Source organism: Nonomuraea sp. B5E05 (genome assembly GCF_039880665.1).
GTDB lineage: Bacteria > Actinomycetota > Actinomycetes > Streptosporangiales > Streptosporangiaceae > Nonomuraea.
The window spans coordinates 112,588-225,312 of sequence record NZ_JBDPMJ010000007.1 but is presented as its reverse complement, the minus strand read 5'-3'; the positions used below and the strand labels follow the sequence as shown (position 1 = coordinate 225,312).

The window sequence follows — 112,725 nt, the reverse complement described above, 5'->3', positions numbered from 1 at the left end:
GACGCACGTCAGCCGGGTGCTGAACAAACTGGGCCTGAAGAGTCGCGTGCAGGCGGCGATCTATTACTCGGAAGGGGCATAAGGCCCGATCCGTGCTTGTCAGGGAGGGAAGATCGGGTGGGCGCCGGCGTCGCTTGCGAAGTTGTACGCGTGGCCGGGGCTTGTTGGCCAATGTCAACCGGTTCCTCCTAGTCTGATCCCGACTAGGAGGTGAGCGTCAGTGGGCACGCCGGGTGATGAGGGGCCGGAGCAGCGGTGGGTGCCACCGCAGGGTTCTCCGTCCCAAGGGCCGCCGCCAGAGGGTCCGCCGCACGGCCAGCATGGCCCGTACCAGGGACAACCGCCCTACCAGCACCTCCCGTACGGCCCGCCGCCCCCGTCGGGCGGCGCCTCCACCGGTGTGCTGGTCGCGTTCACGTTCCTCGGCCTGGCCGTCTACAGCGTCGTCAACGCGGTGCTCGGGTTCGCCGTCTTCGTCGCCGCTATGGAAGCCGACGGCGGTTCCACCCCTTACATGATCGTCGGCGCGGTCGTGCTCGCCCTGGTCGGCCTGGGTATGGGCATCGGGTTGTGCCTGGTCCGCGGCAAGGTCTGGGCGAGGGGCACCGGCCTCGGGCTGATGATCGGGTGGGCGCTCTGGTCGATCCTGACCGCCGGGTTCTGCACGGGGCTCAACCCCAGCTTGTACGGCTGAAGCATGCCCTTTCACGAGATCTTCGTCGGCCTGGGCGTCCTGGTGGCCTCCGTGGTCTTCGTGCGGGAGGCGAGAAGGCGCGGGGCGCTCAGCGAGCAGTCGTTGATCGCTGTCGCCGGGGCTCTGGTGGGCGGCGCCATCGGGATGCGCCTGGCGGGCTGGCTGGAGACGCTCGACGTCAAGGACCTCTGGCTGTACGGCTCCCGCAGCATTCTCGGCGGCCTGACGGGCGCGTACGCGGGCGTCCTGGTGGCCAAGAAGCTCATCGGCTACAAGGAGCGCACCGGCGACCTGTTCGCCCCGGCCGTGGCGCTGGGGATGGCGGTCGGCCGGATCGGCTGCCATCTGACGGAGGCGCCGGGCAGGCCCACCGACCTGCCGTGGGGCGTGCACGCCCCGGCGACCACCCCCGAATGCCCCGGCTGCCTCACCGGCCAGGCCATGCACCCGTCGTTCGTCTACGAGATCGTCTTCCAGCTCGCCGCGTTCGCCGCGCTGCTCTGGGCCCGCAAACGGCTCACCCAGCCGGGGGAGTTGTTCACCCTCTACGTGGCCGCGTACGCCGTCTTCCGTTTCCTCGTCGAGTTCACCAGGGCCAACGAGACGGTCTGGCTGGATCTGACCAGGCCGCAGTGGTTCCTGATCCCGGGCGTGCTGCTGCTCGCCCTCAGGCTCGGGTACGGCTGGCGGCGCGGCTACTACGTTTCCCTCTTCAACCGGAAGGTCCTGTCATGAGCACGGGGATGGGGCTGCGGGGCGACCGCATCCTCAGGTACGTCAACGCGTTCTGCCCGAGGTGCCACGGCCGCGACCTCGACCGGGTGGAGCGGCTGAGCGGCTATCTGGCCGAGCGCGACGGCAAGGTCTGGCTGGAACGCGGATGCCGCGAACACGGATATATCCGGACTCTGTACGACGAAGACCCAGAAATCCTGGCTTACCTGGAGGAATGGACCGCCCCCACCAAGCAGCACATGCCGGATATGTCGGGGAACTTCCTCCCGATCCCCGAGGCGTACCTCCACGGACTCCCCGAGATGCAGACCCAGCACACCTGCATCCTCCTCGAGGACATCGCCGAAGCCTGCAACCTGCGCTGCCCCACCTGCTTCGCCGACAGCTCGCCCGACCTGACCGGCATCGTCCCCGTCCCCGACATCCTCGCGAACGTCGACCAGCGCCTCCAGCGCGAGAACGGCAAGCTCGACGTCCTCATGCTGAGCGGCGGCGAGCCGACCCTCCACCCCGAGCTCGGCACCCTCCTGGCCGAGCTGGCGGACCGCCCGGTCACCCGCATCCTGATCAACACCAACGGCGTCCTCATCGCCAGGGACGACGCCCTGCTCGACCTGCTCACCGAGCACAGGGAGCGCGTCGAGGTCTACCTCCAGTACGACGGATCTGCCGAGGCCTCGAAACACCACAGGGGCGGCGACCTCACCCGCATCAAGGCGCAGGCCGTGCAGCGCCTGTCCGAACGCGAGATCTTCACCACCCTCGTCATGACCGCCGCGCTCGGCGTCAACGACGGCGAGATCGGCGACGTCGTACGCCTCGCCCTCGACACCCCGTACGTCGGAGGCGTGTCACTCCAGCCCCAGTTCGGCTCCGGCAGGTCGGGCACCATCGACCCGGAGGAGCGCCTCACCCACACCGGCGTGCTCAGCCGCCTGGGCCCGCAGACCGGCGGCGTGGTCACCTGGCGCGACCTGACCGCGCTGCCCTGTTCCCACCCGCACTGCTGCTCGGTCGGCTACCTCATCCGCGACGACGCCCAGGAGTGGCGCTCACTGACGGCGCTGATCGGCCACGACCGGCTCAAGGAGAACCTCGGCCTGGTCTCCAACCGCATCGCCGACTCGGAGATCCCGCGCGAGCTGCGGCTGGCCGTACAGGAGTCCCTGCTCGGGCTGCTGTCGGAGCAGTCGTCGCTCTCGCATCCGCAGATCGGCGACCTGTGGCGCGACATCTGCGAGAACTGCGACCTCGGCGTCTCCACCCTCCTCACGCTCGCGTCGTCGGCCCTGCCGGGCCGGCGGAAGAAGCTGCGCAGGATGATGGGGGAGCGGATCGTGCGCATCACCGTCAAACCGTTCATGGACATCTCGACCATGATCGAGGAGCGGCTCACCCAGTGCTGCGTGCACGTGGGGACGCGCGCCGAGCAGGACCAGTGCGCGCCGTTCTGCGCCGTGCAGGCCTGGCCGCAGCTGTCGCGGCAGCGGTTGTCCGCGGTGGCCGCGCGGCCCCGCGCCCCGTTCGAGGTGGTGTTGTGAAGAAGACGGAGCCGTACGATCCGCTCCGGTTGTGCGTGTACGCGACCGTCGCGCTGCTGGCCTGGTTGCTCGGGCCGTGGGCGGTGCTCGGGTTCGCGGTGCTGGGGTTCGCCGGCTACTGGAGGGCGCGGCGAGCCGGGCTGACCCGGAGCAGGTGCCTGCTCAGGGACACCCGGCTCGTGCTGGCCTACCTCGCCCTCATCGGCCTGGCGGCGATCGCGGCGATCGTCCTCTGAGGCTATTGGGCGGGCACGTAGAGGCTGAGGGTCTCGGCGACGCAGGCCGGGCGCTTCTCGCCCTCGATCTCGATCGTCATCTTGAGGTTGGACAGGTAGCCGGCGGGCGTGCCCTTGACGTCGGTGAGCTCGCCGGTGGCTCTGATGCGCGCGCCGACGAGCACCGGCCGGGGGAAGCGGACCTTGTTGAGGCCGTAGTTGACGCCCATGGCGATGCCCTCGACCTTGACCATCTCGAACATGAACGACGGCAGCAGCGACAGGCTCAGATAGCCGTGGGCGATGGTGCCGCCGAACGGGCCCTCCTTGGCGCGCTCCACGTCCACGTGGATCCACTGGTGGTCATGGGTGGCGTCGGCGAAGAGGTTGACCTGGTCCTGGGTCACCGTCTGCCATTCGGTCGGGCCGAAGGTCTCGCCGACGGCCGCCTTGAGCTCCTGAACGTTCGCGAAGGTCCGCATGGTCCCGAACGCTATTGCGCGGGTGGCACGGCTGCCAAGTTCGCCGCCTTCAGCAGGACGCGTCGAGCTGTTGCGAAGATCTTTACTCGAAACCATCGCATAGATGTTCGAGTCCGCGCTACAGTCGTCAGTACCGCAATCGAACAAGGGTTCGGCCTGGTGAGAGGGGGTGTGTCCGATGACGGTGCTCGCACTGGCCCCTGTCCGGACACGCCGTAGCACTTTCTTCCCAAATCTAAGACGGCCGCTATATCCGGCAATAGAGTCCGAGAGCGTGGATCCTGTGCGCAACCCCTATGCCCCCGGCGCCGGGCAGCGTCCGCCGGAGCTAGCCGGGCGCGATCGAGAGCTGCAGCAGTTCGAGGTCGTGCTGGAGCGAGTGGCCCGTGGGCGGCCCGAGCGCAGCATGGTCGTCACCGGCCTGCGGGGGGTCGGCAAGACCGTCCTGCTCAACACGTTCAAGTCCATGGCCATGCAGCGGCTGTGGGGCACGGGCAAGATCGAGGCCCGGCCCGACCAGTCGATCAGGCGGCCGGTCGCGGCCGCCCTGCACATGGCGATCCGCGAGTTGGCCCCGCGTCACCGCGCGCCCGAGCGCATCGAGGAGTTCCTCGGGGTGCTCAAGGCGTTCGCCATGCGCGATCCGGCCGCGGCCAAGGGCACCTCGCACTGGTCGCCCGGCATCGAGGTGCCCGCCAGCCGCGGGCGCGCCGACTCCGGCGACCTGGAGATCGACCTCACCGAGCTGTTCGTCGACGCCGCCGGCGTGGCCACCGACCTGGCGGTGGGCATCGCGCTGTTCATCGACGAGATGCAGGACGTGCAGCCCGCCGACGTCTCCGCGCTCTGCGCCGCCTGCCACGAGCTGTCGCAGTCGGGCGGGCCGCTGATCGTGGTGGGCGCCGGGCTGCCGCACCTGCCGAGCGTGTTGTCGGCCAGCAAGAGCTATTCCGAGCGGCTCTTCCGCTACGCGCGCATCGACAAGCTCGACCGCGACGCCGCCGACATGGCGCTGATCCTGCCGGCGCGCGAGGAAGAGGTGGAGTTCACCCAGGAGGCGCTCGACGCCCTCTACGAAGCCGCCGACGGTTATCCCTACTTCGTCCAGGCCTACGGCAAGGTCGCATGGGATCTCGCGCCGCGCAGCCCGATCACCATCGACGACGTCAAGGTCTCCGCTCCGGAGGCCGAGGAGGAGCTCGCCGTCGGGTTCTTCGGCAGCCGCTACGAGCGGGCCACCCCGGCCGAGCGCGACTACATGCACGCCATGGCGCAGATCGGCGACGAGCCGGTCGCGACCGCCGAGGTGGCCGACGCCCTCGGGCGCAAGCCGTCCAGCCTCTCGCCCGCCCGCGACAGCCTCATCAAGAAAGGGCTCATCTACAGCGCCGAGCGCGGCCTGATCGCGTTCACGGTGCCGCACTTCGGAAAGTTCCTGCGCGCTCAGCCCGTCTGAGCGACGCCCCTAGACCTCTATTGGGCTGTCTAGTGGGGAAGCTAGACAGCCCAATAGAGCTGTATCAGCCTGCCTGTCGAGCGAAATCTAACGCTCTCTAGCGTCAGGCCGATACTGGCGTATATTCCGTCAGAGATTCGCTGCCCTCCGAGCCCACCACGGCCATCCGCACCGCCGGGCGCCGGCCGCTGAGATAGACGGCGAAGACCACGTCGTCGTGGTCCTGGTTCTGGAAGGCGAAGAAACGCCAGCACAACTCGCGCCAGCTGTCGTACGGCTCCGGCGACGTGAGCCCGTCCCGGTGGGCGCGCCAGGCGCCACTCGACCTGAGCCGGGCCAGCGTCGCCGACTCCGACGGGCCGCGCCGCCGCTCGCACGGGGCACGGAAGCGGGCACGTTCGATCAGCTCGTCGATCTCCGGCGACAACCCGAGCAGCAGGGCCAACCCCGCGGCCGTGAGCCACGACGGGTGCGACACGGCCACCCACCCGGGCACCGGCGCCAGCACCGACACCCCGGCCATCCCGGTCAACAGCACGGTCCGGCCGATCGAACGCAGCCCGACCGGCGCCGAGCTCACCTCGCCGAAGCAGCCGCACCCCGCGTCCGGCCGCCGCCTGCGCAGCTCCAGCAGCACGTACGTGGACATCGCGAAAAACGCGACCGTCGCCCACCTGAAGATCGCATGGTCGGTCACCAGCAGACCCGTGGCCAGCACCAGCTCGCCGGCCGCGCACACCAGCAGCGCCGGAACCCGCAGGCGCCCCGGCACCAGGACCGCCGGCCCCAGCCTGGACAACGCGCCCGGCTCACCCCCCGAGCGCACCGTGATCACCTTGGCCGTGGTGCCCAGAACGAGCAGCACGACCAGCAGCGGGAGCTGCGATTCCCACACGTGCGTCACCCCAATCCGATCTGAGCGTTGAAGCACCCCTTGACCAGGTCACCGCCGAGCTCCACGTAGGAGAACGGTGACAACTCGACGATCCGCCCGCGCGGCGAGGTGTCGCACTCGACGCACCGGTCGCAGAACCGCCCTGCCAGGCACCCGCACGCCACCACCGGCACGTCGGCGGCGCGCTTGGAGCACACGTTCGTGATCCGGAGCAGCGACCCGACCGACAGGTACGGCAGCCCGGCGCACGACACCCCCGCCTGGGCGCAGCCGGTGTCGGCCCGCTCCAGCATCGGGTAGGCCGCACCCCGCTCCTCCTCGTCGAACGTGTCGGACCAGGTGGCGCTGCCCGAGATGCCGGCCGCCATCCCCGCGTGCACGTGCGGCGGTGACGGCACGGCCCGCGCCGGGTAAGGAGGTTGGGAGGTCGCGGGGAGCAGCGCCAGGCCCCCGCCGTCCTGCCTGATCCCGATCGCGTCGAACAGGTAACCGGGCTCGAACTTGGGATGCCGTACCTGCAGCCGTCCTGAAGCCCGGTAGGGGATGGTGATCGTCCGGTGGCCGCGGTGCGGGCCGCAGTCGAGCTCGACCGTCAGGTCCCTGCGCCCCTCGATGGACAGGATCGTTCCCGTGATGCGCGTGGCGTCGGCCCAGATCCGCTCGACCACCCGCCCGTCGCGTAGGGCGCGCATCATGACCATGGCCCCTACGGGAAGGTCGGTGGGCGCCGCGTCCCTGCCGTGCCACGCGGTGGCCCACGGCGCGATCACGAGCCGTTCCTCGGTGCCGTCGGGGGTCTCGATGATGATCAGATGCGGGCTGACGTCCAAGATCTCGCCGGCGACGGCGCGTAACGGGTCCGCGTTGTCCGGAGCGGGATCCGAATCGCGACCCAGTACGGCGGCGGCGAGCACCCGGCGGCGCTCAACGCTCGGATACCCCATGCGCCCCTCCCTCGTCGGGTACTAGATTCACACGACTTGGGGGTGGCTCACACCGTACCGGGGCAGACAAGAGCAAAATACGCAACCCCGGGGAAGTGACTAGACACCCGGCGGCGTACAAACCGCCACCGACCTTGACGGACCTTTGTCGTGGGCGGGCCGAAACCTGAATTCCGGTTCAGGCCCAATAGGGCTTCGGGCTGCGATTCTGGCCACGATGCAGACCACCGGCTGGGAAGACGAGTTCCGCGAGTACGTGCAGGCCCGCGGGCCGGCGCTGCTGCGCGCGGCCAACCAGCTCACCGGGCATCCGCTGGACGCCGAGGACCTGCTGCAGAACGCGCTGACCAAGACGTACCTGGCCTGGGATCGCATCGAGGACAGGGGCGCACTCGACGGCTACGTGCGGCGGGCCATGGTGAACATCAACATCTCGCAGTGGCGGCGCCGCAAGCTGGAGGAGTATCCGTCAGCCGACCTGCCCGAGACGACCACGTCCGAGCCGGTGGGCGGCGGCGAGGTGCACGAGCAGCTCGAACAGGCACTGGAGGAACTGCCCGAGCGGATGCGGGCGGCGATCGTGCTGCGCTACTACGAGGACATGACCGAGCCGGAGATCGCGAGGACGCTGGGGATCAGCGTCGGCACGGTCAAGAGCACGGTGTCACGGGCGATGGCCAAACTGAGAAGCGCCCTGCTGCCGTCACACTGAGGCCCGCGCCTCCGCGTTCGTCACGAGGAGCCTTGACGTTCATCACGGGCACGCCGGCGACGGCCCTGAGGCGCGCGACGGCCTTTCTCACGAGGGGGCCGGCGCCTCGGCCTCCGTCTCGACCGCACCGGCGGTGGCGCAGGGGCGTACGACGGCTCTGATCTTGCGCAGGCTGCCCAGGAACGCCTCCAACTCGGACATGCTCAGCAGCCCGGTGAGGCAGTCGTCGACGTCCTGCAGATGTTGCGGCAACACGGTCTCCAACCGCTCGCGGCCGGCGTCGGTCAGCACCGCGTAGGAGGCTCTGCGGTCGGTGGGGCACGCCTCGCGGCGGACCAGCCCTTCGCGTTCGAGCCGGTCGACGACCCTGGTCACGCCGCTGGTGGACAGTCCGGTCTGGGCGGCGAGATCGCTCATCCGCAGCCGCTGCCGGGGTGAGCGGGCCAGCCGGATGACGGTCTCGAAGTCGATCTCGGACAACCCCGCCGCGGTCAGCACAGGCTGGAACCGGGCCATCAGACCGGCGTACACCTCGCTCAGGAGTCCGATGGCCGTCAGCCGCGAGTCGTCGAAGTTCAGCACACTCACAGCCTAGCCGACGATAGTTGACGGACGGAATATTCCTCATGTACATAGTTGTTGTCGCAGATATCTGCACCGGAACCCCTTCTGAGGAGAACCTCGATGACCACTCGTACCTGGCAGTCTCTGACCATCCCGGCCGCCGGCACCTACAACCTTGACGCGGCTCACACCCGCGTCGGTTTCGTGGTCAAGCACATGATGGTCAGCAAGGTCCGCGGCTCGTTCGGCACCTTCAGCGGCTCGGTCACGATCGCCGACAACCCGCTCGAGTCGTCCGCCGAACTCACCATCAAGGCCGACAGCATCACCACGGGCGTCGCCGACCGCGACGGCCACCTGCGCAGCGACGACTTCCTGTCCGCCGAGAAGTACCCGGAGATCACCTTCAGGAGCACGCGCGTGGCCGGGCACAAGGGCGACGAGTTCACCGTCGTCGGCGACCTGACCATCCGCGACGTCACCAAGGAGGTCGAGCTGACGGTCGAGTACGGCGGCGCCGGCACCAACCCGTGGGGCCAGGCCGTGTGGGGTTACACGATCACCACGGAGATCGACCGCGAGGAGTTCGGCCTGACCTGGAACCAGACCCTGGAGACGGGCGGCGTGCTCGTGGGCAAGAAGGTCAAGATCGAGATCGAGGGCGAAGCCAACCCCGCCTGACGCCCGTTGGGGTCGCAGCCGTCCCTGGATAGGGTTATCCACAGCACCGAAGCCCGTCCACGCTGTGGGCGGGCTACATCCACAGACAGTTACCCACAGCCTGTTGATAACTCTTGGCGAAGCCGGGCGGGGAATCGCTTTGCCGCCTCGCCGGAAGGCCGGTACGCTGTGCTGAGCCGCGGTGGCTTCCGGGAGGATTCGCCTAGTCAGGTCTATGGCGCCGCACTGCTAATGCGGTTTGGTGGCAACACCATCCGGGGTTCAAATCCCCGATCCTCCGCAGCTGAAAGGCCCTCACCCGTTCTCGGGTTGAGGGCCTTTCTCGCGCCTGTGGACAGCAGGGTTGCAGTTGCCCGTCAGGGCCGTCCCTAAGGGCTTCGTTCATGCTCCGGCTGGCGTCCTTCATCTGGAGCGTGGCCATGTGCGTGTAGCGCTCCGTGGTCGTGACGCGAGTGGCCGAGGATCTCCTGCACGACTCGCAGCCGTGCTGCCATTCGGACCGCTGGATCTGGAACCACGCCCTGATCAGTCAGGAGTTTCGTATATGACAGGTGACTGGGTTTTGATGAGGCACCTGTTCCCCGGGCGGCACGACAGTTAGGTTTGCGGTCGATACGGGCATGATCATTCGCCCCTTTGCACACGAGGGTGATGCCCGCCCATCGGCTGCCCGCGTCGTGATGACGTCGGCTTGAACGAAGGAACCCCCATGCTCCGTTCCATCAATCGCCTGGCCGACCGGCTCCTTGACCGAGTACTGCCCAGCACGACGGCCAACGCCGAGACGTGCTGGTATGAGTACCCCTCCCCCTTCTACCGCCTCCGGTGCTGCATCGTCGCCGGCAGGACGTACTGCAACCCTGCCTGATTCGACGAGCCGTCTCACTCGAACATGCAGTACGTGGCCCTGGGCATGCGTTGCGCGATCGGCCTGGTGTTTCTGGTGGCGGTGCTCGGCAAGGTCAGAAGCAAGGACGCGTTCGGCCGGTTCGCCGGGTCGGTGCCTGATCTGCTTCCCCGTCTGCCTCCCAGGGCGACGGTCGCCGTCGGCGCGGCTGTCGTTGCCGCTGAGGCGAGCGTCGTCGTACTGCTGGTGGCCGAAGGGACGGCGCCGGCCGGTCTCGTGCTGGCCGGCGCCGTGCTCCTGGCCTTCTGCGCGGCGATCGGGCGGGTGATCCGCACCGGCGCCCGGACCCCTTGCCGATGTTTCGGCGCCACGGCGTCGCCGCTGGGCGGCCGGCATCTGATCCGCAACGTGCTCCTCGTTCTCGCCGCTGCGGCGGGTGTGGCGGCTCATCAGGAAGCCCAGCCCGCCGGGCTGCATCCCGCGGGCGTCGTGATCGCCTTGGTGGCTGGTGCGGCCGCCGCACTGGCGGTCGTCCTTCTCGACGACCTCGTGGACCTGTTCGCCGGCCGGCCGGCCGTTCACACGCGGGGGTCACGTCCTTCGTGAACGCTCGCAGCCCTCATCCAAGGACCGCCTCATGCCGTATCTGGTCGCCGCCGTGATCCTCCTCGGCTGCCTGACCGCTCTCAACCTGCTGTTGGTGCTCGCGGTCACGCGCCGCCTGCGTGAGCACGGCAGCCGCCTGGACAACCTGTTCACGCCGCCGCCATTCGCCCTGCCGGGCACGGAACTGCCGGACTTCACCGCGGTGAGTCTCGACGGGAGCGTCGTTTCGCGCGGCTTCTTCAGCGGCGCGGAGACTGCCGGCGGCGCGTCTGCGCCCTATCGTCTCGTCGGGGTGTTCTCGACCGACTGCTCGGTCTGCAGGGTTTACCTGCCGGGGTTCGTCGAGCGCGCCAAGGCGGCCGGGCAGACGCTGGCGATCATCGCGGCCGACGACGGCGACGCCGCGATCTACGCCGACGACCTGGCGCAGGCGGCCACCGTCGTGGTCGAGCCGCATGACGGGCCGGTGGGCAAGGCGTTCCAGGTGACCTCGTACCCTACCTTTTTCCTGGTCGACGCCGGCGCAGTGATCGTTGCGGTTGCGGGCGATCCCGCCGAGCTGTCCGGGTCGGCACCGGCGTGAGTGTCCCCGGTTCCCGGCCGGGCGTGGGCTCGCTGCCCGAGCGTGCCCGTACGGCTGCCGCGCTCAGCTGGCGGGCGCACCCGCTCGCGACGGTGGGCTCGGTGGTGATCGCGCTGGTCTCCGGCGCTGCCCCGGTCCTGACGGCATGGCTGACCAAGCTGGTCATCGACGGCCTGGCGACCCGGCAGGACCTCGGCCGGCTGTTGCCGGTGACGGCCGCCCTGGCGGCGGCGGGGCTGGTGCTCATCGCCGCGCCGTCCTTGTCGACGTATGTGCAGGGGCAGCTGCGCCGCACGCTCAGGACGCTCATCTATGACCGCCTGTTCGCAGCCGTCAACATGCATCCAGGGCTGAGCAGGTTCGAGGATCCCGGATTCCATGATGAGCTGCGGCTGGGTACTGAGGCGGGCGAGACCGCTCCCGACCGCCTGGTGACCTCCTCGCTGGCGGTCGGCCAGGCCCTGGTGACCATGGCGGGTTTCGTCGCGACGCTTGCGGTGATCAACCCGCCGATGGTGGCGATCATCATCGTGGCCGCGCTTCCGTCGGTGGGGGTGCAACTCTCGCTGAGCCGCCGCCGGGCGGCCGTGCAGGCGCGGATCACGCCCAACATGCGGCGGCAGATCTTCTTCGGCTCCCTGCTCACCACGCCGGAGGCGGCCAAGGAGGTCCGCCTGTTCGGGTTGGGGGATTTCCTGCGCGGACTGATGCTCGCCGAGTTGCGCACGGTCAACACCGCTGAACGTGACCTGGACAGGAGCGCCCTGCGCCATCATGGGCTGCTGTCGCTGTTGGGGACGGTCGTGGCCGGGGCCGGGATCTTGTGGGCGGTCGTGAGCGCCGCCGGCGGCGGCATCAGCGTCGGCGATGTGACCGTCTTCGTCGCCGCGGCCGCAGGCGTGCAGGCGGCGCTCGGCTCTCTGGTGGGGCAGTGGGCCGAGGCGCACCACGCTCTGCTGCTGTTCGGGCACTATCTCGCCGTGGTGCGGGACCGACCGGACCTGCCGATTCCTGCCGCACCTGCCCCGATGCCCGCGCTGCGCGCCGGCATCGAGCTGCGGGACGTCTGGTTCCGCTACTCCAGCGATCATGCCTGGATCCTTCGCGGTATCGATCTGTTCATCCCGTACGGCCGATCCGTGGCACTGGTGGGACTCAACGGCGCAGGCAAGAGCACCCTGGTCAAGCTGCTGTGCCGGATGTACGACCCGGACCGCGGAGTCATCCGTTGGGACGGGACGGACCTGCGCGAGATCAGTCCCGTCGACCTGCGTGAACGAATCGGCGCGGTCTTCCAGGACTACATGTCCTACGATCTGACGGCTGGGCAGAACATCATGTTGGGCGACCTGGCCTTCGCCGGAGACAACGGCGGGGACCGCATCGAGGCCGCCGCCGCCGAAGCCGGCGTCCATGGGACCATCAGCGCGTTGCCGCGCGGCTACGACACCATGCTCAGCAGGACCTTCTTCGGGGATCACGATCAGGAGTCCGGGGTCGTGCTCTCGGGCGGTCAATGGCAGCGAGTCGCCCTCGCTCGAGCCCTCATGCGACGCCATCGTGACCTGCTGATCCTGGACGAGCCCAGCTCCGGCCTCGACGCCGAGGCCGAGCATGCCGTGCATATGAGCCTGCGCCGGCTCAGGCAGGGCCGTACCAGCGTGCTCATCTCCCACCGGCTCGGCACCATCAGGCACGCGGACCTCATCGCGGTGCTGGATGACGGGCGGATCGTCGAACGGGGAAGTCACGACGATCTCATCGCCGCGGGCGGCGTCTATGCGCGGCTGTTCGACCTGCAGGCCTCGGGCTATGAGCCCGCCCCGGCCACTCCGGGAGGCGACAGCGTGCGCACCACCACCCCCAGGACGCGGTCGTCCGGGAGGTAGCCCCAGATCCGGGAGTCGGCACTGTCCACGCCGTCCCCGACCACGACCAGATTCCCCGGCGGCACCGCCGCGCCTTCGGAGGCGCCGACGGCGGTGATGACCTGCGGCGGCACTGCATCGCCAGGCAAGGCGACCAGGCGTTTGATGACCCACTCGGCGGCTTCTGGGCGTGGCAGCGGGCCCCTGCCCCAGCCCTGGGGGCCGCACGGCTCGAACACCAGCACCTGGTCGCGCCGCAGTCGCCGGATGGCGATCTTCCGCACCAGCACCCTGTCTCCCGGGCGGTAGGTGGGCAGCATGCTGGTCCCCGCCACCGTCACGATCGTCAGATGGCGGCGGGCGAGGACCAGCGCTGTTACGGCGGCCACGCACACCGCGAAAGCCGCCATGAGGTAGGACATCGGCCGATGCTAGCTCAAGCCGGAGTGCCGCGGCCCGCCGCACCGGCTGAACCACGAGTGCCCGTACCGGAACGGATCCGCCAGGTCGCCGCCCCGGCGCATACCGCGAAATTCAGTCAGGAGACTGATTCGCGGGGTCGCCTGGGTCCCTACCGTCTACGTCGTGCCCAGTCGGTGTAAGCACCAGGGAGGCTCCATGCGTCACGCCCGCCTGCCGGCCGCGATCATCTCGCTGATTCTGGCCCTGGTGCTGGTCACCCCGCTGCCCGCTGTCGCGTCGGCGCTCCCCCCGCCGGGGGCCGCCCAGGCCGCCGCGGCCCAGAGCTCCGCCAACCCCGACGCGTCCGAGTTGCGGGCCATGTTCGGCAACTACGGCAACAGCGGCGGCCACTGGACGGGCGGCGACTCCACCGTCTCGGTGCCGCTGCCTGACGGCCGTACGGCGTGGTTGTTCTCCGACACCTTCCTCGGCACGGTCAACAGCGACTTCTCCAGGCCGCAGAGCGCTCCCTTCATCAACAACTCGATCGTCGTGCAGCAGGGTTCAGCCCTCGGCCCCACGATCCACGGCGGGAGCAGTGCTCAGCCCAAGTCCCTGGTGATCGCCTCAGCCGCCGACGAGTTCTACTGGGTCGGCGACGCGACCGTGGCGGACGGGCAGTTACAGGCCATCTATGGGAAGTTCCGCAAGACGGAGGCGGAGGGCCCGTTCGCCTTCGAACGCGTCGGGACCTCGCTCGTGACGTTCGCCCTGCCGGGTCTGACCGTCTCGTCGGTCCGCGATCTGTCGTTGACAGGGCCGGTGGGCTGGGGCTCGGCCATCATGGAGGACAGCGCGTACACCTATGTCTACGGCAGCGAGTCGGCCGGAGGACTGAAGTTCGGCCACGTCGCCAGGGTCGCGTCCGGTGATCTCGGCGGAGCATGGGAGTTCTGGACCGGGAGCGGCTGGTCGGCGCAGGAGTCGGCGTCGGCCCGGTTCATGAGCGGCGTCCCTGAGGGCATTTCGGTCCACAAGAGCGGCAACCAGTACGTTCTGGTGACGCAGGAGAGCCACGAGCCGTTCAGTCACTGGCTCGTCGCGTACGTCTCCAACGCCGCGACCGGCCCGTTCACCGGGCCCATCTATCTGGAGAGCGCGCCGGAGCCTGAGCTGAGCGCGTACCGCCAGTTCATCTACCACGGCCGGGCCCACCCGCAGCTCTCTGATCCCGGCGAGCTGTTGCTGTCCTACGACGTCAACACCATCGACAACGCCGATCATTACAAGGACGTCCGCATCTACCGGCCCAGATTCCTGGAGGTGCCCTGGCCGCCCCCGTCGACCGGCGGCCCCGCGGCGCCGACCGGCGTGCAGGTGAAGGTGTCCAGCGAAGGGATCGCCACGATCGGCTGGACGCCACCACCGGGCGACTCGCTGGACTACTGGGTCTACCGCAAGAACCTTGACAACGGTCAGACGCACTTCGCCCGTACCGGATATCCCACCCAGGAGCGAAGCCTGCAGGACGGCGGGTTGTCTCCCGGCGTGAACTACGCCTACTACGTGCGCGCAGTCGCCGACAACGGGGTGGAGGGGACGCCGAGCGCCGTGGTCACCACGCGCGGCCGCAGTTCCGTGCCGCCCGCGCCGACGAACCTGCGCGTCACCGCCGGGACCGTGGGCGACGCCACGCTGACGTGGACCGCGGCCGAGGCGGAGGTGGCCTACCTGGTGCACCAGCGGGATGTCACCGCAGGCGAAACCCTCTTCACGCAGGTGCCGGTGGAGGAGGCGGAGGCCACCACGCAGAAGATCGAAGGGCTCGAGAGCGGCCACACGTACGAGTTCAAGGTGACCGCGGCCAATTCCGTGGGCGAGAGCCTCCCGAGCAACGTCGTCACCACGACGGCGCGGTTCGCCACGCCCAGCGCGCCCACAGGCCTGACGGCGACCGCCGAGGTGGACGCGACGGTCACCCTGCGCTGGACCGGGTCGGCCACCGGCGACCCGGAGACGTACCAGGTCTACCACCGTCCCACCGGCACGACCGAGTTCACGCCGCTCGACCTGCCCAGCGACACGACCACCATGCGGTCCACGCAGCTCATCTCGGGAACTACCTACGACTTCAGGGTCGCCGGCGTCAACGCGGGCGGCGAAGGGCCGGCGAGCAACGTCGTGAGCGTCACGGCCACCATGCGTCCACCCGGCGCTCCAACGGGACTGACCGCGACCGCCGGGACCGACGGCACGATCAAGCTCACCTGGAACGCGGTCGAGCGGGCCGGCGCGTACTGGGTCCACCGGCGCGACGTCACCTCGGGGCAGACGGACTTCGCCAGGTCGGACGCCCCGGTGGAGACCACGACGGCGACAGTGGACCGGCTGATCAGCGGTAACACCTACGAGTTCAAGGTGACGGCGGTCGGCGACGGCGGCGAGGGCCCTGCCGGCGACGTGGCGAGGGCGGTGGCCGACGTGCCGCCACCCGCCGCGCCCACCGGCGTCGCCGCGACCGCCGGCGAGGGGAAGGTCACGCTCACCTGGCAGGCCGTGGAGACCGCCGGTACGTACTGGGTCTATCAGCGCGACGTCACCGCCGGGGAGAGCACGTTCGTCAAACTGGCCTATCCCGCGTTCGAACCCCGTGCCGAGCTGGGCCTGCTGACCAACGCGCACACCTACGAGTTCAAGGTGACCGCCGAGAACGCGGGCGGCGAGGGGAAGGCGAGCGCGGTGGTGTCCGTCAAGCCGATGCCGCCGCTGCCGCCGAAGGTCACCGGGCTGACCGCGACACCGCAGGCCGGCGGGAAGGTCGATCTCACCTGGACCGCCATCGACGGTGCCTTCTACTGGGTTCACTACCGCGACGTCACGGCCGGGGAGACGGCGCTGCGGAAGCTCGAGTATCCCGCGACCACGGCCCAGGCCCAAGTGGGGCCTTTCACGGGCGGGCACGTGTACGAGTTCGCCGTCGCTGGGACCAACGCGGCCGGTGACGGGCCGCTGTCGGACCTGGTACGCGTGACCGTCACCTCTTCCGCCTCCTCCGCCACCGCCACGCTGTCCAGCCCAGCTCAGTCGACCCGGGCCGCGCGATCGGCCGCGCGGCATGAAGCCGCCGGGGCCACGGCTGCGGCCACCTCCCTTCCCAAACCGCCGACCGGCCTGCAGGTCACCGGCACCGGTGACGGATATGTCCAGCTCGAATGGAATGCGACCCCGTCCTTCCCCGTCTACTACCAGATCCACTTCAAACCACACGACCGCAGCGCCTGGTACGTCCTGCAGGACACGACTCCCGCGACCGTGACCAAGAAGATGGTGACCGCACCTCTGTGGAACCACTTCTGGTACGACTTCCGGGTCGTCGCGGTCAACGGCGTCGGCGCGAGCAGCCCGACCAACACGGTCACAGCCATGCCAGGCCCCGGCCTCCCCAAGCCTCCGTCCGCTCTGGTGTTCCTCGGCACGGGCAACGGCTATGTGGATCTGGCCTGGAGCCCGAGCCCGACCGCTCGCGTCTACTACTGGCTGTTCTTCAAGTCGGCGGGCTCCAGCACCTGGTACTACTTCCAGCTCCCGACCCTGAAGACACGGACGCGGGTCGGCTACCCCCTGTGGAACGACCAGCCCTACGACTTCAAGGTCGTCGCGGCCAATTCCTTCGGTCAGAGTTCGGCGACCAACGTGGTGCGCGGCGGGCCGAAGCTGTCACCGCCGCAGCCGCCCACCGCCTTACGCGCCGAAGGACACCAGGGATACATCACCCTCAACTGGAACCCCAGCTCGACCCGCGACGTCTACTACTGGCTCCACTACCGCAGGGCCGACGCTTCCTCCTGGAAGCGGGCGCGCTATCCGATCGCGAAGACGTCGATCACCTTCAAGTACGTTCCGTGGGGCGACTACGACTTCAAGGTGACGGCGGTGAACAGGGCGGGCAGCGCGGACAGCAACGTGGCCTTCGCCACGCTGTGGACCAGCAAACGCGGCCTCATGTACCTGATGACCCTGAACACCAAGGCCAGCCGCGACATGTTCTGGGCGGCGCGGCACAACGTCCGTTACGAAAGTTACAACTTCAACTGGGACACGAACGAATGCACCCACTCGCCCACCCGCCCGTTGGTGCCGTCGAGGGGCGCCGAGTGGCCCAAACAGGTGGATTTCACCAGGGCCTGCACCCGGCATGACTTCGGTTACCGGAACTACAAGCACGTCGGCTGGGACGGCTACGCCAAGCGCCTATACCTGGACCGGCTCCTCGTCGCGGACATGTACCTCGCGTGCGACAACCAATTGCCGCCGAACTACAACGAGAACTGCAGAGGGATGGTCTGGATATATTACGGATTTGTCCGGCAGTTCGCTCATTTCTGATGAATGGGTGATATGGAGGACGGCACTCACACGTACGTATACGGCCGCGAGTCCGCCGGCAGGCCCGCTACCGCCTCCCACCCTCATCCGTCCAGGTCGAGGTCCATGCGGGCCAGGTCGTTGCGCGAGCCGATGCCAAGTTTGGGATAGGCCTTGTACAGGTGATAGCCGACGGTACGAGGGCTGAGATACAAGCGGGCCGCGATGCCGGCGTTGCTGAGCCCGGCCGCGGCCAGCCTGACGACCTGCAGCTCCTGCGAGGTGAGCCGGTCCAGCAGCCCAGACGTCTGCTCCTTGGGCTGGGAGGTCTCGCCGGTGGCGCGCAACTCGCTGCGGACGCGGTCGATCCAGGGGGCCGCGCCGAGTTGCTCGAAGGTGTCGAGCGCGGACCGCAGAAGCGGGCGAGCCCTGTTGCGCTGCCGCCTGCGGCGCAGGAACTCACCGTAGAGCAGATGGGTGCGGGCCGCTTCGAAGGGGTACGCATCGTCTTGCCGGTGTAGGCGTACGGCCTGCTCGTAGTGCCGTTCGGCCTCCTCGCCGCTGGCAAGCTGGGCCTCGCATCGTGCCGCGATGGCCACGGTCCACGGCTGGCCCGTAGCGTGTGCCCATCGCCGCAGCCGGGCGAGAGGGACCACGGCGAGGGTGGGGTGGCCCTGACGGACCGCGGCCTCCACGAGGGTGGCGGTGCCGAGGCTGTGATCGATGGCGGGATGGTGGCGCATCAGAGCCTCGGGAACTCGCGCGAGGCGGCGCAGCACCGCCTCGTGCTGTCCGTTTCCCAGGTCCAGCAGCGCGCGTGCATACACGCATTCGATGCCGCGTTCGCTCACACCACCGGCGAGGATGTCCTCGGTCAGCTCGGTGCACCGCGCCTGGTCGCCCTCGATCGCCGCCACGCAGGCCAGCAGTCCGGCGTGGTGGCCGACGAAGTGGGGCTGTTCGGTGTGCGCTGCGACGCGCAGGCCCTCCTCGCTGGTGGACAGCACGTCTCGGTGCCGGCCGAGGAGCAACTGGCTGCGCGCCAGATGCAGCAGGGCGCGGGGCAGCATACCGATGTTGCCCTGGGCCTGGCATCGGTCGGCCAGGACCATCGCGCCCTCCTGGCCCGCATGGATGTCGGCGAGCCACAGGAACCACCACTGTACGGTTATGCGCTGCCACGTAGCCAGGTTCGCGGTGTTGGAGATCTCCTGGACGAGCGATCTGATGTGGGGGACGGCCTGCGCCCATCGCTCGTCGGCGAGGTGAGCGATCGCCGCGGTGACATCGGCCAGCATGGGTGAAGAGCGGGGCACGATGGCTGTACTGGCGGCGAGCTGGGGCATCTGGTGCGGCTCGCCACCGCTCCAGGCGCTGATCAATGCGAAGAGGAGCATGGTGGCGGCGGTGTCAGGAGCCTGCTTCGCGAGCCCGGCAGCGGCCTCGACCGTCTCCTCCGGCCGAGCCCGCAAGTCCTGCTCCTGGGCGATGGCCGCGCGGACCATCGCCAGGCCGGCGCGGACCATCGGGTCGCGCGCGATCGGCCAGGCGCGATCGGCCAGGTGGGTCGCGAAAGAGGTCATCCCGGCATCGAGTGCGGCCTGTGCCGCCGCGTCCAGGCGCCGGGCGCGCTGCCCCAGGTCGGATGTGAGCTGAGCGGCTCGATGATAGGCGGTGGCCACCGCTGCGTGACCGCCCCTGGCGCGAGCGTTCTCGGCGGTGTGTTCCATCTCCGCGGCCACGCTCTCGTCGGTGCCGTGTACGGCGGCGGCGCGATGCCACGCGCTTCGGTCGGCCATGCCGCCCGCCCTGAACGCCTCCGACAGCGCGGCATGAGCAGCCAGGCGGGCCGGCAGCGACGACGAACGGTAGGCGGCGGCGCGGAAGAGCGGGTGGGTGAATCTCAACCGGTCACCGCAGATGTGAATCATCCGGTCGTCCTCGGCCGGCTCCAGGTCGGCGACGCCGGCGCCCAACTGCCGGCCCGCCGTGAGCAAGAGGTGCAGATCGCCGCTGTCGTCGGCCGCCGCGGCGAGTAGCAGCGATCGGGTTCGCTCGGGCAGCGCTCTGACTCGCTGTGCGAAGGCCGATTCCAGTTGTCCGGACATCGGGCCGTGGTGGAGGTGGAACGTGGCGCCGGGCAGTTCACCGGCACGCTGCTCGGGCGTGAGGGTGGCCGACAGTTCCAGCAGGGCGAGCGGGTTGCCCTGGGCCTCGGCCAGAAGATGATCTTTGACGTGACCGGCCAGGTCGCCCAGCAGCATGGCACCGGAGTCCCGGTCCAGGGCCGTCAGCCGCAGGTCCCGTACGTCCGGTACGCCCTGCGCGGGCGTCGGGTACCCGTCTCGCACGGCGAAAAGCAGCGCGATGCCCTCGGCGCGCAACCGGCGCGCAACCCACGACAGCACCGCAGCCGAGCACCGGTCCAGCCATTGCGTGTCATCGACCAGCACGAGCAGGGGATCCGCCGCCGCCACCTCGCCCAGCAGCGACAAGGTGGCCAGCCCGAGCAGGAACCGGTCACTCCTGGCCTGGTCGACCAGACCGAACGCCGCACCCAACGCCTCGGACTGCGGCCCTGGCAGCTTGTTCCGAAGGTGCAGCACGGGAGCGAGCACCAGATGCAGCCCTGAGAACGGCAGCTCCGTCTCCGATTCGATGCCCGTACCACGCAGCACCCGCATGTCTGTGGCGGCGTTGGCCGCGGCGTACTCCAGCAGCGCCGTCTTACCGATTCCCGCCTCACCACGCACCACCACGACCCCGCTGTCGCCGGCGCGCGCGCGAGCGAGCACCTCGTCGATGACGGCCCTCTCCGCACTTCTTCCGTAGATTTCAGCCACAGGGAGTCCCAAAGGGTCGTCGCGCCCGCTCAGTCGAACCAGCTCCGACACGGTCGCGAAACGGCCACCACTGCCCGCTCTCCCATGGGCGGCGCGTTACAGCTCCGGCCACACCGCGTCGTGCGACGCGTGCGCCACGGCCATGTCCGGCCATGCTGCGCGTGCCCGCTCCACGTGAAGGTACGGGGTCGTGCTCATATCCGGTTGACGAATGAGCATCCACCGAAGGGACAGGCCCAGGTCGCCCATTCCTGCTCGGTCATCTGTCATATTTCTCCGTTTCGCCGGTCATATCACTGGACGCCGCCAGACCGAGAAATGTGACACCCGGGCGCGGCCCGCACGTCGCACCTGCCGGTTCAGATGGCTGCCCGCCAACCTGGAACCTCTCGCAGGAAGGAACTGTGCAATGAGGCGCGTCCCGCGGGCCGCCGAGGACCTGTCCACCGGTCGCGACCCGGCCATGACCAAGGTCACTGCCATCGTGTGGTGTTGATCTGCAAGGTGAACCGAGAGCCGTTCCGACAAAGGAGGATTCTTATGGACGCTACACACGCCGAGAGTCACAACACGCGGATCGTGCTTGCGCTGGCAGCCGCGGCGTCGCTCGCGCTCGCCCCGCAGGCTCCGCTGATCGCGCAGGCCGTGACCGAGACCGCGGCCGAGGCCGTCTCGACCGCCTCCTCCGTCCTGGACAACGCGCTGGCCATCCGCGCGGGGGCCGAGCCCGAGGCCAAGATCCTCGCGGGCAGGCACAACCGGTAGGTCCAGAAGAGAGCGGGCGCGGCCGACCACCGTGCCCGTCCAGCGTCGAAGGGACCCTGATGATGTGGCCCACCGAGGAGTGGAGCGCGGCTGCCCGCGACAGCGGGGCCTGGCGACCGGCGCCGTTCCAGCAGTTCTCGCTCAAGCTGCACGGCTGGTGCAACCTGGCCTGCGACTACTGCTACGTCTACGAGATGGCCGACCAGTCGTGGCGGGACCGTCCGCGAAAAATGGACCCAGCCACGGTGGAGCGCGCCGCATTCCGCATCGCGGAGCATGTGGTCGCGCATGGCGTCGAGTACGTCAACGTCGTCTTCCACGGCGGCGAGCCGCTGCTGGCTGGACGCGAAGCCGTCGCCCATGCCGCACGTAGCGTCCGCGCCGCGCTCCCGTCCGGAACGGAGCTCAGCTTCCGGCTGCAGACGAACGGCACGCTGCTGACCGACGAGGTGCTGGACGTACTGCTGGCCGAGGGTATCGCGGTCGGCGTCAGCCTCGATGGGGACCCGCGGGCGCATGACAGGCACCGCCGTTACGCCGGCGGCCGTGCAAGCCACGCCGAGGTGACCGCTGGGCTGCCGCGGCTGCGGGCCGAGCCGTACCGGGAGTTGTCCTCGCACCTGTACTGCGTGGTCGATGTGGCGAACGATCCGGTGCAGGTGTACGAGTCGCTGCTGGAGTTCGGGCCGCCGGTCGTCGACTTTCTGCTGCCGGACGGCACCTGGTCCACGCCGCCGCCACTGCGCGTGGCCGGGGCGGAGGCGACGCCGTACGCGGACTGGCTGATCGCCGTGTTCGAGCGCTGGTACGGCGCGCCCCAGCAGGAGACGGGTGTGCGGTTCTTCGAGTCGATCATCCAGCTGGTGCTCGGTGGGCAAAGCAGGGTGGACTCCGTGGGACTGTCGCCGAACGTGCTGGTCGTGGTGGAGACCGACGGGACCATCGAGCAGGTGGACACGCTGAAGTCGGGATACGAGGGTGCTGCCGGGACTGGGTTGAATGTTTTTGACCATCCCTTCGACCGGGCACTGGAGCACCCAGGCATGGCGGCACGTCAGGCGGGGGCGGCCGCGCTGTGCGAGACCTGCGTGAGCTGTCCGGTGGCGAGGGTGTGCGGCGGGGGTTACTACGCCCACCGCTACCGCGAGGGCACCGGGTACCTCAACCCGTCGGTGTACTGCCCGGACCTGTTCAAGCTGATAACGCACATCCATGAGCGGGTCCAGGCAGATCTTCGGCTACGCGCTTCCTGAACCCTGAAGAGCCATACATCCACTCCCCATGGCTCGCCGACATCCACGGCGACCCCCTCGACCTGGCGGCACTGCTCACCGCAACACACCGCGAACCAGGCGATCCATCCCCGGCCGGGCGTCGTATGGCGCCACCGGCTTCGCCATGACCCAGCCTCACGAGACATGACCAACCACGGTTCAGCGAAGGGCCAGGTTGGAGGACTCCATGACGCGGCCACGCGCCGAGCCACCTAGATGGGTAAGCCCGTCGGTGTCAACGACATCATGAAGCACCGTTGTCTCGGCCTGTGCCGTACCTGCCCTGATCGTTTCGGCTCAAGTCCAGCTACAGTGTGCGGGCATGACAGACAGTTTGGAGATCGCCCGGGAGGCCGTCCGGGAAGCTGCTTCCCGGACGGTCATCCTCAGCGAGGACTTCGACGCCGCGCTGCAGAGGCTGACGGAAATCGGCGCTATCGGCGATGACGGTCTGCTCACTGATTTTCTCTCCGTACTCGCCGAGTGCCTCACAGAGGCGAGCGAGATGCGAGCCGCTCTCAGCCACGTGATGGCCGCGACCGGTGATGGCTTGGAATTCGTGGCTTCCTCCACAGAGGCCGCGGAAGTGGCGAGCGGCGAACATCTGGAGCCGCGGGTTGAGTCATGGGCATGATGCTCCCTGCCTGGGTGATCGACCCCGGCTACTGGCCACCCGACGAGCAGACTTACCTGGCGAACGCGAGCACGCTGAGGACCGCTCTGGAAGGCGTCCAGATTCTGGCCGGCGAGTCGGACGCCACGATGGAGCAGGCCCAGCAGAACTACCAGGGTGAGGCATCCACCGCCATGGCCGGTATGTGGGAGCGGGTTTCGCAGACCGGCGCACTGGCGACGACCGCGATGAACCTCATCCCTGTCTCCCTCGACGGCGTCGCCGGAGTGATCAGTGGATCGAAACTGGTCATCGGCTCGGTGGCTGCGCACACCACGGTGATGGTCGCCGCTCAGCTGCTCAACCCGCACCCTCTGAGCAGGGCCTACGCGGAGCTGAGAATCCGCGCCATGCACCGCACCGTCCAGCAGGTCGCACGCGAGGCGAAAGAGGGCGCCGAGGGGCCGATCGCCCGTGCTCTCAAACGCCGGGTGGCCGGTTATCTTCGGGAACTCCGCGAGAACTTGCCGGATCTGGGCCCGCGCCCCCAACTCGCCGGGAGGGTCCCTGGAAGCCGTCAGCGTGTCGAGCCGGGGTCCGAACCCGGCTCCCACATGACGATGATGGCTGGCAAGGGCTGGTTTGGAAAGACATCCAGAGCCGAAGAGAAGGCAGCTGAGGAAAGGGTCGCATCAGAGGATCTGCACATCAGATACAAGGCGCAAGATCTTGAGGAGCAGGCCCGTGACGAAGATGAACTCGCGGCCGACGCGGCTCAGGGCATAAGCCCCGAGGCAGCACAGCGACATTGGCAGCAGGCGGATGCGATGAGAGAGCGGGCAGAGAGCTTGCGAAACAGACGAAGCCAAAATTGATGCAACCTCGTTGAGCCATCATGCAGCCGGCATCCACGCCGCTGATGCGGTTGGGCGCACTCGCCTGCGTCGCGCATGAGCGGTGCGGGTACGTGGGTGGAGCGCTTCATGGTCGTCAGGCGGGTGTGGCCGAGGACCTCCTGTACGAGCCATCCATATCAGAGAGGGCCGGTCAGCCTACCCATTCGGAGCACAAACCGGCCGGCGTCCCGTTGTCCTCGCAGACCCGGATTCCGCGTACGGGACCAGGGGCGTTACCCGTGACATGTTCACCGTCCGGTTGGCGGTCCCATACGTTGTGCACGCGTATCTGTGCGTACCGAGAATCCCACCATTTGACCTGTCCGACGACATCGTTCCCGTCCTTCTCGCCGTCGTTCACATAGATCGTTTCAGAGGCGATCCAGACAGCCGCAGTATCAGACCCGTGTTTAGCTCTGTAGGTGTCGGGCGCTGAAGCCGAAGCCGGCCCTTGTACGGCCACTGCCGCCAATAGTGCAGATAGCATTCCGACGGAAGTCGGAATGGCGGCGCGGAGTGTCGTTTTCCTCACGGTGTTACCTCCAGTGGGCAGGCGGCTTTCTTCCATGTGATCTCGCGAACCGTGGATGGTTTGCCGAACCCCAGTCTGCAGGCGTCATATCGAGTTGTCATTGATGCCGAGTATCCAGATACTTCGCTATCCGTCTACTATGTCGACGACGCGTGAACTGACCTCAGGCGACCTGCAAAGACCTCCGCCCCAAGCGGACGGGGTGCGCAAGGAGCGCAAGCTGAGGATCGTGCGTCGTTCCCCCCCTCGCGGGGCTCTGCGTGCTCGTGCTCTTCGTGTTCGCGGAACGCCGCCACCCCGATCCGCTGGTCCGTCTCGGACTGTTCCGGTCGGGCATGCTGCGGGCCGCCAACGTCGTGACGCTGGCCTCGGGACTGTTGTCCGGTTCGGCGTATCTTCTGGTCACCACCAGCCGGCACCCTACGCATCGCAACAGCCGTACTCGGAGTCGGGCCGGAGACGGTCCTAGGCGTGTCCCGAGTCAGGACGCCGCGCCCGCTAGTCGATCTTCGCGCGGTCCGCCACCTGGTGCGAGTCCTTCGATGGTGAGCCCCGCTCATCCGGAACGGGGGCCGGTGTCGGCGGGTGGGCGGCGGGCGCGGTGGTTGGCGACGTTGACGCGGTTGCCGCAGAGGTCGGGCGTGCAGTAGCGGCGGCGTCCCGCGCGGCTGGTGTCGACGAACATGCCGTTGCACGCGGGGGACGCGCAGTGACGGAAGCGGGAATGGCTGAGGGTCCGCAGGACGGCGAGCAGGCCCACGCCTATGAGTACGGCCAGCTCGTCGGCGACGGAGGCCTGCGGAGCGGTGGCGACGTACCACTGCCAGCTGCCGTCGGCGTCGCGGTAGAGGCCGGGACCGGTGGCCGCCCTTCTGGCGAGCGCGGTGGCCAGAAGGGCGGCGTCCTCCTCGGCGGTGGCCTCGATGATGGCGCGGACCTCCTGGCGGAGGGCGAGCACCTGGTCGAGATCGTCGCGGGACGGGGTGCGGCCGGCGGCCAGGGCGTCGGGGTGGAGGTCGTGCTCGGCCAGGAACCGGGCGAGCGCGGCCGGGTCGGGCAGCAGCTCGCCCGCGCTCTGCACCGCCGGTGAGGTGTTGACCAGGTCTGTCGCCACCCCGGCCGCCCACGCGTAACCGGTAAAAGTTGCCTTCAAGCCTTACATCTCCTACTGTAACCGGAATAAGCTGATTATACGCCTTACAAGAGGAGTGGCATGAGCACGCACACCGAGTCCGGCACGTGGAAGCTTCGTCACCGGGTCCGCGTGTCCGGCGGTGAGGTCGCCACCGACGTCTTCGGCCAGGGGTCACCCGTGATCCTCATCCACGGCACTCCCGCCTCCTCCTTCCTGTGGCGCGAGGTCGCTCCCATCCTGGCCCGCGAGCACGCCGTACACGTGTGGGACCTGCTCGGATACGGCGACTCCCAGCCGGCTCCGGGCGTCCTCCCGTCCATCGACCTGCAGGCCCGCACGCTCGCCGAGCTCGTCAGGCACTGGGATCTCGACGCCCCCGCCCTGGTCGGACACGACATAGGCGGGGCCACCGCGCTCCGCGCCCACCTGGTGCACGGGGTGCCCGTCCGCCGCCTCGCGCTCCTGGACGCCGCCGTCCTCGGTGCGTGGCTGACGCCGTTCACCCACCACATGCGGACCCACGCCGACGTCTACCGCACGATGCCCGCGCACGTCTTCGCCGACATCATCCGCCCGCGCCTGCACACCGCCACCCACCGGCCCATGTCCGAGGCCGTCACGAGCGCCTACCTGGCCCCGTGGGACGGAGCCGCCGGGCAGCAGCGCTGGATCGATCAGGTCGAGGGCGTGAGCGACGACGAAACCCGGGACATCGAGGCCAGGCTGCATGAGATCACCGTTCCGGCCCACGTCCTGTGGGGCGAGAACGACCAGTGGCTCCCTCCTGCCACCGCCGCCCGCCTCGCCGCCGCGATCCCCGGCGCCGGCCTGACCATGATCCCGGACGCGGGCCACTTCCTTCCCGAGGACAGCCCGTACGACACCGCGCAGGCGCTCCTGCGGTTCCTCGACTGAGCGACCGAAGACCAGCCCGGCGCGCGCAAGTCGGTCGGTGCGAGGGTCAGCCGGCGAACCGCTGCGCCCGGTCGCGGGCCCATCGCGCGGCCTGGGTGGCCTGGTCGCCGGCGATGGGGGAGCCGGGCACACCGCCCAGCCGCTCCGTCAGGTCGGCGAAGCGTGCGTATTCCTGCTGGGCGTGTTCGCGGCAGGCGAGGCAGGTGACGCTCTCCGGATGCGGCGAGGTCATCGCGCGGGACACCTGGATGCCGCAGCCGGTGGTGACGATCGCCGGCGCGTCAGGTGCGCGGCCGAGCGTCGAAGTGATCATGTTGCGGAAGTCGGCGCCGGCCTCCAGCACTTTCCGGTCGACGTGGATGTGCGGATCGGTCTCGCTCATCTGCGCCCGCGCCTCCGTCCGAGTCGTCCCTGAACCAGACTAATGCGCTGACCCTTCTATGGTCGTCCCGGTGTCCGGCGCGCCGTCCCGGGCGGCGTCGGCGTGCCCGGACGTTCGGCGCTCCCGAGGCAGGCGATGCTCAAGGCGCAACATCAGCGCCGCGCCCAGTGCGGCGAGAAGGCCCACGGCGAGCCAGGGAAGCAGCCGGTTCTGCCCGAAGAGCAGGCCGAACAGGCCGGGGGCGAGGATGTTGGCGACAGCGAAGGAGTACTGGAACGCCGCCAGGTAGGTCCCCCTCGACCCGGGCGGTGCCGCATCCGCGGCGAGCGCGTTCGACGCGGGCCCGTAGATCATCTCGGCGGTGGTGTAGCACAACACCACCGCCACCAGGTAAGGCACCAGCGCCTCGGACGGCAGCAGCACGGCAGCCGCGGACGCGGCGCACCACAGCGTCCACAGCGCCCCGGCCCACGCCATGGCGCGGGGACGGGTGCAGCGGCGACGGACAAAACGGGTGAGGGCGGCTGTACAGGTGGCCAGCAGCAGAGTGTTCAGGGCCAGGAGCGGGCCGGACACCCAGCTCGGTCCGGACAGGCCCTGGACGACGTAGACGGGCAACGACAGGGCGAGGAACGAACTGCACAACGCGAAGATCGTGCACGCCCCGATCAGTGCGAGGTAGGGGCGGTCCCGCAGCAGCGCCCGGTGGCCGGAGGGGCCCTGCGCCGGGGGCTGGGCGTGGGGTGTGGACGGTACCGCGAAGACGACCAACAGCGCGGCGGCCAGGAACGCCAGCGCGCTGCCGAGAATCAGCCCGTCGTAGACGCGTGCGGAGTCGACGGTGAGCACCGCGCCGGCGAGCAGCGCTCCACCGCCGGCCCCCGTCTCCCGGATCATCCCGGTCCTCGCAGGAAGCCGAACCCTTGCAGCGCCTGACCGCCGGCGACCACCAGCCGCGGCCCGAACCGGTCGACCAGCCGGCCGACGACTATCGGCACCGGCAGGGTCAGGGCGGTGGTCACGCTGACGAGGACACCGATCGTCGCCAGGTCCAGGTCGGTGACTTCGAGGAAGTACAGCAGCGACAGCGGGAGATACAGGCCCGTGCCCAGCGCGTCGATCGCCACCGCCACCAGGAGCGGCCAGCGCCTCCGTCCGTTCCGTGGCGTGCCGTCGTCCGCCGTTGCCTGTTCCACGCGCTGCACCGCCCTTTGTGCCGCCCTCCCCGATGAAGGCCGTGGTCATCCAACACGGCCGCTGACGGTTGTTCAACTCCTTTGTGCGGGTCGCCGGCGGTTTCGGCAGGCACGGTCAGTCCTGTACGGCGTGCGGCGACCGCGTGTTCCGGCGCCCGCTCACCTCACCACCCGGTGGCCGCGTCAGATCAGTTCGCGGAGCACGTCGTCGACGGGTGTGGCGCTCACCCCCAGGACCTTCTCGGTCTCGGAGTGGTCGACGACGAACGGGTGGCCCGGCTTGGTCAGCACTTCGTGCAACTCCGCCCAGAACGGATCGGTCAGCGCGAGCAAGGTCAGGTCGCGTTCGGTGAGCTCTTCCAGGCGCGGCTGCGGCGCCCCGGAGAGTTCGGCGAGCCGGCCGGCCAGGTCCCGCACCGACAGGGTGGAGGTGGGTGCGTGCCACGCCCGCCCGTACGCCTGCTCGTCGCGGGCGGCGGCGACCAGCGTACGCGCGGTGTCGCCGATCGCCGAGTAGCTGTGCGGCACGTCAAGTTCCTGCGGCACGAGGGCGAGCCGGCCTTCGAGCACCTGGCGCTGCACCATGAGGCTGAACACCGAGAAGGCGCCCGCGCCGTAGAACTGGCCGGCCCGCACCTCGGTGACCCTCACCCCCGAGGCGGCGGCCTCCTCCCATACCCGCGCCCTGGCCCGTCCCTTGGGTCCGGTGGCGGCCAGCGGGAAGTCGGGCCTGATCGGCTGGTCCACCGGCCCGTAGCCGTACAGGTTGCCGAGCATGACGTAGGCGGCTCCGGTCCGCTTGACCGCGGTGAGCAGCGACGCCGACAGGATGGGGAACTGCTCCGGCCATGTGTGGTACGGCGGCGCGGCGGTGGTGAACAGGGTGTCCGCCCCTTCCGCCAGCCGGGTGAGCCGGTCGGTGTCGGTGGCGTCCGCGGCGACCCTCTCGACGAGCGGGTGCTCGGGCCCTCCACCGGTACGGCTGATCATTCGTACGCGCTCGCCGTCGCCGGCCAGGTGCCGGGCGGTCCTGGTCGCGGTGGCCCCGCGACCCACGATCACATGAAAGGTCATGCCGACCACGATGCCGATCGGCGACTTCATGGCATAGTGGCCGGAATGCCGACAATCCGGAGGATCTGGCCATGCACCGCATCGCCACAGTCGTCGTGCCCCCCGTGCTGAGCTTCGACGTCTCGATCCCGCTCATGGTGTTCAGCAGCGTTCCGTACTATGACGTGCGCATCTGTACGGCAAGCCCCGGCCCGCTGGCGACCGTCGGAGGCCCGGACATCGTGGTGCCGTACGGCCTGGACGCGGTGGAGGGCGCCGACACGGTGATCGCCGTCGGCAGCGGCGGCGAACAGGCTCCCCCGGAGACGCTCGACGCCCTGCGGAAGGCCGCGGCCGGCGGCACGCGCATCGCCTCCCTGTGCACGGGCGCGTTCGTCCTGGCCCAGGCCGGCCTGCTGGACGGGCGCCGCGCCACCACCCACTGGAACCTGGCCGGCGACCTCGCCGCCCGTTTCCCGTCGGTCGAGGTGCAACCCGACCCGCTCTTCGTCGAGGACGGCGGCATCTACACCTCGGCGGGCGCGGCGGCCGCCATCGACCTGTGCCTCCATCTGGTCAGGGCCGACTACGGCGCGGCGGTGGCCAACACGGCCGCCCGGCTCGCCGTCGTCCCTCCCGTACGGCCGGGCGGCCAGTCCCAGTACATCGAGACCCCGCTGCCCGCCGAGCGCGGCACCTCTCTCGCCGCCACCCGGGCCTGGGCCCTCGAGCGCCTCGACCGCCCGCTCGCCCTGGCCGACCTGGCCGGCCACGCGAGGATGAGCGTGCGGACCCTGACCAGGCGCTTCCACGCGGAGACCGGGATGAGCCCGCTCCAGTGGCTGCTGCACCGGCGCATCGACCGTGCCAGGGAACTCCTGGAGACCACCCGGCTGCCCATGGACCAGGTGGCCGCGCGGAGCGGACTGGGCAGCGCCGACTCCCTCCGCAAGCACATGGTCGGCCGGGTCGGGCTCACCCCCACGGCCTATCGCGCGAGCTTCACCCAGGTGCCCGCGGGTACGTAGCGAGGGCATGGACCCCGATCGTGCCCGTGCCCTGTTCGCAGGCGAGCGGGTCGCCCGCCTGGCCACGGTGGGTGGCGGCGGTGTCCCCCATCTGGTGCCCGTCACGTTCGCCGTGTCGGGCGACGTCGTCGCGACCGCCGTCGACCACAAGCCGAAGTCGGCCGCCCGCCTGCGGCGGCTGCGCGACATCGAGGAGAACCCCTCCGTCTGCCTCCTGGCCGATCGCTACGACGACGAGGAGTGGGCGCGGTTGTGGTGGGTGCGCGCCGACGGCCGGGCCCGCGTCGTGTCCGGCGGACCGGATCACGACCGGGCGATCGACGACCTCGTCACCAAGTACGCGCAGTATCGCGAGCGGCGACCGCGGGGGCCGGTGATCCTCGTGACCGTGGGCCGATGGTCGGGCTGGGCGTTCTCCGAACAACCCGGCCCCTCGGACTCCTTCACCTAGTCGTCTGCACGTCAGGAGCGACCCACTCGAAATCCTGGTATCCGGCGGGCAGTTGTCCCGGCGCGGGCGGTTCGGTGTAGGTGACCAGGTCACGGGTGTCCATGGTGGCCTGCGTGAAATCGATGGCCGCGGCTCCGACCGGCAGCACGAAGCCGAACTGGTGCGACTTCTTGATCAGATTCCCGAGCACGTCCATGCCGTTCTTGAGCATCGAGCCGAGCATCCCCGTGAAGATGGTCACGGTGCTGAGCATCGTCGAACCGACGAGATGTTCCATGATCCGTCCCGCCGCCGACACCGCGGGCACCATCGAAAGCTTCATCCGGAGCGCCGTCACCAGCAGCGTCCCGGCCGTCGCCACCGCCGATCCGAGCTGGAGCCAGTAGGTGCGGAAACCGGCCGCGATCTCGTCGATCACGCCGCCGATCTCCCCGAACGCGTTGCGCAACGCACCCACCTCCCGATGGAAGATCGCCTGCACCCGCGCGAACTCCTCCTGGTCGTCGGCGATCCAGCCGCTCTTCGACGTGGCGAGGATCTGTGGCATGAGGTTCTTCACGCCGTCGTCGAGCCGGGAGCCCATGCCGAACTTCCACACGCTGGCCGCCTGCGCCATGCCCACCTCGTCGGCCACTGACATGCCCGCGACGGCGACGGCGGGGACCAGGTACGGCGAGAGCCTGGCCAGCCTCTTCAACGCCTGCAGCACCCGGGTGCCGGCGGACCCTCCCGAGGAGCCGCCCATCGGCGCCGTCCCGCCCAGGGGTGCCGAACGGCCCGGCGTGCCGCGGTTGATCGCGTCCAGGTAGGGGTCGCGCCCGCCCCGGCCCTTGTTGACTGCGGCGAGGTAACGGTCACTCACGAGCGGTACCGGATGATGCTGCGGTCCTCGGCGGTTCGCCAGTTGCGCTCGCACACCGTAAGGGCCTCGTTCCAGCCGTCGATCGTGGCCTGGGCGTCCCCCAGCATCGTGTCGGCGTGCTTCCTGACGCCGTCGTACGTGCCGGCGAGGAACATGTCGCCTATGACGCCGAACCCCAAGCCGTTCAAGCCCGTGTGCGGGATCAGATCCCGGACGAAGCCGATCATCTCGTTCCTCAGCTCCTGCTCCAGCCGCTCCCGCGTGCGGGCGATGCACTGTGAGGTGACGTGGATTTCACGATTGGCTGCCATATGACCCATTTTTGCGGCGCTGCGTCCGCGTCACAGCGCGGAGAGCAGAGTTTCATGATCACTTCAGCGGCGCGACAACCTCCGCGCTCCTGCCGTTAACCTTCGGAGGGTGACGTGCTGGCATGGATTCCAGCGACTTCCACCCCGACGACCTCGATCGTATGCTGGTCGAGAGCGAGCGCTCGCTCCGCGAGCTGACGAGCGCGCTGGACGATCTGCGCGAGGTCCGCGGACGCGGTGAGAGCCGCAGCGGCACGGTCATCGCCCTGGTCGGCGCCGACGGCCGCCTCGACGACCTGAGGCTCGGCGCACGGGCCTCCAGGATGGAGCTGGACGACCTGACCGAGGAGATCCTGTACGCCGTCCGCGCCGCCCAGGACGACCAGGCGCGCCAGGCCGTGGAGCTCACCCCCCAGCCCTCGTACGGCGGCATGTCCGCCGAGGCGGTCGGCCGGCGGTTCCAGGAGCTCCAGGACTCCTTTTCCAGGCAGATGCAGGAGCGCATGGCCGGTCTGGAGGCCATCCGCCGCCGCGCGCAGTCGGACGGCTGAGCCTCGGCCCGCCGGGCCACGGGTCTTCGCCTCTACGCAAGGGAGGCAGGGAAACGCCCCGGGTCAGGGCGCGGTCACGAGGGTGGTGGCCTGGCGATCGCGCCCGGTCCGGGGCGTGGATCCGGTGGTGGCGGTCACTCGGGCATGAGGACCTTGTCGATGACGTAGATGGTCGCGTTCTTCGTCTGCACGTTGCCGCAGACCAGCTTCGCGTCGTTGATCGTGAGGTTCTCGCCCGAGCCCTTGATCTCGAGCTCGCCGCCCTCCAGCGACGTCAGCGTGCCTTCCTCCTCGAGGTCGGCGGGCGTCTTCTTGCCCTCCACGACGTGGTAGGTCAGAACCCTGGTGAGCTCTTCTTTGTCGCCCATGAGCTGGTCGCGGGCCTCCTGCGGGATGGCCTCGAACGCCTTGTTGTCGGGCGCGAAGATCGTGAGCTCTTCGGCCTGGTCGAGCTGGTCGGCCAGATCCGCCTCCTGCACGGCCTCGGCCAGCGAGGACAGGTCGGGCACCTCGGACAGCGCGGTCGCGGCCGTCTGGTCGGCGATGCCCGGCAGGCTGCTCTCGAGCGCGGAGCATCCGGGACCGATCGGGGCGCCGCCCGGCCCTGGCGACGTGCCGGGCGAGGTGCCGGGCGACGAATCCGGCGAGGGGACCGGCGAGGAGAGGGTTGGCGAGTGCGCGGATGCGCCGGTCATACCGGCAGTGGAGGCGGTCAGCGCCAAGGCCGCCGCGAGAAGCATACGTTTCACTGTGTACCCCCGTGTTCTGTGGCGCCGTGCTGGGCGGGGCCCGGCACGGCGTCGAGGTGCCCGGGTTCGCGACCCGGGTCTCCACTACCAGTGTCGGAGGTCATTGAGCATGCCGGAGTTGCATTTACCCCAAAAGGCACAAAAGGCATAGGACGAAACTTTTGCCGTATAAGGGATTTAAATCTCATAAGTGGTTATTCGATGCGACCGTGCCCCGGTCGCGTCAGGCGGGCGGGCCGGTGACGTAGAGGTCCATGCCGGTGAAGTCGAACGTGATGGCGAAACGCTTGAGGAACTCGTGGCCGAAGGTCGCGATCGTGTCGAATCCGAGAAGGTCGTCGAACAACGGCCCCACGACCCCCGGAACCCCGCGGCCCGTCGCGGCGCCGAGCGCCACCTGGTCCGCGACGATCGGATAGCACGGGCCGCCGTCGCTCCCCGTACGAGGGGCGTCGAACTTCAGGCCACAGCGCGTGGCGAACTTCTCCGAGGTGGTCACCCCGACGCCGGTCGCGCCCGTGGACAGGCAGACCAGGCGCGGGCCGTGGCCGTTGACGCTGCCCACCGTGCACGGGAAACGCCCGCCCGCCAGCCACAGCGGCAGGATCTCCGCGTCGTGCCGCGCCGAATCCGCCTTGAACGCCCGCAGCTGCGACCTGCGGCGCAGGACGATGGTCTGGTGGACGTAGTCGATCGTGGTGAGGAAACGGGAGAAGAAGCTCATCCCGATGGTGCCGGACGCGGGCACGTCGACGTCGCGCCAGACGACGGGCACGTTGCGCACCTCGATCGAACCCAGCTGGAAGGATCTCACGACGCCGAGATGCGTCTCCGTGCCGTCCCGGGCACGGGTGGAGGCCACCGCGCGCAGGCGCGCCCGCTCGGCCGCCTCCATGGTGAGGAGCGGCTCCGCCGCCGTGTCCAGCAGGAACCTCATCGGCGCCGACCCGTTGACCGACGCCTCCACGGTGGGCAGCGGGTCCAGCTCCTGGAAGACCAGCCTGGTGCTGCGCGGGCCGTACAGGTCGAACGGGGCGTCGCCGGCGGCGGCGTACTGCGCGGCGACCGCGTCCCTTCCGGCGGCCCTGAGCACCGGGACGGCTCGGGCAAGCTTGTACTGGCGTGCGTAGCAGTCCGCCAGCAGCTCCTTGAGCACGTCGTCGCCGGGGGCCAGCTCCACGGCTCTGGCCAGATACTTCTCGGCGGTGATGAACGCGTTCGACAGCAGGGCGATGCGGCCGACCTGCGCGTTGGCGTGGGCATCACCCGGGTCGGCGCGCAGGATGTCCGCGTAGCCGCGGCGAGCCTGCGAGAAACGGCCGGCGCGGAACAGGCTGTCAAGCAAGGTCGGCATGGTCAGACCAGGAGACCAGGCGGCCTGTTTCCGGGGCGTTTCCGGCGGCGAGGGCGCCCTCGCGCGAGGCCTAGACCTGAATGACCGACAGGACGTTGCCCGCCGGATCCCTGAACCACGCGATCGGCGGGCCCTCCGGCCGCCCCCTTCTGTCACATCGCCGCGCGGTGCGCCTCGCTGAGCTGGATGATCTGGACGTAGTTGCCGTCGGGGTCGATCGCGGTGGCGAACAGGCTGCCGCCCGCCGCGCGAAACGCATCGCCGCCGCCGCGATGTTCTCTCCGCGCGGGCCAAAAGAACGCAGCGCGCCCGGACAGCGGGCGCGCTGCGCGTGTTCTCTCGAAGGTCAGCCGGTGCGGAGCGTGAGCCCGTACACGCTGAGGATCTCATTGACCGGCTGGTGGTACGTCGTGCCGCCGAAGCGGCAGTTGCCCGAGCCGCCGGACGTCACGCCCTGGGCCTGGTTGCCGGAGATGAACGAGCCGCCGGAGTCGCCGGGCTCGGCGCAGGCGGACGTGCGGGTCAGGCCTCTCACGGTGCCCTGCGGGTAGGTGACGCTGGCGTTGTGCTGCTGGATGGTGCCGCAGCGCCAGCCGGTGGTGGAGCCCGAGCGGCAGATGGACGAGCCGACGGAGGCCTGCGAGGAGCCGCGGACGGTCACGGTCGAGCCGCCGGAGCCGCGTACCAACGGCTGCGGAGTGTTGCCGGGCGCGGCGACCCAGGCGTAGTCGTTGCCGGGGAAGGACGAGCCCTGGAAGGTGCCGGTCGGGTTGGTGGTCCTGGAGCCGGCCCGGCCGCAGTGCCCGGCGGTGACGAAGCCGGGGGTGCTGCCCCGCGTGACGGAGAAGCCGACACTGCAGCGGCTCGAGCCGATGTAGTAGGCCGACCCGCCGATGATGTTGATGAACGGCTTCGGCTGCTCGGCCGTCGCCGACACGTTCAGCGCCTCCTTGTCGACGCCCGCGGCGTCGGCGAGGGCCTGCGCGGCCTCCACGGTGGGGGCCTGGACGGAGACGTTGTTGGCGGTCACGTCCACGTACCAGAGGGCGGCACCGGACCTGGCGGACTCCGGTGCCTGGTCGATCTTCTGGACGATTCCCTCGAGCTCGGCCAGCGTGCGCTTGACGACGACGGGCTGCGCGCCCTGCTCCTCGATGGCGGCGGTCTCGGCGGCGTCGGTGGTGGCGACCATGAGCTTGGAGGCGTCCTTGTTGAGCCAGGCGCCGCCGAACGAGTCGGCACCCAGCTTGCCGCTGAGCGAGGCCTCGGTGGCCGCGGCGCGCTGCTCGTTGGCGAGCCGGGTGATGACCTGCTCCTCGGAGAGGCCGAGGTCGCGTTCGAGTGCGTCGATCACGGGGGGAGGCGCGGAGGGGGGAGCTGATTGCGGTGCCGGCTCAGCGAACGCTGGGCTGAGGGGGGTGGCCAGGCAGGCGGCGAGGATGATGGATCCTGCCACCGCACCGCGTTTACTCAACATGAGCACTCCTCGGTTGGGGGTGCTGTCAAGTTAACGGAGGTTAACGCTTGTCGTCAGATGTCAAACAGGCCCTATTTCGGTGTTATATCCGCGGTTTCGGCCGTGGGCCCGAACCGGCGGCCCTCCGCCCATAAGGCCGTTCCCGGCGGCGAGCAGGGCCGCCGCCGGGAACGGCCCCGCTCACCGGCGCGCCGGGGCGAGCGCCGTCGAGCGCGCCGTCAGCAGGGCGATGAACGCGTACGGCACCACCATGAGGGCGAACGTCAGGCCGTGCGACACGTACGACGACGTCGCCCCGTACGCGGCATAGACGGCGAGCGTGACCACGTTCATGCCCAGACCGGCGACCGACGTCACGGTGGCCCTGGCCGTGCCGGTGATCCGTTCCTGCATCCGCGCGTCCGCCACCACCCCGGCCAGCTGGAACGCCCCGAAGGCCAGGGCGATCAGCACGAACCCGGCCGGGTGCCCGCTCACCGCCCCCGCCGCCATGGCCAGCGCCGCGAGGGCGATCGTCAGGGCGTACGCGCGGGGCGGCATGTGCCGGGCGCGTCCGGCCAGCAGGCCGCCCGCCGTGGCGCCGACCCAGGTGAGGAGGATGAGCATCGGGATGACGGCCTTCGCCACGCCCTCCTCGATCGCGAGGTAGGGGACGTACTCCTCCAGCGCCCCCCAGATCGCCGTCACGAAGGCGACCAGCAGCACAGCGTGCAGGACCCGGCGATCCGTGCGGACCTCCGTCAGGCCGGCCTTCAGAATCGCCAGGTAACCCTCCTCGGCGCCGTCGCCGCCGCGCGTGCGGTGCTCGGGCAGGGTGAGCGCCGTGGCCGCGCACAGGACGCAGGCCAGCACGCTGGCGACGCCCACAGCCGGATAACCGCCGGCCGCGAGAACGGGCGTGGCCAGGCCGATCGCCGCCGCGGCGGCGACGGTGCCCACGGCGGTGGCCCGGCCCATGACGGCGGTGTAACGGTGCGCCTGCCCGCGGCGATCCAGCTCCTCGTAGGAGAGGGCCTCGAACGCGCCGGAAACCAGCGCCCCCTCGGCGCCCCACAACACGAAGCCGAGCGCGAACGCCCAGTAGGAAGGGAAGACCAACCACAGGGTGAAGCCCAGCCCGGCCAGCAGCGGCCCGAGGGACAGGGTGACGCGCCTGGACAGCCGATCGGCCCAGGCACCGGACGGGATCTCGAGCACCATGCCCGTCACCGACCAGATGACGAACAGGGACGACGTCTCGGCCACGGACAACCCGGTGTCGATGAACAGCAGCGTGTAGACCGGGTAGATCAGCAGGAATTCGCCGAGGAACGCGTAAACGTAGAGCGACGCGACAAGCATGAGGCCTTCCAGGGGGACGAGTAGGGACTCCGAGTGCTTGTCGCCTCGGAGGCCCGCGCGCCCCGCGCCGGCCCCTGGTTATGGATCAATGTCGCCAGGTCATACCGGACAGTCTAGCGAGCCCTCCGGCACCGTCCACCCCTTGACGACCCCCAGCCCCCGCCACGTCGAGCGGACGGGGCCCCGCCGGTGGGCGGCGTCGCGTCAGCCGCGGTCGTCGTCGTCGAACGACTGCAGGACCCGCTCGAACGCGTCGCCGACGGGCCGCAGCACCTCCGTGAACGCGTTGACCAGCGGGCCGAAGATCTCGGTCACCTCGGTCATGAGGTCGGGACTCTTGCTCTCGGGAGGCGCCCAGCGCATGGCGTCGGCGCTCAGCGTCTCCCACTCGTCGACTACGCCGTCGATCGCGTCGAGCACATGGTCAGGATCGCTTGGCATGGTCGTTTCCCCTGGAAGTCACCCGGTGGAATCGCTCCGTGGCGAAGGAGCCGTCACCACCACGGTACTTCAGGCTGGGATGGACACGCCCACGCCGACCGGCGGCGGCGGGGAACACGCGGGCGGGGTGTGGCGCGCAACTGTCGCACCGAGGCCGTACCGTTCTCCGGGTACCCGAACCGAGGAGATTGCCGATGCACGACACCGAAGAGGCGCTGTTCAGGGCGGTCCACGGCATCGCGGGCAGGCTCGCAGGCCATCCCGTGCCCGTGGTGATGGACGCGCTGCTGCGCGACCTGCCCAAGGCCCCCGGCCTCGAGGTGACGGAGATCCGCAGGATCGCCGAGGAGATCAGCGTGGGCCGCGACCCGTCGGGCTTGTGAACACCTGATCGCGGGGGGAGCATCGAGACATGGGCGAGCCGACCGTGCCGATGGGCGCACATCCCGGACCGCGGTGGATGCCCTGGTCGCCCGCGTCCCCGCCGGGCGCGGGTAGCATTCCCCCCATCTCAACCAGCTTTGTGCTGAAACACGTGTTAGGAGTACGCGGGTGACGCTGGTCGCAGGGGTCGATTCCTCCACGCAGAGTTGCAAGGTCGTCATTCGCGACGCCGAGACGGGCGCGCTGGTCCGGCAGGGCCGGGCCCCGCACCCCGACGGCACCGAGGTGCACCCGTCACACTGGTGGGCCGCATTGCTGCAGGCCATCGAGGAGGCCGGCGGGCTCGACGACGTGGCCGCCGTCAGCGTGGCCGGCCAGCAACACGGCATGGTCTGCCTCGACGCCTCGGGCGACGTCGTCCGCGACGCCCTCCTGTGGAACGACACCCGCTCCGCCCAGGCCGCCGCCGACCTGGTCACCGAGCTGGGCGGCCCTCAGGCATGGGCCGACGCGGTGGGCTCGGTGCCCGTGGCGTCGTTCACCGTGACCAAGCTGCGCTGGCTGGCCGAGCACGAGCCCGCCAGCGTCCAGCGCACGGCGGCGGTGTGCCTGCCGCACGACTGGCTCACCTGGCGCCTGGCCGGCGCCCTCGCCTCCGGCCCCTTCGACGCGCGGGCCTGGCGCGAGGCTCCCACGCCGCCCCTCGACCAGCTCGCCACCGACCGCGGCGACGCCTCGGGCACCGGTTACTGGTCCCCCGCGACCGGCACCTACCGCACCGACCTGCTGAAGACCGCCCTCGGCGCCGTCCCCCACCTGCCCAAGGTGCTCGGGCCGCAGGAGGCGGCGCCGGGTTCCGCGCGCGTGCTGATCGCGCCGGGCACCGGCGACAACATGGCGGCGGCGCTCGGCGTCGGCGCCCGGCCCGGCGACGTCGTGGTGTCGCTCGGCACGTCCGGCACCGTGTTCGCGGTCGCCGAGGCACCCAGCGCCGACCCCACCGGTGCGGTCGCCGGGTTCGCCGACGCGACGGGGCGCTTCCTGCCGCTGGTGTGCACGCTCAACGCCGCCCGCGTCATGGACGCCGCCGCCCGCATCGCCGGCGTCTCGCTCGACGAGCTGAGCGACCTCGCCCTCCAGGCGCCGCCGGGGGCCGAAGGGCTCACGCTGGTCCCCTACCTCGAAGGCGAGCGCACCCCCAACCGGCCCACCGCGACGGGGTCGATCCACGGGCTGAGCCTGTCCACCGCCACCCCCGCCCACCTGGCCAGGGCAGCCGTCGAAGGCATGTTGTGCGGGCTGGCCGACGCGCACGACGCGCTCGGCCTGCGGCCGGAACGCGTGCTGCTGATCGGGGGCGCGGCCCGCTCGGACGCGGTCCGCCGCATCGCCCCCACGATCTTCGGCGTGCCGATCGCGGTGCCGCCACCCGCCGAATACGTCGCCGACGGCGCCGCCCACCAGGCCGCCACCCTGGTCACCACCCCCGACTGGCGCTCGGGGGACACCCAGACGTACGAAGGACAGGCGGTCCAGGAGATCCGCCACCGCTACGCCCGCGCGACCGTTCACATCCTCGACTGATCTCTGATCACCTTCCTTTACGGCTCCGCACCGGCGGGTGCCACGGACGGAGATGGGGTCTCAGGGATGGGTCAGGGTCGGGTCGGGGGTGGGGCCTGATGCGGGGGAGCGGTCGCCAGGGGCAGGGTGGGGCCTATGACCGCAGCAAAGAGGCTCTACCCCTTGATCGCCTGCGCCTCAATCCTGTTCTCGGTGGTCGCCGTGGTGGCCGGCCAGTTCGGTTCGGCCCCCTACCTCGACCCCGTGAACGTGACCGTGAGCGAGTTCGCCGTGTCCGACCGCGGGGGCGTGACGGAGATGGCGATGGCGGTTCTCGGGGTCGGGTCTCTGGTGTTGCTGGCGGGGCTGCGGTCCGCGGGGGCGCCCGTGCGGGGGATGCCCGGGCGGTTGCTGATGGTGTGGTCGGGAGCGCTGATCGTGGCGGCGATCATCCCGACCACACCCATCGGCCAGGATCCGGATCTCGCGGCGCAGATCCACAGGTACGCGTCGGTCGCGGCGTTCGTGAGCCTGCCGGCCGCGGGCGCGCTGCTGGTGCCCCGGCTGACCGCGCACGCCGCGTGGAAGCCCGTGGCGCGGGCCGTGGAGTGGGTGGCGCTGGCGGGCGGGTTCGGGCTGCTGGCGATCACCTACGTTGCGCTGCCGGGCGAGCGGGTGATGATCGGGTTGGTGGAGCGGTTGCTGCTGGCCGCGGAGGTGTCGTTGCTGGCGGTGCTCGCCGGGTGGCTGGCGTGGCTGGCCTGGCGTCCGGCCGCCGCAAAGGCCGTCAATTTCCCGACATATCACAGATTTATCGCTAGTCGATCTTAAAAGCATCTGTATCGGTGCTATTCTCTCCCGCGATCTTCTATCCGGGAGCAGGTGTCATGGCATCGGGCAGATCCATCAGATTCAAGATCTCGACGCTGCTCGTCATCCCCTTGGTCTCCCTGATCGCGCTCTGGGGCTTCGCTGCGAGCACAACGTCGGGAGAGGCGCTCAACCTGCTCAAGGTCGAGACCATCTGGACCGGTGTCATCAACAAGGCCGACGCCCTGGTGTCCAGCCTGCAGGCCGAGCGGCTGGCCTCCGCCGAGCGGCTCGCGGGCGCGGTGCCGGATCCCCGGGCGCTGGAGCAGGCGCGGGAGAAGGTCGACGTGGCCAGGAAAGAGCTGCGCGACGGCGCGATGGCGCAGGACACCCAGGACGTCCTCACCCCGGACATGCGGACCCAGCTCCAGACCGTGCTCGCGGAGGCCGACCGGCTGCCCGACATCAGGAAGAAGGTCGACGACCGCAGGTTCGTCGCCGGCAACCTCGTCATGGAGTACTCGAAGGTCTCCGACGAGATCCACCTGCTGTACTCCCGGCTGGTGGTCAGCACCGACCTGGAGCTGTCCCTGCAGGGGCAGGGCCTGATCACCGCTGACCAGGCGCGCGAGCTGCTGAGCCGTGAGCACGCGCTGATCGTTGCCACGAACGGCCGCGCCACCATGCACGAGACGCACATGCTGGCCGGGATCGACGGGGCCAGGACGTACCTGTATCCCCAGGCGCTGGCCAACCTCGACACCGAGCTGCGGGCGCCGTTCGAGAAGCTGTACTACTCGCCCCGCTACGTCACGATGGAGAACCTCCTGGAGGGCTACATCGGCGGGCAGCGGGTGGACATGCAGCTCTGGCGGGGCATCGCCGACCAGGTGCAGGCCGAATATCGGGAGGCCATCGGCGACACCGGCGACAAGCTGCTCGCCAGGATGAAGCCCGCGGGCGTGGCCATCCTGGTGCAGGCCGGCGTCGCCGGCGCGCTCGGCCTGATCGCGGTCGTGTTCTCCGTCTTCATCTCGATCAGGGTCGGCCGCCGCATCACCCGCGAGCTGGCCGCGCTGCGCCGCACGGCGCTCGACCTGGCGGAGATCAGGCTGCCCGAGGTCGTGTCGAAGCTGAGCAAGGGCGAGAGCGTCGACATCGCGACCGAGGCCCCGCCGATCAAGGTGAGCGAGCACTCGACCAGCGAGGTCAGCGACCTCGCGGCGGCATTCGACAGCGTCCAGAGCACGGCCGTGGACGCCGCCGTCGAGCAGGCCAAGCTGCGCGACGGCGTGTCGGAGGCGCTGCGCAACCTGGCCAGGCGCAGCCAGTCGTTGCTCCAGCGCCAGCTCCGGCTGCTGGACGAGATGCAGCGGCAGACGGAGGAGCCCGAGGCCCTGGAACGGCTGTTCAGGCTCGACCACCTCACCACCCGCATGCGCCGCCACGCCGAGGGCCTCGTGCTGCTGTCCGGCGGCTCGGCGGGCCGCAGGTGGCGCGGCGTCATCCCGATGGAGGACGTGCTGAGCGGCGCGGCCGCCCAGGTCGAGGAGTACACCCGCGTCCGCGTCTACCCGATGTCCGAGTGCGGCGTCTCCGGCACCGCGGTGGCCGACCTCATGCACCTGTTCGCCGAGCTGATCGAGAACGGCACCTCGTTCTCCTCCCCCGGCAACGAGGTCTCCGTGCGCGGCGAGATGGTCGGCAAGGGCTTCGCGGTCGAGATCGAGGACCGCGGCCTGGGCATGGACGAGCACACCCGCAGGGCCATCAACGAACGCCTGGCCAGCGCGCCCGAGTTCGACCCCGCGCAGACCGAGCGGCTCGGGTTCGCGGTGGTCGCGATGCTCGCCGCCAGGCACGGCGTCAAGGTCACGGTCAAACCCTCACCGTACGGCGGCACCACCGCCATCGTGCTCGTGCCCGGTTCGCTGGTCGAGCCCATCCCCACGCCCGTGCAGCCGATGGACTTCGAGCCCGTCTCCGTGTCGGTCGTCAGGGAGGAGCCGACCGGGCCGGGCGAGTTGCCGCGCCGGATCCGTACCAGCAGAAGGGCTGTCGGGAGCGGCCCCGCGGCGGTGCCGCAGCAGGGTCAGGGGAACGGTCGCACGGCGGTGCCGCAGCAACCCCAGGGGAACGGTCGCACGGCGCTGCCGCAGCAACCCCAGGGCGGCGGCCCGACGGCGTTGCCGCAGCGGCAGGACTCCGAGACGGCCGAGCCGCCGCGGCGCGAGCGGGACACGGGGTTGCCGCAGCGCGAGCGGGACACGGGGTTGCCGCAGCGCGAGCGGGACACGGGGTTGCCGCAGCGCGAGCGGGACACGGGGTTGCCGCAGCGCGAGCGGGACACGGGGCTGCCGAGGCGGGAGCGGAAGACGGGCCTGCCCCAGCGGGAACGGGAGACGGGGTTGCCGCGGCGCGAGCGGCAGGCGAATCTGCCGCCGCGGCTCAAGGAGGCGCCGCCCGCCGAGCAGCCGGTCGCGGAGCGCTCACCTGAGGAGGCCAGGGCGCTGCTCTCCTCGCTCCAGTCCGGCTGGCAGCGCGGGCGGCAGGACAGCGAGCAGGATGGGGGATCTGAATCGTGAGCCGCGAGCACGAGTGGGTCGACGAGGAGGCGGGGCCGGTCGTCCGGCCGTACGCGGTCACCCGCGGGCGCACCAAGCCCACGTCTTCGTCGGCGCTCGACCTGCTGGCGACCGTCGTCTCGACGGGCCTGCCCGCGCCCGCCAAGGCGGAGCTCGGCTCCCAGCACCGCCGGCTGCTGACCTGCGTGGCGGGGCAGTCGAAGCCCGTCGCCGAGGTCGCCTCAACCCTCGGCCTGCCGGTCGCCGTGGTGCGGGTGCTGCTGGGAGACCTGCTCGACCACGGCCTGGTGACCGTACGGCCGCCGCGCGACAAGGCCGCCGCCCCCTCGGAGTCGTTGCTCCGAGAGGTGATCAACGGCCTGCGTGCCCTTTGACGCGCTCCCCGGCGTGAACGCCGGAGATTCAGCCTGTGCCGCGTTGCGCCCCTCTCAGGCACGGGTTTCCGTCCAGCGGCGACGATCCGCAGCCCCTCGGCCCGGATATTGAGCGCGGCGTTGACATCCCGGTCATGGGTCACCCCACACCGGCAGGTCCACTCCCGCACGTCCAACGGCATACTCTCAGCGAGACTCCCACAGGCCGAACACAGCTTGGAGGAGGGGAGGAACCTGCCGATCTTCACAAAGACCCGGCCATGGAGTTTCGCCTTGTACTCCAGCATGCCGACGAACTGCGACCAGCCCGCATCGTGCACGCTCTTGGCCGGCTTCGTGCGCGCCAGTGCCTTGACCGCCAGGTCCTCCACGACCACCGTTTGGCTTTCACGGATGATGCGGGTGGAGGTCTGGTGACCGAACTCGCGGCGCGCGTCGGCGACCTTGGCGTGCTGCCGGGCCACAGCCACACGGGCCTTGGCCCGATTGCGTGATCCCTTCTGCTTGCGGCTCAGCATGCGCTGAAGCCGCTTGAGTTTCTTCTCCGCCCGGCGCAGGAACCGCGGGCTGTCGATCTTCCGCCCGTCCGACAGCACCGCGAAATGCGACAGCCCCACCTCGGTCCCGGCCTCGGTCCCGGTGGCGGTCGGTGGCGGGGCGGGCGCCTGCTGGAGCACCACCGCCGACACCTCGCCAAGCCAGCAGCGTTGCGGTGTCTGCTTCGCCTGGGTGATCACCAGGCGGGACAGTTGCGCGTCGGTGATGAACGGCAAGCCCTGCCGGTGGGCGTGGTCGCGCAGGGCGAGCGCGTCGTTGAACACCACCCGGGCGCACCCGAACGCCCGCGCGAGCGCGATGCGCTGGCCAGGGGTCGGGTCGATCCGGAAGGAGTACCGCAACTGCACGAGATCACCCTGCAGTTGGCTTATGGCCGGGTACAGCGATATCAGAACCGGCAGACACTGCGTTTTCGCCCTGCACGCGCATTTGGTTTTCATGACCAAGTACCGGCATCAGGTCTTCGCCGGCGAGCACCTGACCCGGCTGGAAGAGATCATGCGCGCGGTCTGCGCCGACTTCGAGACCGAATTGCGCGAGTTCAACGGCGAGGACAACCACGTCCACCTGCTGGTCACCTTCCCGCCCAAGGTCGCCCTGTCCAAGCTGGTCAACAGCCTCAAAGGCGTTTCCTCGCGGCGGATGCGCCAGGAGTTTCCCGAACTGGCCCGCCACTACTACCGGGCCAGCAAACTGTGGTCGGGCTCCTACTTCGCCGGATCGGTGGACGGAGCCCCGATCAGTGTCCTGAACCAGTACATCGAACAACACAACCGTCCCGCCTGAGCCGAAAGACGCCGATATGCCTGGCGGCGAATCGGCTGTTCCTGCCCCGCTACACGGGCGAGTCGACTTCACCTCCGGCCTGAAGGCCGGAGCACTACCGACAAATTCGGTAGCGGGGCCCGCGCGTCAGTTCGCGGAGGCGAGGGTCCGCAAGGAGTGCTCGACCAGAGTGATCATGACCTCCTTGGCGGAGGTGCGCCGCCGCACGTCGCAGAGCATCACCGGTACGTCGTCATCGAGGTCGAGCGCGATGCGCACGTCGTCGACGCTGTGCCGGGCGGCGCCGTCGAAGCAGTTGACGGCCACCACGAACGGCGTGCCGCGCTGCTCGAAGTAGTCGACGGACGGGAAGCAGTCGGTCAGCCGCCGGGTGTCGGCGATCACGACCGCGCCCAGCGCGCCGTGGGACAGCTCGTCCCACATGAACCAGAACCGCTCCTGGCCCGGCGTGCCGAACAGGTACACCACGAGGCCGTCGCGGATCGTGATGCGGCCGAAGTCCATCGCGACGGTGGTGGTGGACTTGGCCTCCACCCCGTCGAGGTCGTCGACGCCGATCCCGCGGTCGGAGAGCACCTCCTCCGTGCGCAGCGGCTTGATCTCGCTGATCGACCCGACCAGTGTGGTCTTGCCGACACCGAACCCCCCTGCGACAAGAATCTTGAGCGCGACGGGGTCCTCAGAGAGCACGGAGTCCATTGATCACTTCCTTGAGAATGCGCTCGTTAGAGCGCGCCCCTCCAGCCGAGGGCGACGTCACCGAGATGAGGCCGTTGTCACGCAGGTCGCCGAGCATGACCCGGACGACGCCGACGGGCAGGTCGATCTCGACGGCCAGGTCCGCCACCGAGATCGGGTTTCGCGCTGCCCGCAGGATCAGTTGCTGTTCTGGGCCGAGCTCGTCAGGCGGGTCGCCGATGACGCGCACGGTGGCCACGAGGTCGAACGTGTCTCCGGAGGAGCGCGTGCGACCGCGGATGAGAGCATAGGGCCGGACGATCGGCCCCGCCTCCTCATCGAACCACTGCGGGCTATCGCTCATGACGCTCCAGCGCGTGGGTTGGTGCTGATGTGCTGACCCACCCGCTTGACCAGCATCGCCATCTCGTAGGCGATGTGGCCGACGTCCACGCTGGCATCGGCGATGACGGCCAGGCAGGTGCCCTGTCCGGCCGCGGTGACGAACATGAACGCGCTCTCCATCTCCACGATGGTCTGGCGCACGTCGCCGCCGCCGAAATGCCGCCCGGTGCCGCGGGCCAGGCTCTGGAACCCGGCCGCCACCGCTGACAGGTGCTCGGCGTCGTCACGGGTCAGCGCGCTGGAATAACCCACCGCCAGGCCGTCCGTCGACAGGATGACCGCCTGGCGGACCGCGGCGACCCTCGTCGCGAGGTCGTCCAGCAGCCAGTTCAGTTCACCGGTGTTGGTGGCCGGCACACTCATGCATCCCCCTTACTCATGGGCCCCTCCTCAGAGGCTTCTTCTCGGGCGCGTTGCGTTCCCCGCTGGAACGCGGAGAACAGGTCGCGTACCTCTTCGGGAGAGCGTTCGGCCTGCGGCTCCGGCTCAGGCGGTTGTTGCTTGAGCTGCGGCGCCGGCTTGGCCTGACGCACTCGCCTGGGCAGCCCGGCGTGGGTGCCCGAGGTCACGACCGCGAGCGCCTTCTTCCTCGTACGGCTCGGCAGGGCGGCCTTGCCGTCGCCGCCGCCCGCTTCCAGCGTCGCCTGGTCGGTCACCATCGTCCGCGGCACGAGCACGATGGCCGTCGTGCCGCCGAAGGGCGAGCGTCGCAGGAGCACCTGGATCCCGTGCCGTTCGGCCAGCCTGGCCACCACGAACAGGCCGAGCCTGTCGCTGTCGGCCAGGTCGAACTCGGGTGGCGCGGCCAGCAGCGCGTTGAACTGGGCGTATTCGCCGGCCGACAGCCCGAGGCCTTTGTCCTCCACCTCGATGGCGTATCCGTTGCTCACCATGTCGCCGCGCACCTGGACCGTGGTGTCGGGCGGCGAGTAGATGGTGGCGTTCTCGACCAGCTCGGCCACCAGATGGGTGATGTCGGCCGCTGCGGTGCCGTCGACCGCGCTGACCGGCATCGCCTCCACGGCGACCCTGGTGTAGTCCTCGACCTCGGCGACCGCGGCCCTGACGATGTCGATCACGGGAACCGGCTTGCGCCAGGCCCTTCCTGGCTCGGCGCCTGACAACACCATCAGGCTCTCCGCGTGGCGGCGCATGCGGGTGGTCAGGTGGTCGAGCCGGAAGAGCTCCTCCAGCCGGTCGGGGTCGTGCGTGCGGCGCTGCATGCCGTCGAGGAGCGCGAGCTGGCGGTGCAGCAGGCCCTGCTTGCGGCGGGCGAGGTTGAGGAAGACCTGGCCGACGCCGCGCCGCAGCGACGCCTGGCCGACCGCGGCGTTGACGGCGGTGCGCTGCACGGAGCCGAAGGCCCTGGCCACGTCGGTGATCTCAGCGGAACCGCTCACCTTGATCGCCTTCGTCTCCTTCCGTACGTCGACGTCCTCGCCCTTGCGCAGCCGCGCCACGATCTCGGGCAGCCGGGTCTGCGACAGCTCGACCGCGGCGGAACGCAGCCCGCCCAGCTCGCCGGCCAGGCGGCGACCGAAGCGTACAGAGATGATGATTGACGCGAGCACCGCGATCAAACCGACGCCGCCCGCGATGGCGATCTTGACGATGGTGGAGCCGGCGGCCTCTGCCGCGCGCGTGGCCACGGTCGCGGACGACTCGGCGCCGATCTCGTCGAGCTGGGCGGTGAGCCGGTCGACGACCTCGTGCCAGCGGTCCTCCTCGGCGGGCAGCTCGCCGGATCCGGCGACGCGCGCCTCCAGGGTGGTGAAGGAGAGGAACGGGTCGGTGGCGAAGACCAGCTTGTACGGCTCACGCAGCCGCACGTCGAGCCCGGCGAGCCCGCGCGCGTGCAGGAACTTCCTGGAGGCGACGTACTCGGTGAAGGCCGCCGCCTCGGGCTCGCTGAGCCGTTCGGCGCCGCGCGTCCCGACGATGAGGGCGTGCTCCCTGGCGATGTACTCACGGGCCATGCCCATGGCCTGCATCGCGGAGGCCTGCTGGTAGATGGCCAGGTCGGAGACGGTGACCAGGTGGTCGTAGACCAGGAAGAGCCGGTCGAGCACGTGGTTGTAGGCGTTGAGCGTGGTGAGGCGGTTGCCGCGGCTCTCGTCGACGCCTGCTCTGATCTGGCCGAGCCGGTCGAGGGCGACGTTGAGGTTGCCGATCGGGCGGCGCAGGTCGCCGTCGACGGCGTCGCCGGCTTCGTCGACGGCCCGGCGGAAGTCGTCGACGGCCTTGTCGGTGCGGGAGCGCTGGCTGCCGAGCACCTCGGAGAGCTCACGCGCGGTGAGCGGTTCCATCGAGCGCACGCGTTCGGCCTGCAGCTGTAAGCCCAGGTCGGTGGAGGTCACACCGATCGTCTGGTAGAGCGTGTCGGCCCGGAGTAGTGACTGGGTGTCGCCCATGGTGAGGTTGAGGACGAAACCCCACAGCGCGCTCAGAGACAGGAGGGGTAGCAGCAGCAATAAGAAGATCTTGAACCGAATTGACCGGTTTCGCGAGCCCATGTCCCAACCTCGAGTCGGGGGCATTTCCACACCTTGTGTAAATACACCTCCGGAAGATCGCACAGGAGACTAGCACCGTTTATGGTCCCCGCGCAGTGGGGGGAAGACGTTCATTACCGGGATTATTGGGAGGATCAGGGCAGCCACGGCGTCATCGCGCGAGTTCGCCGACGGCGCGCAGCGCGGCGGACACGGCCGCGTCGGCGCGGCCGACGGGCGCGGAGTCGGAGCCCGCGATCGCTATCCTGCCGAACCTCCTGCGCGCGACGTCCGCGGGGAAGGGCCCGTCGGGATGGTACGGGTGCCAGGGCCGGCAGTACTCGGGCGTGTTCGCGTGCCCCCACCGGTCGACGGTGATCGCTTCGATGTCCGACGCGGGGTCGAAGCCGGCGGGGCCGAGCAGCCGGGCGAGCTGGTCGCGGATGGTGTGCTCGAGCCGCCCGTACGGCGTCCTGACCAGTTCCCGCCTGCCCGCCGCCGCGCCCGCGCCCGGCCCGAGCTCGGAGCGGCAGGGCGCGGCCAGGAGGTGCACGGTGGCGGGCGGTTCGAGCTCGCAGAAGCACCAGTACGCGCCCGTCCAGCGCACCCGCTGGACGCCGAGCCGCCGCCATGCCCCCGCGTCGCGCACCTGCACCGTGGCGTGCAGCAGCGGCACCCTGATCGCCGAGCGCAGCGCCCGCCGCTGGTCCTCGGGGAGTTCGGGCACCAGGTACGGGACGACCGCGCTCCAGCAGGCCAGGATCACCGCCCTGGCCTCGACGGTCATGACCTGGTGGCCGTCGAAGTAGCCCACGGTCGCGGCCTGGGCGCCGTCGCGCGCGAACACCACCGGGCTGGACAACCGCAGCCGCGCCCGGCCGTCGGACGGCGGCGGGGCGTCGTGGTCATCTCGGGCGCCGGCCTGCCATTCCTGCCGCACGCTGGGCGAGTTGAGCCGGGAGGGTTTGTCCCGGTCGAGCCCGAGGCCGGCGAACCCCGGATAGCCGGAGCCCCAGGCGTCGATCGCGCCGAAGGCCCGGGTGTCGTAGGCCCATTCGCGGCACGGCATGGTCCGGCAGAACCGCTCGACGTCGGGATGGACGCCGCACACCTGCAGCAGGAACTCGGAGTACGTGAGCGCGGCCAGCCGCTCCTGCTTCTCCTCCGCCGACAGCCTGGGGAACCAGTCGGGCGGGTCCTCGTGGAGCATGCGCAGGTCGCGCCTGGCCCGCTCGGCGATCGGCGCCTCGTCGGCCCATCCGGGTGAGGCGAGCCTGACCAGCGTGTCCGCGCCGAAGGTCTCCGCGTCGCACATCACGCCGTCGGGCCGTTCCCGCCCGGCTCCCTGGCGGGTCCTTCGGCGCAGCGCGTCGCGCCGGGCCTGCCCTGCGGCCTCGTCGTGGTTGTCGAGGACGAGGACGGAGGCGCCGGGATCGCGCCGCAGCCATTCGGCGGCGGCGCTCATCCCGCTGCGCCCGCCGCCTGCCACCACGAGGTCGTAGTGCTCGCCTGTCGCCTCCGGCGCGCCCGCGTGGGCCCAGAACCGCCCGTCCCGCAGCGCGTGCGGCACGCTGAGCGCCTCACTGGTGTCTCCCCGCACTGTGAAGCCACCCGGCCCGTACGCGGCGTTCTGAGGCGTCTCAGCTTGCCCAGAGGCGCCATGCGCCACTCGTGCCGCCACCGGGCTCCCCAGAGCGCTCACGGCTATGCCGTCGAAGAAGTCCCGGCGGGAAATGATCTGTTTCATCCCGAGGTCGCGTGGAGTCAGGCCCATGGCGTGATCATCAGCAGCCGGGTGAAAAGCGGCGTCATGCCGCGCAGTGGTTCGAGAAACATTTTGCGCGACCTATTACGGCGAATGCCTGATCGGGTCACCCGTCCGGCATGTCAGACCGGAGAGTCAAGTGACCGGCACGCACCCCTTCGCTGCCTCCTGGCGGCCTCCGTCCGGGAGTGGTGAGTGCCTGACCAGCACGATCGCGGCGCCCTTCGCAGGCCGCGGAACCGGAAAAAGCCGCGAAACCATTGAATTCCGCGAATAGCGACGTTGCTCGGCTGCGTACTCTCCGCTTCCTCTAGCGTTTTCGACAATGCCGCGCGAGTGAATTGGAGCGTATATGCTTAAGACCATTTCTGGCATATGTCTGGGCATGCTGGCCCTTGCCGGATGTTCCTCCGGGGAGGAGCCGCAGGCGCCCGCCGCCTCGGCGTCCGCGTCCTCGCCGTCCGCCGCCTCGGCCAAGCTCCGCGCCGCCCTGCTGCCGGTGCCCGACGGCATGCACGTCGCCTACGGCCCCGAGCTGGGCGCGTTCGGCAAGCTCAAGTCCACCCAGCAGGGCATCGCCGCGCTGCGCCAGGCCAAGCTGCAGCGGCCGGAGTGCGCGGGCGCGGCCCAGCTCGACATCGAGCAGCCCGACATCGCGGGTGCGCCCGCCGCGGTGATCGCGTTCGCCGCCGAGCGCGGCTCGATCACGCAGGCGGTCGTGTCGCTGCCGTCGGAGTCCTTCCCCGAACCGCTGCCGCGCCAGTGCGCCTCCTACACGGCCGACGTCGGCGGCACGCAGGTGACGTACAAGACCAGGACGCTGAAGATGCCGCCCAAGGGCGACGAGTCACGGGCCTACCTCACCTCGGCCGCCGGCGGCGAGAAGAACGCGCAGATCGGCTCCGTCATGATCAGGCGGGGCACCGTGGTCATGAGCATGCTCGTGGTCGGCCAGAAGGTGAAGGCGGAGGGCCTGTACGAACTGGCCCGCCTCGCCGACAAGAACCTCGAACAGGTCGCCTGACGGGTCAGATGAGCACGTGGTCGTCAGGGCGGCCGACGAAGGCGAACTGCGCGTTGCGGGTCAGCTTGATGTGGTCGGCCTGCCACGTGTGCATCGAGGCGTCGGCGCTGCGCCAGTAGACGAAGTTGAAGCGGTCCGCCGAGTAGATCTTGACGGCGTCCTCCTTCAGCCGCCGTACCAGCTGGGTGTCCTCGCCGCGGGTGATGTCCGCGAAGCCGTACGAACGGAACATGTCGGCCTTGCCGAGGAACGTGCCGCCCTGGACGAGGAACGAGTAGCGGTGCTCCAGGCCGGGCAGGCGCAGCATGGTCGTGTTCATGCCCTCGAAATACGCGTAGTGCGCGCCCTTGCCGACCAGCTCGGCGTCGGAGTAGTCGAACGCCCTGACCAGGTCCGACAGATAGTGCTCGCCGTAGAGGTTGTCGTCGTCCATCTTGGCGATCAGGTCGCCCTCGGCGGCGGCGATGCCCAGGTTCATGCAGGCGCCGAGCGAGAGCGAGGCGTCCGCGGGCAGGACGACGACGTCGGTGATGCCCGCCATGCGGGCCTTGTCGGCGACCACGACCGGGTCGATGTCCAGGCCGTGCAGCACCATGACGAGCTGGAGCGGCCGGTGGATCTGGCGGGCCACCGACGAGATCGCGTGCTCGATCTGGGAGGCGCGGTTGGTGGGCAGCACGACCGAGATCGAGCGCGACCGGGTCTGCGTCCGCTGCCCGAGGAGCTGGAGGATCTGGTCGACGCGGTGGGAGAACAGGTGCTTGTCGAAGACCTCGCGCATCGCCAGGTGGCCCGTCCTGGCCCGCAGCTCGGGGCTGTTGATCAGGTGCAGCACCTGGTTGTACGACTCGACCGGCTCGCGCGCGATGGGGACGAGCTCGCCGAAGGTCTCCTCGATCGCCCGTGACCACCCCGACACGACGGGGGTCGCGCAGGCCGACAGCTCGAAGACGCGGCGGGCGCACATGGTCGGCGAGTCCAGCACCGAGTTGACGTTGAGGAAGACCTTGTACATCCGGTACGCGGCCAGCATCCGGTCGTAGGGCAGCTCGCCCACGATGTGCGGCCGGTACTTCTCCGGCCAGGCGTACTTCTCGTCCACCTCGCCGTTGCGGGCGAAGATGTGCAGACCGAGCTCCCTGATCGGGTCGAGCACGGTCTCCATCTGCTCGCGGCGCTCGGGGTGCTTGTCACGGAAGTACATCCCGGCGAACACCACGTCGTGCAGGCGGCCCTGGCGCTGCTGGATGGGGTTGTGCACGCGGGGCTGGGCGGCGAACTGCAGCACGTCCACCCGGTCATGTCCGAGAACTTCGCGATATTTCGGCAACATGTCACCGTCGCAGGTGAACACGTAGTCGAACAGCTTGGCCGTGTCGATGAAGAAGTCGAAGTTCGGCGGGTCCTCCTTGTTCCAGAAGACCGTGGGGATGCCCTCCTGCCTGCACCAGGCCACCAGGTCGCGCAGCGGCTCCTTGGGAGCGTTGGTGCCGGTCATCTGGTAGCGCCAGCGGCCCTGGTTGCCGTGCCAGGCCGACTCGCAGAACAGCAGGTCGGGCCGCTTGTCCGCGAAGATCTCCGGCCAGTCCTTGAGCCCGAACTCGATCTGGTCCCACTCGTAGCGGAAGGCCATCCTGGAGAAGTCGTCGAGGATCACCGCGACCTTCAGGTCGGGCCTGTTGACCGGGCCCGCCGGCCACTTCACCGCCGGCACGTCGACCAGCGGCGGCCGGTTGTTCGCCGCCTCGATGGCCTCGGTGACGGGCGTGGGCGGCTTGGGGGCCTTCTGCTTCGACCTGACCGCCTCGACGATCTTCCCGGGGCTCTTCGAGCCCAGCGCCTCGCCCAGCTTGAACGTGCGCTTGGCCTGCGTGGCCTCCAGCTTCCAGCCGGCGTACGCGGCCTTGGCCTCGGCGATCTCCAGTCGCCGCCGCAACTCTCTCAGCTCCGCCTCGTACCGCTCGACGACCTTGCGGTCCTCGGGCAGCCAGTTGACGGGGCCGAGTCGCTGGTACACGAACCCCTCGGGTTCGTGTTGAGAGAGATCGTGCGAAGCACCGAGATTGTCGGGGGGAACACGGGGGGCCTGCCCCCCGCGGGGATTGTCGGCCATGGTGGGACGCCTAACGCTCAGCGGAGGTACATCATGCTACGGCGGAAATGGCCACTATTCGGGGCGTTTGCCCTGAGAAGCAGGGGCCAGGTTGTCCCCCTTGAGCCAGGCGGAGATCACCTTGGCGATCCGCGGGCCGGCCTGGCCGTCCCACAACACCGGCAGCTCGCCCGCCGGCGTCGAGGCGCCGTCGGCCAGTGACTTCTCCGCCGCCGCCGGCAGCAGTGCGGGCGTGACCAGCCGGTTCGTGCCGTGCGTGATCGTGATCGGCCGCTCGGTGTTGGGCCGCACGGTCAGGCAGGGCACGCCCAGCACGGTCGTCTCCTCCTGCACGCCCCCCGAGTCGGTGACCACCAGCGCAGCCCCGCGGACGAGCGAGAGGAAGTCCACATAACCCAGCGGGTCCACCACCTTGACCGACGGGCCGTCGACCAGGCCCGCCTCGGCCAGCCGGGCCTTGCCCCTCGGGTGCACGGGCACCACGAGCGGGATCTGCCGCGACACGTCCAGAACCGCGTCGACCAGCTCCTTGGCGGCCTCGGCCGTGTCCACGTTCGCCGGCCTGTGCAGGGTCGCCACGGCGTAGCGGCCGGGCAGGCCGAGCCGCTCCACCACGGGCGCCGGGTCCAGCGAGGGCAGGGCCGCGTACAGGCTGTCGATCATGGGGTTGCCCACCAGGTGCACCTTGGACGCGGGCACGCCCTCGGACGCCAGGTAGGACAACGCCTCGGGCGAGGTGGCGAACAGCACGTCGGCCAGCGCGTCGGTGACGACCCGGTTGACCTCCTCCGGCATGCCGCGGTCGAACGAGCGCAGCCCTGCCTCCACGTGCGCGGTCCGCACGCCCAGCTTGGCGCAGACGAGGATCGCGGCCAGCGTCGAGTTGACGTCGCCGTACACCACGACCAGGTCGGGCTCCTGCTCCTGCACGACCTCCTCCAGGCCGACGAGCAGCGCCGCGGTCTGCGTGGCGTGGCTGCCCGAGCCGACGCCCAGGTTCGCCACCGGCTCGGGCAGGCCGAGATCGGCGAAGAACACGTCCGACATCAGCGCGTCATAGTGCTGACCGGTGTGGATGATGCCCTGCCGCACGCCGAGTTCACCGAGTGCCCGGACCACCGGGGCCGCTTTCACGAAATTGGGACGAGCACCCAATACGTGCAGGACCAGGGGGTTCTCCCTCATTGACCTCGCCTTTCATAGCGGAAGGGAAAAAACGCTGCCTATGGTACGGTCACCGCGTGGCATCCGACGCCAGTCGTCAAGACTCCTCCCGCTCATCCGACAGGGTTTCCGCGAAGTCCGCCCGTGCCGGCGTCGGTGGACTTCTCAAAGGCTTCGTCCAGCACCCGATCATCGTTTCCCGGGTGGTCATGACGAAGGTCAGATCCGACCCCGTCCGCGTGGCCCAGGCCGCCGCCGACACGCTGCCGCCCCGTATGCGGCCGATCGTGGGCAGCGTGGCCTGGCCGGCCGCGCGCCGGGCCCGGCGCATGGTGCGCAAGTTCGGCATGCGCGTGGTCAAGGGGCCGTGGAACGAAGCCAAGACCCACTGGGACGCCGGCCGCGTCAGCGAGGCCGCCGCCGTGCTCGAGGCGCACACCAAATACCCCTTCGTCAAGCGCAGGGCCGCCTACTACCGCGGCGAGTTAGCCGCCATCAGCCCCGACCCGATCCCGCCGGGGCCCAAGGTGGCCATCCTGAGCCGGGTCGAGAACCGCGTGCTGCACGTCGTCACCAACGCGCTGCCGTACACGCAGGCCGGCTACACCGTCCGCACCCACCGCATCGTCAGCTCGCAGAAGGCCGCGGGCATCGACCCGCACGTGGTCACGAGCTGGGGCTGGCCGATGTTGCAGGGCCACGCCGACGCGGCCCCGTACGAAGAGATCGACGGCATCCCCTACTACCGGCTGCTGCCGGACGGGCACGGGGAGATGCCGTTCGAGACCCAGGGCCGCATCACGAGGGGCGCCGACGGGGTCACCAAGCTGGTGACCGAGTTGCGGCCGCGGGTCGTGCACGCCGCCACCGACCACCGCAACGGCTCGATCGCCCACGCCGTGCGCGACAGGACGGGCACGCCCTTCGTCTACGAGGTGCGCGGCTTCCTGGAGGAGACCTGGGCCTCGCGCGACCCGATCCGCGTCGGCAGCCAGCGGCACGTGCTCCAGCGCGAGCGCGAGGCTTTCCTGATGCGCGAGGCGGACGCCGTGGTGACGCTGGCCGAGACGATGGCCGCCGAGATCGTCGAGCGCGGCGTGCCCAGGGAGAAGATCCACCTGGCGCCCAACGCCGTGGACGACTCGCTGCTGTCGGCCCACTACGACGGTGCATCGTTCAGGCAGGCGTACGGCATCGAGCCCGGCGAGATCGTCGTCGGGTCGGTGTCCAGCATCGTGGCCTACGAGGGATTCGCCACCCTGCTGCGGGCCGCCGCGCTGCTGCGTGACGACCGCACCCCGGTGCGGGTGCTCATCGTCGGCGACGGCACCGAGCGCGACAACCTGCTCGAGCTGGTCGACGAGCTCGGCCTGAGCGACGCCGTGCTGCCGGGGCGGGTCGGTCCCGAGGAGGCGCTGCAGGCGCAGGACGCCATCGACATCTTCGTCTGCCCGCGCGAGGACCTTCGCGTGTGCCGACTTGTTACGCCATTGAAACCGGTCGAGGCGATGGCGCTCGGCAAGCCCGTCGTGCTCAGCGATCTGCCCGCGCTTTCCGAGCTCGTCGGCTCCGACGGCGCCGGAATGCTCGTGCCGCCCGGCGATCCCGCCGCGCTGGCCAAGGCGCTCGCCGGGCTCAGGGAAGATCCCGCCAAGCGTGCGGAGATGGGCGATGCGGGACGGACCGAAGTGGCGGCGAAGCGCACCTGGAGCCGGGTTGCCGAGACTTATCAAGCTCTATACCAGTCTCTTGGTGAATGATGACCTTGGTGTTAGCTGTCTCTTACGACGGGTTCGGTCGCATTAGGCGTGAGCTAGGTGGACTTGAGATAACCTTTGCGACCATGAAGTGTTGTTTCCGGCTCCTCAAGGCACAGCTGTGACAGAAATCGACTTGGCTGTCATCGGTCTGGGCTACGTCGGCATGCCGCTCGCCAAAGAGGCGGCGGCCGCCGGGTTGCGGGTCGTCGGCGTGGACGTCGACCCCCGCAAGGTCGACGCGCTCAACGCCGGGCAGTCCTACATCGATGACCTGACCGACGCGGACCTCGAGCACATGCTGGCCAACGGGTTCAGCGCCACCCTCGACGAGACCGTGCTGGCCAGAAGCAACACCATCGTCATCTGCGTGCCCACCCCGCTCGACGAGGACCACCGTCCTGACCTGTCGGCCGTTGAGGGCGCCACCAAGACCGTCGCCCGCAACCTGAGCAAGGGCACGCTCGTCGTGCTCGAGTCCACCACCTGGCCGGGCACCACCGACGAGGTGGCCAGGCCGCTGCTGGAGACCTCGGGGCTCGTCGCGGGCGAGGACTTCCACCTGGCGTTCTCGCCCGAGCGCATCGACCCGGGCAACCCCAAGTTCGGGCTGCACAACACCCCCAAGGTCGTGGGCGGCTACACGCCGACCTGCCGCGACCGCGCGACGGCGTTCTACGGGCGCTTCATCGAGCAGGTGGTGCCGGTCAGCGGAACCCGCGAGGCCGAGATGGCCAAGCTGCTGGAGAACACCTACCGGCACGTCAACATCGCCCTCGTCAACGAGATGGCGATCTTCTGCGACGAGCTCGGCATCGACCTGTGGGAGTCGATCGAGGCCGCCGCGACCAAGCCGTTCGGCTTCCAGAAGTTCCTGCCGGGACCGGGCGTCGGCGGGCACTGCATCCCCGTCGACCCGTCCTACCTCTCCTACACCGTGCGCAAGCTCGGCTACCCGTTCCGGTTCGTCGAGCTGGCGCAGGAGATCAACGAGCGGATGCCGTCGTACGTGGTGGCGCGGGTCCAGCGATTGCTGAACAGCAACAAGAAGCCCGTGAACGGCGCGAAAGTGGTTATGCTCGGCGTCACGTACAAACCGGATATCGCCGACGAACGTGAGACCCCGGCGCTCCCGGTGGCGCGGGCGCTGCTGGAGCTGGGAGCGGAGCTCTCGTTCGCCGATCCGTACGTCAAGGAGTGGTCGGTCGACGGCACCCCGGTGCCGCGTGAGGAGGATCTCGCCGAGGCCGTGACCAACGCGGACGTGACGCTGCTCCTGCAGCAGCACGCCGCGTTCGACCTCGACATGGTCGAGGCGAAAGCCAAGCTCGTGCTGGACACCCGAGGCGTTCTCGCCGAGGGTGAACGCGTCGAGCGGCTGTAGCGACGGAGGGCTGCGCGCAGTGCACGTGCTCGTCATGACGGTGGTGCATAACCCCGAGGACGCGAGGATTCTGCATCGGCAGATCCGTGCTCTCGTGGACGCCGGTCATGAGGTCACGTACGCGGCGTCGTTCACCGCCTTCGGCGTCGTCCCCCGTCCTTGGGTCACCGGCGTCGATCTGCCGAGGGCCGCGCAGCGCAAACGCCTGTCCGCGGTGTGGGCCGCCCGGCGGCTGTTCAAGCGCATGCGCGACAAGGTCGACCTGGTCCTGGTCCACGACCCCGAGTTGCTGTTCGCCGTGTGGGGCGTACGCAACAGGCCGCCCGTGGTGTGGGACGTGCACGAGGACACCCCGGCCACGCTCTCGCTGAAGCCCTGGCTCCCCTCGCCCCTGCGGCCGCCCGTGCGCTTCATGGCCCGCATGCTCGAAGGCACCGCCGAGCGGCACATGCACCTGATGCTGGCCGAGACGGCGTACGCGGGCCGGTTCAAGGACGCCCACCCCATCGTCCCCAACGAGACGTGGGTGCCCGACTCCGTGACCCCGCCGGGCGACGACCGGGTGGTCTATCTCGGCTGGCTGTCGCGGGCCAGGGGCGTGATCGAGGCCGTCGAGGTGGCCAAGCTGCTGCAGCCGTACCGCGTGGCCGTCGAGCTGATCGGGTACGCCGACCCGCAGAGCCGCCCGATGCTCAACCAGGCCGTCACCGAGGGCCTGCTGGAATGGCGCGACTTCATGCCCAACGACGAGGCGCTCAAGCGGCTCGACGGCGCGCTCGCCGGGCTTTCCTTACTCCACGACGAGCCCAACTACCGGCATTCCATGCCGACGAAGATCGTTGAGTACATGGCCCACGGCATCCCCGTCATCACCACCCCCTCCCCGCGCGCTGTCGAGCTGGTCGAACGTTACGACAGCGGCGTCGTCGTGCCGTGGGAGGACCCCAAGGCGGTCGCGCAGGCGGTGCTGACCCTCCGCGACGACGTGCGGGAGCGACGGGCCCAGGGGGCACGCGGTTACGCGGCGGCCCGCACCAACCACCACTGGCCCAACTCCGCGAAGCGGTTCGTCGCCCAGCTGGAGTCGTGGGCGGGCCTCAGCCGATAACGGTTCTCCTTCAAGGGCGGTAGGTACCTGAACGTGCGCTGGCTTTTCCTCGCTGTGGGCGCGGCCATCGTCGCTGTGGTGGCGGCGGCGATCATCGTGTTCCCCATCTCGTCGGAGAAACCGGTCGCCCGGCCGGCCACGCCCGAGCCGTCGAGCACCCAGCCGACGCCGAAGGTGAGCGCGGTCACCGACCGGTGTGGAACGTTCGAGACCAAGGAACAGGCCCCCTACGCCGTCACCGGCTACTGGATCACCCCCAAGTCCAACCCCTGCACCTGGCGCAAGCAGTTGCAGGAGATCCACAGCGTCGGCGGCGACACGATCATCAGGATCGGCTACGGCCTGCAATATCGCCCTGTCACCGCCTCCGGCGAGATCAAGACCAAGGACGGCGAGCTCGACTCGTTGTACGAGGCCTGCGAAGAGGACGGCCTGACCTGTCACGACGCCGCCGAGCGGGATCTGAAGAAGGCCAACCCCGGCAACCGGATCGGCCGCACGTACGTCTACCGAACCGACGAGTCGTTCGGCGAGAGCCTGTTCCGCTGCCCCGAGATGGAACACGCCATCCAGACACCCAAGCGCACCTATTTCCGGCTCATCACCCAGCCGGACGGCTCTGACGACTCCACGTGCGACTTCAGCGGCAAGGCCGTCTCCTACGACATGATCCTGATCGCGGGCAAGCCCACGGACAGCCTGAAGGAGCTGCTCGACCTGGCCGACCAGTTCGGCATGCGGGTCTTCCCGGCGCTGCCGCTCGCGCCCCGCGACCCCAAGACGCCGACCAGGGCCAACAAGAAGCACATCGACACGCTCACCACGGTGACGCGGCGCATCCTGCAGGACTACGGCGTGCGCTTCGCCGAGCGCGAGTCGCTGGGCGGCGTCTACCAGCCGTTCGAGGTCCAGATGTCCGACACCCTGGCCGACAACCCGACGCTGGAGGTCTACGCCGACCAGCACCGGATCGTGGAGCAGGAATTACCCCGCAAGCCCATCCTGATCAGCCCCTACCTCGACGCCCGCACGCGGGTGGCGTTCGGCCAGACGCCCAGGCAGGTGGCCGAGGGGTTCAGGGCGCTGACGAAGACGGGCGTCGGCATCATCGCGCCCCAGGACAGCCGCGGCACCGGCAAGGTGGGCCTGTTCTGGCCCGACGAGCGCGACAGCGAGGTCGACGAGCGGCTGCGGCCGGTGGTGGGGGAGTCGACGTACGAGACCGCGTACCACGGCTCGACGCGCGACTACTACCGCGAGATGTCGATCGCCCGCGAAGAGCTGCTCATGGCCGGTTACGAGGTGCAGCTGTGGGCGAACGTGGAGGCGTTCGAGCCGTCCGGCGACGAGCCGTGCGCCCCGCACGGCACCCGCGGCAAGACCGACAAGAAGCGGCTCGACCAGGCCGTGACCATGGCCGGGCGCTACGTGCAGAAGATCGTCTCCTACATGTGGAGCGACTTCATGACGTGCGGCCGGCCCTCGCTGGAGCAGGAGATCACCGCCGACTGGCAGCGGCCCATCGCGGTCGACGCGATCCGCCGCGGGCGTGACGTCCAGGACGGCGTGGAGGTGCGCGGCTACAACTTCAGGGGCGGCACGGTCACCATCCAGTGGTCCGGCGGGACCCAGGAGCTCGTGGTGTCCGCGGTCGGCTGGCTCGACGAGGACCCGCTGGAGGAGCTGCCCGAGGGCATGGTCACCGCGTGGGTGCCGTTCAACTGGTCGCAGGTGCCGGCCGGAGAGTGGGTCAGGATCGGGGTGAAGGTGCCGTCAGGACAGTCGACGACGGAGCCGTTACACGTGCGGATCGACACCTGACCCGAGGGCCGTCGCACCGTTCGCTCCCCGTCCGCGGCTGCGTGTAACGTGCCTGCCATGGTCCCGAGCATCCCGGTCAGCGTCGACCTGGTCGTGCTCACCGTCCGCAACCAGGCGCTGAGCGCGCTGGTGTGGCGGCGCGACAATCCGCCGTTCCTGCGGCGCTGGTCGCTGCCCGGCGGCTTCATCCAGCTCGACGAGGACCTGCCGGCCGCCGCCCACCGCATCCTGGCCGAGCGGGCCGGCCTGCCCGGGGCGCCCGTGCACCTGGAGCAGCTCCAGACCTACGGCTATCCCGACCGCGATCCCCGCCAGCGGGTGCTGAGCGTCGCCTACCTCGGCCTCGCCCCCGACCTGCCGGCCTCGGAGAAGGCCCACATGAGCTGGCAGCCGGTCGACTCGCTCGCCGTCATGGCCTTCGACCACCGCCGCATCATGAAGGACGGCGTCGAGCGGGCCCGTTCCAAGCTGGAATACACCCCGCTGGGGGCGGCCTTCTGCCCGCCCGACTTCACGGTGGCCGACCTGCGCCGCGTCTACGAGATCGTCTGGGGCCGGCTGCTCGACCCCCGCAACTTCCACCGCAAGGTCACCAAGGCCGAGGGGTTCCTGGTGGAGACGGGCGCGACCACGACCCGCGACGGGGGCCGCCCGGCCAAGCTCTACCGCCGGGGGCCGGCCGAGCTGCTCCACCCGCCGATGTTGCGCACGCTCAAAGACTGACGAGCTCGCGCTTACCCAGAAAACCGGACATTCAGCTCCGTACGCCCGTAAGATCACATGTCAGGATGCGGGCCGGTCGCGACATCGAGGGGAGACGGCGGATGCCTGGGGAGCCCTTCGGCGCCGGCGACGGCCCGGTGACGCCGCTGCTCGCCGACCGCTACCGGCTGCTGGCGGAGCTCGGCCAGGGCGGCATGGGCACGGTCTGGCGGGCGATGGACGAGCTGCTCCAGCAGGAGGTCGCCGTCAAGGAGGTCAAGCTGCCGCCCGACCTCGACGCGGCGTCGCGCGAGGAGCTGACCCAGCGCACGCTGCGCGAGGCGCGGGCCGCGGCGCGGCTGCGCTCCCACCCGTCCATCGTCACCGTGCACGACGTCGTCCTCGACGGCGGGCGGCCGTGGATCGTCATGGAGCTGGTGCGGGGCCACTCCCTCGACCAGGCCGTACGCGAGGACGGGCCGCTGCCGCCGCACAAGGTGGCCTGGATCGGCACGCGCATGCTCGACGCGCTCGGCGCCGCCCACGCGTCGGGCATCCTGCACCGGGACGTCAAACCCGCCAACGTCATGCTCACCGACGACGGGCGGGTGCTGCTCACCGACTTCGGCATCGCGAGCGTCTCCGGTGACGCCGAGCTCACCCAGACCGGGTTCCTGAGCGGCTCCCCCGGCTACATCGCCCCCGAGCGCCTGCGCGGCGAGGCCGACGGCCCGCTCGGCGACCTGTGGTCGCTCGGCGCCACGCTCTTCACGGCGGTGGAGGGCGCCCCGCCCTTCGCCCGGCCCAACCAGGCGGCCGTGATGGCGGCGGTGCTGATGCAGGAGCCCGACCCCGCCCGGCGGGCCGGCCCGCTCGCACCCGTGCTCGCCGCCCTCCTCGAGAAGGACCCGGCGCGACGCTGCACCTCCGACCAGGTGGCCGGCTGGCTCGACGCCATCGCCCAGGGCAACCCCACGACCGACCCCGCCCTGCGCGCGCAGCGGACCGTGCCCGGCCGCCTGCTCCGCCGCCCGCGCCGGCGGGTCGTCGTGGGCTCCACGATCGCGGTGGCGCTGGTCACGGCGGCGGCGGTGGCCATGGTGCCGTTCATGCCGAACATCATCCGCACGATCGCGTTCATCGTGACGCCCCGCACCACCTACTCCGTGCCGCAGACGTTCGCGAGCGTGCAGCCGTCTCCGTCTCCGTCGGCGCCGAAGAAGAAGACCCGCGACTTCGACGCATGCGACCTGCTGACCGGCGCGCAGGTGCGCAAACTGCTCGGCGGGCCGGCGAAACGCCAGTTCGTCGTCGCCGCCAGCTGCGGGTGGAAGCGGGACGACGGCAGCAACGTGAGCCTTGTGGCGAGCCGCATGGCCATGGGCGTCGAGATGGCCTTCGACCAGTCGGTCGTGACCATGAAGGAAGAGCCGAAACGTGTCCCGGGGACCAAGCTCCGCAAGGGGCCGAAGGTCGGGGACGAGGCGTTCAGTTTCACCCAGAAGTCCCCCTTCTCGTTCAGCGGGCAGCTCTACAAGACCGAGATCACCTTCCGCTCGTCGGACGTCTGGGTGCAGGTGGCCGTCACCACGCGTAGACCCGGGTTCGCCGCGGGCGACAGGGCGGCCAGGTTCGTCCAGGCGTCCCTCGTCAAGCTCCGCTGAAGGCGGGGACGGGGTGATGCCTCACCGCGCCGAGCCTTCTACAGTTGGGCCATGCCTCGTTTCCGCCACATTCTCGACACCATGGCCCCGTACAAACCGGGCAAGGCCGTAGCGGCTCCCGATGGGCGGTCGTACAAACTGTCGTCCAACGAGACGCCGTACGACCCGCTGCCGTCCGTGGTCGAGGCCATCGCCGAGGGGGCGCGGCAGATCAACCGCTACCCCGACCCCGGTGCGACCAAGCTGACCGAGGCCATCGCCGAGCGCTGCTCCGTGCCGCCCGAGCACGTCGCGCTCGGGGCCGGGTCGGTCACGGTGGCGCAGCAGCTGTTCGAGACGGTGGGCGAGCCCGGGGTCGAGGTCGTCTACGCGTGGCGCTCCTTCGAGGCCTATCCGCTCCTCGCCGACCTGGCCGGGGTCACCTCGGTCCAGGTGCCGCTGGCCGGTGAGGACCACGACCTCGACGCCATGGCCGAGGCGATCAATGACCGCACGCGTTTGGTGTTCGTGTGCAACCCCAACAACCCCACGGGCACGGCCATCCGCCGCGGCGCGCTGGAGGCGTTCCTCGACCGCGTGCCCGGGCACGTGCTCGTCGTGCTGGACGAGGCCTACCACGAATACGTCCGCGACCACGACGTCCCCGACGGCCTCACCCTCTACCGCGACCGGCCCAACGTCTGCGTCCTGCGCACCTTCTCCAAGGCGTACGGGCTGGCGGGCCTGCGGGTCGGCTACCTGATCGCGCAGGAGCCGGTGGCGTCGGCCGTGCGCAAGACGATCATCCCGTTCGCGGTCAACCACCTCGCGCAGGTCGCGGCCATCGCCTCGCTGCGGGCCGAGGACGAGCTGTTCGACCGGGTCGAGCAGGTGGTCAAGGAGCGCACCCGGGTGCGAGAGTCGCTGCTCGCGCAGGGCTGGACGGTGCCGCCCACCGAGGCCAACTTCGTCTGGCTCCGGCTCGGTGGGCGCACCCTCGACTTCGCCGCCGCGTGCGCGGCGCAGGGCGTGGCGGTCAGGCCCTTCGCGGAGGAGGGCGTACGCGTCTCGATCGGCTCTCCCGAGGCCAATGACGTGTTCCTGGCCGCCGCCGCCACTTTCGCCAGGTAAGGCCGTCACTCCTGCCGGCGGGCCTGCCAGTTGAGGTAGCCCACGCCGGCGATGTGCGAGCCCTGGCTGGGTTCGAGCGCGCGGGCTTCGTAGATCGACCTGGCGTGGTCGAACACCACCCGGTCCCACTGCGCCACGGCCATCCACCGCGGCGCCTGGAGATACTGGCCCGAGGAGGCCAGGCCGCCGGTGCCGTCGACGCGCAGGAACGTGGTCGGCACGCCGTCGGGGTCGGTGGTGGCCATGTTCTTGCTGTAGGACCTGGCGAACCTGGCCATGTCGGCGCCCTTGAAGCCGAGCCCGTGGCGGAAGGCGAGGGCGGCGAACTCGACGTCGATCGCGCCGTGGCTGAGGTCCTCGATCTGCTTGGCGCCGTTGCCCGACGGGGTGAACTCGGAGATGCCCTCGTCGGCCGAGAAGCCCCGGTAGGTCACGCCGAACGACGGCCAGTAGGACCAGTGGTAGGCGTCCTTCGCGTTCGTCCTGAGCTCGCGGGCGAAGGTGCGGGCCATCCGCCTGGCCCGGTCGGCGTAGGCGGGGTCGCCGGTGGCGGCGGCGATCTCGGCGTAGGTGAGCCCGAGCGCGAGGAACTGGTTGGTGGGCATCTCGGTGCCGTCGTAGCCGAGCGGGGTGCCCTTGACCCAGGCGAGGTGCCCGCCGCCGTCGTCGCTCTGCCGCCACTCGCGGTCGTGCACGGCGGCCGCGGCCTTGGCGGCCTCGAGATACTCCGCGGCCTTGGCCCGGTAGCGCGGGTCGGCGTGGAGCTTCGGCGTACGCATCACGATCCGGGCGAACGACGCGATCGGATAGGTGATCATGCCGGTGTGCACCGCGAAGATCACGGGCTGGGAGACGAGCCGGGTCGCGCCCTGGGCGGGGGGCGCGACCTCCCCTCCCTCGCGCAGGTCGCGCGCGGTGACCTGGGTGGGCGTCGGGTAGGCGTCGAGGATCTTGCGTACGGCGTAGTCGGGGGAGTCCGGGTCCATGGACAGGTCGGTGAAGGTGGCGACCGCGCCGTTCCTGCTGGTCTTCACCTCTAACGTGAAGCGGTCCTCGGTGCTGCCCGCGCGTACGGTGGCCGTGGTCAGGTCGGCGTAGGACAGCGAGCTGCGCACCTCCAGCACGGGCCGGCCGGTCGTGTCCTTCAACGCGGCGACGCCGACCGTGTAGGGGTGCATCGCCCGCCACGCGGGCAGCGACTCCCCGCGATAGTCGGCCACGCCGCGCTCGGAGTCGCGGTTGCCCAGCACGAGGTCGATGTTGGTGACGAGCCGGTCCAGATAGTGGGTGTCGCGGTAGGCCTCGTACATGCGGATGAAGGCGGCCAGCACGTAGGACTGGCCCCAGGCCAGGCCGCCGTGCTCGTTGTTGTCGGTCGGCTGCCCCACGGCGCCGCTCTCGTGGAACGTCCGCTCGAAGAGGTCGAACGTCTCCCGCGCCGTGTAGTCGTGGCCCGCCGAGGCGCGAGCCGTGCCCGTGTGCACGGTTCCGAGCACGCCCATCGCGAGCGCGCCGAGACCGAACTGCCTGCGTGTCACCATCGATTCATCACCTCCGGCGGCGTCAGCCCTTGACCGCGCCGCGCATGCCTTCGAGTACGTGCCGTTGCATGATCATGAAAACGATGACGACCGGGATGATCGAGATGATCGTTCCGGCCGCCAGGCTGCGAACGTCCGTGCCGGTGATTCCGGCGAGATAGGCGATCCCCAGCGCGACCGGGTATTTCGCCGAGTCCTTCAGCACCACGAGCGGCCAGATGAAGCTGTTCCAGACCGAGATGAAGCCGAAGATGCCGAGGATCGCGAGGGTGGGGCGGGCGGCGGGGAGCATGACGTGCCAGAAGATCCGCAGTTCGTGGCAGCCGTCGGTGCGGGCGGCGTCAACGACCTCGCGGGGCACGCCCGCGAACGTCTGACGGAGCAGGAAGATCCCGAAGGCGGAGAGCACTCCGGGAAGGATCACCCCGGCGAACGTGTCGGCCATCCCGAGTTCGGAGACCACGAGGAACCTGGGGATGAGCATGACCTCGCTCGGCAGGAACATCGTCGACAGGATGGCGAAGAAGATGAGGTTCTTGCCCCTGAAGGTCATCAGGGCGAGCGGGTAGGCGCACAACGCGGAGACGACGATGTAGAGCGGCACCGTCACGCCGACGTAGATCACCGAGTTGAGCAGGTAGGTCGGGAACGGGATGGCGGTCCAGGCCTCGACCGCCCAGTCGAGCACGGGCGGCCGGGGGATGACGTCGGGCGGGAAGGAGAAGACCGCCTGGCCGGCGGGCTTCAGTCCCGCGCTGAGCAGGATCAGGAACGGGCCGACGAAGACCAGGGCGATCGCCGTCAGCAGGATGTACATCCCCGCGCGCCGCAGTCTCATGGGCAGGCTCATGGCATGACCGTCCGTCCGCGGGTGAGCCGGTAGTTGAGGATGGCCATGGCGATCATCAGCACCCAGAGCACCAGGCCCATCGCGCTGGCGTAGCCCATCTCGTAGTGCTCGAACGCCGCCGACCAGATGTAGTAGCCGAGGGTGAGGGTGGCGTCCTGCGGGCCGCCCCTGGTCATCACGTAGATGGAGGTGAAGGCCTGCATGGCGTCCAGCATCTCCACCGTCACCGCGACCGCGATGTACGGCACCATCAGCGGCACCGTGATGTGGCGCAGCCGGTGCCAGGCGGTGGCGCCGTCGACCTTCGCGGCTTCGTACAGGTTGGTGGGGATGGTCTGCAGCCCGGCCAGATAGATCATCATGTAGAAGCCCATGCTCTTCCAGCCCTCGACCAGGACGAGCGCGGGCAGCGCCCAGAAGGGGTCGAGGAGATACTGGATGGGCTGGTCGAGGAGCCCGGCTCCGGTGAGGATCCAGTTGAGCACGCCCTGCTGGTGGAAGACATATTCCCAGGCGACGCCGACGGCGACCATCGAGGTCACGACCGGCAGGTAGTAGAGCATCCGGAACGTTCTGATGCCGGGGAGTCTCTGGTTGACCAGCACGGCCAGCAGCAGCGGCAGGACCACCAGCAGCGGGAACATGCCCACCAGGAAGAGCAGCGAGTTGAGCAGCGCGGTCCAGAACCTGCTGTCTCCGACGATCCTGGTGAAGTTGTCCATCCCGACGAAGACCGGCTGCGACACCACGTCGTACTCGAGAAATGACAGCTGGATCGCGGTGATCGCCGGCCAGGCGAAGAACACGCCGAACAGGGCGAGTGCCGGGATCACGAACAGGTAGGGCGTGTACCACCGCTGCCCTGGGATCCGGCCGGCGGCCATCGCATCACATCCTTTTAGCCGTCCTAAGATTTGATAAAGGCTGGCCAGAATTTGGGGGGAGCGTACATTCGGCTGATCGACATGGTCAAGACCTGCCTCTTGACGTTCTGTCGCAGGGCTGACATGGTGCCGAAAGTGGCGATAAAGGACGGCCATATCTTGCAGGAGGCTCGCGGAGATGACTCGAAGTGCCTTAACGATCGGCGCGCTGGCGCTGTCCCTCTTCACCGCCGGCTGCGTCGCCGGCACGTCGCCCCAGACCGCCGCCGCGCCCGCGGACGACCCGCCCTTCGAGGGTGAGGTCGAGTTCTGGACGATCAACCTGAAGAAGAACTACAGCGACTACATCACCGGCCTGATCGCCCAGTACGAGAAGGAACACCCCAAGGTCAGCATCAAGTGGGTGGACGTCCCCGGCCAGGAGAGCGCGACCAAGCTGCTCGCCGCCGTCGCCAGCGGCGACGTGCCCGACGCGGTCAACGTCAACTCGGTCGAGCTGGGCAGGTTCGTCCCGTCGCTGGAGCCGCTCGACGCCTATTTCGGCCAGAAAGAGCTGGCCGACTTCCAGCCCAACCTGGTCGAGCCGATGCGGATGGACGGCAAGCTCTACGCCGTGCCCTGGTACAACGGCGGCTCCCCCGTCGCGATGTACCGCAAGTCGGTCGTCAGCAAGGCCGGCTTCGACGAGAAGGCCCCGCCCACCTCCTTCGCCGAGGCGCTCGCGCTGGCCGACAAGGTCTACGAGGAGACCAAGGTCAACGGCACCAACGCCATCCCCGACCACACCGCGCTGCGCTACCACGGCGTCTCCCTGCTGACGGACGACAAGAAGAAGGCGGCCTTCAACACGCCCGAGGCGATCGCCGTCCTGGAGACGTTCAAGAAGAGCTACGACAAGCACGGCATCGCGCCCGGCGCCATCTCCAAGGACATCCGCAACCTGCCCCAGTCGCTGGAGAACGGCCAGGTCGCCTTCAAGCCGATGGCCAACGCCGCCGAGCTGCTCAACATCCAGAAGAACGCCCCCGACGTCTACAAGGACCTCGTCATCACCGAGCCGGTGAAGATGAACACCGGCGGCTACCTGCTGCTCGCGCAGCAGGCCTTCTCCATCCCGAAGGCCTCCACGCACAAGAAGGCCGCCGCCGAGTTCATCAAGTTCTTCACCAACGGCGTCAACCAGCTGGCCTTCTGCAAGATCGTGCCGATCTACCCGTCCACGGTCTCCTCGACCAAGGACCCCTTCTTCACCGAGGCCGCCGGCGACGACCCGATGGCCGCCGCCCGCCAGGTGATCGTCAAGGGGCTGCCCCAGCTGCAGTACCTCCCGCTCGGCACCAGCAAGGACGCCGAGCTCGCCGAATACCTCTTGGAAGAGGTCAGAGCCTTCCTCCAGGGATCCCAGAGCGCCGAGGAAGCACTCGACGCCGCAGAGAAACGATGGAATGACGCACTTGCCTGAACTTCGCATCGGGATCGTCGGCGCCGGCCTGATGGGCCGCGGCCACGCCGAGGTCTTCGCCGCCCATCCCGCAACCGAGATCACCGCGGTCGCCCGCCGGCCGCTCGAACACGCTCCCGGGGCGACCGTCTACCCCGGCTACCAGGAGCTGCTCGACTCCGGCACCGTGGACGCGATCTCCATCACCACCCCTGACCACCTGCACGCCGACGTCATGGTGGCCGCCGCCCGCGCCGGCGTGCACATCCTGGTCGAGAAGCCGTTCACCACCACCGTGGCCGACGCCGACCGCGCCGTCGCCGCGATCCGGTCGGCCGGCGTGGTGGCCATGTGCCTGTTCAACCACCGCTGGGTGCCGGCGTACGCGCAGGCCAAGGACCAGATGCGGGTGATCGGCGAGCCGGTCGTGGGCTACGCGCGCAAGGACGACACGATCCACGTGCCCACCGAGATGATCGGCTGGGCCGACCGGACCACCTGCGCCTGGTTCCTGTCCAGCCACGACATCGACCTGCTGACCTGGCTGTACGACGACGAGATCGTCGAGGTGTTCGCCACGGCCAGATACGGCAAGCTGCGCGGCCGGGGCATCGACACCCCCGACGCCATGCAGATCCAGGCCAGGTTCGGCCGGGGCGCGGTCGCCACGTTCGAGTCGGCCTGGATCTACCCCAACACCTTCCCGACCATGGTGGACAGCTACGTCACCGTGGCCGGCGAGACGGGCGTCATCCAGCTCGACCGGCAGAAGGAGAACATCCAGCTGGCCACCGAGGACGGCTACACCTACCCGAGGAACATGCTGCAGCGGGTCGTGCACGGGGTGCCGGCGGGGGCCTACCGCGACGCCATCCACCACTTCGTGGACTGCGCGATCGCCGGCACCGAGCCGCTGATCACCGTGGAGAGCTCCCGGCACGTGACCGCGGTCCTGGCGGCCGCGCACGAGTCGGCCCGGACGGGGCAGCCGGTGAAGCTCTGATGGGGACGTACGTGGAGAAGCCGCCGCACGTTGACCAGGCGCGGATGCTGCACATCACCGACGAGGCGCTGCTCGCCGAGCTGGGCGTGGCGACGGTCGCGCAGGCCCGGCCGTGGCGGCGACCCGACCCGGTCTGGCCGGAGCCCCGCCCCGAGGACGTGGCGGAGGCGGACCGGCTGATCGGGACCGAGGTCGACTTCCTCGACAAGGGCCACGGCAGGTCCCGGCTGTACGGGTTCCACTACCTGCGGTGGATGATGCCCCTGGTCTCGGCCTACGCGCAGACCCGTGACCCCCGCTACGCCCGCGAGTGGGACCGCTTCTTCCGGCAGTGGTACGCGAGCCGCGACCAGGTCGAAGGCGACTGGCCCGGGCTCGACGTGGTCTGGTACTCCCTCGGGGTGTCCTCCCGGTCGATGCACGTCACCCGGGCGCTGGCCGTCCTCGCCACCGAGCCCGCGCTCAGCGACGAGTGCTGGTCGCAGATGATGAAGACCGTGCTCGGCGGCGCCCGGTGGGCGGCCGAGGAGCACGACGAGTTCCGGCACGGCAACTGGCAGTTCGCCACCGTCTGCGAGCTGCTGCACGTCGCCCGCGTGTTCGCCGACCTGCCCGAGTCGGGGCAGTGGGCCGAGGTGGCCAGGGCGCGCATCCTGGAACATCTGGAACGGGACGTGCGCGTGGACGGCGGCCACCACGAGCGCTCTCCCGGATACCACGGCATGTGCCTGGGAGGCGTGCAACGGGCCGCGTCCGTCGATCCCGACCTGGTCGCGCACCCGCGTTTCCGCGCCATGCACGACTGGCTGGTCTCGCTGACGACCTCGGGCGGGTGGGTCCCGCACCTGCAGGACAGCGGCGTGGTCTGGCCCGCCGAGATGGTGCGGACCGGGGAGAGGTTACTGGGTGAGGCGATCGTGCCCGCCGAGGGCTCGCACGCCCTGGAGGACAGCGCGTACACGATCTTCCGCGCCGGCACCCTGCACACCGTGATCAACCACGGCCCCTACATCGGGCACGAGCTGGAGCCGCACAGCCACCACGCGGCGCTCGACTTCGTGTTGTCCGGCTGGGGGGTGCCGCTGGCGTGGGAGGCGGGCGGCCCGCCGTCGTACGACGATCCCGGCTACTACGACTGGTTCCAGGCGACCAGGGGCCACAACACCCTGCTCGTGCCCGGCGAGGAGTACACCGAGGACCGCAGGGCGGCCCGCGACCTGTTCCACGCGGGCGAGCACGTGGACGTCTTCGCCGGTCACCACCACGGCTACGGGGCCAGGCACGACCGCCGGATCGTCTTCGTCAGGAGCGAGCCGTCGTACTGGCTGGTCACCGACGCGATCGACGCGGAGGCGATTTGGCTGCTGCACGGGACGTCGCCGTGGATCGAGCACGGCGGCGGCTACGCGAGCAGCCAGGGCCCCGGGCTGCTCGTGGTGCCCGTGGAGCCGCCGGACGAGGTCACCTTCGGCAGCGGGCGGGCCAGGATCCCCGACCCGGAGACCGCGACCGCCCCGTACGGCGAGATCCACTCGCTGGGGCTGCGCCGCCGCGACGGCCGGTTCACGGTCGCGGTCTTCCCGTTCAGGGACGCGCCGCCCGAGGTGCAGGCGAGCCCGTCCACCATCAGCGTGGGCGGCGTGACCGACACGTTCACCGGGCACGGGTGGGCGCGGGACGGGCTCGCCGAGCACTGGGGCGGCCGATGAGCGTGGACCGGCCGGTCCTGGTCGACGCGGACGTCATGCTCGGCCGCCATCCGCGTCGCGACGTGGGCGGGGGGACCGTGGCCGAGCTGCTCGCCGCGATGGACCGCGTGGGCATCGCCGAGGCCGTGGCCGGCAGCATGACGTCGTGGCTGCACGACCCGGCGCGGGGCAACCGCGAGCTGATCGGCCTGCTCGCGGGGCAGCCCAGGCTCAGCCCGTGCTGGGTGATGTTGCCGGACACGTGCGGTGAGACGGGCGCCGGGTTCGCCGGCGCCGCCGTCGAGGCGGGCGTGGTCGCCGTGCGCGCCTTCCCGCTCGACCACGGCTGGGACCTCGCGGGCGCCGACGCGGCATCCGTTCTCGACGCCGTGGAGTCCGTACGCCTGCCGCTGCTCGTGGACGCCGGCCAGACCAGCTGGCAGGAGGTGGAGGCGCTCGCGCGGGCGCACCCGTGCCTGCGGATCGTCGTCGGCGGCGTGGGCTACCGGAAACTGCGGCAGATCGCCGGCGTTCTGGACAGGACCGGCAACGTGCACATCGGGCTGGCCGACCTGTCCTCCCACCGCGGGCTGGAGTGGCTGGTCGCCCGGTTCGGCGCCGACAGGTTCGTCTTCGGCACCGGAGCGCCCTACCGCGACCCCGCCGAGGCGGTCACCCGGCTGCTCTGGTCGGAGCTCGGGCAGGCGGAGGTCGCGGCCATCGGCGCGGGGAACGTGCACCGGCTGCTGAGGAGGGAGACGAGAGCGGCATGAACGAGTTGACGACGGCTCTGTGGGAGCGCCGCCCGCAGCAGGCGACGAGGATCGTCGACGCGCACGCCCATGCCGGGCCGTACAGCGTGTTCTTCATCCCCGACCCCGACCCGGCCGGGATGTTGGGGGTGATGGACCGGTGCGGCGTCGCGCACGCGATGCTCTCCAGCCATCTGGCGATCCAGCTCGACGCCGCCCAGGGCAACGCGGTCACCGCGGAGATCGTGGACCGGGCGCCCGGCAGGTTCACCGGCTACCTGACCGTCAACCCGTGGCAGGACCCGGTCGCCGAGCTCGACCGGTGGGGCGGCGACCCGCGCTTCGGCGGGATCAAGCTCCATCCCGACCTGCACGAATACCCGCTGACCGGCTCGCGCTACGCGCCGGTCTGGGAGTATGCGGAGCTCACCGGGCGGCCGGTGCTCACCCACACCTACTCCGGCTCGCCGTACAACGACCTGCCCCTGGTCGACGAGGTGGCGGGGAGGCACCCGCGGGCCACGATCCTGGCGGGGCACTCGGGGGTGACGCCGCTGGGCATCGACCAGTCGATCGAGGTGGCCGAGCGGCACGAGCGGGTCATCCTGGAGGTGTGCGGGTCCTTCAACACGGGTGCTGACATCGCCGAGATGGTCCGCAGGCTCGGCGCGCACCGGGTCGTGTACGGGTCGGACTTCCCCTTCATCGATCTGCGCATGTCGCTGGGGCGGATACTGTTCTCAGATCTCGGCGACGACGACAGGGCAGCGGTACTCGGGGGCACGATCACCGCTCTGCTCGGGAGAACAGGGGCATAGAGGTGGACGGGCTACGATCCAAGATCTCGATTGGTGTGGTGGGGCCGCACGATCTGGTCGAGCAGATCGTGCACATCGGCGCGAGCCTGCCGTCGGCCGCGTCGTTCCGGCTGGTGGGCGCCCCGCACGCGGGTGAGCACGAGACACGCGAGAAGCTCGCCAAGATAGCGGGCAACATCGACGCGGTCCTGTTCACCGGGCCGCTCCAGCACGACCTGGCCACCGAGGCGGGCGAGCTGCCGGTGCCCGCCACGTTCGTGCCGGTGAGCGGGGCCGGCCTCTACTCCAGCCTGCTGCGCGGCACGCTGTCCATGCGGATCGACCCCGCCAGGGTGAGCATCGACTCGATCGCGCGCGCCGACGTGGCCGAGGCCTACCAGGAGATCGGCGTGCCCATGGACGGCGTGCACGTCTCCGAATACCGCCAGCCCGACTCGGTGCGCGACTTCGTCGGTTTCCACGAGCGCCTCTACCGCGAGGGCGCCACCACGGCGGCGCTGACCACGGTCAGGACCGTGGCCCGCAAGCTGGAGGCGGCCAAGGTGCCGGTGTTGCGGATGATGCCCACCCCGCACACGCTGCGGCTGGCCATCAACACCGCGACGCTGCTGGGCACGGGCAGCCGCCTGGAGGAGTCGCAGATCGCCATCGTGCTGGTCGAGCTCGCGGCCTCGGCCCGTCCCGCCCAGTCGGGGCCGGGCAACTACTGGCAGCAGGAGCTGAAGCTGTCGTTGCACAGGTCGCTGCTCGCCGAGGCCCGGCTGATGGGCGCGACCGTGGCCCCGCGCGAGGAGAACAGCTACGTGATCACGGCCACCGTGGGGGCGCTCTCGCAGGCCACCGACGGGTTCCGGGTGGCGCCGTTCGCCGACCGGGTGCGCGCCGACCTGGGGATGGTCGTCGAGGTGGGCATCGGGCTCGGCAACACCGCCCGCGACGCCGACGCCCACGCCCTCATCGCCGTCGAGCGGGCGCGCGCGGCCGACGCCACCGCCGCCTTCCTGGTCAGCGGTGACGGCACCGCGACCTCGCTGCCCCTGCGGCAGCGGCGCAGGCGGGAGCAGGTGGACGAGCCCATGGCCGACTCCAAGGCGGCCAAGACGCTCGACCGGCTCCTCCAGCGGCTGGGCGACGACCCCGAGGCGATGGTGGTCGACGCGGAGAGCGTGGCCGAGGTGCTGGGCGTCGCGCCGCGCAGCGCCCGCCGGGTGTTGCAGAGCCTCGTCGAGGAAGGGCTGGCCTGGGCTCTCCCGCCGGTCAGGTCGTCGCAGGCGGGCCGGCCGCGGCAGCCGTACCGGCTGGTGTCGCGCGTCGACTAGCGCGCCCGGGTGAGGGCCTCACAGGGGCACGGGCCGGTGGTGGCGGCGATATTCGCTGGGCGAGCAGCCGACGTGCCGCTTGAACACGCCCCGGAACACCTTCGCGCTCAGATAGCCCGAGCGCGCGGCGACCGTGTCGATCGGCGCGGTGGTGGCGGTGAGCAGGACGCGGGCGTGGCGCAGCCGCAGCCCGGTCAGGTGGCGCAGGAACGTCGTCCCGCGCACGTCGGCGAACAGGTGCGCGATGTAGAACGGGCTGGCCGAGACGGCCTCCGCGACCGTCGCCAGCCGCAGGCGCGGATCGGTGTAGTGCGCGGCCATGTAGCTCTCGGCCATCGAGAGGATGTCGCGCGCGGCGGGCGGCATCAGCCGCCACAACGTCTCCTCGATCCAGATGTGCAGGTAGGAGCGCTCGTGGATCTGGGTCACCGTCGTGAGCTCATCGATCGGCAGGCGCGCGAAGGCGTCGACCCAGTCGGTGGAGCCGCCCGCGAGCCGGCCCTTGTTGACCACGTCCACGACGAAGAGCAGCTCGCCCATCAGCCAGTTGTGCAGCGTCCTCGGGGACAGGCCGCGCTCCTGGGCGCACCTGTCCACCCAGCCCGCCAGCAGCCCGGCCGCGCCGCCCCTGTCACCGGCCTGGATCCGGCGGGCCAGCTCCGCCTCGATGCGCACGGGCGGCGCCGCCTCGGAGTGCTCCTCCTGCGGGGCCGTGATGACCCTGTCGCCGCCGAGCAGCAGCTTGTAGGCGTTGGTACGCCGGGCGTCCCGTTCGGTCACCGTGGTGCTGTCTGGGCCCCGCCGAGGGGTGCCCAGGCTGACGGTCGCGGTGAGGTCGGTGGCGCTGACGATGCCGGCGCGGATCTGCTCGGCCAGCGCGGTCGCCTCGCCCATCAGCCTGTCGGGGTCGTCGCCGCTCAGCCTGACCAGCCACTCGTCGGGAGGCAGCGGCTCGCAGGAGGCCGGCCGCCGTGCCGCCACCGCGCGCACCGCGCGATCGGCCTGGCCGAGCTGCCGGCGCGCCCACTCCCGGCCGCGGGCCCGCGTCGAGGCGACGTAGTCGTCGATGTCGATGAGGGCGCCGACCGTGAAGTCCATGCCTCCAAGGGTACGAGTAAGGTGCGCCGATATCTATGGTTTAGGCGGACCGAAAGTCGACACGGTTGACCAGGGTGCCCACGTCCTGCACGGTGGCCCGCATGACGTCCCCGTCCTTGAGCGGGGCGATCCCCGCGATGGTGCCGGTGGCGATGAGGTCGCCGGGCAGCAGCGTCATCCCGTCCGACAGGTCGGCGATCAGCTCGGGGATCCCGAACACCATCTGCTTGGTGTTCGCCCGCTGCCGCACCTCCCCGTCGACCTCCAGCGTCAGCTCCAGGTCCTGCGGGTCGGGCACCTCGTCCACGGTCGCGAGGTACGGCCCGGCGGGGGCGAACGTGTCGAACCCCTTGGACTGGTCCCACGGAGCGTTGCGGGCGATGTTGGCCAGCTGGAGGTCGCGGGCCGTCATGTCGTTGATCACGGTGTATCCGGCCACGGCCTCCCGCCAGCGCTCGGCGGGCAGGTCGCGGACCGTCGAGCCGATCACGACCGCCAGCTCGACCTCGTGCTCCAGATGGTTCGTACGGGCCGGAGCGGTCACCGGGCGGTTGTGGCCCGTCAGCGCGGACGGCGGTTTGAAGAACAGCACCGGCTCGGGCGGCACCTCCAGCCCGCTCTCCTCGGCGTGCGCGACGTAGTTCAGCGCCAGGCAGCAGATCTTGGTGCAGGTCGCCACCGGTGGCTCGAACACCACCGACGACTCGTCGAGCACCGCCGGCGCGCCGGCCCAGAGCCGGTTCACCTCGCCGGTGAGGCGGTCCAGCCCGTACCGATCGAGCAGGGCCACCGGATCGTCACCGGCGTCCAGCCCGGCCAGGCTGAGGAGTTCGCCGCCCTCGCGCCAGGCCACCAGTTCGACTTGCTCGGCGGGAGACCGCCGGATACGCCCGAGAAACACGGCCGTTCCTTCCTGGAAGTCGCTTCCACTCACAGGAAACCTGCTCAGACGTCCTCTCAGGTCAGGCCGTGGCGGCAGCCCGCTCAGCAGATCTCCATGAGCAGCTCACCAGGTGTGTCGCGGGCGTCACAAGGGCCCGTCCTTGCGATGCCGCCCTCCTTGTTGCTCTCCTCCTTGTCGGCGGGCGGCGCCGCGGCCTTTGATGGTCCCATGAGCAGGACCTTGCACGTCAGCCGTGACCTTTATGCCGCCGGCCGGCACTACCTGGCCGGCGGCGTCTCCAGCGACGCCCGCCGGGTGGCCGGTGTCCCCCTCTACGTGGACCGTGCCCAGGGCGCGCGCCTGTGGGACGTGGACGGCAACTCCTACGTCGACTACGTGCTCGGCCAGGGGCCCGCGCTGCTCGGCCACTGCCCGCCGGCGGTCGTCGAGGCCATCGCGGCCCAGGCGGCCCGCGGCATGGTCTACTCGGCCCAGCACGCCGCCGAGGTGCGCGTGGCCGAGCGGATCTGCGCCATGGTGCCCTCGGCCGAACGGGTCAGGTTCAACACCGTCGGGTCGGAGGCCGTCCACGGCGCCCTCAGGCTCGCCCGCGGCTACACCGGCCGGTCGAAGATCCTCAAGTTCGAGGGCCACTACCACGGCTGGCTCGACCCCGTCCTCTACAGCGTGCACCCGGCGGTGGACGCGGCCGGGCCGGCCGGCGCCCCCGTGGCGGTGCCCGGCACGGCGGGACAGCAGCCGGGGCACGCGGACGACCTGATCATCTGCCCGTGGAACGACCTGGAGACCCTGACCGGCCTGATGGAACGGCACTCAGGGCAGATCGCCGCCGTCATCGCCGAGCCGATCCTCTGCAACACCGGGGCGATCAGCCCTGACCCCGGCTACCTGGAGGGCGTGCGGCGGCTGTGCGACGAGCACGGCACCCTGCTGATCTTCGACGAGATCATCACCGGCTTCCGGCTCGCCGCCGGAGGCGCCCAGGAACACCTCGGGGTCACTCCCGACCTGTCGGTGTTCGGCAAGGCCATGGCCGCGGGCATGCAGGTGTCGGCGCTGGTCGGCCGGGCGGCCGTCATGGACCACATCTCGACGGGCAAGGTGGCCCACGCGGGGACGTTCAACTCCCAGCCGGTCGGCATCGCCGCCGCCGAGGCGACGCTGCGCATCCTCGACGAGCAGCGCGACGAGATCTACGGCACGCTGTTCGAGCGCGGCAGGTCGCTGATGGAGGGCCTGCGGTCGGCCGCCGCCGGCGCCGGCGTGCCGATGCTCGTGGACGGCCCAGGACCGGTGTTCCAGACGTACTTCACCGACGCGGCCGCCGTGCGCGACTACCGGGACTTCGCCGCCACCGACCGGGCCAGGATGGCCAGGCTGCACGCCGCGCTACTCGACCGGGGAGTCAACATGGTCCCGCGCGGCCTGTGGTTCTTGTCCACGGCGCACACCGAGGCGGACGTCGCCGCCACGGTCGACGCGTTCGCCGGCGCGCTGCGGGACCTTTGACCTGCGTTCGGTCGAGATGACCAGCGCGACGCCGACCAGGATGATCACGCCGCCCACGAGGATGCGCGGCGTGATCGGCTCGCTCAGCACCAGCGCGCCGAGCACCACCGCCACGGCGGGATTGACGTAGGCGTACGTGGACACGAGCGAGATGGGGGCGTTGCCGAGCAGCCACGAGAACGCCGTGAACCCGATCAGCGACCCCACGAGGATGAGGTAGGCGAGCGCGATCCAGGACCTGCCGGTGATCGTCGACGGGTCGAGCCGCTCGCCCGTCGCGGTGCCGAGCACCGCCAGGCCGAGGCCGCCCGCGAACATCTCGATCGTGCTCGTCGCGAACGAGTTGGCCGGCATCGTGACGCGGCCCGACAGGAACGCGCCCACGGCCCACAGCAGCGAGCCGGCCAGCACCACCGCGATGCCCGTGGCGGCCGCGCCTTCGTTGCCGGTGAGCGAGAGCGCGGCCACGCCGCCGAGCCCCACCAGCACGCCCGCCATCGTGGCCGCCCTGGGACGGTCGCGCACCGCGAACCTGAAGGCGACGAGCCACAGCGGAACCGACGCCACGAGCAGCGCCGCCAGCCCGGTCGAGATGTACTGCTCCGCCACGGACAACATGCCGTTGCCCAGGGTGAGCAGCAGCACACCCACCAGCGAGGCGCTGACGAGCTGCCGCCGGGTCATCATGAACGCCCGCCTGCCGGACGTGAGGAGCAGGAACCCGCCGAGGAGCACGGCCGCGGCGAGGAACCGCATGGAGGCGCCGAGCAGCGGCGGGATCGACTCGACCACGATGCCGATGCCGAGGTAGGTCGAGCCCCAGACCACGTAGACGATGGCGAGGGCGCCCCAGACGATGAGCGGGGATCGTTGGTCAGGAGCGTTGTGGTCCATGGGTCATGACAGTAGCCGAGCAGCCCGACAGAAACCGTGCGACTATCGGACAACCTACTGGCCGAATCTTTGCGGTGGCAGGGAGCTCTCACCTGCGCGCGCCGGACGAGGGACCATCGAAAGATTGGCGCCCCCGTCCGAATTTCGTCGATCGGGGGCGTCGCACTTCATACCCCATCTCACGAGGACCAACCGCCATTTCCCCAAATGTCAACCGCCAGTTGGCCAAGTCATGGCCCGCCGGACAGGCGCCAGGGCACGGGAGGCCCCGCTGCGGGGCAACCGCAAGCGGGCCCGCCGCCGTCGGAGGGGGAAGGTGCGGCGGCGGGCCCTGTATCCGGTGGATCAGCCCAGGGGTCAGCCGGTGGATCAGCCCTGGGCGATCAGCGCGGCCCGAGCTTCTCCACGATCAGCCGGTACAGCTGCCGGGGCCGGCCGGGCTGGGGGGTGCGGTTGGGCGGTAGCGGCCACGCGAGTCCCTCGTCAACCAACGTGCGCAGCAACCGCCGAGCCGTACGGGGTGTCACCCCCAGCATCTTGCCGGCCCCTTCGGCGTCCACGACCGTGTCGCCGCCTTCCAGCTTGGCCGCCAGCCGGGCCAGCACCTCGACCCCTTTGGGTTTGAGTGCGGTGGCCCCGGTCGGCGGCATCCGCGGGGCCGGGATGAGCGCCCGCCCCTCGCGGTCGACCGCGAACCCCTGCGCCTGCTTGCCCGCCTGCGTGCGGGCCAGCGCCGCCCGCGCGTGCGACTCCGCGTCGTGGGTCGTACGACCCATGCCCACGCCGACCTCGACCGCCAGCCCCAGCTCGTCCCTGACCCTGGCCGCGAACGGCAACACCCGGAAGCCGTCGGTGGCCGCCGCGATCGAGCCTCTGGTCGCCGTGACCAGATAGCTGTGATCGTCGATGGGCCAGACGGTGGCGTTGATGCGGTTCGCCTCCTGGACCAGCAGCCGGTGCAGCGACAGCCGCAACTCGTCGCGCCAGTAGCGGGGCGCGGCGCGGCGCACGGGCTCGCGCAGCGTCGGCACCTCCACCAGCACCACGGTGAGTTGCGACTCCTCCAGCCGGTGATGCGCCCCGAGCAGCGCCGCGGTGTGCAGCGCCGTGCGGACCGCGGCGGAGGTCGGCCTGATCCTGATGACCGGTACGCCCGCCGTGTGCAGGCGTTCGGCCACCGAGGGAAGGCACGTCAGCGCTCCCGTGGTCGCGCTCTGCCTGGCCAGGCGTTCGTGGTAGGCCGCGATCGTGCCGGTGGCTCCCGGCTCGTCGCGGCTGTGCACGTCCGTGGCGGGGATGCCGAGGTCGGTGTACGCCTCCTCGACGTCAGCCCGGCTGACCACGTCGATGCTGACCCGTTTGGGGTCCATCCGGGTGTCGAGCGCGGCCTTGGCCAGCGCCGCCACCAGTGCCGCTCCGCCGAGTTGCACGTAGGTCGCGGGCATCGTCAGCACGCCGGATCGCCTGGCCAGGTCGTAGGGGACCGGGCTGGCGAACAAGCATGCGTCGACACCGGGCCCGAGCCTCGTCACCTTGTCGGGCGCCTCCTGCTCGTCGCGGTAGGCGGCCGCCACCAGTCGACATGGCAGCGGTGCCGCGGCGTGACCCATCAGCATGACTCGCTCGACAAGGTCGTGGGGTCCGACCACGCCGATGGTGAGGTCCGGTGTCATGGCGCCCGGGCGTGACACTCGGGAAGTTTCTTCGGCCCTCTCGACCAATGTTCGTCCCATCCTGCTGTCCGTTGCAGTGCTCTCTTTTGGAACGATCGCTCGCGGGGGCCGTAATGTCACGCCCGACTTTTCCGGAAAGCCGTTCAGGTTGACCGCCCGACAAGATGTCCTAGCAGCTCAACGAGGTTTTTCTCGCGTTTGTTAGTGCGTGGAAATCTCTCGTGTAATGTCCGCGCCGAGCGCGCGCATTCGGGCGGCGAGATGCGCGTGCCCGCGGTCGATCAGGTAGCCGGAGCCGATCACGGTCTCGCCTTCCGCGGCGAGTCCGGCGAGCACGAGGGCGATCCCGGAACGCAGATCGTGGGCTGTCACCTCGGCGCCGGTCAGGGGTGTGCGGCCGCGCACGATGGCCCTGCTGCCGTCGACCTCGACGCCGGCGCCCATCTTGTTCAGCTCGCCGGCCAGCGCGAAACGGCCGTCGAAGATGCGCTCGTGGATGTAGCTGGTGCCGTCGGCGAGCGCCGCGACGGCCATCATCGGCGACTGCAGGTCGGTCGCGAACCCGGGATAGGTGTCGGTGATGATGTTGATCGGCCGCAGCGGGCCCTCGCAGCGCACGTGCAGCACCGCGCCCTGCCGGGCGAACTCGACGCCCATCTGCTCCAGTTTGTAGCGCACGACGCCCAGGTCGAGGCCGGTGCCCACGAGGCTCAGCTCGCCCCCGGTGATCGCCGCGGCCATCGCGAACACGCCCGCGTCGAGCCGGTCGGGCATGACCGTGTGCTCGACGGCGTGGAGCTCGTCGACGCCCTCGACGGTGATGAAGCCGGTGCCGCCGCCGCTGATGCGCGCGCCCATCTTGGTGAGCATGTCGATGACGTCGAGCACCTCGGGCTCGAGCGCGGCGTTCTCGATCACGGTGGTGCCGTTGGCCAGGGAGGCGGCCATGATGAGGTTCTCGGTGCCGGTGTGCGAGGGGGTGTCGAGGTAGAGGGTCGCCCCGGTCAGGCCGGACGCCTTGACGTGGATGACGGTCTCGCCCTCGTCGACGATCGCGCCCAGCCGCTTGTAGCCGAGGTAGTGGAAGTCGAGGTTGCGGCTGCCGAGGTTGCAGCCGCCGACGCCCTCGACGATGGCCTCGCCGAGCCGGTGCAGCAGCGCGGGGGTGAACAACACCGAGCCGCGGAAGCGCCGGGCGATCTCCGCGGGCAGCACCGGGCTGGACAGCCGGGAGGCGTCGATGACGAGCGTGCGCTCGGACTCGTGGAGTTCGACGTACGCGCCGACCGCCTCGGCGAGTTCGATCGCACGGCGGACGTCTTCGATGATCGGCACGTTGCGCAGGACGGTGCGGCCCTTCGCGGCCAGCAGAGCCGCACCGATCATGGGGAGCACGGCGTTCTTCGCGCCCTGGATGAACGCGGTTCCACGCAGTGCGTTGCCACCGCGCACGCGGTAACGGACCATTTCGTGCGGCTCCTTGAATTCTGGCGGTGAGGCTCGATCGGGCCAACAGTAGTCGCTAACACCACATGACCCAGCCGGATCATCCGCTAAAGGGAGCTCCCGTGATGCGCTCATACGCTTCTAGGTATCGTTCGCGCGTGCGTTCCACGATGGGGTCAGGTAGGCGAGGTGGGGGGTTTCCGGATGCTTTGTCCCATCCGGATTCGGGCGATAGTAGCCAATCGCGTACAAATTGCTTATCGAAAGAAGGTTGTGAACGGCCTGGTTGCCAGGCGTCGGCCGGCCAGAAACGCGACGAGTCGGGCGTCAGAACCTCGTCGCCCAATGTGAGCACCCCGTCGGAGTCCCAGCCGAGCTCGATCTTGGTGTCGGCCACGATGATGCCCCGCTCGCGGGCGATCTCGGCGCCGCGCGTGTAGACGGCCAGCGTGATGCGGCGCAGCTCCTCCGCCGCCTCCGCGCCGACCGCCGCCACCACCTGGTCGTAGGAGATCGGCTCGTCGTGCTGCCCCATCGGCGCCTTGGTGGACGGCGTGAAGATCGGCTCGGGCAGCCGCGACCCGTCCTGCAGCCCTTCGGGCAGGCGCATCCCGGAGACGGTGCCGCTCTCGCGATATTCGGCCAGCCCGCCGCCCGTGAGGTAGCCCCGGGCCACGCACTCGACCTGGACCATCGTCAACGGCCTGCACACCACGCTGCGCGGCTCCTCGCCTCTAGCCACGATGTGGTTGGGCACGATGTCCTTGAGCTGGTCGAACCACCACAACGACATCTGCGTGAGAATCGCGCCCTTGTCGGGAATGGCGGGCTCCAGCACGTGGTCGAAGGCCGAGACCCGGTCGGAGGCGACCATCAGCAGCAGGCCGTCGTCCGTCTCGTAGAGATCGCGCACCTTGCCGGAGTGCACGTGCTTCATGCGATGTCCGTCCTGTAGTGGGAGCCGCGCAGCGTGATCCGCGCGGCGAGGTCGTAGGCGTTGCGCCGCGCGCTCTCCTGGTCGGGGCCGTGGCCCACCACGTTGAGCACCCGGCCGCCGTTGGAGACGATCGTGTCGCCCTCGCGCCTGGTGCCGGCGTGGATCACGTAGGCGTTGTCGGAGGGCTCCAGCCCCGTGATCACGTCGCCCTTGACCGGGGTGCCCGGGTAGTTCTCGGCGGCGATCACCACCGTGACGGCGGAGCCGTCCTTGAACACCGGGTCGAGCCCCAGCTCACCGGTCGCGCTCGCCATCAGCAGCCCGCCCAGCGGTGTCTCCAGCCGGTCGAGCAGCACCTGCGTCTCGGGGTCGCCGAAGCGCGCGTTGAACTCGACCACCTTCGGGCCCTTCGTGGTCAGGGCCAGCCCGACGTAGAGCACCCCCTGGTAGGGCAGCCCGCGCCGCGCCAGCTCCGCGATCGTCGGGTGCACGACCTCCCGCATGACCTGGTCGGTGAGCCCGTCGGGCGCCCACGGCAGCGGCGTGTAGGCGCCCATGCCACCGGTGTTGGGGCCCTGGTCGCCGTCGTGGGCCCGCTTGAAGTCCTGGGCGAGTTGCAGCGGGACGGCGGTGCTGCCGTCGCACAACGCGAACAGCGACACCTCGGGCCCGTCGAGGAACTCCTCGATCACCACCCGCCCGCACGACCGCGCGTGGTCGAGCGCGGCCCGCCTGTCATCGGTGACGACGACGCCCTTGCCCGCCGCCAGCCCGTCGTCCTTGACCACGTAGGGAGGGCCGAACTCGTCGAGCGCGGCCGCGGCCTGCTCCTCGCTGTCGCAGGTCCGCGACCGTGCGGTGGGCACGTCGGCGGCCTGCATGATCTCCTTGGCGAACGCCTTGCTGCCCTCGATCATGGCCGCCTGGCTGGACGGCCCGAAGCAGGCGATGCCCGCCTCGCGCACCGCGTCGGACACCCCTGCCACGAGCGGCGCCTCGGGCCCGACGACGACGAGATCGACCCGCAGCCGCGTCGCCAGGCCGGCCACCTGCGCCGGGTCGAGCGGGTCGACCGCGTGGACGGTCGCGACCTGCTCGATGCCCGGATTGCCCGGAGCGCAGTGGAGCTCGCCGACCTGGGGATCGAGCTTGAGGGAACGGCACAGGGCGTGCTCACGCCCACCGGAACCAATGACTAGAACGCGCACCCGCTCATTGTCGCAGGCCCGCCGCCATGCGCACCCACAGGTCCGCCGCGCCCGCGACGTGCCGGAATAGGCGACAATCTTTGGTGAGTTCTACCGAAGACGTGTGCTCTCAGGCGAGTATCGTCAGATTGGTTCACCCGCCTGTGGTAGGTTGAGGCGGCTTTGCGCGTCCCTGTGTGATTGGAGGTGGTCCGGGATGAAACCTGGTGATCCCAGCAGTACGTGCTTCTTCACGTACTCCGTGCGTACCCCCGACCACTCCAGTCCGGCAGCCTGATCGTGCCTCCACGCCCTTGTTCTTGATTGAGGTGTCTTCTCGTCGCGCGTGGAGCGTGCCAGGTCGGGCGGAAAGGGCCCGCCATGCGCTCGTCCACTCTTTTCCGTCGCATCAACCGTCACCCTGTGCGCCAGCACGTCGCACGCCAGCACACCGCTCAGGCGAGCGGCGCGGTGCGCGACGTCCGCGTCCCTCCCGTTGACTCGGTCGTCGAGTTCGGCGCCTACGTCCACGGCGAGAAGGTCGCGGCCCCGGCCATCGTCGAGGCACTCGACCTCGTACGCGAGCACAACAAGAGCGCCGAGGGCGCCAACGCGTTCGTCTGGGTCGGGCTGCACGAGCCCGAGGCGCCCGAGGTGGAGTGGCTGGCCGAGGTGTTCGACCTGCACCCGCTCTCCGTCGAGGACGCGGTCAAGGCCCACCAGCGCCCCAAGATCGAGCGGTACGGCGACTCGCTGTTCATGGTGCTCAAGACCATCGCCTACCTCGACCCCGTCCGGGCGTCGGGCACCAGCGAGATCATCGCCACCGGCGAGATCATGGTGTTCCTCGGTGCCGACTTCGTGGTGACCGTGCGGCACGGCGAGCACTGCCCGCTCACGGCGGTCCGCGAGCGCCTCGAGGACAAGCCCACGCTGATGAGCCGCGGCCCGGCCGGCGTCCTGCACGCCATCGCCGACCACGTGGTCGACCAGTACCTCCAGGTGTCCGACCTCATGCAGCTCGAGCTGGAGGAGGTCGAGGCGACCGTGTTCGCCGACGTCAGCTCCCGAGACATCAACCGGATCTACCAGCTCAAGCGCGAGATGCTGGAGATGAAGCGGGCCGTCACCCCGCTGCAGGCGCCGCTCTCGGCGCTGCCCCAGCGCCGCGTCGTCCCGTCGGAGATGCGCGAATACTTCCGCGACGTCGGCGACCACCTGTCGCGGGTGTGCGAGCAGGTGGAGTCGTCCAACGAGCTGTGCAGCTCCATCCTGCAGGCCGCGCTCGCCCGCTCCAACGCGCTGGCCAACGAGGACATGCGCAAGATCTCCTCGTGGGTGGCCATCCTCGCGGTGCCCACCATGATCGCCGGCATCTACGGCATGAACTTCGACTTCATGCCGGAGACCAAGCAGGTCTGGGGCTATCCGGCGGTGCTGGGCGTCATGATCACGGCCTGCGTGCTGCTCCATCGCGGCTTCCGCCGCAACGGCTGGCTCTAGACGCCGTCCGGGCCTCTAGACGCCGACCGGCTTGAGCGGGCCCACCGGCTCGGGCAGCTCCAGCCCGCGCTCGCGCCACAACTCCCGCATCCGGTCGGGATAGTCGGTCACGATCCCGGCCACCCCCAGATCCAGCATCCGGCCCGCCAGCGCGGCGTCGTTGACCGTCCACACCGCCACGTCGAGACCGGCCGCCACCGCCTGCGCCATCAAAGCCTCGTCGACCATGGGGTGCTTGGGCGAGAGCGTGGTCGCCCCGGCCTCGCGCGCGGCGGCCGGCACGTCGTCGCCCAGGTCGTCGTGCCAGTGCAGGGTGTCGGGCTCGATCAGCGCGAACCTGCGCGTGCCCGGGGCGAGCCCGGCGGCGTGGCGGATGATCCGCCAGTCGAAGCTGAGGACGGCGACGTTGTCCAGCCGTCCGTGCCGGTCGAGCTCCTCCACGACCAGCTCGGTGAAGGCCTCGGGGTCGGGCGTCAGCTCGGGCCTGGTCGGGTCGGACTTCAGCTCGACGTGCAGGCGTACGCTCTCGGCGTCGTAGGCGTTGACCAGGCCCAGCACCGCGCCGAGCGTCGGCATCCGGGTCTCGGGCATCGGCACCTGGGTCAGCGCGAAGGGGTCGTCGGGATGGCGCGGCAGCCGCACGCCCACGTCGAGCGTGCGCAGCTGCGCGAGGGTGAGCGCGTTGATCGGCCTGCCGACATAGGGGAAGAGCGGGTCGCCGGCGCGGATGGGCCGCCTGTCGGCGCTGGTCACGGCGGAGACCGTGAGGTCGTGCGTGAGCACGAGGCGTCGATCTGCGGTGAGCGCGACGTCGAGCTCGAGCGCGTGCACGCCCAGCTCCATCGTGCGGCTCATCCCCGGCAGGGTGTTTTCCGGCCAGAGGCCGCGAGCACCCCGGTGACCATGAATCTCAACGCGCACAACCCGGACCCTACCTGGCCGGGGGTGCGACTAGACAGTGCCACGCCGTGTCCTTTTTATCCTGCTACGCCCGGTCGATGACTAGACCTCAGACAATAGGCTGGATTGCATGACGGAGGTTCTCAAAAAGGTCCATTCCCCAACAGTCGGGGCATGGGTGGACGGATGGGTGATCTCCCGCAGAGCCCCCCGGCCCGTACCCCAACCGTGGGGGTGGAGAGTCGACGTCGGCCTCCCCGGACACGTGGCCCGCCACATCGTGGCCGCCCCCACCCCCGAGATCCTCCACCAGCTGACCAGCAGGATCACGACCCCCGGCACCTGGCTCAAACTCTGCGCGCCCGCCGAGGCCGTCGTCCCGCACCTCCCGCCCTCCTGGCGCATCCAGGAGCCGGAGTTCATGATGACCACGACCCGCCTGCCCCGCACGGACCGGCCCGCGGCCCCGGCGGGCTACACGGCGGCCGTCACGACCAGGGCGGGCGTCACGGTGGCCCGCGTACTCACGAACGCCGGCGAGGTCGCGGCCAGGGGCCAGTTCGCGCCGGCGGGCAGGACGGCCGTCGTGGACCAGGTGGAGACGGCCGCCCGCCACCGCCGCCGCGGCCTCGGCACCGTCATCATGCGGACGCTCGCCTCCGCCGCCGCCTCGACGGGCGCGCGGCAGGGCATCCTGGTGGCCACGGCGGACGGCAGGGCCCTGTACGAAACGCTCGGCTGGACCCTCCACACCCCGATGACCGCCGTGGTTCTCACCGGCCCGTAACCTGACACCTCGCGGACGGACACCACCCGTCGTCACTCGTAAGCGGATGGCATAACGCTTCCGGCGAGCCACGGGAGCGGTTAGACGAGCGGTCTGACCACGACGGTCTGGTCGCGGCCAGGGCCGACGCCGATGGCGGAGATCGGGGCGCCGCTCATCTCCTCCAGCGCCCTGACGTACGCCTGCGCGTTCGGCGGCAGGTCCTCGAAGACCTTGGCCCCCGTGATGTCCTCCTGCCAGCCGGGGAACTCCTCGTAGATCGGCTTGGCGTGGTGGAAGTCGGTCTGCGTCATGGGGATCTCGTCGTGCCGCACCCCGTCCACGTCGTACGCCACGCACACCGGGACGCGCTCCAGCCCGGACAGGACGTCCAGCTTGGTGAGGAAGTAGTCGGTGACCCCGTTGATGCGGGTCGCGTACCGGGCGATCACCGCGTCGAACCAGCCGCAGCGGCGGTTGCGGCCGGTCGTGACGCCGAACTCGCCGCCGGTCTGGCGCAGCCACTCGCCCATGTCGTCCGTGAGCTCCGTCGGGAACGGCCCGGAGCCGACGCGGGTGGTGTACGCCTTGAGGATCCCAATGATCTTCGTGAGGCGGTTGGGCGGGATGCCGGCCCCGGCGCACGCGCCCCCCGAGGTGGGCGACGACGACGTGACGAACGGGTAGGTCCCGTGGTCGAGGTCGAGCAGCGTGCCCTGCCCGCCCTCCAGCAGCACGAACTTGTCGTCGTCCAGTGCCTTGCAGAGCACCAGCGAGGTGTCGGCGATGTGTGGCTTGAGGCGCTCCGCGAAGGCGAGATATTCCTCCACGACCGCCGCCGGGTCGATCCCGCGCCGGTTGTAGACCTTGGTCAGCACCTGGTTCTTCTCGGTCAGGGCGACCTCGATCTTCTTCGCCAGGATGCCGGGGTCGAGCAGGTCCTGGACGCGCACCCCCATACGGGCGACCTTGTCGCCGTACGCGGGCCCGATGCCGCGCCCCGTGGTGCCGATCCTGGCCTTGCCGAGGTAGCGCTCGGTGACCTTGTCGAGCGCCTTGTGGTGCGGCATGATCAGGTGCGCGTTGGACGAGATGAGCAGCCGCTCCGCGGAGATGCCCCGCTCGGCCAGCCCGTCGATCTCGCTTAGCAGCACGCCGGGGTCGATGACCACGCCGTTGCCGATGACCGGCACCACGTCGGGCGACAGGATCCCCGTGGGTAGCAGATGCAGCGCGTATTTCTGGTCTCCGATGACAACGGTGTGACCCGCGTTGTTGCCACCCTGATAGCGGACGACGTAGTCGACGTCGCCACCGAGCAAATCGGTGGCCTTGCCCTTGCCCTCATCGCCCCACTGGGCACCAACGAGTACGGCAGCCGGCATGGTTCAGTCTCCCGAGCACAAAACGAAACCCCTGGCGCAAGCGCGACAGGGGCTCTTGCGTGGAGAGACTACCCGAACGTGGTTATTCGTCCCAAGGGCTAGCTCTGGGTCAGCGCGTCGTAACCCGTTTCCGTGCTGTCCTTGAGGAACTGCAGGCACCGCTCGGCTTCGTCCTTCTCACCGATCGCCTGAGCGGCCCTGGACAGCGCGTAGAGGCAGCGCAGGAAGCCGCGGTTGGGCTCGTGCTCCCAAGGAACGGGCCCGTGGCCCTTCCAGCCGTTACGGCGCAACTGGTCGAGCCCGCGGTGGTAGCCCGTGCGGGCGAAGGCGTACGAGGTGACGGCGTGCCCTTGGGCGAAGGCCTCTTCCGCGAGCGAAGCCCAGGCCGCGGGGAAGGCGGGGAAGCGGGCGGCCACGTCGGAGGCCTTGGCCCCGGATTCGAGCGCCTCCCTGGCCTCGGGCAGGTCCGGCAGGTGCGTCGGGGGCGGCCCGGCGAGAAGGTTATCCATAGGACAAGTCATACCCGCCGGGCCGCCGAAGTGGCTAGGAGATCTTCGTCCCACTCGACTTCAGGCTCTGGCAGGCCTCCGCGACGCGTGCGGCCATTCCGGCCTCGGCGGCCTTGCCGTAGGAGCGCGGGTCGTAGGTCTTCTTGTTGCCCACGTCGCCGTCGACCTTGAGCACCCCGTCGTAGTTGCGGAACATGTGGTCCGCGATCGGCCTGGTGAAGGCGTACTGCGTGTCGGTGTCGACGTTCATCTTCACCACGCCGTACGAGATGGCCTCGTGGATCTCCTCGAGCAGCGAGCCGGAGCCGCCGTGGAAGACCAGGTCGAACGGCTTGTCCTTGCCGAACTTCGCGCCGACCGCGTCCTGGATCTCCTTCAGCACGCTCGGGCGCAGCTTGACGTGGCCGGGCTTGTAGACGCCGTGCACGTTGCCGAACGTGGCGGCCAGCATGTAGCGGCCCTTGTCGCCGATGCCCACGGCCTCGGCGGTGGCCAGCGCGTCGCCGGCGGTCGTGTAGAGCTTCTCGTTGATCTCGCCGACGACGCCGTCCTCCTCGCCGCCGACGACGCCGATCTCCATCTCCATGATGATCCGCGCCCTGGCGCACTTCTCCAGGAGCTCCTTGGCGATGTCGAGGTTCTCCTCGAGGGGCACGGCCGAGCCGTCCCACATGTGCGACTGGAACAGCGGGTCGAGGCCCTTGGCCACCCGCTCCAGCGAGATGTCGATCAGCGGCCGCATGAAGCCGTCGAGCTTGTCCTTCGGGCAGTGGTCGGTGTGCAGCGCCACCGTGACCGGATATTTGGCGGCCACCACCCTGGCGTATTCGGCCAGCGCCGTCGCGCCCGTGACCATGTCTTTCACCGTGGTGCCCGACAGGAAGTCGGCGCCGCCGGTGGAGACCTGCACGATGCCGTCGCTCTCGGCCTCGGCGAAGCCCCGCAGGGCGGCGTTCAGCGTCTGCGATGAGGTCACGTTGATCGCCGGGTAGGCGAATCCGCCGGCCTTCGCCCGGTCGAGCATCTCAGCGTAGACCTCTGGAGTCGCTATAGGCATGATTCATCTCCCTGAGAAGTAAACGGCTTCGCGCGAGCCCAGTATCCCGGCTCCCTACCCCGCGTGGTAGAGACAACGCGACCTCATTGGTCATCTGGCGCCTCTCCAGTACAGGTAGGCTCTCCTGGTGGACTGGCTTTGGAACCTCCTGGACCCGACGTGGTGGCTGACGATTCTCGGCGCTTTCGCCACGGTCGGCGTTCTGGCGATCATCTTCGCCGAAACCGGTTTGCTGCTCGGGTTCTTTCTGCCCGGCGACTCGCTGCTGGTGGCGGCGGGAATTTTCAGCTCGGCGGCGGTGGCCCAGGGAATGGGCATCACCCCGCTTTCGCTGCCCGTGCTGCTGATCGGCACGCCGCTGTGCGCGGTCGCGGGCGCCCAGCTCGGGCATTTCCTGGGGGCCCGGTTCGGCCGCAGGATGTTCGACAAGCCGGATTCACGGTTGTTCAAGCGCGAGCACGTGCTGCGGGCCGAGGAGTTCTTCGAGAAGTTCGGCCCCGCGAAGGCGGTGGTGCTGGCGAGGTTCGTGCCGATCGTCCGCACGTTCATGAATCCGGTGGCGGGCGTGCTGGAGATGCCGGCCAAACGTTTCCTCGTCTGGAACGTCATCGGCGGCATCGTCTGGACCGAAGGGCTCATCCTGCTGGGCAACGCCCTCGGCAGAGAGGTCGATCCCAAGCAGATCGACAAGTACATCCTGCCCGGCGTCTTCCTCATCGTGTTCATCTCGATCATCCCGATCATCGTCGAAGTGATCAAGAAGCGCAGGGGTGACAAGGTCGCCGCCGTCCCCGGCGGCAGGCACCGGGTGACCAACGGCCGGCACTAGCCGCGACGGCGGATCAACCGCTGTACGCTCCCCCTGTGGGACGCCACAGGTCAGATCCGATGGGCATGGCCCGATTAGCCCTCACCGTCCTGGCGGCCGGAGCCGTGGTGACACTGCTGGTCATCGGCGGTCGCGCGCTGCTCGTGTCGCCGGGCGGGCAGGCCCCTGAACGCGAGCGCGCCTCCGCTCCGGCCACCGGCCTCGCCACCGCCCCGGCCTCCGACGCCACCGCGCGGATGCCGACCGTGCGCATCGAGTGCCTGGCGGAGACCTGCCCCCTGGTCACCGTACGCGTGCCGGGCGGTGACGTGCTCTACCACCACGAGATGACCGGGGGCGAGGAGCTCAACTACTTCGAGCCCGAGCTCGACGTGGTGCTCAGCGACGCGGGCACGGTGCGGGTCACCGAGAACGGCAAGCCGCGCGAGCAGGGCGAGAGCGGAAAGAGAGAGGCGTTCACCGTCCGGGAGCCCGGCTAGAGCCCCAGGTCGTCGAGCGTGTAAGCGGTGCGGTAGTCGAGGCCCTCACTGGTGACGCGCTCCGTGGCGCCCCTGTCGACGATCGTCGCCACCGCCACCACCTCGGCCCCGGCCTCCCGCAGCGCCTCCACGGCCGTCAGCGGCGAGGCGCCCGTCGTCGAGGTGTCCTCGACGGCCAGCACGCGCCGCCCCTTCACCTCTGGCCCCTCGATCCTGCGCTGCATGCCGTGCGCCTTCTGCGCCTTGCGCACCACGAACGCGTCGAGCGTGCGCCCGCGCGCCGCCGCCGCGTGCATCATCGCGCCCGCCACCGGGTCGGCCCCCAGCGTGAGGCCGCCCACCGCGTCGTATTCCAGGTCGGCGGTCAGGTCGAGCATCACCCTGCCGACGAGCGGCGCGGCCACCCCGTCGAGCGTGATGCGCCGCAGGTCGAGGTAGAAGTCGGCCTCCTTGCCCGAGGAGAGCGTGACCTTGCCGTGGACGATGGCCTTGCTCTTGATCTCGGCCAGCAGGTTGTCGCGATCCGTCATGCGCCCAAGCTTATGGCCCGCTCGTGATCGCCTCCCCGCACCCGGTTTAGCCGTGACAGGTAATGCGGAATGTATGCGCGGGGCAACCCTTCGTAATCGTGGAGCCGATCAGGGGTGTCGAATTGCCGCAAAGCGATGCAAGCCTGCTACAGGCCGCCCGACAGGGCGATGCCACCGCCTACGGGCGGCTCTACGAGCGGCACGTGGCCGCGGCCCGTGCCATGGCCCGGCAGCTCGTACGGCGCGCCGAGGCCGAGGACGTCGTCACCGAGGCGTTCACCAAGATCCTCGATCTCGTGGGCAGGGGCGGCGGGCCGGAGTCCGGCTTCCGCACCTACCTGCTGACCGTGGTACGGCGCACGGTCCACGACCGTTCCAAGCTGGCGGGCAGCCAGGCGGGCGAGGTCGAGGAGTACGACCCGGCGGTGCCGTTCGTCGATCCCGCGCTCGCCGGGCTGGAACGGTCCCTGATCGCCAGGGCGTACCTGTCGCTGCCCGAGCGCTGGCGGGCGGTGCTCTGGCACACGCAGGTGGAGAGGTGCAAGCCGGCCGCGGTGGCTCCGCTGCTCGGGTTGTCGGCCAACGGCGTGGCCGCGCTGGCGTACCGGGCCAGGGAGGGGCTGCGGCGCGCGTACCTGCAGATGCACCTCGGCTCCGCGCCGCCGCACGACTGCCGACCCGTGCTCGGCAAGATGGGCGCCTACGTCAGGGGCGGGCTGGCCAGGCGCGAGGCGAGGGCCGTCGAGCGGCACGTGGACGGCTGCGAGGAGTGCCACGGGGTGATCCTGGAGCTCACCGACGTCGACCGCGGGCTGCGGGTGCTGGTGGGGCCGTTGATCGCGGGGCCCATGTTCGGCGGGTACGCGGCGGCGCTGGCCAGGCCGGACGCGGCCGAGAGCGGGCCGACCCCGGCGATCCGGCGGCTCTGGCGGGCACGCAGGCGGCAACCCGTCGTGCTGGTCGCCGGCGTGGCCCTCACGGTGGCCGCGGCGGCGTCGTTGTGGCAGACCTCCGGCAGGGCGCCCGACGGCACAGCGGCGACCGAGACGGTGGCCGCCCAGCCGTCGGAGCCCGTACACGCGGTGCGCGTGCCGCCGCACGGCGACGACCCCGAGCGAATGCCGCCGCAGGAGAACCCCGATCAGGCGCCGCCGCGGGGCGGGGAGCCAGAACGGGTGCCGCCACCCCCTGTGGAGCAGGAGCCGGCGGGCCAGGCGCGGCTGCGCGCCACCATCGACGTGCTCGGCGCACTCGTACGCGCCCAACCCGGCATCGTCGGCCTGCGGCTGCGCAACTACGGAGGGCGGCCGAGCGACAAGCTGACGGCTCACGTGACCCTGCCGCCGGGTGTGACGCTCATGCCGCCCGCGCGCCGCGGACTTCCGGCCGTCGTGGGGCCCGCTGACAGCTGGGAATGCCGTCCCTCGGTGGGCGGCGCCCGCTGCACCAGGGAGCCGCTGGCGGCAGGGCGTGCGACGGCGGTCTTCCTGCGGGTGACGGTGGCCCAACGAGCTCCGCGGAGCACGGGCCCCGCCGCGCGGGTCGACGCGGGCCCGCTGCAGGTCAGGGCGCGGGCCGGCAAGGGAGTGCGCGCGACGGGCGCGCCGGCCAGGTTCGCCGCCGACGGGAAGGTGACGGTCAGGGCGGTGGGCAACGCGCTGCTGAGCTGCCCAGAGGAGAGCCCCGGCTGCGAGCAGGCCCGGGGTCGCGAGGGCGGCAGGCGCGACAACGACCTCTGGCCGATGGTCGCGGTGGACCGGGACGACACCCTCGCCACCGGCGCCTCCAGCGGGGCGAGGTTGTCGCTGCCGAAGGGCGGCAGGGTCGTGTGGGCCGGGCTCTACTGGTCGGCCGGTGGTGCGAGCACCGGGCCCATCAAGTTCAGGCCCCCGGGGCGGCGCAAATATGCGGCGATCCGGCCCAGCCACGTGGCCGTGCGCGAGCTGCCCCAGGGCCCGGCCTACCACGCGTTCGCCGACGTCACGGGGCTGGCGGCGGGCGCACGCAGGACCGGCGTGTGGTGGGCGGCCGACGCTCCCATGGAGGAAGGGGCCTCGCGCCACGCGGGCTGGAGCCTCGTGCTGGTCGTGACCGATCCGGCGCAGCCGTACAGCCAGGCCATGGTGCTCGACGCGGCCACCGTGGTCGGCGGTCCCGTCCGCCGGGTGCGCCTTCCGCTGGGCGGGCTGCGCCCCGCCGCGACCCCCGCCAGGGCCGCGCTGGTGACGTGGGAGGGCGACGCCGATCTGAAGGGCGACAAGGTCTCGCTCGGGTCCGGCGCGCTGCGGCCGGCGGGCGGCGACCGCGATCTCGCGAACGTCTTCGACGGGTCGTCGGGTGGTGTGGCGGAGATGACGTTCGGCGTCGACGTCGACACGGTCAGCGCCGGGCTCGGAGCGGATCCCTGGCTGACGATCGCGACGGGCAAGGACGCCGTACTGTTCGGAGCCGCGGCCATAAGCGTGCGAGCACGGTCGTGACCATAATCAGGACAAAATGGTACCGTCGGCCTGAGTGGTCCGGCGCGATGGCGGCTGAGGGGCGAATCGTCGGGATTAACCTTCGCACGATCACCCGCTTTCATTACCCTGAGAGAGGGCCGCCGAGTCCGGTCTCTGACGGTGCAGAGCCAGCAAGGTCGGACCACCAGGAAAGGGGCGGTGTCAGTGGATCGCTGTGCGCTGTTCGTGGACGCCGGCTATCTGCTGGCTGATGGCGCGATGGCCGTGCACGGCACGCGTCATCGTGAAGCGGTTTCCTGGGACTATCCGGGTCTGCTCCAGCTGATGACCAGCCTGTCACGCGAGCGCACCGGCCTGCCGCTGCTGCGGTGCTACTGGTACGAAGCGACCGTCGAAGGCCGCCGCACACCCGAGCACGACGCGCTGGCCGACATACCGGGTCTCAAGCTCAGGCTGTCCCGCATGCGGCCGGGCCGGCGCGAGGGCGTGGACGCCCAGGTGCATCGCGATCTCATGACCCTCGCCCGCAACAACGCCATCTGCGACGCTGTGGTCCTGAGCGGCGACGAGGACCTCACGCAGGTCGTGTGCGACGCCCAGGATCTCGGCATCAGGGTGAGCGTCATCCACATCGCGGCCGAAGGCAGTTGGGCCGTGTCGCGCTCGCTGCGGCAGGAGTGCGACGACCTGGTCGAGTTGGGCGCCGTCCACCTGCGGCCGTACGTCAGCCTGGTCAGCGGCGCCGCCGAGGCGGCCAACGGGCACCACCAGCCGATCAGCAACGGGCAGGCCACCCACTCGCTGCCGCCCGGGCAGAGCTCCACGCCGTCGCTGCCCTCGTTGCCGCAGGCGCCGCCGTCCGGCAGCCACGCCACCGGCGGCCATGCGTCGGGTGGTCATGCGTCGGGTGGTCATGCGTCGGGTGGTCATGCGTCGGGTGGTCATGCGTCGAGTGGTCATACCTCGGGCGGCCACGCCACCGGTGGTCATGCGGCGGGCAGCCACGCCTCGGGGAGTCATGCCACCGGGAGCCACTCCGGCAGTCACGCCGCCGGCGGTTCCACCGCGGCGAGCCAGCCGTCGTCCAACGGGCCCTCGCCGTCGGGGCAAGGCCAGTCGTCCCCGCCTCCGGTGCTGCCCACGTACACCAACTACCAGCCCGAGCCGCAACCGCAACAGCAGCAGCCGGCCACGCCGCCGCCCTCAGCGCCCGCGCAGCCGCAGCAGCCCAGCACCGGCCAGTTCTCCTCGCCGACCAGCGGCGGCTACCAGCAGTCGCAGCACGGCCCCTACACCGGTCCGCAGCCCGCGCCGATCACGCCGTCGGCCTCGACGGCCGGCACCACCACGCTGTCCGACGCGGTCAAGGCCGCGCACCGGGAAGGGCACGACTTCGGCGAGTCGGTCGCGCGGGACGCGCCCGCGCTCTGGCTGGAGGCGGTGCTGGCCCGCAAGCCGCGCATGCCCTCCGACCTGGAGGCGCGGTTGCTGCAGGGGTCGTCGCTGCCGATCGACTTCCTGCTGCACGACGAGGTGCGCCACGCCCTGCGCCGCGGCTTCTGGGACGCACTCGAACGCGCTCGCCAATGACCCCTCGACATCAGCGCGCATAGCACCCCGCGGGCCCCTGGCGTCAGGACAGGGCGTCGAAGCCCGCTCGCAAGCTGCTCACCCGGTCCGTCAGGTCGGCCAGCGGCGCCGCCAGTGCGGGGTCCTGGGACTTGCGGGCCAGCTCACGCACCCTGGCCAGCTCGTCCTCCACGGCCGTGAGCCGCCGCGACAGCTCGGGCAGCACCGCCGCGTGGTCGCCGGCGCCGGGCGGCAGCTCGCCGGTCAGGCGATCCCTGAGCAGGGACGCCTGCTCCGCCAGGCGCTTGTTCATGTTGTACAGCTCGGTGAACACCGACACCTTCGCCCGCAGCACCCAGGGGTCGAACGGTTTGGTGAGATAGTCGACCGCGCCCGCCGCGTAGCCGCGGAAGGCGTAGTCGGGGGCGCTGTCGACGACGGTCAGGAAGATGATCGGGATGTTCCTGGTGCGTTCGCGCCGCTTGATGTGCGCGGCCGTCTCGAAGCCGTCCATGCCGGGCATGCGCACGTCGAGCAGGATGAGCGCGAACTCCGTGTTGAGCAGCGCCTTGAGAGCTTCCTCGCCGGACCTGGCGCGTACGGGCACCAGGTCGAGGGAGCTGAGGATGGCCTCGAGGGCGATCAGGTTTTCCTCGCGGTCATCTACCAGGAGGATCTTCGCACGGTCTGTCACCGATCACGACCCTTCGGCTGGTGAGTCGGACGCGGCACCGCGTCCCCGGCTGAGCCAGCCGCGCAGGCGTTCGAGCAGGCGGTCCACGTCGACCGGCTTGGGCACGTAGTCGGACGCGCCCGAGGCGATGCTCTTCTCCCGGTCGCCCCGCATGACCTTGGCTGTGAGCGCGATGATCGGCAGATCGGCGAACTGGGGCATGCGCCGGATCGCCGACGTCGTCGCCCAGCCGTCCATCTCCGGCATCATGATGTCCATCAGCACGAGCGCGACATCCTCGTTCCGTTCGAGCTGCTCGATCCCCTCGCGACCGTTTTCAGCGTAGACGACCGTGGAACCATGTCGCTCCAGCACGCTCGTCAGCGCGAAGACGTTGCGGATGTCGTCGTCGACGATGAGGATCTTCGCGCCGGCGAGCGGATCGTCGCCCTGCCACTGCGCGGGCGTCTCGGTCGGCGTCTCGACCAGCTCGGGCATCGGCAGGTCGAGCGGCATCGGCGGCTCGGGCGCCGGCGCGGTGGGCTCCTCCGCCGGCTTGGTCATGAGCTGCCTGCGCGCGGCGCCGCCGTCGGTCACGGCCAGCGGGCCGGTGTAGGAGGCCGGCAGGTAGAGGGTGAACGTGCTGCCCTTGCCGAGCTCGCTGTCGACGTGGATCTCGCCGCCGAGCAGCCGGGCGATGTCACGGCAGATGGCCAGGCCCAGGCCCGTGCCGCCGTATTTGCGGCTCGTGGTGCCGTCGGCCTGCCGGAACGCCTCGAAGATGACGTCCCGCTTGTCGGGGGCGATGCCGATGCCGGTGTCGATCACCTGGAAGGCGAGCAGGTCGTCGGCGTCGTGCAGGGTGTCGTCGTCGAACTGCACCCCGGTGGGCGGGGTGGAGATGCGCAGCTTCACCTCGCCCCGCGGCGTGAACTTCACCGCGTTGGAGAGCAGGTTGCGCAGCACCTGCTGCAGGCGCTGCTCGTCGGCGCGCAGCTCCTGCGGCACGTCGGGCGCGACCTCGACGCTGAACGACAGCCCCTTGTCCTGTGCCAGCGGCGCGAACGCCGCCTCCAGCAGGTCGACCATCTTGGGCAGCGACACCTGGATGGGGTGGATGTCCATCCGTCCCGCCTCGACCTTCGACAGGTCGAGCATGTCGTTGATGAGCTGGAGCAGCGCCGAGCCCGCGCTGTGGATCGTACGGGCGAACTCGACCTGCTGCGAGGTCAGATTGCCCTCGGCGTTCTCGGTCAGCAGTTTGGCCAGCACCAGCAGGCTGTTGAGCGGCGTGCGCAGCTCGTGAGACATGTTGGCGAGGAACTCGGACTTGTAGCGCGAGGACACCGCGAGCTGCTCGGCGCGCTCCTCCAGGGTGCGGCGGGCCTGCTCGATCTGGAAGTTCTGGATCTCGATCGCGCGGTTCTGCTTGGCCAGCAGCGCCGCCTTGTCCTCCAGCTCGGCGTTGGACCTGCGCAACTCCTCCTGCTGGCGCTGCAGCTCGTCGGAGCGCTCCTGCAGCTCTCTGGTGAGCCGCTGCGACTCGGTCAGCAGGTCTTCGGTGCGGGAGTTGGCGATGATCGTGTTCATCGTGACGCCGATGGTCTCGACGAGCTGCGTCAGGAAGTCGAGGTGCACCTCGCCGAACGGCGTGAACGAGGCCAGCTCGAGCGCGCCGAGCACCCGGCTTTCGAACAGGATGGGCAGCACGACGATCTGCGCGGGTGTGGACCTGCTGAGCCCGCTGTCGATGGTGATGAACTCCGGCGGCACGTCGTCGAGGATGATGTGCCGGCCCTCGGCTGCCGCCTGGCCGACGATGCCCTGGCCGATCGCGAAGCGCTGGCGTGGCCCCCGGTCGGGGCGCACGCCGTAGCCGCCGATCAGCATCAGCTCGTGGTCGCCCTCGGGGTCGATGCTGTAGAAGGCGCCGTAGCGGGCCGACACCAGCGGGGTCAGCTCGCTCATCGTGAGCTTGGCGACCTCGAGGAGGTCGCGGTGGCCCTGCATGAGCCTGGAGATGCGGGCCAGGTTGGACTTGAGCCAGTCCTGTTCCTGGTTGGCCTGGGTGGTCTCGCGGAGGTTGGCCACCATCGAGTTGATGTAGTCCTTCAGCTCCGCCAGCTCGCCCTGCGCCTCGACGGCGATCGAGCGGGTGAGGTCGCCGCGCGCCACGGCGCTGGTCACGGTGGCGATGGCGCGCACCTGCGTGGTGAGGTTGCCGGCCAGCTCGTTGACGCTCTCGGTGAGCCGCTTCCACGTGCCCTCGACGCCCTCGACCCGGGCCTGGCCGCCGAGCTGGCCTTCCGAGCCGACCTCGCGGGCGACTCGGGTGACCTCGGAGGCGAACGACGACAGCTGGTCGACCATGCGGTTGATGGTGGTCTTCAGCGCGAGGATCTCGCCCTGGGCGTCGACGTCGATCTTGCGGGTGAGGTCGCCGTTGGCGACCGCGGTGGTCACCTCGGCGATGTTGCGCACCTGGTAGGTCAGGTTGTTGGCCATGAAGTTGACGTTGTCGGTGAGGTCCTTCCAGACGCCCGACACGCCCTGCACCCGGGCCTGGCCGCCTAGCTGCCCCTGCGTGCCCACCTCACGGGCGACTCGGGTGACCTCGTCGGCGAACGACGACAGCTGGTCGACCATGGTGTTCAGGGTGTCCTTCAGCTGGAGGATCTCGCCCTGCGCGTCAACGGTGATCTTCCTGGACAGGTTGCCCTGCGCCACCGCGGACGACACCGCCGCGATCTGGCGCACCTGCGAGGTCAGGTTGTTGGCCATGGAGTTGACGTTGTCGGTGAGGTCCTTCCAGACCCCGGACACGCCGCGCACCTGCGCCTGGCCGCCGAGCTGGCCCTCCGTGCCCACCTCGCGGGCGACTCGGGTGACCTCGGAGGCGAACAACGACAGCTGCTCGACCATCGTGTTCATGGTCGACTTGAGCTCGAGGATCTCGCCCTGGGCGTCGACGTCGATCTTGCGGGTGAGGTCGCCGTTGGCGACGGCCGTGGTCACCTGGGCGATGTTGCGCACCTGGTAGGTGAGGTTGTTGGCCATCGAGTTGACGTTGTCGGTGAGGTCTTTCCAGACGCCCGACACGCCCTTCACCTCGGCGCGGCCGCCCAGCTTGCCCTCGGTGCCCACCTCGCGGGCGACTCGGGTGACCTCGTCGGCGAACGACGACAGCTGGTCGACCATGGTGTTCAGGGTGTCCTTCAGCTGGAGGATCTCGCCCTGCGCGTCAACGGTGATCTTCTTCGACAGGTTGCCCTGGGCCACCGCCGTCGCCACGGTCGCGATGCTGCGCACCTGGGAGGTGAGGTTGTTGGCCATGAAGTTGACGTTGTCGGTGAGGTCTTCCCAGACCCCGGACACGCCGGGCACCTGCGCCTGACCCCCGAGCTGGCCCTCGGTGCCCACCTCGCGGGCGACTCGCGTCACCTCTTCCGCGAAGCCGGAGAGCTGGTCGACCATCGTGTTGACGGTGTTCTTCAGCTCGAACATCTCGCCCACGGCGTCGACCGTCACCTTGCGGCTCAGGTCGCCCTTGGCCACCGCGGTGGTCACGACCGCGATGTCGCGCACCTGCGCGGCCACGCGGGACGACATCGTGTTGACGGCCTCGGTGAGGTCGCGCCAGCTGCCCGACATGCCCCGCAGGTTGGCCGACCCGCCCAGCCGGCCCTCCGTGCCCGCCTCGCGCGCGACCCTCGTCACCTCGGTGTTGAACAGCGCGAGCTGGTCGACCATGCCGTTGATGGCCTTGCCCAGCCGCCGCACCTCGCCGCGCGCCGTGCGGTCGAGGTCGATGCGCCGTGACAGATCGCCCTTGGCCACCGCGTCGATGACGTCGGCCGCGCCGCTCACCGGGCTGACCAGCGCGTCGATCAGGATGTTGACCGACTCGACGCTCTCCGCCCAGGCGCCGACGCCGGGACCGGGGGTCAGCCGCTCTCCGAAGCGGCCTTCCTTGACGACTTCCTTGCGTACGCGTACGAGCTCGTTGGAGAGATGCTCGCGCCGGTCGGCCACTTCGTTGAGCAGCAGCCGCACCTCGCTGAGTATCCCGGGAGGGGCATGAGGGACCCGTCGCCGGAAGTCGCCGTCCCGCCAGGAGAACAGGGTCTCCAGGATGGGAACGAGATCCGACTCGGTGTACGTCCTCTCCTCCGGGGTTAGCGTGGCTTTGGCCGTGGTCATGGGGCCTCCTTCACTCGCGGCGTGCTCCGGCGAGTGATTCAAGTCTGTCACGATGAGTAGCTCGTAGTCCTGTCCTTGGATTTACCCCAAGTCAACGGGAAGTGTGGTAGGCACGTTGGGATGACTGCTTCTCCCCATGCGGTGCTCGCTGCGACGTTCGCGCCCGGCGGGACCGCTGTGACCGCTGCGATGAGGTTCACGCGCGAGGTGATGACCGCGTGGGCCACCAGTGGCGTGCTCCACACCGCGGAGCAGGTCGCGGGAGACTTGGCCGAGCAGGTCGCCGACGAGCCGTTTGAGGTGATTTGGAAGCATTTTGGGGACGCCGTGCAGGTCGAGTTGCGGCAGCAAAACCTCTCCCAGAGTGATCCAAAGGCTCCTTCCGCGAATGTCGAAGAGTGGGGAGTCACCTTCGCGGGTGATTCCCGTGTCCACTGGGCTAGGATCACGGTACCCGGCTCGGCGGACAGAGTGGCAGCCGAATGGCTGGAGGAAAGTTCCAGAGGTCCCCACTGGCTGGGGTTCCTGGCCGACGCGAGTGACCTGCTGGCGGGCACGCTCGATCCCGACATGGTCCCCGCGATCGTCGCCCAGGTCGTGGTGCCGCGGTTGTCCAGCTGGTGCGCCGTCTACACCTCCGACAACGCCGTGGGCCCGCTGCGGCTGGTCTACCTCTGGCACGCCGACGAGGCCAGGATCGACGGCCTGCGCGAGCAGCTCGACGGCATGCACGTCGACGGCGCCGACACCAGGGTCACCTCCGCGTTCCACGTGAACGACTCGCACGTCCTCGCGGTGCCGCTCACCGCGCGCGGCCGCAGCCTCGGCATGATGTGCCTGGGCCGCCCCGACCGCTTCCCCGACGAGGTCATCCAGTTCGCCGAGGACATCGGCAGGCGCGCCGCGCTCGCCATGGACAACGCCAGGCTCTACGCCCAGCAGGCGGCCGCCAACCGCGCGCTCCAGCGCAGCCTGCTGCCGCCCAACGAGCCCGAGGTCCCCGGCCTCGACTACGGCGTCATCTACGAACCCGCCGGTGAGGCCAACGAGGTCGGCGGCGACTTCTACGACCTGTTCAAGGCGGGCGACGGGTCGTGGCGCTTCGCGATCGGCGACGTCTGCGGCACCGGCCCCGAGGCCGCCGCCGTGACCGGCCTCGCCCGCCACACGCTGCGGCTGCTCGCCAGGGAGGGCTACGGCGTCGCGGCCGTGCTCGGCCGGCTCAACCAGGCGATCCTCGAGGAGGGCGAGCGGGCCAGGTTCCTCACGTTGCTGCACGGCGAGATCACGCCGGTGGAGACCGGGCTGGAGCTGCGCCTGGTGTCGGCGGGCCACCCTGAGGCGCTGCGGCTCAAGCCGAGCGGCAAGGTCGAGGCGGTGACCACCCCGCAGTCGCTGCTGGGGGTCTTCCACGAGGTGATGTTCGAGGCCGACACGATCCGCCTCGACCACGGCGACGTGCTGCTGGCGGTGACCGACGGGGTGACCGAGCGGCGCTCCGGCGGGCGGCTGCTCGATGACGACGGCGGCCTGGCCAAGCTGCTGGCCGAGTGCGCGGGGCTGTCGGCCAGGGCGGTGGCCGAGCGCATCCGCAGGGGTGCGGCCGAGTTCGCCTCCGAGCCGAGCGCCGACGACCTGGCGATCGTGGTGCTGCGCGCCCGCTAGCACGACAGGGCGCCGGTCGTGGTGTTGCGCGGCCGCCGGCACGACAGGCCGGCGATCGTGGCGCGCGTTCGCCGGCACGACGACGTGGCGATCGTGAAGCTCCAAGTACGCCCTTCCGGCTCGGCGGTGGCGTGATGGTGGCAGCCGGAAAGCCCGACGATCAAGCGACGGAGTCGCCCAACTTCTTACGACATGTCAGTGGTTAGTGCAGTTTGACGTGCTTTCGGGCGAAATCGAGCTGGTACGCGATCTGGGTGATGCGCTCCGAGATCAGGAGCGAGCTCGCGGCGGCGTCGTAGGTGTAGACCTCGTGATCGCGCCCGTGCTCGGCCAGCTTGGCCACGTACTTCTCGATCTGGCGCATCGGGCAGCGGGCGTCGTTCTCGCCCGCCAGGATCAGCAGCGGGCTCTGGACCTGCTCGACATAGGTGATGGGGGAGCTGGCCGCGTACCGCTCCGGCTGCTCGTCGGGTGAGCCGCCGAACAACGCCCGGTGGTAGGCCCGCAGGCTCTCCGCCTCGTCCTCGTACGACGTCTGGTGGCAGGCCAGCGGCACCGCCGCGATGCCGGCCGTCCACAGGTCGGGCTGGGTGCCGAGGCCGAGCAGCGTGAGATAGCCGCCCCAGCCCGAGCCCGCGAGCACCATCCGGCCGGGGTCGGAGATGCCGCGCTCGACCACGCACCGGTGCACGGCGGCCACGTCTGCCAGCTCGGTGTGCCCCACGTCGCCGCGGAGCGCGTCGCGCCAGGCCGACCCGTAGCCGGTCGAACCGCGGTAGTTGACCCGCACCACCGCGAACCCGGCGTCCACCCAGGCCGCGACCTCGGGTGAGAAGGCGTCGCGGTCGTGCGCCGCCGGCCCGCCGTGCAGCAGGAAGATCGTCGGGTAGGGCGAGGTGCCGGCCTCGGGCCTGCTGACCAGCGCGTGGATGCGGCCGCCCTCGCCTTCGACGTCGAGGTCCTCCACGGGGACGCTCGGAGGGGCGGGCGGGCCGCTGGAGTTGACCACGACCTGATCGTTGCTCGACCGGATGACCGGCGGGTGGGAGGCGCTGGACCAGGAGTATTCGACATGGCCGCCGGGCCGCGGGGCGGCGTCGTCGATCACGCCGTGCGGCGTCTCGATGAGCTTCAGCACGCCGCCGGCCAGATCGTAGCGGTGCAGGTGGCTGCGGGCGCGGTCGTCGCGCAGGATGAGCAGGCCGCGGCCGTCGTCGTACCACTCGGCCGCCAGGTCGCCGGGGTCCCTCAGCCAGATCTCGCGCTGCTCGCCGGTCACCGGGTCCCACACCAAGGGCTCGTGGCGCCGGCGGCGCTCGTGCAGGGCGAGCAGGCGGCGGTCGCCCATGACCGGGGCGAAGGTGAGGCCGAGGACCCCCTTGCCGGGGCCGTCGTAGAGCTCGCCGACCGTGTCGCCGTTGTGGCGGACGACGCGCAGCGCCGGGTGCCGGTAGTCGGCGTACTCGCCGTGGTTGATGGCGATCAGGGAGCCGTCGAGGGACATGTCGGTCACCCAGTTGGCCTCGGGGTGCTCGTACAGGAGCGTGGCAGGCTCGCCGGCGCGTACCAGGTGGATGTGGAACGCTCCGCCGCTGGCCAGGCTGACTGCCGCGACACCCGTCGCGGACAGCGCGATGCCGCCGGGCTGGCCTGGCGGGATGCCGGGCGCGACCGGCTCGTCGGGGCCGCCGTTGAACGGCTGGCGCCACCACGAGCCGAACTCGTCGCCCTCGGTGTCGGCGAACCAGTAGATCCACTGGCCGGTCGGGTCGATGGCGGCGTACACCGCGCCCCTGGGCCGGTCGGTGACCTGGCGGGTGGTGCCCGACACGCGGTCCCACGCGTAGACCTGCCAGGTGCCGGTGGCGTTGGAACGGTAGATGGAGCGGTTGGGGGCCTGGCGGGCCCAGGACGGCAGCGTCATGCGCGAGGCCCGGAACCTGGCCTGCCAGCGTTCCTCCGCCTTCATCCGGCGCGCTCCCTCCCTGAAGTCCTTCGCCTCGGGGCGATGGATGTCGTCCAGTATTGCGCCTGTGCCGGGGAAATACTTAGAAAATGTGGGGGAATTTCGGACTAAATGCCCCATCAGTAACATCGGTCACGCGGGCCCGTCAAGGAACGGGACTTGATCGGGGAGCGGGTTCATAGATAGACAGGTGAAACGCCGCGCGGGTCGTTACTTTATGACGTCCTTTCGCGACGTTATGGGAGATAAATGAGGCAATTCGCTCATCGAGCGTAGCCGCGTCGGTATGCCACGCACTCGGGCCCATCCCGATCACCTGGGCGATGTCATCGTGCCCCAACTCCATCTCGAACCCCACCGAACGCCGCTCGCGCTCGGCGAACCCCTCGAGGCTCCGAGCCACCCTGCGCTCCTTCTCGTCGTCCACGGAGAGCAGGCCCAGCTCCTCGACCAGCGGGCTCAGATGCGCCCTCGCGGGAGTGACGACCACCGCGACGCCGCCGGGCCGCAGGATCCTGCAGAACTCCGGCCCGTTTCTGGGCGCGAACACGTCGATCACCACATCGGCCACCCCATCCCGGATCGGGAGAGGCCGCCACACGTCGGCCACGAACGCTCCCGCCCTCGGATGCACCCGCGCCGCCCGGCGCACAGCGTGCTTCGACACATCGAATGCCATCCCGATGCCATCGGTCACCGCGTTGAGCGTGGCCGCCAGGTAGTGCCCGGTGCCCGCTCCTGCGTCGACGATCACCGGCGCGGCCCTGCCCTCCGCGCGACGACCCTCGACGATCCCCGGCCCCTGCCCGCGACCAGCCGGCCCCGGGCCGTCACCGGCCTCCAGTTGCGCCCCACGGTACGCCCTCAGCTCGGCGTCGTCACTCTTTTCCGTGGAGGACTCATGTTCTCCCCGCCGAGTGACATGCGCCCGAACGGCTTGCGCCACGGCGTCGGCCAAGGGGGCATAGTGCCCCGCGTCCAGGAAAGCGGCCCGCGCGGCCACCATCGCGGCGGTGTCGGCGGTGCCCGGCGGCCTGGAGCCGACCAGAAGGCTGACGTATCCCTGCCTGGCCATGTCGAACGTGTGCCCCTGCGCGCACCGCACCGTCGCCGCGTCGATCCGCAGCCCCGCACGGCACACGGGACAGCTCAGGTAGTCGACGATGTCAGCCAGCATGCGCCCATTCTGGTGCACGCACGTCACGCGCTCGCTTCCAGGAGGAACGCGGCGTTGGAGGGAGTGGAGCGGAGCTTGCCGACGAGCATCTCGAGCCCTTGCTGCTTCTCCTGCGTGGTGAGCATCCGGCGCAGCCGCCAGATGACCTGCCGCTCCTGCGGGTGCAGCAGGATCTCCTCCCGCCGGGTGCCCGAGGCGTCCAGGTCGACGGCCGGGAACAACCGCCGCTCGGCCAGCTCGCGGGTCAGGTGCAGCTCCATGTTGCCCGTGCCCTTGAACTCCTCGTACAGGCTGTTGTCCATCCGCGAGCCGGTGTCCACCAGCGCGGTGGCGAGGATGGTGAGTGAGCCGCCGCCCTCGACGTTACGGGCGGCGCCGAAGAAGCGTTTGGGCGGGTAGAGGGCGGTGGCGTCGATGCCGCCGGTGAGCACGCGCCCACCGCCGGGCGCCAGGTTGTTGTACGCGCGCCCGAGCCGCGTCAGCGAGTCGAGCAGCAGAACCACGTCCCGCCCCGCCTCGACGAGCCGCTTGGCGCGTTCGATGGCCAGCTCGGCGAGGGCGGCGTGGTCGCGGTCGGGGTGGTCGAAGGTGGAGGAGAAGACCTCGCCGTCGATGGTGGCGCGCATCTCGGTGACCTCCTCGGGCCGCTCGCCCACCAGGAGGACCATGAGGTGCACCTCGGGGTGGTTGCGGGAGATCCCGGCGGCCAGCGCCTGCATCGCCATGGTCTTGCCGGCCTTGGGCGGCGCCACGATCAGGCCGCGCTGCCCCTTGCCGATGGGGGCGAACAGGTCGATGACGCGCGTGCTGAGCGACTCCGTCTCGATGCTGAGCCGTTCTGTCGGGTGGATCGGTGTCAGGTCGGCGAAGCGGGGGCGGTCCCGCCATTGTGCGGCGCCGTTGACGGACTCGACGCCGACCAGCTTGTTGCCGGCGAGGGTGGCGGTCACATGGTCGCCGGGGCGCAGGTCGTACTGGCGGAGCTTGTCGGGTGTGAGGCGTACGTCGCCGGGTCCCGGCAGATGGCCGGCCCGGAGAAATGCGGATTTGTCGCGTACGTCCAGAAGGCCGGTCACATGCCGGACCGACGTGGAGGCACGCTGCCGCGGAATGGTTTGCACAGACATGATGGACCCCTCAGGGGATGCGCCGAACCCATATCGGGTTGGCAGAAAAAGGAACACGAGCCGGGCCCCCGTGAAGCGGGGCAGGGCCGCGAGGTGAAGATCAGCGGAGCCTGAGCTCAACGCTGGTTGGAACATACCACACCATCTGGCCCATGTAACGCCTAGCTCGCTTGGACTATTCCCGGGCCGTTCCCGTGTCTTGACCGGCGAACGCCGGGTAGACGCGTGACAATGTTCTTCTCGACACCGCAGGGCGAGGAAAATTACCGCGCTCGGTGTACCGAAGGACACAACTCCCATCGGCGTAGCGGCGTCATATCTAGTGGCATGCAGGATCCCTGCAACTCGATGGGGGTTCCATGAAGACGAAGAGAGACTTTGGGGGAGCATCATGATGACCGTCAACTGCCCGCGGTGCCACAACGAGCTCGACGAAGGCCCGATCATGTACAGGTGCGCCCACTGCCGCCGCGCCGTCTTCGCCGCCGACGTCGAGAACGAATACGTCCCGCGCGAGCCGGTCGCCGCCTGAGCGAGGGCGTAGCCTTACCGGGTGCCGCACCGATCGATCACCGTGTCCGGCGTCGACGTGACCCCGCTCTGCGACGCCGTCGGCCCCATGGGCCCCGCCATCCGACGCCCGCTCGATGAGATGTTCGCCGGCTCAGGCCTGCCCGACGAGCCCTGGGTCCTGCACTTCCACTGCTACCTGCTGCGTGACGCGGCCGGCCGCCTGACGCTGGTCGACACCGGCATCGGCGGTGTCGACTCACCGGCGGCCACCTGGGCGCCGGTCCCCGGCACGCTGGTCGGTGAGCTCGCCGCCGTGGGGGTGTCGCCCGCCGACATCGGCACCGTGATCCTGACCCACCTGCACGGCGACCACGCTTCGGGCGCGGTCGCGGACGGCAGGCCCGCGTTCGAGAACGCCCGCTACGTGCTCCAGAGGGCCGAGCTCGACGCCGCCGCCGGCCCGATGCTCGACGACGTCGTCACCACGATCAAGGATCAGCTGCACGTCGTCGAGGGCGACGCGGACGTCGCGCCGGGCGTGCGCGTGCACCTCGCACCCGGCCACACCCCCGGACACCAGATCGCCAGGGCCGGCGACGTGGCCATGACCGGCGACCTCGTCCTCCACCCGGTGCAGCTGGACGATCCGCGCCTGCGCTACCTCTACGACGGCGACCAGGAGGCCGCCGCGCGCACCCGCGCGGAGACCCTCGCCGCGCTCCGCGCCGAGCGGGCGATCCTCGCCACCGCGCACTTCAGCGAGCCGTTCCTGCGCCTGTCGCCGGCCGGCGCGACGCCTGTCACCGGCCCTCTCGCCGACCCTGCCGCCGACCCAGCCGCCGGGCCGACCGCCGGGCCCGTCACCGGCCGCTGAGCACCGGCTGGTCGGCCAGGAGCGACGAAGGCAGGGCGACCATCGCGGTCAGCCCGCCGTACGGCGAGGGCGCCAGGGTGACCTTGATGCCGTGCCTGGACGCGAGCCTGCCGACCACGAACAGGCCGAGCCGGTCGCTCTGCGCCAGGTCGAACTCCGGCACCGTCGACAGCCGGTCGTTGAGCTCGTCGAGCTCGACGCGGGGCAGGCCGAGGCCGCGGTCCTCGATCTCGATCATGAGGCCGTGTGCGGTGCTGGAGCTGCGCACGTCCACCTTGGTCTGCGGCGGCGAGAAGAGTGTGGCGTTCTCCACCAGCTCGGCCACCAGGTGGGCCACGTCCGTGACCACCGAGCCCAGTAGGGAGACCGGCGGCGGCTGGAGCACCTCGACCCGCTCGTACTCCTCGACCTCCGCGACGGCCGCGCGCAGCACGTCGTGCACCGGCACCGGGTTGCGCCAGCCGCGCCCCGGCGTCTGGTCGGACAGGATGATGAGGCTCTCCGCGTGGCGGCGCATGCGGGTGGTGAGGTGGTCGAGCTTGAACAGGTCCGCCAGCGTCTCCGGCTCCTCGGCGGCCCGTTCCATGCTGTCGAGCTGCAGCAGTTGCCGGTGCAGCAGCGACTGGTTGCGCCTGGCCAGGTTCACGAAGACCTGGCTGACGCCGTGCCGCAGCTTGGCCTGGCCCAGCGCGGCCTTGACGGCCGTGGACTGCACCTCGTTGAACGCCTGGACGATGTCGCTCACCTCGGAGGTGCTGGTCCTGACCTTCAGCGGCGCAACCTCCTCGGGCGTGGGCGGGTCGACGTTCTTGCGCAGCCGCCTGACCAGCTCGGCCAGCCGAACCTCGGCCAGCTCCGTGGCCGCGTCGCGGAGCCCGGCCAGCTCGCTCACCAGGCGCCTGCGGAAGCGCAGCGAGAGCACGATCGAGGCGATGACGGCGATCAGGCCCACGCCGCCCGCCACGCCGAGCTTGACCAGCATGCCGATGGCCGTCGGCGTGACCCGGGCGGTGATGCCCCGCACGGCCGCGCTCTGGTTGCCCTCGACGGCCTTCCACAGGTTCTGGGCGTCGACGGGCCAGGTGGCCGCCGTGGGCGGCAGGCCGATGGTGGAGGTTTGCGTGCGGATGGTGTCCTCGGTACGGACGAACTCCCGGTAGACGGGCGACGCGGACAGCCGCTCGTACGGGCCGCGCAGTTCGTCGTCGAGGTGGGAGAGCGCCTGGGAGTAGAGCAGCCGCCTGGTGGCGACCATGGCCGTGAACGCCCCCCGCTCCCTGGGCTCCACCTTGCCCTTGGCGAGCACCACCGCGATCACGGCCTGCTCCCTGGACAACATGTCCTTGGCCTCGCCGAGCATCGTGATGGCCCTGGCCTGCTTGTAGAGGGACATGTCGGGCACCAGCACCATGGCGTCGTACATGCGGAAGGACGCGTCGACGATCTGGCTGTAGCCCTCGACGATGTCGAGCGGCGCGGTCGTGCCGCCGTCGACCGCGCGCCGGAGGTCGGGGAGCCCGCCGAGCTTGGCGTTCAGCGCGTTGAGCTGCGTGCTCATGGCGGGCGTCAGGTCCTGCTGGGCCCTGGTCAGCCTGCGGAACGTGGCCATGGCCTGGTCGGTGGACTTGCGCTGCTGGGCCACCTTGCCGGCGCCCTTGCCCGTGGCCAGGAACTGCGTCGAGACGAGCCGCTCGTTCTGCAGGTGGATGTTGACCTGTTCAGACGGGATGGCCAGGTTGCCCGCCAGGTCGTTGATCGCCAGCAGCCGGACGCCGTCGCCGCCGGTCAGCCCTGCGGCGAACGCCCACAGGCCCACGAGGGACAGCAGCGGGACGAGGAGGAGGATGAGAATTTTCAGCGCGATGGGGCGGCCACGCGTGGGGGGCATGCGACCTCCGGGTGCATGATGAGATCGCCTCGCAGAGTACACCCCCCTTTGGAAGGATTTCTGTGCGTCTCCCGCGTTCTTTTTCCGGCTGGACCATCGCGGTCTTCGGCTTCCTCGCCTTCGCCCTCGGCCTGCTCGGTCTGATCTCTCCTGACACTCTGCTGGTCATGCTGGGTTTCGAGGTGCTCGACACCAGGCCGCCGGGGGACTACACGCTGGTCTACATGGCCGCTTCGTCGATGGCGGCGGTCAACATGGGCGTCTACTACGTCTTCGCGGCATCGGCGGACTACACCCCGTTCTTCCGCTGGACGGTGCCGTTCCGGCTGGTGACGTTCGCGGTGTTCACCACGCTGGTGCTGACGGGCGCGGCGCCGGGCAAGTTCTTCGGCGTCGGGCTCTGGGAGGGGATCGGCGCGCTGATCACGGGGTTCGCGCTCTGGCGTGAGGGCAACCTGCTGCCCGCACGCCAGAGCGTGAACGCCTGACCAGCATCACGGACTCGTGTCCTGGGGTCCGCGCGACACGAGGCGGTCACCGGATGAGCCGTCGCGTTCGAGCTTGCGTTCCAGATCGCGTTTCTCGTCCTCCAGCTGGGCCACCCGGCTGGAGGCCTCGGCCTTGGCGTTGCGAAGCCTGCGGCGCTGCCTTGCGGTCCTGCGGGACCACGAGCCGATCAGCCAGAGCCCCGCGAGCAGGACGGCCGCGACAGCCGCCCCCGCGAGGAACATCTCCAGGTGATTGGGCTCGAAGGTGTATCCGAAGAGGATGTACCTGGCGCTCTCCTCGGTGAGGATCAGTGCGGCGGCGGCGCCGGCGAGCAGGACCAGAAGCACACCTAAAAAGATCATCCAAACTCACCCCTTGTCGTCAGAGTGGGTTTCCCCTGCCCTGTCGGCGGAGGGATATGCGCCATGATGGTCATCATGAGACCTGGACCGGGCGAGGTGCTGCACTTCTCCGAGGACCCGACCATCGAGCGGTTCGTGCCGCATGTCGCGCCGACGTCCGTACGGACCGAGCCCTACGTGTGGGCGGTCGGCCACGACCGGTGCCCCGACTACTGGTTCCCCCGCGACTGCCCCCGGGCGATGGCGTGGGCCGGCCCGCGCACCACCCAGGAGGACCTCGACCGGATCGTCGGCTCGGCCTGCGGCGATCGGGTGCACGCCGTCGAGTACGGCTGGCTGCGGGCCATCATGGACGTCCGGCTCTACGCCTACCGGCTCCCGGCCGACGACTTCAAGCCCATCGGCGATCCGCCGCACGCCGTGGTGGCGACCGTCCCCGTGGTGCCGCTGGGCCCGCCCGAGCCGGTCTCCGACCTGTTCGAGCTGCACGAGGAGGCCGGCATCCAGCTCAGGGTGATGGCCGACCTGTGGCCGTTCTGGAACGAGGTGACGGCGAGCACGCTGGAGTTCAGCGGGATCAGGATGCGCAACGCTCGTCGATGAGCGCTCGCAGCGTCTCCAGCCGCATCGAGCCGGGCGGCAGCTTCTCGCGGGCGGCCCTGTTGGCCTCGCTCCGCAGCACCTCGTTGACGGGGGTGGGCACGCCGTGCAGCCGGCCGAGCAGGACGATCTCGCCGTTGAGGTAGTCGGCCTCGATCGAGCCGCTGCCCCTGGCCAGGCTCTGCCACGACGACCCGCCGCCGCGCTCGGCGCCCTCGACCGGGCGGATGTCGACCCGCCGGCCGCGCACCTCGGCCTCCTCCTCGTTCGTCGAGTAAGCGATGCCGGCCGTGTCGAGCACGGTCATGGCCTCCACCCTGGCCCGCGTGACCACCTCGACGAATCCGTCCACGCGGCCGAGCAGCGCCTCGACGGCGTTGCCCAGGTTGCCGATCAGTTTGCCGTGCTTCCAGCGCATCACGTCGGGGACGGCCCGCCCGACGAGTCCGTGCTTGCCGAGGTCGGTGGCGATCTGCTCGGCGAGCTCGTCCACACCCTGTGGATAGCGCCCGACGTGCAACATGCCGGAGTACGGGTGGCCGTTCGCGGTCACCACGCCGGGCTGCAGATGTTCGGCGGGCAACCACACGCACATGCCGTAGACGTGCTCGAACCGCCGCAGGGCCATGCGCTCGTTGGCGACGCCGTTCTGGGCGCAGACCACGGGCAGGCCGACCGGCCATGGGCCGAGTGCGGCGATGGTGTCCTGCGACTTGGTGGCCAGGATCAGCACGTCGCCGTCGCGGGTGGGCACGGGGCCGTCGGCGGTGGGGATGTCGAGGGTTTCGGTGGATTCAGGGGTGATCAGGCGCAGGCCGTCACGCTTGAGCGCGTCGTGGTGAGCGCCTCTCGCGATGAGCAGGACGTCGTGGCCGCCTTGGAAGAGCCGGGCCCCGATGGTTCCCCCGACTGCTCCCGCTCCGATCACTATGTAGCGCATTGTCAGAGAATGTCACTATTAACGTGGTCGGCGCCACCGGCTCACTTCGCCAGGGCCACCTGCGTCTGGGCCGTGACGGCGCTGCCGCGACCGCGCTCGCGCAGGATCGTTCTGAGCACGCGCCAGCCGTCGCGCAGCGCGTGCAGGTTGCTCTCGCCGTGGATGCGGGAGCGCTCGTGGCTGGGGACCTCGCGGATGACGAGGCCGGCCTGGGCGGCCCGGACGTTCATCAGGGTCTCGATCTCGAAGCCGTCGCAGTCGAGGTCGAGGGCGTCGAGGTGGCGGGTCCAGAAGGCGTTGTAGCCGTAGCAG

104 protein-coding genes, 1 tRNA gene and 2 pseudogenes (2 of these 107 cut by a window edge) are annotated in these 112,725 nt (G+C 69.9%); 54 read left to right on the top strand and 53 right to left on the bottom strand.

Annotated features, from left to right (window positions below; all coding sequences use genetic code 11):
* From ABGB01_RS15775 to ABGB01_RS15755, 5 genes are all read left to right on the top strand, one after another.
* Positions 1 to 82 carry the final stretch of a response regulator transcription factor gene (locus tag ABGB01_RS15775; protein WP_347774032.1) on the top strand. 548 nt of this gene lie to the left of the window's left edge, so 82 of the gene's 630 nt are visible here — the last part of the coding sequence; its start codon lies beyond the left edge, outside the window; its stop codon occupies positions 80 to 82.
* A gap of 138 nt (positions 83 to 220) precedes the next feature.
* On the top strand, positions 221 to 694 hold the full coding sequence (locus tag ABGB01_RS15770) for a hypothetical protein (protein ID WP_347774031.1): 474 nt from the start codon (positions 221 to 223) through the stop codon (positions 692 to 694).
* 3 nt (positions 695 to 697) lie between these two features.
* Positions 698 to 1,429 (top strand): prolipoprotein diacylglyceryl transferase family protein, encoded by a 732-nt coding sequence (locus ABGB01_RS15765; protein WP_347774029.1) that lies wholly within the window; start codon positions 698 to 700, stop codon positions 1,427 to 1,429.
* Positions 1,426 to 2,970, top strand: a complete 1,545-nt coding sequence (locus ABGB01_RS15760; protein WP_347774028.1) for a radical SAM protein — start codon at positions 1,426 to 1,428, stop codon at positions 2,968 to 2,970. Before ABGB01_RS15765 ends, ABGB01_RS15760 begins: the two co-directional genes overlap by 4 nt.
* Positions 2,967 to 3,206, top strand: a complete 240-nt coding sequence (locus ABGB01_RS15755) for a hypothetical protein (protein WP_347774026.1) — start codon at positions 2,967 to 2,969, stop codon at positions 3,204 to 3,206. Before ABGB01_RS15760 ends, ABGB01_RS15755 begins: the two co-directional genes overlap by 4 nt.
* 2 nt (positions 3,207 to 3,208) lie before the next feature.
* Here the strand turns inward: ABGB01_RS15755 and ABGB01_RS15750 are convergent, their stop codons facing one another.
* A complete protein-coding gene (locus ABGB01_RS15750; protein ID WP_132590854.1) occupies positions 3,209 to 3,667 on the bottom strand; it encodes a MaoC family dehydratase in 459 nt (152 codons plus the stop codon).
* A 274-nt stretch (positions 3,668 to 3,941) separates the two neighbouring features.
* Here ABGB01_RS15750 and ABGB01_RS15745 point away from each other — a divergent pair, with 274 nt between their 5' ends.
* Positions 3,942 to 5,123 carry an ATP-binding protein gene (locus ABGB01_RS15745; RefSeq protein WP_347617496.1) on the top strand — a complete coding sequence of 394 codons (1,182 nt, stop codon included), beginning with the start codon at positions 3,942 to 3,944 and terminating at the stop codon, positions 5,121 to 5,123.
* A gap of 103 nt (positions 5,124 to 5,226) precedes the next feature.
* Here ABGB01_RS15745 and ABGB01_RS15740 read toward each other — a convergent pair whose 3' ends face one another.
* Together ABGB01_RS15740 and ABGB01_RS15735 are read right to left on the bottom strand one after the other, a co-directional pair.
* Entirely contained in the window at positions 5,227 to 6,018 is a 792-nt protein-coding gene (locus ABGB01_RS15740) for a MauE/DoxX family redox-associated membrane protein (RefSeq protein WP_347774025.1), read from the bottom strand.
* 5 nt (positions 6,019 to 6,023) lie between these two features.
* Positions 6,024 to 6,962, bottom strand: coding sequence for a hypothetical protein (locus tag ABGB01_RS15735; RefSeq protein ID WP_347774024.1), 939 nt, complete (start codon positions 6,960 to 6,962; stop codon positions 6,024 to 6,026).
* 217 nt (positions 6,963 to 7,179) lie between these two features.
* Between ABGB01_RS15735 and ABGB01_RS15730 the strand changes: the two genes are divergently transcribed.
* Positions 7,180 to 7,674, top strand: coding sequence for a SigE family RNA polymerase sigma factor (locus ABGB01_RS15730; RefSeq protein ID WP_347774023.1), 495 nt, complete (start codon positions 7,180 to 7,182; stop codon positions 7,672 to 7,674).
* 87 nt (positions 7,675 to 7,761) lie between these two features.
* Here ABGB01_RS15730 and ABGB01_RS15725 read toward each other — a convergent pair whose 3' ends face one another.
* Positions 7,762 to 8,262, bottom strand: a complete 501-nt coding sequence (locus ABGB01_RS15725; protein ID WP_347774022.1) for a MarR family transcriptional regulator — start codon at positions 8,260 to 8,262, stop codon at positions 7,762 to 7,764.
* Between the two features lie 96 nt (positions 8,263 to 8,358).
* Between ABGB01_RS15725 and ABGB01_RS15720 the strand changes: the two genes are divergently transcribed.
* The 6 genes from ABGB01_RS15720 (at position 8,359) to ABGB01_RS15695 (ending at position 12,844) form a co-directional block, all read left to right on the top strand.
* Positions 8,359 to 8,919, top strand: a complete 561-nt coding sequence (locus ABGB01_RS15720; RefSeq protein ID WP_347774021.1) for a YceI family protein — start codon at positions 8,359 to 8,361, stop codon at positions 8,917 to 8,919.
* Between the two features lie 191 nt (positions 8,920 to 9,110).
* Positions 9,111 to 9,199, top strand: a tRNA-Ser gene (locus ABGB01_RS15715).
* 429 nt (positions 9,200 to 9,628) lie between these two features.
* Positions 9,629 to 9,787: a hypothetical protein gene (locus ABGB01_RS15710; protein WP_347774020.1), complete on the top strand. Its 159-nt coding sequence runs from the start codon at positions 9,629 to 9,631 to the stop codon at positions 9,785 to 9,787.
* A 24-nt stretch (positions 9,788 to 9,811) separates the two neighbouring features.
* On the top strand, positions 9,812 to 10,372 hold the full coding sequence (locus ABGB01_RS15705; protein WP_347774019.1) for a MauE/DoxX family redox-associated membrane protein: 561 nt from the start codon (positions 9,812 to 9,814) through the stop codon (positions 10,370 to 10,372).
* A 31-nt stretch (positions 10,373 to 10,403) separates the two neighbouring features.
* The gene (locus tag ABGB01_RS15700; protein ID WP_347774018.1) at positions 10,404 to 10,955 is read left to right on the top strand and encodes a hypothetical protein; all 552 of its coding nucleotides are present in this window, start codon (positions 10,404 to 10,406) and stop codon (positions 10,953 to 10,955) included.
* Positions 10,952 to 12,844, top strand: coding sequence for an ABC transporter ATP-binding protein (locus tag ABGB01_RS15695; RefSeq protein WP_347774017.1), 1,893 nt, complete (start codon positions 10,952 to 10,954; stop codon positions 12,842 to 12,844). The genes ABGB01_RS15700 and ABGB01_RS15695 overlap by 4 nt, the downstream gene beginning before the upstream one ends.
* Here the strand turns inward: ABGB01_RS15695 and ABGB01_RS15690 are convergent.
* Positions 12,766 to 13,245: a S26 family signal peptidase gene (locus ABGB01_RS15690; RefSeq protein ID WP_347774016.1), complete on the bottom strand. Its 480-nt coding sequence runs from the start codon at positions 13,243 to 13,245 to the stop codon at positions 12,766 to 12,768. The genes ABGB01_RS15695 and ABGB01_RS15690 overlap by 79 nt on opposite strands.
* A gap of 196 nt (positions 13,246 to 13,441) precedes the next feature.
* On the opposite strand from ABGB01_RS15690, the gene ABGB01_RS15685 reads away from it, so the two are divergent.
* The gene (locus ABGB01_RS15685) at positions 13,442 to 17,611 is read left to right on the top strand and encodes a phospholipase A2 (RefSeq protein WP_347774015.1); all 4,170 of its coding nucleotides are present in this window, start codon (positions 13,442 to 13,444) and stop codon (positions 17,609 to 17,611) included.
* A gap of 83 nt (positions 17,612 to 17,694) precedes the next feature.
* Here ABGB01_RS15685 and ABGB01_RS15680 read toward each other — a convergent pair whose 3' ends face one another.
* Positions 17,695 to 20,433 carry an AAA family ATPase gene (locus tag ABGB01_RS15680; RefSeq protein WP_347774014.1) on the bottom strand — a complete coding sequence of 913 codons (2,739 nt, stop codon included), beginning with the start codon at positions 20,431 to 20,433 and terminating at the stop codon, positions 17,695 to 17,697.
* A gap of 540 nt (positions 20,434 to 20,973) precedes the next feature.
* On the opposite strand from ABGB01_RS15680, the gene ABGB01_RS15675 reads away from it, so the two are divergent.
* From ABGB01_RS15675 to ABGB01_RS15660, 4 genes are all read left to right on the top strand, one after another.
* On the top strand, positions 20,974 to 21,198 hold the full coding sequence (locus ABGB01_RS15675; protein WP_347774012.1) for a hypothetical protein: 225 nt from the start codon (positions 20,974 to 20,976) through the stop codon (positions 21,196 to 21,198).
* A gap of 59 nt (positions 21,199 to 21,257) precedes the next feature.
* Positions 21,258 to 22,451: an FxsB family cyclophane-forming radical SAM/SPASM peptide maturase gene (locus ABGB01_RS15670; RefSeq protein ID WP_347774010.1), complete on the top strand. Its 1,194-nt coding sequence runs from the start codon at positions 21,258 to 21,260 to the stop codon at positions 22,449 to 22,451.
* 343 nt (positions 22,452 to 22,794) lie between these two features.
* Positions 22,795 to 23,106 carry a hypothetical protein gene (locus tag ABGB01_RS15665; protein ID WP_347774008.1) on the top strand — a complete coding sequence of 104 codons (312 nt, stop codon included), beginning with the start codon at positions 22,795 to 22,797 and terminating at the stop codon, positions 23,104 to 23,106.
* The gene (locus tag ABGB01_RS15660; protein ID WP_347774007.1) at positions 23,097 to 23,960 is read left to right on the top strand and encodes a hypothetical protein; all 864 of its coding nucleotides are present in this window, start codon (positions 23,097 to 23,099) and stop codon (positions 23,958 to 23,960) included. Before ABGB01_RS15665 ends, ABGB01_RS15660 begins: the two co-directional genes overlap by 10 nt.
* Positions 23,961 to 25,069: 1,109 nt before the next feature.
* On the opposite strand, the gene ABGB01_RS15655 is transcribed toward ABGB01_RS15660, so the two are convergent.
* Complete coding sequence (locus tag ABGB01_RS15655) at positions 25,070 to 25,666, bottom strand: CGNR zinc finger domain-containing protein (RefSeq protein ID WP_347774006.1); 597 nt, start codon at positions 25,664 to 25,666, stop codon at positions 25,070 to 25,072.
* A 60-nt stretch (positions 25,667 to 25,726) separates the two neighbouring features.
* Between ABGB01_RS15655 and ABGB01_RS15650 the strand changes: the two genes are divergently transcribed.
* Entirely contained in the window at positions 25,727 to 26,563 is an 837-nt protein-coding gene (locus ABGB01_RS15650) for an alpha/beta hydrolase (RefSeq protein ID WP_347774005.1), read from the top strand.
* A 46-nt stretch (positions 26,564 to 26,609) separates the two neighbouring features.
* Here ABGB01_RS15650 and ABGB01_RS15645 read toward each other — a convergent pair whose 3' ends face one another.
* The 4 genes from ABGB01_RS15645 to ABGB01_RS15630 form a co-directional block, all read right to left on the bottom strand.
* Positions 26,610 to 26,945: a hypothetical protein gene (locus tag ABGB01_RS15645; RefSeq protein WP_347774004.1), complete on the bottom strand. Its 336-nt coding sequence runs from the start codon at positions 26,943 to 26,945 to the stop codon at positions 26,610 to 26,612.
* Positions 26,946 to 26,984: 39 nt separating this feature from the next.
* Positions 26,985 to 27,842 (bottom strand): MFS transporter, encoded by an 858-nt coding sequence (locus tag ABGB01_RS15640; protein WP_347774003.1) that lies wholly within the window; start codon positions 27,840 to 27,842, stop codon positions 26,985 to 26,987.
* Positions 27,839 to 28,141, bottom strand: coding sequence for a hypothetical protein (locus ABGB01_RS15635; RefSeq protein WP_347774002.1), 303 nt, complete (start codon positions 28,139 to 28,141; stop codon positions 27,839 to 27,841). The genes ABGB01_RS15640 and ABGB01_RS15635 overlap by 4 nt, the downstream gene beginning before the upstream one ends.
* Positions 28,142 to 28,324: 183 nt before the next feature.
* Entirely contained in the window at positions 28,325 to 29,215 is an 891-nt protein-coding gene (locus ABGB01_RS15630; RefSeq protein WP_347774001.1) for an NAD-dependent epimerase/dehydratase family protein, read from the bottom strand.
* A 71-nt stretch (positions 29,216 to 29,286) separates the two neighbouring features.
* Between ABGB01_RS15630 and ABGB01_RS15625 the strand changes: the two genes are divergently transcribed.
* Both ABGB01_RS15625 and ABGB01_RS15620 read left to right on the top strand, forming a co-directional pair.
* Positions 29,287 to 30,222 (top strand): helix-turn-helix domain-containing protein, encoded by a 936-nt coding sequence (locus ABGB01_RS15625; protein WP_347774000.1) that lies wholly within the window; start codon positions 29,287 to 29,289, stop codon positions 30,220 to 30,222.
* 7 nt (positions 30,223 to 30,229) lie between these two features.
* Entirely contained in the window at positions 30,230 to 30,673 is a 444-nt protein-coding gene (locus ABGB01_RS15620) for a TIGR03668 family PPOX class F420-dependent oxidoreductase (RefSeq protein WP_347773999.1), read from the top strand.
* Here the strand turns inward: ABGB01_RS15620 and ABGB01_RS15615 are convergent.
* Positions 30,666 to 31,535, bottom strand: coding sequence for a hypothetical protein (locus tag ABGB01_RS15615; RefSeq protein ID WP_347773998.1), 870 nt, complete (start codon positions 31,533 to 31,535; stop codon positions 30,666 to 30,668). The genes ABGB01_RS15620 and ABGB01_RS15615 overlap by 8 nt on opposite strands.
* A complete protein-coding gene (locus ABGB01_RS15610) occupies positions 31,532 to 31,846 on the bottom strand; it encodes a hypothetical protein (RefSeq protein WP_347773997.1) in 315 nt (104 codons plus the stop codon). The genes ABGB01_RS15615 and ABGB01_RS15610 overlap by 4 nt, the downstream gene beginning before the upstream one ends.
* Before the next feature lie 122 nt (positions 31,847 to 31,968).
* Between ABGB01_RS15610 and ABGB01_RS15605 the strand changes: the two genes are divergently transcribed.
* Positions 31,969 to 32,397, top strand: coding sequence for a hypothetical protein (locus ABGB01_RS15605; RefSeq protein WP_347773996.1), 429 nt, complete (start codon positions 31,969 to 31,971; stop codon positions 32,395 to 32,397).
* A 134-nt stretch (positions 32,398 to 32,531) separates the two neighbouring features.
* Here ABGB01_RS15605 and ABGB01_RS15600 read toward each other — a convergent pair whose 3' ends face one another.
* The 6 genes and pseudogenes from ABGB01_RS15600 to ABGB01_RS15575 all read right to left on the bottom strand — a co-directional run bounded on the left by ABGB01_RS15600 (position 32,532) and on the right by ABGB01_RS15575 (position 37,759).
* Positions 32,532 to 33,092: a fasciclin domain-containing protein gene (locus ABGB01_RS15600; protein ID WP_347773995.1), complete on the bottom strand. Its 561-nt coding sequence runs from the start codon at positions 33,090 to 33,092 to the stop codon at positions 32,532 to 32,534.
* 277 nt (positions 33,093 to 33,369) lie between these two features.
* Complete coding sequence (locus ABGB01_RS15595) at positions 33,370 to 34,491, bottom strand: aspartyl protease family protein (RefSeq protein WP_347773994.1); 1,122 nt, start codon at positions 34,489 to 34,491, stop codon at positions 33,370 to 33,372.
* Positions 34,492 to 34,652: 161 nt separating this feature from the next.
* A pseudogene (locus ABGB01_RS15590) lies at positions 34,653 to 34,739 on the bottom strand (VOC family protein); the annotation flags it as partial.
* Between the two features lie 107 nt (positions 34,740 to 34,846).
* A complete protein-coding gene (locus ABGB01_RS15585; protein ID WP_347773993.1) occupies positions 34,847 to 35,854 on the bottom strand; it encodes a S1 family peptidase in 1,008 nt (335 codons plus the stop codon).
* Between the two features lie 303 nt (positions 35,855 to 36,157).
* Positions 36,158 to 37,318, bottom strand: coding sequence for an MFS transporter (locus ABGB01_RS15580; RefSeq protein ID WP_347773992.1), 1,161 nt, complete (start codon positions 37,316 to 37,318; stop codon positions 36,158 to 36,160).
* Between the two features lie 204 nt (positions 37,319 to 37,522).
* Entirely contained in the window at positions 37,523 to 37,759 is a 237-nt protein-coding gene (locus ABGB01_RS15575; RefSeq protein WP_347617464.1) for a hypothetical protein, read from the bottom strand.
* A gap of 194 nt (positions 37,760 to 37,953) precedes the next feature.
* Here ABGB01_RS15575 and ABGB01_RS15570 point away from each other — a divergent pair, with 194 nt between their 5' ends.
* From ABGB01_RS15570 to ABGB01_RS15550, 5 genes are all read left to right on the top strand, one after another.
* On the top strand, positions 37,954 to 38,142 hold the full coding sequence (locus tag ABGB01_RS15570) for a hypothetical protein (protein WP_347773991.1): 189 nt from the start codon (positions 37,954 to 37,956) through the stop codon (positions 38,140 to 38,142).
* Between the two features lie 169 nt (positions 38,143 to 38,311).
* Entirely contained in the window at positions 38,312 to 39,727 is a 1,416-nt protein-coding gene (locus ABGB01_RS15565; RefSeq protein WP_347773990.1) for an FGGY family carbohydrate kinase, read from the top strand.
* Between the two features lie 135 nt (positions 39,728 to 39,862).
* Positions 39,863 to 40,537, top strand: a complete 675-nt coding sequence (locus ABGB01_RS15560) for a DUF998 domain-containing protein (RefSeq protein ID WP_347773989.1) — start codon at positions 39,863 to 39,865, stop codon at positions 40,535 to 40,537.
* Positions 40,538 to 40,593: 56 nt separating this feature from the next.
* Positions 40,594 to 43,101, top strand: coding sequence for a nitrate- and nitrite sensing domain-containing protein (locus ABGB01_RS15555; protein WP_347773988.1), 2,508 nt, complete (start codon positions 40,594 to 40,596; stop codon positions 43,099 to 43,101).
* Positions 43,098 to 43,475 (top strand): DUF742 domain-containing protein, encoded by a 378-nt coding sequence (locus tag ABGB01_RS15550; protein WP_347773987.1) that lies wholly within the window; start codon positions 43,098 to 43,100, stop codon positions 43,473 to 43,475. Before ABGB01_RS15555 ends, ABGB01_RS15550 begins: the two co-directional genes overlap by 4 nt.
* 158 nt (positions 43,476 to 43,633) lie before the next feature.
* Here ABGB01_RS15550 and ABGB01_RS15545 read toward each other — a convergent pair.
* Positions 43,634 to 44,473, bottom strand: a pseudogene (locus tag ABGB01_RS15545) (transposase); the annotation flags it as partial.
* Here ABGB01_RS15545 and tnpA point away from each other — a divergent pair.
* Complete coding sequence (gene tnpA, locus ABGB01_RS15540; protein ID WP_347774209.1) at positions 44,403 to 44,819, top strand: IS200/IS605 family transposase; 417 nt, start codon at positions 44,403 to 44,405, stop codon at positions 44,817 to 44,819. The pseudogene ABGB01_RS15545 and the gene tnpA overlap by 71 nt on opposite strands.
* Before the next feature lie 126 nt (positions 44,820 to 44,945).
* Here the strand turns inward: tnpA and ABGB01_RS15535 are convergent, their stop codons facing one another.
* From ABGB01_RS15535 to ABGB01_RS15515, 5 genes are all read right to left on the bottom strand, one after another.
* Positions 44,946 to 45,518: an ATP/GTP-binding protein gene (locus ABGB01_RS15535; RefSeq protein WP_347617459.1), complete on the bottom strand. Its 573-nt coding sequence runs from the start codon at positions 45,516 to 45,518 to the stop codon at positions 44,946 to 44,948.
* Positions 45,499 to 45,861 (bottom strand): DUF742 domain-containing protein, encoded by a 363-nt coding sequence (locus ABGB01_RS15530; protein WP_347773986.1) that lies wholly within the window; start codon positions 45,859 to 45,861, stop codon positions 45,499 to 45,501. Before ABGB01_RS15530 ends, ABGB01_RS15535 begins: the two co-directional genes overlap by 20 nt.
* Positions 45,858 to 46,265 (bottom strand): roadblock/LC7 domain-containing protein, encoded by a 408-nt coding sequence (locus ABGB01_RS15525; protein ID WP_347617457.1) that lies wholly within the window; start codon positions 46,263 to 46,265, stop codon positions 45,858 to 45,860. Before ABGB01_RS15525 ends, ABGB01_RS15530 begins: the two co-directional genes overlap by 4 nt.
* The gene (locus ABGB01_RS15520; RefSeq protein WP_347773985.1) at positions 46,262 to 48,373 is read right to left on the bottom strand and encodes a nitrate- and nitrite sensing domain-containing protein; all 2,112 of its coding nucleotides are present in this window, start codon (positions 48,371 to 48,373) and stop codon (positions 46,262 to 46,264) included. Before ABGB01_RS15520 ends, ABGB01_RS15525 begins: the two co-directional genes overlap by 4 nt.
* A 193-nt stretch (positions 48,374 to 48,566) precedes the next feature.
* On the bottom strand, positions 48,567 to 49,994 hold the full coding sequence (locus ABGB01_RS15515) for a hypothetical protein (protein WP_347773984.1): 1,428 nt from the start codon (positions 49,992 to 49,994) through the stop codon (positions 48,567 to 48,569).
* Positions 49,995 to 50,544: 550 nt separating this feature from the next.
* On the opposite strand from ABGB01_RS15515, the gene ABGB01_RS15510 reads away from it, so the two are divergent.
* Positions 50,545 to 51,183 carry a hypothetical protein gene (locus tag ABGB01_RS15510; protein ID WP_347773983.1) on the top strand — a complete coding sequence of 213 codons (639 nt, stop codon included), beginning with the start codon at positions 50,545 to 50,547 and terminating at the stop codon, positions 51,181 to 51,183.
* Between the two features lie 4 nt (positions 51,184 to 51,187).
* Here the strand turns inward: ABGB01_RS15510 and ABGB01_RS15505 are convergent, their stop codons facing one another.
* Together ABGB01_RS15505 and wecB are read right to left on the bottom strand one after the other, a co-directional pair.
* Positions 51,188 to 53,200: a glycosyltransferase gene (locus tag ABGB01_RS15505; protein WP_347773982.1), complete on the bottom strand. Its 2,013-nt coding sequence runs from the start codon at positions 53,198 to 53,200 to the stop codon at positions 51,188 to 51,190.
* 150 nt (positions 53,201 to 53,350) lie between these two features.
* Positions 53,351 to 54,481, bottom strand: coding sequence for a UDP-N-acetylglucosamine 2-epimerase (non-hydrolyzing) (gene wecB, locus ABGB01_RS15500; protein WP_347773981.1), 1,131 nt, complete (start codon positions 54,479 to 54,481; stop codon positions 53,351 to 53,353).
* Positions 54,482 to 54,669: 188 nt separating this feature from the next.
* Here wecB and ABGB01_RS15495 point away from each other — a divergent pair, with 188 nt between their 5' ends.
* From ABGB01_RS15495 to hisC, 7 genes are all read left to right on the top strand, one after another.
* On the top strand, positions 54,670 to 56,220 hold the full coding sequence (locus ABGB01_RS15495; protein WP_347773980.1) for a glycosyltransferase family 4 protein: 1,551 nt from the start codon (positions 54,670 to 54,672) through the stop codon (positions 56,218 to 56,220).
* A gap of 133 nt (positions 56,221 to 56,353) precedes the next feature.
* A complete protein-coding gene (locus ABGB01_RS15490) occupies positions 56,354 to 57,601 on the top strand; it encodes a nucleotide sugar dehydrogenase (RefSeq protein WP_347617450.1) in 1,248 nt (415 codons plus the stop codon).
* Positions 57,602 to 57,620: 19 nt separating this feature from the next.
* Positions 57,621 to 58,709 carry a glycosyltransferase gene (locus ABGB01_RS15485; protein ID WP_347617449.1) on the top strand — a complete coding sequence of 363 codons (1,089 nt, stop codon included), beginning with the start codon at positions 57,621 to 57,623 and terminating at the stop codon, positions 58,707 to 58,709.
* A 33-nt stretch (positions 58,710 to 58,742) separates the two neighbouring features.
* Positions 58,743 to 60,530, top strand: a complete 1,788-nt coding sequence (locus ABGB01_RS15480) for a DUF4434 domain-containing protein (protein WP_347773979.1) — start codon at positions 58,743 to 58,745, stop codon at positions 60,528 to 60,530.
* Between the two features lie 57 nt (positions 60,531 to 60,587).
* Positions 60,588 to 61,253 (top strand): NUDIX domain-containing protein, encoded by a 666-nt coding sequence (locus tag ABGB01_RS15475; protein WP_132506484.1) that lies wholly within the window; start codon positions 60,588 to 60,590, stop codon positions 61,251 to 61,253.
* 101 nt (positions 61,254 to 61,354) lie between these two features.
* Complete coding sequence (locus ABGB01_RS15470) at positions 61,355 to 62,896, top strand: protein kinase (RefSeq protein ID WP_347773978.1); 1,542 nt, start codon at positions 61,355 to 61,357, stop codon at positions 62,894 to 62,896.
* Between the two features lie 51 nt (positions 62,897 to 62,947).
* Positions 62,948 to 64,006, top strand: a complete 1,059-nt coding sequence (gene hisC / locus ABGB01_RS15465; protein ID WP_347773977.1) for a histidinol-phosphate transaminase — start codon at positions 62,948 to 62,950, stop codon at positions 64,004 to 64,006.
* A gap of 5 nt (positions 64,007 to 64,011) precedes the next feature.
* Here the strand turns inward: hisC and ABGB01_RS15460 are convergent, their stop codons facing one another.
* From ABGB01_RS15460 to ABGB01_RS15450, 3 genes are read right to left on the bottom strand one after another with little or no spacing between them, the layout of a single operon-like run.
* Positions 64,012 to 65,547, bottom strand: a complete 1,536-nt coding sequence (locus ABGB01_RS15460) for a hypothetical protein (RefSeq protein WP_347773976.1) — start codon at positions 65,545 to 65,547, stop codon at positions 64,012 to 64,014.
* 22 nt (positions 65,548 to 65,569) lie between these two features.
* Positions 65,570 to 66,385 carry a carbohydrate ABC transporter permease gene (locus tag ABGB01_RS15455; RefSeq protein WP_347617444.1) on the bottom strand — a complete coding sequence of 272 codons (816 nt, stop codon included), beginning with the start codon at positions 66,383 to 66,385 and terminating at the stop codon, positions 65,570 to 65,572.
* Between the two features lie 8 nt (positions 66,386 to 66,393).
* On the bottom strand, positions 66,394 to 67,281 hold the full coding sequence (locus tag ABGB01_RS15450; RefSeq protein ID WP_347773975.1) for a sugar ABC transporter permease: 888 nt from the start codon (positions 67,279 to 67,281) through the stop codon (positions 66,394 to 66,396).
* A gap of 178 nt (positions 67,282 to 67,459) precedes the next feature.
* Between ABGB01_RS15450 and ABGB01_RS15445 the strand changes: the two genes are divergently transcribed.
* Genes ABGB01_RS15445 through ABGB01_RS15420 form a run of 6 tightly spaced genes read left to right on the top strand, consistent with a single transcriptional unit; the run spans position 67,460 to position 74,302 of the window.
* Positions 67,460 to 68,743 carry a sugar ABC transporter substrate-binding protein gene (locus ABGB01_RS15445; protein WP_347773974.1) on the top strand — a complete coding sequence of 428 codons (1,284 nt, stop codon included), beginning with the start codon at positions 67,460 to 67,462 and terminating at the stop codon, positions 68,741 to 68,743.
* On the top strand, positions 68,727 to 69,725 hold the full coding sequence (locus ABGB01_RS15440) for a Gfo/Idh/MocA family oxidoreductase (protein WP_347773973.1): 999 nt from the start codon (positions 68,727 to 68,729) through the stop codon (positions 69,723 to 69,725). The genes ABGB01_RS15445 and ABGB01_RS15440 overlap by 17 nt, the downstream gene beginning before the upstream one ends.
* Positions 69,725 to 71,434, top strand: coding sequence for a heparinase II/III family protein (locus tag ABGB01_RS15435; RefSeq protein WP_347773972.1), 1,710 nt, complete (start codon positions 69,725 to 69,727; stop codon positions 71,432 to 71,434). Before ABGB01_RS15440 ends, ABGB01_RS15435 begins: the two co-directional genes overlap by 1 nt.
* The gene (locus ABGB01_RS15430) at positions 71,431 to 72,186 is read left to right on the top strand and encodes an amidohydrolase family protein (RefSeq protein ID WP_347773971.1); all 756 of its coding nucleotides are present in this window, start codon (positions 71,431 to 71,433) and stop codon (positions 72,184 to 72,186) included. The genes ABGB01_RS15435 and ABGB01_RS15430 overlap by 4 nt, the downstream gene beginning before the upstream one ends.
* Positions 72,183 to 72,983, top strand: coding sequence for an amidohydrolase family protein (locus ABGB01_RS15425; protein ID WP_347773970.1), 801 nt, complete (start codon positions 72,183 to 72,185; stop codon positions 72,981 to 72,983). The genes ABGB01_RS15430 and ABGB01_RS15425 overlap by 4 nt, the downstream gene beginning before the upstream one ends.
* Before the next feature lie 2 nt (positions 72,984 to 72,985).
* Positions 72,986 to 74,302 (top strand): transcriptional regulator, encoded by a 1,317-nt coding sequence (locus tag ABGB01_RS15420; RefSeq protein ID WP_347773969.1) that lies wholly within the window; start codon positions 72,986 to 72,988, stop codon positions 74,300 to 74,302.
* A gap of 18 nt (positions 74,303 to 74,320) precedes the next feature.
* On the opposite strand, the gene ABGB01_RS15415 is transcribed toward ABGB01_RS15420, so the two are convergent.
* The 3 genes from ABGB01_RS15415 to ABGB01_RS15405 form a co-directional block, all read right to left on the bottom strand.
* Entirely contained in the window at positions 74,321 to 75,400 is a 1,080-nt protein-coding gene (locus ABGB01_RS15415; protein WP_347773968.1) for a helix-turn-helix transcriptional regulator, read from the bottom strand.
* Between the two features lie 40 nt (positions 75,401 to 75,440).
* Positions 75,441 to 76,301 carry a fumarylacetoacetate hydrolase family protein gene (locus tag ABGB01_RS15410; RefSeq protein WP_347773967.1) on the bottom strand — a complete coding sequence of 287 codons (861 nt, stop codon included), beginning with the start codon at positions 76,299 to 76,301 and terminating at the stop codon, positions 75,441 to 75,443.
* A gap of 83 nt (positions 76,302 to 76,384) precedes the next feature.
* Positions 76,385 to 76,513 (bottom strand): hypothetical protein, encoded by a 129-nt coding sequence (locus ABGB01_RS15405; protein ID WP_347773966.1) that lies wholly within the window; start codon positions 76,511 to 76,513, stop codon positions 76,385 to 76,387.
* Between ABGB01_RS15405 and ABGB01_RS15400 the strand changes: the two genes are divergently transcribed.
* A complete protein-coding gene (locus ABGB01_RS15400; protein WP_347773965.1) occupies positions 76,512 to 77,813 on the top strand; it encodes a glutamate-1-semialdehyde 2,1-aminomutase in 1,302 nt (433 codons plus the stop codon). The two genes, ABGB01_RS15405 and ABGB01_RS15400, sit on opposite strands and share 2 nt — an antisense overlap.
* Here ABGB01_RS15400 and ABGB01_RS15395 read toward each other — a convergent pair.
* The 5 genes from ABGB01_RS15395 to purD all read right to left on the bottom strand — a co-directional run bounded on the left by ABGB01_RS15395 (position 77,694) and on the right by purD (position 83,971).
* Entirely contained in the window at positions 77,694 to 78,707 is a 1,014-nt protein-coding gene (locus tag ABGB01_RS15395; protein ID WP_347773964.1) for an EamA family transporter, read from the bottom strand. The genes ABGB01_RS15400 and ABGB01_RS15395 overlap by 120 nt on opposite strands.
* A 383-nt stretch (positions 78,708 to 79,090) precedes the next feature.
* Positions 79,091 to 80,380 (bottom strand): GTP cyclohydrolase IIa, encoded by a 1,290-nt coding sequence (locus ABGB01_RS15390; protein ID WP_347774207.1) that lies wholly within the window; start codon positions 80,378 to 80,380, stop codon positions 79,091 to 79,093.
* 201 nt (positions 80,381 to 80,581) lie between these two features.
* Complete coding sequence (murA, locus tag ABGB01_RS15385; RefSeq protein ID WP_347773963.1) at positions 80,582 to 81,847, bottom strand: UDP-N-acetylglucosamine 1-carboxyvinyltransferase; 1,266 nt, start codon at positions 81,845 to 81,847, stop codon at positions 80,582 to 80,584.
* Between the two features lie 79 nt (positions 81,848 to 81,926).
* Positions 81,927 to 82,763: a phosphoribosylaminoimidazolesuccinocarboxamide synthase gene (locus ABGB01_RS15380; RefSeq protein WP_347773962.1), complete on the bottom strand. Its 837-nt coding sequence runs from the start codon at positions 82,761 to 82,763 to the stop codon at positions 81,927 to 81,929.
* Complete coding sequence (gene purD, locus ABGB01_RS15375) at positions 82,760 to 83,971, bottom strand: phosphoribosylamine--glycine ligase (protein WP_347773961.1); 1,212 nt, start codon at positions 83,969 to 83,971, stop codon at positions 82,760 to 82,762. Before purD ends, ABGB01_RS15380 begins: the two co-directional genes overlap by 4 nt.
* A 402-nt stretch (positions 83,972 to 84,373) precedes the next feature.
* Here purD and corA point away from each other — a divergent pair, with 402 nt between their 5' ends.
* Entirely contained in the window at positions 84,374 to 85,453 is a 1,080-nt protein-coding gene (gene corA / locus ABGB01_RS15370) for a magnesium/cobalt transporter CorA (protein WP_347773960.1), read from the top strand.
* A 15-nt stretch (positions 85,454 to 85,468) separates the two neighbouring features.
* On the opposite strand, the gene ABGB01_RS15365 is transcribed toward corA, so the two are convergent.
* Positions 85,469 to 86,374, bottom strand: a complete 906-nt coding sequence (locus ABGB01_RS15365; protein WP_347773959.1) for a glycerophosphodiester phosphodiesterase family protein — start codon at positions 86,372 to 86,374, stop codon at positions 85,469 to 85,471.
* 169 nt (positions 86,375 to 86,543) lie between these two features.
* Here ABGB01_RS15365 and ABGB01_RS15360 point away from each other — a divergent pair, with 169 nt between their 5' ends.
* Positions 86,544 to 87,140, top strand: a complete 597-nt coding sequence (locus ABGB01_RS15360) for a GNAT family N-acetyltransferase (protein WP_347773958.1) — start codon at positions 86,544 to 86,546, stop codon at positions 87,138 to 87,140.
* A gap of 80 nt (positions 87,141 to 87,220) precedes the next feature.
* On the opposite strand, the gene ABGB01_RS15355 is transcribed toward ABGB01_RS15360, so the two are convergent.
* The 3 genes from ABGB01_RS15355 to fbaA form a co-directional block, all read right to left on the bottom strand.
* Positions 87,221 to 88,504, bottom strand: coding sequence for an adenylosuccinate synthase (locus tag ABGB01_RS15355; RefSeq protein ID WP_347773957.1), 1,284 nt, complete (start codon positions 88,502 to 88,504; stop codon positions 87,221 to 87,223).
* A 98-nt stretch (positions 88,505 to 88,602) separates the two neighbouring features.
* Positions 88,603 to 89,013: a DUF3151 domain-containing protein gene (locus ABGB01_RS15350; RefSeq protein ID WP_347617423.1), complete on the bottom strand. Its 411-nt coding sequence runs from the start codon at positions 89,011 to 89,013 to the stop codon at positions 88,603 to 88,605.
* A gap of 34 nt (positions 89,014 to 89,047) precedes the next feature.
* Positions 89,048 to 90,070 carry a class II fructose-bisphosphate aldolase gene (fbaA, locus tag ABGB01_RS15345; protein ID WP_347773956.1) on the bottom strand — a complete coding sequence of 341 codons (1,023 nt, stop codon included), beginning with the start codon at positions 90,068 to 90,070 and terminating at the stop codon, positions 89,048 to 89,050.
* Positions 90,071 to 90,197: 127 nt separating this feature from the next.
* Here fbaA and ABGB01_RS15340 point away from each other — a divergent pair, with 127 nt between their 5' ends.
* Positions 90,198 to 90,899, top strand: coding sequence for a DedA family protein (locus ABGB01_RS15340; RefSeq protein WP_347773955.1), 702 nt, complete (start codon positions 90,198 to 90,200; stop codon positions 90,897 to 90,899).
* 65 nt (positions 90,900 to 90,964) lie between these two features.
* Positions 90,965 to 91,378, top strand: a complete 414-nt coding sequence (locus ABGB01_RS15335; protein ID WP_347773954.1) for a hypothetical protein — start codon at positions 90,965 to 90,967, stop codon at positions 91,376 to 91,378.
* Here the strand turns inward: ABGB01_RS15335 and pyrE are convergent.
* Positions 91,375 to 91,908 carry an orotate phosphoribosyltransferase gene (pyrE, locus tag ABGB01_RS15330; protein WP_347773953.1) on the bottom strand — a complete coding sequence of 178 codons (534 nt, stop codon included), beginning with the start codon at positions 91,906 to 91,908 and terminating at the stop codon, positions 91,375 to 91,377. The genes ABGB01_RS15335 and pyrE overlap by 4 nt on opposite strands.
* Positions 91,909 to 92,030: 122 nt before the next feature.
* On the opposite strand from pyrE, the gene ABGB01_RS15325 reads away from it, so the two are divergent.
* Positions 92,031 to 94,388 carry a sigma-70 family RNA polymerase sigma factor gene (locus ABGB01_RS15325; RefSeq protein WP_347773952.1) on the top strand — a complete coding sequence of 786 codons (2,358 nt, stop codon included), beginning with the start codon at positions 92,031 to 92,033 and terminating at the stop codon, positions 94,386 to 94,388.
* Between the two features lie 186 nt (positions 94,389 to 94,574).
* A complete protein-coding gene (locus ABGB01_RS15320) occupies positions 94,575 to 95,960 on the top strand; it encodes an NYN domain-containing protein (protein ID WP_347773951.1) in 1,386 nt (461 codons plus the stop codon).
* A 43-nt stretch (positions 95,961 to 96,003) separates the two neighbouring features.
* Here ABGB01_RS15320 and ABGB01_RS15315 read toward each other — a convergent pair whose 3' ends face one another.
* Entirely contained in the window at positions 96,004 to 96,633 is a 630-nt protein-coding gene (locus ABGB01_RS15315; RefSeq protein ID WP_347773950.1) for a response regulator, read from the bottom strand.
* 3 nt (positions 96,634 to 96,636) lie between these two features.
* On the bottom strand, positions 96,637 to 100,812 hold the full coding sequence (locus ABGB01_RS15310) for a HAMP domain-containing protein (RefSeq protein WP_347773949.1): 4,176 nt from the start codon (positions 100,810 to 100,812) through the stop codon (positions 96,637 to 96,639).
* Positions 100,813 to 101,283: 471 nt separating this feature from the next.
* Between ABGB01_RS15310 and ABGB01_RS15305 the strand changes: the two genes are divergently transcribed.
* On the top strand, positions 101,284 to 102,477 hold the full coding sequence (locus ABGB01_RS15305; protein WP_347773948.1) for a GAF domain-containing SpoIIE family protein phosphatase: 1,194 nt from the start codon (positions 101,284 to 101,286) through the stop codon (positions 102,475 to 102,477).
* Here ABGB01_RS15305 and ABGB01_RS15300 read toward each other — a convergent pair.
* The 4 genes from ABGB01_RS15300 to rho all read right to left on the bottom strand — a co-directional run bounded on the left by ABGB01_RS15300 (position 102,474) and on the right by rho (position 106,747).
* Positions 102,474 to 102,641: a hypothetical protein gene (locus ABGB01_RS15300; protein ID WP_347773947.1), complete on the bottom strand. Its 168-nt coding sequence runs from the start codon at positions 102,639 to 102,641 to the stop codon at positions 102,474 to 102,476. The genes ABGB01_RS15305 and ABGB01_RS15300 overlap by 4 nt on opposite strands.
* Positions 102,642 to 102,679: 38 nt before the next feature.
* On the bottom strand, positions 102,680 to 104,446 hold the full coding sequence (locus ABGB01_RS15295) for a prolyl oligopeptidase family serine peptidase (RefSeq protein ID WP_347773946.1): 1,767 nt from the start codon (positions 104,444 to 104,446) through the stop codon (positions 102,680 to 102,682).
* A 142-nt stretch (positions 104,447 to 104,588) separates the two neighbouring features.
* Positions 104,589 to 105,620, bottom strand: a complete 1,032-nt coding sequence (locus ABGB01_RS15290; protein WP_347773945.1) for a putative RNA methyltransferase — start codon at positions 105,618 to 105,620, stop codon at positions 104,589 to 104,591.
* A 23-nt stretch (positions 105,621 to 105,643) separates the two neighbouring features.
* Complete coding sequence (gene rho / locus ABGB01_RS15285) at positions 105,644 to 106,747, bottom strand: transcription termination factor Rho (RefSeq protein ID WP_347773944.1); 1,104 nt, start codon at positions 106,745 to 106,747, stop codon at positions 105,644 to 105,646.
* 391 nt (positions 106,748 to 107,138) lie between these two features.
* Here rho and ABGB01_RS15280 point away from each other — a divergent pair, with 391 nt between their 5' ends.
* Together ABGB01_RS15280 and ABGB01_RS15275 are read left to right on the top strand one after the other, a co-directional pair.
* Positions 107,139 to 107,279, top strand: coding sequence for a hypothetical protein (locus tag ABGB01_RS15280; RefSeq protein ID WP_347773943.1), 141 nt, complete (start codon positions 107,139 to 107,141; stop codon positions 107,277 to 107,279).
* 21 nt (positions 107,280 to 107,300) lie between these two features.
* Positions 107,301 to 108,134 (top strand): MBL fold metallo-hydrolase, encoded by an 834-nt coding sequence (locus ABGB01_RS15275; RefSeq protein WP_347773942.1) that lies wholly within the window; start codon positions 107,301 to 107,303, stop codon positions 108,132 to 108,134.
* On the opposite strand, the gene ABGB01_RS15270 is transcribed toward ABGB01_RS15275, so the two are convergent.
* Positions 108,121 to 110,022, bottom strand: coding sequence for a nitrate- and nitrite sensing domain-containing protein (locus tag ABGB01_RS15270; RefSeq protein WP_347773941.1), 1,902 nt, complete (start codon positions 110,020 to 110,022; stop codon positions 108,121 to 108,123). The two genes, ABGB01_RS15275 and ABGB01_RS15270, sit on opposite strands and share 14 nt — an antisense overlap.
* Positions 110,023 to 110,084: 62 nt before the next feature.
* Here ABGB01_RS15270 and ABGB01_RS15265 point away from each other — a divergent pair, with 62 nt between their 5' ends.
* Complete coding sequence (locus ABGB01_RS15265) at positions 110,085 to 110,510, top strand: hypothetical protein (RefSeq protein ID WP_347773940.1); 426 nt, start codon at positions 110,085 to 110,087, stop codon at positions 110,508 to 110,510.
* 6 nt (positions 110,511 to 110,516) lie between these two features.
* Here ABGB01_RS15265 and ABGB01_RS15260 read toward each other — a convergent pair whose 3' ends face one another.
* Positions 110,517 to 110,873, bottom strand: coding sequence for a hypothetical protein (locus tag ABGB01_RS15260; RefSeq protein ID WP_347773939.1), 357 nt, complete (start codon positions 110,871 to 110,873; stop codon positions 110,517 to 110,519).
* A gap of 75 nt (positions 110,874 to 110,948) precedes the next feature.
* On the opposite strand from ABGB01_RS15260, the gene ABGB01_RS15255 reads away from it, so the two are divergent.
* Positions 110,949 to 111,476 carry a DUF6886 family protein gene (locus tag ABGB01_RS15255; RefSeq protein ID WP_347773938.1) on the top strand — a complete coding sequence of 176 codons (528 nt, stop codon included), beginning with the start codon at positions 110,949 to 110,951 and terminating at the stop codon, positions 111,474 to 111,476.
* On the opposite strand, the gene ABGB01_RS15250 is transcribed toward ABGB01_RS15255, so the two are convergent.
* A complete protein-coding gene (locus ABGB01_RS15250; RefSeq protein WP_347773937.1) occupies positions 111,451 to 112,413 on the bottom strand; it encodes a 2-dehydropantoate 2-reductase N-terminal domain-containing protein in 963 nt (320 codons plus the stop codon). The two genes, ABGB01_RS15255 and ABGB01_RS15250, sit on opposite strands and share 26 nt — an antisense overlap.
* A 41-nt stretch (positions 112,414 to 112,454) precedes the next feature.
* A protein-coding gene (locus tag ABGB01_RS15245; RefSeq protein ID WP_347773936.1) for a glycosyltransferase family 2 protein crosses the window boundary here: on the bottom strand, positions 112,455 to 112,725 show its 3' portion. It continues 458 nt past the right edge of the window; only the last 271 of its 729 coding nucleotides appear in the window; its start codon lies beyond the right edge, outside the window; the stop codon is at positions 112,455 to 112,457.

What these genes read in the sequence shown, in the direction of transcription:
- ABGB01_RS15630 (WP_347774001.1), bottom strand. Translation starts at nt 29,215, where the DNA reads ATGACCTTTCATGTGATCGTGGGTCGCGGGGCCACCGCGACCAGGACC.
- ABGB01_RS15735 (WP_347774024.1), bottom strand. Translation starts at nt 6,962, where the DNA reads ATGGGGTATCCGAGCGTTGAGCGCCGCCGGGTGCTCGCCGCCGCCGTA.
- ABGB01_RS15405 (WP_347773966.1), bottom strand. Translation starts at nt 76,513, where the DNA reads ATGGGACCATCAAAGGCCGCGGCGCCGCCCGCCGACAAGGAGGAGAGC.
- ABGB01_RS15720 (WP_347774021.1), top strand. Translation starts at nt 8,359, where the DNA reads ATGACCACTCGTACCTGGCAGTCTCTGACCATCCCGGCCGCCGGCACC.
- ABGB01_RS15650 (WP_347774005.1), top strand. Translation starts at nt 25,727, where the DNA reads ATGAGCACGCACACCGAGTCCGGCACGTGGAAGCTTCGTCACCGGGTC.
- ABGB01_RS15270 (WP_347773941.1), bottom strand. Translation starts at nt 110,022, where the DNA reads ATGCCCCCCACGCGTGGCCGCCCCATCGCGCTGAAAATTCTCATCCTC.
- ABGB01_RS15380 (WP_347773962.1), bottom strand. Translation starts at nt 82,763, where the DNA reads ATGAAGCACGTGCACTCCGGCAAGGTGCGCGATCTCTACGAGACGGAC.
- ABGB01_RS15310 (WP_347773949.1), bottom strand. Translation starts at nt 100,812, where the DNA reads ATGACCACGGCCAAAGCCACGCTAACCCCGGAGGAGAGGACGTACACC.
- ABGB01_RS15675 (WP_347774012.1), top strand. Translation starts at nt 20,974, where the DNA reads ATGGACGCTACACACGCCGAGAGTCACAACACGCGGATCGTGCTTGCG.
- ABGB01_RS15475 (WP_132506484.1), top strand. Translation starts at nt 60,588, where the DNA reads ATGGTCCCGAGCATCCCGGTCAGCGTCGACCTGGTCGTGCTCACCGTC.
- ABGB01_RS15390 (WP_347774207.1), bottom strand. Translation starts at nt 80,380, where the DNA reads ATGACACCGGACCTCACCATCGGCGTGGTCGGACCCCACGACCTTGTC.
- ABGB01_RS15690 (WP_347774016.1), bottom strand. Translation starts at nt 13,245, where the DNA reads ATGTCCTACCTCATGGCGGCTTTCGCGGTGTGCGTGGCCGCCGTAACA.
- pyrE (WP_347773953.1), bottom strand. Translation starts at nt 91,908, where the DNA reads ATGACGGATCGCGACAACCTGCTGGCCGAGATCAAGAGCAAGGCCATC.
- ABGB01_RS15560 (WP_347773989.1), top strand. Translation starts at nt 39,863, where the DNA reads ATGACCGCAGCAAAGAGGCTCTACCCCTTGATCGCCTGCGCCTCAATC.
- murA (WP_347773963.1), bottom strand. Translation starts at nt 81,847, where the DNA reads ATGGTCCGTTACCGCGTGCGCGGTGGCAACGCACTGCGTGGAACCGCG.
- ABGB01_RS15570 (WP_347773991.1), top strand. Translation starts at nt 37,954, where the DNA reads ATGCACGACACCGAAGAGGCGCTGTTCAGGGCGGTCCACGGCATCGCG.
- ABGB01_RS15430 (WP_347773971.1), top strand. Translation starts at nt 71,431, where the DNA reads ATGAGCGTGGACCGGCCGGTCCTGGTCGACGCGGACGTCATGCTCGGC.
- rho (WP_347773944.1), bottom strand. Translation starts at nt 106,747, where the DNA reads ATGTCTGTGCAAACCATTCCGCGGCAGCGTGCCTCCACGTCGGTCCGG.
- ABGB01_RS15685 (WP_347774015.1), top strand. Translation starts at nt 13,442, where the DNA reads ATGCGTCACGCCCGCCTGCCGGCCGCGATCATCTCGCTGATTCTGGCC.
- ABGB01_RS15435 (WP_347773972.1), top strand. Translation starts at nt 69,725, where the DNA reads ATGGGGACGTACGTGGAGAAGCCGCCGCACGTTGACCAGGCGCGGATG.
- ABGB01_RS15255 (WP_347773938.1), top strand. Translation starts at nt 110,949, where the DNA reads ATGAGACCTGGACCGGGCGAGGTGCTGCACTTCTCCGAGGACCCGACC.
- ABGB01_RS15335 (WP_347773954.1), top strand. Translation starts at nt 90,965, where the DNA reads ATGGCCCGATTAGCCCTCACCGTCCTGGCGGCCGGAGCCGTGGTGACA.
- ABGB01_RS15295 (WP_347773946.1), bottom strand. Translation starts at nt 104,446, where the DNA reads ATGAAGGCGGAGGAACGCTGGCAGGCCAGGTTCCGGGCCTCGCGCATG.
- ABGB01_RS15640 (WP_347774003.1), bottom strand. Translation starts at nt 27,842, where the DNA reads ATGATCCGGGAGACGGGGGCCGGCGGTGGAGCGCTGCTCGCCGGCGCG.
- ABGB01_RS15470 (WP_347773978.1), top strand. Translation starts at nt 61,355, where the DNA reads ATGCCTGGGGAGCCCTTCGGCGCCGGCGACGGCCCGGTGACGCCGCTG.
- ABGB01_RS15665 (WP_347774008.1), top strand. Translation starts at nt 22,795, where the DNA reads ATGACAGACAGTTTGGAGATCGCCCGGGAGGCCGTCCGGGAAGCTGCT.
- ABGB01_RS15600 (WP_347773995.1), bottom strand. Translation starts at nt 33,092, where the DNA reads ATGACCGGCGCATCCGCGCACTCGCCAACCCTCTCCTCGCCGGTCCCC.
- wecB (WP_347773981.1), bottom strand. Translation starts at nt 54,481, where the DNA reads ATGAGGGAGAACCCCCTGGTCCTGCACGTATTGGGTGCTCGTCCCAAT.
- ABGB01_RS15355 (WP_347773957.1), bottom strand. Translation starts at nt 88,504, where the DNA reads ATGCCGGCTGCCGTACTCGTTGGTGCCCAGTGGGGCGATGAGGGCAAG.
- ABGB01_RS15510 (WP_347773983.1), top strand. Translation starts at nt 50,545, where the DNA reads ATGCTGGCCCTTGCCGGATGTTCCTCCGGGGAGGAGCCGCAGGCGCCC.
- tnpA (WP_347774209.1), top strand. Translation starts at nt 44,403, where the DNA reads ATGGCCGGGTACAGCGATATCAGAACCGGCAGACACTGCGTTTTCGCC.
- ABGB01_RS15260 (WP_347773939.1), bottom strand. Translation starts at nt 110,873, where the DNA reads ATGATCTTTTTAGGTGTGCTTCTGGTCCTGCTCGCCGGCGCCGCCGCC.
- ABGB01_RS15425 (WP_347773970.1), top strand. Translation starts at nt 72,183, where the DNA reads ATGAACGAGTTGACGACGGCTCTGTGGGAGCGCCGCCCGCAGCAGGCG.
- ABGB01_RS15575 (WP_347617464.1), bottom strand. Translation starts at nt 37,759, where the DNA reads ATGCCAAGCGATCCTGACCATGTGCTCGACGCGATCGACGGCGTAGTC.
- ABGB01_RS15440 (WP_347773973.1), top strand. Translation starts at nt 68,727, where the DNA reads ATGACGCACTTGCCTGAACTTCGCATCGGGATCGTCGGCGCCGGCCTG.
- ABGB01_RS15280 (WP_347773943.1), top strand. Translation starts at nt 107,139, where the DNA reads ATGATGACCGTCAACTGCCCGCGGTGCCACAACGAGCTCGACGAAGGC.
- ABGB01_RS15455 (WP_347617444.1), bottom strand. Translation starts at nt 66,385, where the DNA reads ATGAGACTGCGGCGCGCGGGGATGTACATCCTGCTGACGGCGATCGCC.
- hisC (WP_347773977.1), top strand. Translation starts at nt 62,948, where the DNA reads ATGCCTCGTTTCCGCCACATTCTCGACACCATGGCCCCGTACAAACCG.
- ABGB01_RS15250 (WP_347773937.1), bottom strand. Translation starts at nt 112,413, where the DNA reads ATGCGCTACATAGTGATCGGAGCGGGAGCAGTCGGGGGAACCATCGGG.
- ABGB01_RS15350 (WP_347617423.1), bottom strand. Translation starts at nt 89,013, where the DNA reads ATGGATAACCTTCTCGCCGGGCCGCCCCCGACGCACCTGCCGGACCTG.
- ABGB01_RS15530 (WP_347773986.1), bottom strand. Translation starts at nt 45,861, where the DNA reads ATGAGCGATAGCCCGCAGTGGTTCGATGAGGAGGCGGGGCCGATCGTC.
- ABGB01_RS15750 (WP_132590854.1), bottom strand. Translation starts at nt 3,667, where the DNA reads ATGCGGACCTTCGCGAACGTTCAGGAGCTCAAGGCGGCCGTCGGCGAG.
- ABGB01_RS15460 (WP_347773976.1), bottom strand. Translation starts at nt 65,547, where the DNA reads ATGGTGACACGCAGGCAGTTCGGTCTCGGCGCGCTCGCGATGGGCGTG.
- ABGB01_RS15415 (WP_347773968.1), bottom strand. Translation starts at nt 75,400, where the DNA reads ATGGACTTCACGGTCGGCGCCCTCATCGACATCGACGACTACGTCGCC.
- ABGB01_RS15660 (WP_347774007.1), top strand. Translation starts at nt 23,097, where the DNA reads ATGGGCATGATGCTCCCTGCCTGGGTGATCGACCCCGGCTACTGGCCA.
- ABGB01_RS15555 (WP_347773988.1), top strand. Translation starts at nt 40,594, where the DNA reads ATGGCATCGGGCAGATCCATCAGATTCAAGATCTCGACGCTGCTCGTC.
- ABGB01_RS15525 (WP_347617457.1), bottom strand. Translation starts at nt 46,265, where the DNA reads ATGAGTGTGCCGGCCACCAACACCGGTGAACTGAACTGGCTGCTGGAC.
- ABGB01_RS15700 (WP_347774018.1), top strand. Translation starts at nt 10,404, where the DNA reads ATGCCGTATCTGGTCGCCGCCGTGATCCTCCTCGGCTGCCTGACCGCT.
- ABGB01_RS15610 (WP_347773997.1), bottom strand. Translation starts at nt 31,846, where the DNA reads ATGGCAGCCAATCGTGAAATCCACGTCACCTCACAGTGCATCGCCCGC.
- fbaA (WP_347773956.1), bottom strand. Translation starts at nt 90,070, where the DNA reads ATGCCTATAGCGACTCCAGAGGTCTACGCTGAGATGCTCGACCGGGCG.
- ABGB01_RS15535 (WP_347617459.1), bottom strand. Translation starts at nt 45,518, where the DNA reads ATGGACTCCGTGCTCTCTGAGGACCCCGTCGCGCTCAAGATTCTTGTC.
- ABGB01_RS15290 (WP_347773945.1), bottom strand. Translation starts at nt 105,620, where the DNA reads ATGCTGGCTGACATCGTCGACTACCTGAGCTGTCCCGTGTGCCGTGCG.
- ABGB01_RS15395 (WP_347773964.1), bottom strand. Translation starts at nt 78,707, where the DNA reads ATGGACCACAACGCTCCTGACCAACGATCCCCGCTCATCGTCTGGGGC.
- ABGB01_RS15605 (WP_347773996.1), top strand. Translation starts at nt 31,969, where the DNA reads ATGGATTCCAGCGACTTCCACCCCGACGACCTCGATCGTATGCTGGTC.
- ABGB01_RS15765 (WP_347774029.1), top strand. Translation starts at nt 698, where the DNA reads ATGCCCTTTCACGAGATCTTCGTCGGCCTGGGCGTCCTGGTGGCCTCC.
- ABGB01_RS15445 (WP_347773974.1), top strand. Translation starts at nt 67,460, where the DNA reads ATGACTCGAAGTGCCTTAACGATCGGCGCGCTGGCGCTGTCCCTCTTC.
- ABGB01_RS15670 (WP_347774010.1), top strand. Translation starts at nt 21,258, where the DNA reads ATGATGTGGCCCACCGAGGAGTGGAGCGCGGCTGCCCGCGACAGCGGG.
- ABGB01_RS15730 (WP_347774023.1), top strand. Translation starts at nt 7,180, where the DNA reads ATGCAGACCACCGGCTGGGAAGACGAGTTCCGCGAGTACGTGCAGGCC.
- ABGB01_RS15760 (WP_347774028.1), top strand. Translation starts at nt 1,426, where the DNA reads ATGAGCACGGGGATGGGGCTGCGGGGCGACCGCATCCTCAGGTACGTC.
- ABGB01_RS15450 (WP_347773975.1), bottom strand. Translation starts at nt 67,281, where the DNA reads ATGGCCGCCGGCCGGATCCCAGGGCAGCGGTGGTACACGCCCTACCTG.
- ABGB01_RS15400 (WP_347773965.1), top strand. Translation starts at nt 76,512, where the DNA reads ATGAGCAGGACCTTGCACGTCAGCCGTGACCTTTATGCCGCCGGCCGG.
- ABGB01_RS15645 (WP_347774004.1), bottom strand. Translation starts at nt 26,945, where the DNA reads ATGAGCGAGACCGATCCGCACATCCACGTCGACCGGAAAGTGCTGGAG.
- ABGB01_RS15620 (WP_347773999.1), top strand. Translation starts at nt 30,230, where the DNA reads ATGGACCCCGATCGTGCCCGTGCCCTGTTCGCAGGCGAGCGGGTCGCC.
- ABGB01_RS15495 (WP_347773980.1), top strand. Translation starts at nt 54,670, where the DNA reads ATGACGAAGGTCAGATCCGACCCCGTCCGCGTGGCCCAGGCCGCCGCC.
- ABGB01_RS15625 (WP_347774000.1), top strand. Translation starts at nt 29,287, where the DNA reads ATGCACCGCATCGCCACAGTCGTCGTGCCCCCCGTGCTGAGCTTCGAC.
- ABGB01_RS15705 (WP_347774019.1), top strand. Translation starts at nt 9,812, where the DNA reads ATGCAGTACGTGGCCCTGGGCATGCGTTGCGCGATCGGCCTGGTGTTT.
- ABGB01_RS15710 (WP_347774020.1), top strand. Translation starts at nt 9,629, where the DNA reads ATGCTCCGTTCCATCAATCGCCTGGCCGACCGGCTCCTTGACCGAGTA.
- ABGB01_RS15580 (WP_347773992.1), bottom strand. Translation starts at nt 37,318, where the DNA reads ATGCTTGTCGCGTCGCTCTACGTTTACGCGTTCCTCGGCGAATTCCTG.